Origin of the sequence: Thermobacillus sp. ZCTH02-B1 (genome assembly GCF_002159085.1) — a bacterium.
Lineage (GTDB): Bacteria > Bacillota > Bacilli > Paenibacillales > Paenibacillaceae > Thermobacillus.
On sequence record NZ_LZRU01000009.1, the window covers coordinates 1 to 115,343 of the forward strand.

Consider the following 115,343-nt stretch of genomic DNA (forward strand, 5'->3'; position numbering starts at 1 on the left):
TCCGCCGGTCGCACGCGCGGCACGCAGCAGGGGAAGCGGCGGTCCGGCGCGCTCGGCAGCTCGCAGGAATTCGCGGACTACCGCGCGTACGCGCCGGGCGACGACATCCGCCGGCTCGACTGGAACGTCTGGGCGCGCACCGGCCGCGCCTATGTCCGCCAATACTGGGACGAACAGGAGACGTGCGTCACCTTCTATCTCGACGTCTCCCGGTCGATGCGGTTCGAGCCGGGCGCGGCGGAGGACCGTCCCGGGACTTGGAGCGGAACGAACAAGCTGCTGTACGCGGCCCGGATCGCGGCGTGTGCCGGCTATGCCGCCCTGTGCGGTGACGACCGGGCCGCCGTCGTCCGGTTCGCGGGAAGCGTCGGGGATCGGCTCCATCCGGTCAGGGGGCGGGGCGCGGCGGAGCGGCTGTTCGCTTTTCTCGAACGTTCGCTTCGGCCGTCCGCCGATCCCGGCTCCGAGGATCTCCGGACGCCGCTCCTTGCGCCCGGCGCGCTTCCGGCGCGGCCAGGCGTCTGTTGGCTGCTGACGGACGGCCTGTACGCCGCGGGCATCGAGGAGACGCTGACGGCCTTCGCCGCCGCGCGCCAGCATCTCGTGTTCGTGCACGTGCTCGGGCCGGAGGAATGGCGCCCGTCGCTGCGCGGAGAGCTCCGGCTCGTCGACGCGGAAAGTGCCGGGGCGAAGGACGTCGCGATCCACGCGAACGCGCTGCGCGCCTACGACGAGGCGCTCCGGGAGCACGCCGGCGCCATCCGCCGGCGGTGCGCGGAGCTCGGCTTCGTCTATTTCGCCGTCGACACCGCCGTTCCGCTGGAGGAGACGGTGCTCGTCCGCATGGCGCGGCACGGCCTGCTGCAGCGGCAGCGCTGACCGCGTCCCGAATGCGTCCGCACGCTGCGTTCTGCGCGAAACCGCATGCCGCATCCTGCATGAATCCGCACGCGAAGGAGGGATAGCATGCTGCTCGGGTCCGCCGCTTCGGCCGTGTTCGCGCTGGCGCTGCCGGCGATTCTGCTGATGTACCTGCTGAAGCGCCGGTATCCGGAAACCGAGATCGCCAGCCACCTGCTCTGGCGGCGGGCGCTGCGCGAGCAGGAAGCGAACCGGCCGTGGCAGCGGCTGCGCCGCAGCCTCCTGTTGCTGCTGCAGCTTCTTGCCGCGGCCTGCCTTGTCTTCGCGTTGATGGAACCGTCCATTCCGGGCGGGGCCCCGTCCGCCGCCCCGGTCGTCATCGTCGTCGACCGCTCGGCCAGCATGACGGCGGCCGCTTCGCGCGGCAGCGGCGCAGCCGGCGCGCTCGAGGAAGCGATACGGTCCGTAACGGCGGCGCTGGACGAGCTCCCGGCTTCCCGACCGGTGACGCTGATCGCGGCGGGCGCCGAGCCGGAGCTGCTCCTCCGGGATGCAACCGACCGGCGGGAGATCCGGCGCGCGCTCGGGAACATCGAACCGCGCTACGGCCGGACGGATGAAGAGGCGGCGCTGACGCTGGCCGCCGCGCTGGTCCGGGACCGGGAAGGGGGCGAGCTGTGGCTCGCGACGGACGGCCGGTTCCGCGCGAAGATCCCCGGTCCCGGCGCTGCGGGCATCCGCGTGTTCGGCGCGGGCCGGGACGGCGCGAACACCGCCGTCGTCGCGTTCGGCCTGCGGGCTGCAGGGGACGCGATCGAAGCATCGGCGACGCTCGTCCATTACGGCTCGCGGACCGCGGAGGGCACGCTGGCCGTCTTTCCCGCCGGAGCCTCCGAACCCGCGGAGGAGCGGCCGTTCCGGCTGGAACCCGGCGAGCAGCGCGTCTTCACCTTTTCCGGGTTGCCGGAGGCGGACTATTACCGCGCCGACATCCGTACGGCCGACGACTACGCGGCGGACAACGCGGCGTATGCCTTTCCCGCGAAGCCGGCGCGCAGCCGGGCGCTGATCGTCGGCGAAGGCAGCCTGTTTCTGTCCGCGGCGCTGGAATTGGCGGGCGTCGACATCGTGCGGGCCGATCCGGCCGCCTTCGAACCCGGGGGCGAGGCGCCCGGCGCCGTCGACTGGATCGTCGTCTACGGGGCGGATGAACGGGCGATCGAAAGCGACGCGTGGCGCATTCTGCTCGCATCCCGGCCGGTGTGGCGCATCTGGTCCGCGTCCTCGCCGCCGGCGGGCGGCGAGGTGGTCGAACCGGCGGACAGCCGCGCCGACATCCGGCCGCATCCCGTCACGGAGCACCTTTCGCTGGCCGACACGCACATCGCCCGGATCGTGCGGGCCGATCCCGGGCCCGGCATGGAGGCGATCGCGCGGTACGGCGGCGTCCCGGTGCTCTACGCCGGATCGGCGGACGGCCTGCCGCGGCTCATCCTGGCCTTCGATCCCGCCGATTCGGATCTGCCGCTCAGGGCCGATTTTCCGATTCTGGCCGCGCAGGCGGCCGAATGGCTCGGCGGCGCGGCCGGCGGTCCCCTCGGCCGGGCCGTGGCGGACGACCGGATCGAGATCGGCCTGAAGAGCGGAACGGCGCGGGCCGAATGGCAGGTGGTCGAGACGGCGGCGGACGCGCACCCGAGCGCGGATGCCGCGATCGAAGCGGAACGGACGGCGGACGGAGCGGTGTCGTCCGTCCAGACGGCGCCCGGCGTTCCCGGACTGTACCGTTTCGTTGAATACGGTGCCGACGGCCGGCCGCTGGCGGAACGCCTGCTCGCCGTGCAGGCCGCGCCGGCGGAAGGCATCTGGACGGAGAAGCCGTTTGCGGACATCGATCCTGCGGCGGAGGCCGGACAGGCGGGCGGATCGCCGGGCGGGTCGCCCGATTCCGCGCAAGCCCGGACGGACGCATCTTCCGGGGCAACGGACGGGACGGGGAACACGGACCGGATCGGGCTGGCTCCCTACGTGGCCGTGCTGATCCTGCTGCTCCTGGCGGCGGAATGGGAGGTGTACCGCCGTGGGGCTGCATTTTGACCGGCCGTGGCTGCTCTTGCTCCTCCTTCCGGCCGCCCTGTGGTGGATGTGGGCGTGGAGACGAACGCTCCGGCTGACGGGTCCGCGCAGGATCGCCGCGTTCGCGCTGCGCGCCGCCGTCATGCTGCTGCTCGTTGCGGTCGCGGCGGGAACGGCAGCGTCGCTTCGCCACGAGTACCGGGCGGTCGTCTTCGTCGCCGACCGTTCGGAGAGCGTCGCGGACGATGCGCGGATCACCCGCTGGATGGGCGAGGCGATCGGCGGCAAGGACGAAGATGACCGGGCCGGCATCGTCTCGTTCGGCCGGAAGGCCGCGGTGGAACGCCCGCTGTCGGCGGACGGGGGGCCGCCTGCGCTGCGCGCCGGGATCGATCCTTCGTATTCGAATGTGACCGACGCCCTGCGGCTTGCGGCCGGCATGCTGCCGAAGGGAGGCAGGATCGTGCTGCTCTCCGACGGGCGGAACAACGTCGGCGACGCGATCCGCCAGGCCCGGTTGCTGGCTTCGCAGGGGATCGCCGTCGACGTGGTCCCGCTTCCCGCGCACATTCCGCAAGACGCGGCGATCGAATCGCTCGACGTCCCGGCTTCGGTGAAGCTCGGTGAGAAGTTCACGATCGAACTGGAAGCGGTCAGCACCGTCGAGCGCGAAGCCGAGATCCGGCTGTACGAGAACGAGCGCGAAATCGCCCGCGAGACGGTCCGGCTGTCGCGGGGTACAAACCGTTTCCTGTTGCAGCATGCGGCCGGCACCGCCGGGATGAACCGCTATCGCGCGGAGGTGTACCTGCCGGGTGACGAGCGGACGCAGAACGACGCGGCGTACGCGTTCAGCCGGGTCGAAGGACCGCCGCGCGTGCTCGTCGTCGAGGGCGAGCCGGGCTCGTCGGCCAACATCGCGTCGGCGCTGGAAGCGTCGCTTATTCCGTACGATTTGATCGCGCCCGAACAGCTTCCGGTCGAACGGGCCGATTACGCCCGCTACGACGCGATCGTGCTGAACAACGTGCCGGCGACGCGGATGAGCGCGGCGGTGATGGAGCGGATCGCCTCCGCCGTCGGCGATCTCGGCATCGGGCTCGTCGCCGCGGGCGGCGCGGACAGCTTCGGTCTCGGCGGCTATTACGGGACGCCGCTCGAGCGCGCGCTGCCGGTCTACATGGATTTGAAGGGCAGGCGGAAGATGCCGTCCCTCGCGCTCATCTTCGTCATCGACCGGTCGGGAAGCATGGCCGGCGGCCAGCTGGAGCTCGCGAAGGAGGCTGTCCTGCGCTCGATCGAACTGCTGCGCGATGAGGATACGGTCGGCGTCGTCGCCTTCGACGATTCCCCCTGGTGGGTGGTCGAGCCTGCGAACCTTCAGGACCGCGACGCGGTTGTGGATGCGATTCTGGGCCTTCAATCCGGGGGAGGCACCGACATCTATGCGGCCGTAAACGCAACGCTGGAACGGATGCTGGACATCGACGCGCAGCGCCGGCACATCATCCTGCTCACGGACGGCATATCTGCCGGAAGCGACCATTACCTGACGCTCACGGATGCGATGAACGAAGCCGGCATCACGATGTCGACGGTCGCGGTAGGCACCGGCGCGGATACGGCTCTGCTCCGGAGGCTGGCCGAAGCGGCGAACGGCCGGTACTACTTCACGGCCGATCAAAGCACGATTCCGGCGATCTTCAGCCGCGAGACGGTGATGATGACCCGGACGTACATCGTCGAGAACCGGTTCGTTCCCTCGGTCGGACAGGCGGGGAACTGGGCGCCGCTGTTTCTGCCGGGAATGCCCGCCGTGGACGCGTACGTGGCGACGACGGCAAAGGAGACGGCCGAGGTGGCGCTGCTCACGCCGGAGGGCGACCCGCTGCTCGCGCGCTGGTCGTACGGCGCGGGTCGCTCGGTCGCCTGGACGAGCGATCTGGCGGGCCGGTGGGCCGCGGACTGGACGCTCTGGCCGGCGTTTCCCGATACGATGGCCGCGTGGGTAAAGTGGACGTTTCCGCAATTTTCGTCCGATCTCTGGCATGTCCGGGCGAGGCTGGAGGGCGGCGCCGCGGAGATCGGGATCACGGCCCAGGGAGATGTCGGCGTCGGGAACCTGACGGTGTCCGTTGCGGGAGAAGACGGCGAAGCCGTCCGGCTGAAGCCCGTTCCGACCGCGCCCGGCGAATACGTCCTGCGGTTGGAAGATGCGCGCCCGGGCGCCTACTTCATGCAGATCGGCGAGGGGGCGGGAGAGGACGGCGCGGCTTCGGGAGGCGCGCTGGCCGGTTTCGTCATTCCGTATTCGCCCGAATACCGGATCGACGGCGAAGAGGAGGGCGCGGAGCTGCTCGCGGAAATCGCCCGGCTGACGGGAGGGAGGACGCTCTCTTTGGAGCGGCCCGAAGAGGTGTTCCGGGCCGGGAGGATCGCGGAGACCGATCGGATCGACCTTTCGCGCGCTTTGCTGATCGCGGCGCTCCTGCTCTGGCTGGCGGACATCGCGGTGCGCCGCCTGTCGCTGCCGTGGCGCGCGCTGGCCGCGCTGGCGGCCGGACGATCCGCCGGCCGTTCGGCGCAGCGCACGGAGACCACCGGGGCCGAGGCGTTGGCCCGGCTCGGGAGACGGATGCGGAGCGCCGCTGAACGCTATGCCGGCGGCGCCGGCGTCGGGCAGGGCGGAGGCGGATCAAGATCGACCGACGGTTCCGGCTTTGCGGGATCCGGGACCGGCGGCTCCGCAGCGTCCGCCGCCTCCGGATCGGCCCGGACGCGTACCGGCGTCTCCGGATCCGCAGCAGATCCGGTTGCATCCTCCGCCCGACCCGCCGCTCCCGAACCGGTCCGTACCGGCGCCTCCGGATCCGCGGATCCGGCAGCATCTTCCGCTCATCCCGCCGCCTCCGGAACCGCAGGTCCTGCCGCCGGTTCGGCCGGCGCCCCGGACGGCACGGCATCCGGGACGGGCGGCGCCGCTTCGCTGAATCGCCTCCTTGAGGCCAAACGGCGCGCGGACCGTCGCTGACGCAACGCCGTCAGGACCGCCCGCGGCGCATTCACGCCGCTGACGTTCCGCCGCCGGGGCGGCTGCTGACGCACCTTGCGTCGCCGCTCATGCACCTCGTCCACGGGCGGACGCGATCAACGCGGCCGTCGGGCGGGCAAGGGGCCTCCGGCATGCGATGCGGCGGGTCCGCCGCTGGACACGGAGCCGTCCGCGGGATTACAATGCAGGCATCGGAGTCTGGCGCATCCATGCGCATCGACGGCGAAGGAGGCGGGCGAAGGTGGACTGGGTGAGCCGCATCGCGGAAGAGCGCATCCGGGAAGCGATCGAGCGGGGCGAGCTGAGCAACCTGCCGGGTGAAGGCAAGCCGCTGGAGATCGAGGACCTGTCGCACGTGCCGGAGGATCTGCGCCCGGCCTACATCATGCTGCGCAACGCCGGCGTCGTGCCGGAGGAAGTGCAGCTCGCGAAGGAAGCCGTCACCCTCGCGGATCTGCTCCGCATGTGCCGGACGGATGAGGAGCGCGCCGACATCCGCAGGAAATGGAACGAGAAGCGGCTCCGGTTCCGCCTGCTCATGGAGCAGCGCGGCTGGTACGGAACCGCGGCCTGGGAACAATACGGCGACCGGATCGCAAGCCGCCTCGGAGGTGACAAAGCGTGAGCATCGCGGTGTGGACGGCGGAAGAACTGTACGAGCGGCTCGCGAAGGGTGAGCCCGTGAACCTGATCGACGTCCGGGAACGGGACGAATGGCGGGCCGGTCATATACCCGGCGCGCGGCTGATCCCGCTGTCCGAATTTCTGGAGCGGGTGGACGAACTCGAGCCGGAGCGCGGAGGTCCGCTCGTGTTCATTTGCAAGGCCGGCGTCCGCAGCATGCGCGTGTGCGAATATCTCGCGCGGTTCGGCTACGATGTCGTCAACGTGGAGGGCGGCATGGCCGCCTGGCCGGGCGAGGTTGTCACCGGCGATTGAAATCTATGGACAACCTTGCCGGTTCATGCTATAGTCGGTAGCGGACAACCGAATACGGCGGATGCGGGTGCCTGGCCGCCGCGCCATGCGGAGGCCGGCTTAATAGGGAAGTCCGGTGAAAATCCGGCACGGACCCGCCACTGTGAGAAGCGCGCAGGCCCGCCGGCTTGCGCAAGCGTGCGCCAGCATGTCACTGGGAAACCGGGAAGACGGCGCGCGTATGCTTCGAGTCAGGAGACCTGCCCGCATCCTGGTCTGACCCTGCCTACGTGGTCTTAGGAGGTGTTGGAGATGGATCGAAGCCGTCCGCGCGTCGGGACGCCGCCCGGCGCACGAAGCGGATTCGTTCGGTCGGCGTACGCATGAGCATTTCCGGAAGACACAGGGCCGGGGATGCTCTTTTTGTTTGCGACGTTTCCATGCACGTGTTCCAGTTCCATTCCCAACAATTGAGACAGGAGCGGATTTCCCATGATCGGTCAACGCTGGTTGAAACACGCGGTCCGAACCGCGGTGCTTCTGCTGCTGATGATGCTGCTTGCGGCGTGCGGCGGAGGATCGGGTGAAGGAGGCGCCGGTTCCCAGGCGCCGGACACCGCCGGCAGCGCGGCGAACGCGGACACGACGGAAAGCGGGCCGGGCGAGGAGGCGGATGACGACGGCGGGACGAACCGGTCCGCGGACGAAAGCGAATCCGCCGCTGACGACGCGGCCGGCGGACCGGCCGCCGAAACGGTCTATCCGCTCACCGTCACGGACGAGACGGGAACCGACATCACGCTCGAGCAGGCGCCGGAGCGCGTCGTCATGCTCGTCCCGAGCGACACGGAGATCGTCTATGCGATCGGTGCGGGGGATCTCGCGGTCGGCGCGGACGCATACAGCACCTATCCTCCCGAGGCGGCGGATCTGCCGAAGGTCGGCGACGTGAACACGAACATCGAGGCGGTGCTCGCGCTCAACCCGGATCTCGTGCTCGCCAGCGCAAGCATGAACCATGCCGCGATCGATTCGCTGCGGCAGCTCGGCGTCACCGTATACGCCGCGGACCCCGGGACGATGGAAGAGACGATCGCGCACATCGAGCAGATCGGCGTGCTGCTGAACCGGCAGGAAGGCGCCCGGGCGGTCGCCGGCCGGATGCGGGAGGCCGTCCGGGAAGTCACGGACAAGGTGGCGGACGCGGAGCCGGTCAGCGTTTATCTCGAGTTCTCGCCGGGCTGGACCGTCGGTTCGGGGACGTTCCTCGACGAGCTCGTCACCCTCGCGGGCGGCGTCAACATCATGAACGACCGGGAAGGCTGGTTCGAGGTCGATCCCGAGGCGGTCATCGCGCGGAACCCGCAGGTCATCATCCATCCGCGGATCGAGGGCGTCGATTTTGCCGGCGACATGCTGTCCCGGCCGGGATGGGACCGGATCGACGCGGTCCGGAACAACCGCGTGGTCGCGGTCGCGAACGAACCGCTCGTGCGCGTGGGTCCGCGGCTGACCGACGGACTGCTGGAGATCGCCGCCGCGCTCCATCCGGAACGGTTCCCGTGAGCCTGCCATGAAACTGCCGGTTCGCATCGTGATCTGGTCGGGAGCGGCGCTGCTCCTCCTGGCCGTCTCCGTCGTCTGGTCGCTTTCGATCGGCTCGGCGGGCTTGCCGGCGGGCAAGGTGTGGTCGATCCTGATCCACCGGCTGCCGTTCGCCGGTGGCTCCGCGCCGGATTGGACGCCGATGGAGGAAACGATCGTCATGCAGGTCCGGCTGTCGCGCATCGCGCTGGCGGTCCTCGTCGGCGCGTGCCTCGGCATGGCGGGAGCCGGGTTCCAGGGCGTGCTGCGCAACCCGCTCGCCGATCCGTACACGCTCGGCGTCGCGTCCGGCAGCTCGGTCGGCGCGGCGCTCGTCATGACGCTCGGGCTTCAGACCGCGCTCGGCATGTGGACGGTCCCGTCCGCCGCGTTCCTGTCCGGACTCATCGCCGTGTTCGCGGTCTTGCTGCTGGCGCGCTCGAACGGGCAGATGGCGGTGGAGACGCTCATCCTGTCGGGCGTCATCCTGCAGGCGTTCCTCGGCGCGTTCGTCTCGCTCATGATCTCGATGTCCGAGGACGAGGTGAACCAGATCCTGTTCTGGGTGCTCGGCAGCCTATCGAAAAAATCCTGGGACCACGCGCTCCTCGTGCTGCCGTTCGCGGTCCTGGGACTGCCGTTCATCGCCGCCTTCGCGTCGGCGATGAACCTGATGTCGCTCGGAGAGCGGCACGCCGCGCACCTCGGCGTGCATGTCGAGTGGACGAAGCTGACCGTCCTGCTCGCCTCGACGCTCGTGACCGCCGCCGCCGTCTCGGTCAGCGGCGTCGTCGGCTTCGTCGGGCTCGTCGTGCCGCATCTCGTCCGGCTGATTTTCGGACCGGATTACCGGCTCATCGTGCCGCTTTCCGCCATCGGCGGCGGCATTTACGTCGTATGGGCCGACACGCTGGCGCGAACGGCGCTCAGCCCGAAGGAAATCCCGCTCGGCGTGCTCACCGCGCTGGTCGGCGCACCGTTCTTCGCCTGGCTGCTCTGGCGGCGCAAGGCCGGATTGGGGAGGGAAGACGCGTGATCGAAGTCGACGGACTCACGATCGAAGCCGGGGGCAGGCGCATCCTGGACGGCGTCTCGTTCCGGCTGGAGGCGGGCGGTTGGTACGGTATCATCGGTCCGAACGGCGCCGGCAAATCGACGCTGCTCGCCGCGATCTCCGGCGTCCGGCGGTTCGATGCCGGCTCCGTCCGGCTGTTCGGCCGGCCGGTCGGGTCCTGGCCGCGCCGGGCTCTGGCACGCCGCCTCGCCGTGCTGCAGCAGGAGTTGCTGCCCCGGACGGCGTTCACCGTGCGCGAGGTGGTGCTGATGGGCCGCTACCCGTACCAGAATTGGTTCGGCGGCAGCGATGAGGAGGGTGAGGTGCTGGTCGACCGGGTGATCGGGACGCTCGGCCTGTCCGCGCACGCGCACCGCCGGCTCGACACGCTGAGCGGCGGCGAGCGGCAGCGGGTCGCGCTCGCGAAGGCGATGGCGCAGGATCCGGAGCTGCTCCTGCTGGACGAGCCGACGACCTATCTCGACATCGGTTACCAGATTCATCTGCTCGACCTCGTGCGCGACTGGCGGCGCGCGGGGAACCGGACGGTCGTGGCGGTGCTCCACGATTTGAACCTGGCGGCGCAATACTGCGATCGGCTGCTCGTCCTGCGCGAAGGCCGGCTCATCGCGGAGGGACCTCCCGCGGACGTGCTCAAGCCGGAGACGATCCGCCGTGTGTTCGGCATCGAGCCGGTCGTGCTGCCGCATCCGGCGAGCGGCGTTCCCCAGCTGCTGCTGAAACCCGGCGGCCCGGACGCGAAGCCGGCGGAACGCCGGACCGCGGACACCGCATCACGATAAACGCATGAACTTCCCCCATTTTAAATTGCTTCTATTGTCCGACCGGTATGGTCCGACCGGCCGCCATCCATGGCCGTCCGGCAACCGTCTTCGCCCGCTGCACCGCCTCCGCCGGCTTTCGCCCGTCTCCCGGCGGTCACGCGCCGCCCCTTTCCATGTGGCGTCTCCGCTTTCCGCCTCTGTCCGCTTGCGCCGCCGCCACCCTCATTCCGCTGCCGCCCTCATTCCGTTGTGAAATCCGCCCTTCCTCCGGTACAATGGCGGTATGAAACCCGAACACAAACCTCTGCCAGATCTTCCTTCCCACATCGCAGATGCCATGGCGAGATTGGACGAGCGGCCGATGCCCGTCGATTCGGCCGTGCCCCGGCTGCTCGGGGCGCTGCGCGAGCGGGGCGGCGCGGTGCTGACGGCCGCGCCCGGCGCGGGCAAGACGACGCGCGTGCCGCTCCGGCTGCTCGGCGAGCCGTGGCTGGAAGGCCGGCGCATCCTGATGCTCGAACCGCGCCGGATGGCGGCGCGCAGCGCGGCGCATTACATGGCGTCGCTGCTCGGCGAGCGGCCCGGCCGTACGGTCGGCTACCGGATCCGGCTGGAGAGCCGGGTCGGCCCCGAGACCCGGATCGAGGTCGTGACGGAGGGCGTGCTCACCCGCATGCTGCAGTCGGACCCGGCGCTGGAGGGGTACGGCATTGTCATTTTCGACGAGTTCCACGAGCGGAGCCTGCACGCCGACCTCGGCCTTGCGCTCTGCCTCGAGGCGAAGCAGGTGCTCCGGGACGATCTGCGCCTGCTCGTCATGTCCGCGACGCTTGACGCGGAGCCGGTTGCGAAGCTGATGGGCGGCGTGCCCGTCGTCACGAGCGAAGGGAGGCAATACCCGGTCGAAACCCGCTACCTGCCGAAGCCGGCCGACGTGCCGCTCGAGGAGCACGTCGTCCGCGCGATCCGCCGGGCGCTCGAGGAGGAGACGGGCGGCGTGCTCGTCTTCCTGCCCGGCGAGCGGGAAATCCGTCGCACGGCCGCGCTGCTCGGCGAACCGGAGGGGACGGTCGTGCTGCCGCTGTACGGCGCGCTGCCGCAGCATGAGCAGGATCGGGCCCTGGCCGATCCCGGGCCCGGCGTCCGCAAAATCGTGCTCGCGACGACGATCGCCGAGACGAGCCTGACCGTGAGCGGCATCCGCGTCGTCATCGACTCGGGACTCCGGCGTGCGCCGAAATTCTCGCCGCGCACCGGCATGACGCGGCTCGTCACGACGACCGTGTCGCTTGATTCCGCCGAACAGCGCCGCGGCCGGGCGGGCCGGACGGAACCCGGCGTCTGCTACCGGCTGTGGTCGGAGGAGCAGGAGCGGGCGATGCCGGAGAAGATCGTGCCGGAGATGCTCGAAGCGGATCTCGCGCCGCTCCTGCTCGAGCTGGACGCCTGGGGAGCGACGGACCCGCGGGCGATGCCGTTCCTCGATCCGCCGCCCGAGCCGGCGCTCCGCCAGGCGGCCGAGCTGCTCGAAATGCTCGGCGCGCGGGACGCCGCCGGAAGGCAGACGCCGCACGGCCGCCGCATGGCGGAGACCGGGCTGCATCCGAGACTTGCGCACATGGCGCTCAGGGCGCGGGAGCTCGGTCCGGGCGCGGGGGCGCTTGCGTGCGAACTCGCGGCGCTGCTGGAGGAGCGCGACGTGCTCGCGCACGGCGGGCCGGAAGGGGCGGACATCCGGGTGCAGCCGCGCCTTGACGTGCTGCGGGCGGCCGCCGAAGGACGCGTTCCCGCCGGCCTGCCCGTCCACGAGAGCGCCGCCAGGCGCGCGGCGGCCGAGGCGGACCGTCTGAAGCGGCAGTTCGGCATCCCCGCGGACGCGCGCCCGGACGACCGGCTCGTCGGCCTGCTGCTCGGCTTCGCGTACCCGGACCGGATCGGCATGCGCCGGGGTGCACACAACCCGGCCGGCGAAACGGCCTACACGCTTGCGGTCGGCCGGGGCGCCGTGCTGCCGGCCGGTTCGCCGCTCGCCGCGGAACCGTCCATTGTCGCGGTCGAGCTGGATGACGCCGGCATCGATTCCCGCATCCGGCTGGCCGCTCCGTTCCATGCGTCGTGGCTGACGGAACATTTTGCCGACCGGATCCGGGAGGAGCGCGTCATCGAATGGGACCGGCAGGCGGAAGCGGTCCGGGCGCGGCGGCTCGTCCGCTTCGGCGCCATCGTCCTGAAGGAGGCGGCGCTCGACGGGGCCGAACCGGAGGAGATCGCGCGGGCGCTGCTGAACGCGCTGCGCGCGGAGGGGCTCGACCGGCTGCCCTGGACGAAGCAGGCCCGGCAGCTGCGCGGCCGGATCGCGGCGCTGCACCGGCTCGACCCGTCCTGGCCCGACGTGTCGGACGAAGCGCTCCTCGACCGCCTGGAGGAGTGGCTGCTGCCGCATGTGATCGGCGTGAAATCGCTGGACGACCTGAAGCGGCTCGATCTCGTCGCCGCGCTTGAATCGCTGCTCGACTGGAGCCGGCGGCGCGAGCTGGACGAGCAGGCGCCGACGCATTTCCGCGTGCCGAGCGGCTCGCGCATCGCGATCGACTATTCGGACCCGTCGGCGCCGGTGCTTGCGGCTCGGCTGCAGGAGCTGTTCGGCATGAGCCGGACGCCGGTGATCGGATACGGGCGGCTGCCGCTCACGCTGCACATCCTGTCGCCGGCGATGCGGCCCGTCCAGGTGACGCGGGATCTCGAGGGGTTCTGGAAGAACGGTTATTTCGAAGTCCGGAAAGAGCTGAAGGGACGGTACCCGAAGCACTATTGGCCCGACGACCCGGCCGCGGCGACGGCGACCCGGCATCTCAGACCGAAGGCACAGGAGGAACGATGACAGGATGGCGTTCGGCATCAGCCGCGCGGAGCTCGAGGCGTGGAAGGCGGAGGTCGCGTCCGGCCGAATCGCCTATCTGACGCACTATTGGTTTGATCTCCGTTTCCCGGGCGTGACGACGGTGACGAAGGTCGGCTGTTCCGATCTGGACCGGCTTGCGGCCTGGTGCAGGCGGTGGGACCTGGACCCCGCGTACATCCACCGGCGCGGCAAGTACCCGCATTTCGACCTGATCGGTCCCCGGCAGAAGGCGATCCTCGCCGCGGAAGGGCTCTGGTCGCACATCGAGCGGTTCAAGCTGTGAGGCACCGGAATATCGGCATGAAGCGTCACATCACGTAAACAGAACGGAGGGATGACGGATGGAGCAGCTCCTGTTCATTCAGCTCGGGATGGGCGCCGACCTGCACGGCCAGAACGTGACGACCGCGGCGGTGCGCGCCGTGCGCGACGCGATCCACCGCAACTCGATGCCGGGCATTCGGGGCATGCTGCCGGGCGGCTCGCTGGACAACATGAAGGTGAACGTGAAGCTGGCCGTCCCCCGCGACCGGGACAAGCTCGACATCGGGGCCGTGAAGGCGGAGCTGCCGTTCGGCGAGGTGACGGTGGAAGTCATGGACGGCGGCATGGCGACGACGAGCGGCGTCGTCCTGCCCGAGAAGGGAGACAAGAACGATTTGATGTACGTCGTCATCGCGGCGGTGGAAGTGGGCCGGTAACGGCAGGGTAAAGTTGGCGGAGGCGGCAACCTTTTGACCGGCGGCGTCGTCTGGATGGGAGAACGGGAGGAATCGGTCATGTCGTCCCGAAGATGCGCGCTGCGCATGAAGCCGAAGGGAATGGGCGGAATGAGACGCAGGCTGATCCTGCTTGCCCTGCCGTCGCTGCTCGCGGGGTGGATGGCCGGCCCGGGACCGGCGCCGGTCCAGGCCTCTTGCGCCATGCTGCCGTCTCCCGAGGCCGCCCTGAAGCAAAGCGACGCCGTGTTCGCCGGCACCGTGCTGTCGGTGGAGGATGCGAACCGGTCCGATGCGAAAGCTTCCGCCGAACCGGTCCGGGTCACGTTCCGCGTGACGGAAGCCTGGAAGGGCGTCAACAGGGACAGGGTGACGGTCCGCGCGGCGGCATCCGACATCGGAAATTATCGCATGGCCGAAGGCCGCGAGCTAATCGTTTACGCCGACAAAACATGGTTCGGCCTGTCAATCGGACCGTGCACCCGGACGGCCTGGCTGGAACATGCGGCTGAAGATCTGGCCTTCCTCGGCGCGGGGAAGGTGCCGCAGCCGGCTCCGGGACCCGGAGGATTCCGGCTTCCGGATGCGGCCGGCATGCGGCTGCTTCCCGTCGGCGCGGCGCTCGCCGTTGCGGCGGCGGCCGCAGCCGCGCTGCTGTTCCTGCGACGCAGGCGGCGGCATTGAAATCCCCGATGGCACGGAGGATCGAAATTGGACAAAATCGCGGTCATCTCGGATATCCACGGCAATCTCCCGGCGCTGGAGGCGGTGCTGGAGGACATCGCGGCGCGCGGCGTCGGGACGATTTATTGCCTCGGCGACCTGATCGGCAAGGGGCCGTCCGGCGACAAGGTCATCGACCTGGTCCGCCGCCATTGCACGGTCGTGATCCGCGGAAACTGGGACGATGGCGTGGCCCGCGAATCCGATTCGCCGGTCTTGCGCTGGCATCGGTCGGTGATCGGCGAAGAGCGGCTGGACTGGCTCCGCTCGCTGCCTTTCATGATCGAATTCGTGCTCAGCGGACGGTTCGTCCGGCTGTTCCACGCGTCGCCCCGGAGCGAATATGAGCGGATCCAGCCGTGGGATGCGGCCGAACGCCGCCTGTCGCTGTTCGAACCGTCTTCGCATTGCGCAAGGCCCGTGCGCGCGGACATGGCCGGTTACGGCGACATCCACAACGCCTATGTGCAGCATCTGGACGGCCGTATCCTTTTCAACGCGGGCAGCGTCGGCAATCCGCTGGATCTGCCGGCCGCTTCCTACGCGCTGCTCGAGGGAGAAATCGGCCGCGAAACGCCGGCGCCCTGGTCGATCCAGTTGGTGCGCGTGCCCTACGACATCGAACGGGCGATCCGCGAAGCGAGGGAGGCGGACATGCCGGATCTGGCCGAATACGAACGGGAGCTGCGCACGGCGCGCTACCGGCACGCGAAGGAAGATTGAGACGGAAGGCGGCGAAATCCCGGATTCCGGGGACGGGGTCCGGATGCTGCGCCGCAAAGAAGGAAGGAACGCGCATGGCCGGGGAGCGGGCATGAACGATCGCGTTCCAGTGATTGCCTTCCTTTGTGAACGCGTGTTATCATGAGACGCATAACCGGACGCATTCATATCGAAAAAAATCACGACGAACTTGCGGGAGGCGGTCAGATGGCGGAACGGGCGATCAAATGGGGCATCATGGGAACCGGCTCGATCTCCGGACTGTTCGCGGCCGATCTCAAGAAGGTCGAAGGCGCCGAGCTCGTGGCGGTCGGCTCGCGCTCGAGGGAGCGGGCGGAGCGATTCGCGGCGGAACACGGGGCGAAGCGCGCATACGGCAGCTGCGGGGAACTGGCGGCGGATCCCGAAGTGGACATCGTCTACGTCGGCACGATTCACCCGGCGCACAGGGACAACATGCTGGCGCTGATCCGCGGCGGCAAGGCCGTGCTGTGCGAGAAGCCGTTCACGATGAACGCGAAGCAGGCCGAGGAAGTGATCCGGGAAGCCCGGGCGCGCGGCGTATTCCTGATGGAAGCGATGTGGACGCGCTGGCTGCCGCCGATCGTGAAGGTGCGGGAATGGCTCAGGGAAGGAAAAATCGGCGACGTTGTGATGATGACCGCCGATTTCGGCTTCGACGCCGGCTGGAATCCCGAGGGGCGGCTGCTCAACAAGGAGCTCGGCGGAGGCGCGCTGCTCGACGCCGGCATCTACCCGGTATCGTTCGCCTCCATGGTGTTCGGCGGCCAGCCGAAGCGGATCGCGTCGGCCGCCCGGATCGGCGAGACGGATGTGGACGAACATTTCGCCGCGCTGTTCGAATACGACGGCGGACGCATCGCCCAGGTCGCCGCGGCGGTGCGCCTGAAGACGGCGACGGAGGCCGTCCTCTACGGCACGAAGGGGCAGATCCGCATTCCGGATTTCCTGTGGACCAAAACCGCGACGCTCCTGGTTTACGGCGAAGAGCCGGTGACGTTCACCGACGACCGCGACACGCGCGGTTACAACTTCGAAGCGATGGAAGCGATGCGCTGCCTTCGCGAAGGCCGGAAGGAGAGCGACGTGATGCCGCTCGACGAGACGCTGGCCGTCATGCGGACGCTGGATGCGATCCGCGCCCAATGGAATCTCGTATATCCGTATGCGGACTGATGTCCCTCGTATATCCGCATTCGGACTGAAGTCCGTTCCGTCCGCCTGGCGTCAACCGAACCGGCCAGGCGGCGTTTGCGTCTTTCGAGAATTTCCGCGCGCGGAGAGGTGAGCAGCACGTGAAGGAAGCATTGAACGTCGGACTGATCGGGTACGGCTATGCCGGCCGGACGTTCCACGCGCCGGTCATCGCGTCCGTTCCGGGGCTCCGGCTTGCGAAGGTCGTCGAGCGCCGGACGGATCGCGCGAAGGAAGACTGGCCGCAGGTCGGGATCGTGCGCGACGCGAAGGAACTGTACGCGGATCCCGGGATCGACATCGTCGTCGTCCTGACGCCGAGCACCGACCACTTCACCTTCGCCCGCGATGCGTTGCTCGCCGGCAAACACGTCGTCGTCGAGAAGCCGTTCACGGTGACGTCGGCCGAAGCGGACGAGCTGATCGCGCTCGCGAAGGAGCGCGGCCTTGTGCTCAGCGTCTTCCACAACCGCAGGTGGGACGGCGATTTCCGGACCGTGAGCGGGATCGTGCGGAGCGGCATGCTCGGCCGGCTCGTGTCGGCCGAATTCCGCTGGGACCGTTACAGACCCCGTCCCGTTCCCGGCAGATGGCGCGAGAGCGCGGCGCCCGGCGCCGGCATCTGGTATGATCTCGGATCCCATTTCCTCGATCAGGCGCTGCAGCTCTTCGGCGTGCCGGAGACGATTTGGGCGGACATCCGGACGCAGCGGGAAGGCGTCGCGGCCAATGACGCCTTCGACGCGGTGCTCGGCTACGAGGGCGGTCTGACCGTGCGGCTCTGCGCCACCTGCATCGCGCGCACGCCGGGCCCGCGCTACCGGCTGAACGGCGAGAACGGTTCGTTCGTGAAGTACGGCGAAGACCCGCAGGAGAACGCACTCCGGGAAGGCGGAAGGCCCTCCGATCCCGGCTGGGGACGGGAGCCCGAAGAGCGATGGGGCTCGCTGGACGTCACGCTGGACGGTCTGCGTTTCACGGGCAAGGTGGAGACGCTGCCGGGAGCTTACCAGGAATATTACGCGAACGTGCGGGACGCGGTGAACGGTGCGGCCGAGCTCGCCGTGAAGCCCGAAGAGGCTCGCGACGTGATCCGGCTCATCGAACTCGGATTCCAGAGCAGCCGGGAAGGCCGCAGGATCGAAACGGATCTGCGCGGCTGACCGGCGGACGGCGCAGCTACCTGCTGAACTCCGGAACGTCGGGAGGAGATGGAAAACGTGAAACCATCGATCGGAACCGGGAGCCGAACGGGCGGCGGATCGGCCGGCGGGGCGGCCCGTTTGTCCCTTCTGGCCATCACCTGGCCGATCTTCATCGAATCCGCGCTTCAGGTGCTCATTCGCATGACCGACACGTTCATGCTCAGCAAGGTGTCGGACGAGGCGGTGGCCGCCGTCGGCGTGTCCAACCAGATCCTCATGTTCGGCATGCTGCTGTTCAATTTCGTCGCGCTGGGTTCGGCCGTCGTCGTCTCGCAATATCTCGGCGCGGGATTGCGGCAGGATGTCGGGAGGCTCACCGCTTCGTCCCTGTCCATGAATTTCCTGTTCGGGCTGTTCGTGAGCGCGCTGGTTGTCCTGTTCTGCGGCGATCTGCTCCGCCTGTTCGGCCTCGAACCGGAACTTCACGCGCTGGCGCGGACGTATCTCACCATCGCCGGCGGCGGGCTGTTCGTGCAGGCCGTCATGTCCGCGGCGGTCGCGATCATCCAGTCGCACGGCCTGACCCGCCAGACGATGCTCGTCGCCCTCGGCATGAACATCATCCACATCATCGGCAATTATCTCGTCATTTTCGGACCGTTCGGATTTCCGAAGCTGGGCGTGACCGGCGTCGCGATCTCGACCGTCGCGAGCCAGACGATCGGCATGACCGTCAACCTGTATCTGCTGCGCCGCGCCGCCGGCGTCCTGTTCAGGGGCCGGGATCTGGTCCGATGGAAGCTCGAGGACGCGGTGCGGGTGCTCAGGATCGGCGTGCCGGCGTCGCTCAACCATCTGTCCTACAACGTGAACCAGCTCGTGACGACCGCCTTCATCACGAGCCTGGGATCGGTCATGCTCGCGACGCGCATCTACACGATGAACATCGCGTTCCTCATCATGATCCTGTGCATTTCGCTCGGGCGGGGCATGCAGATCATCGTCGGCCACCTAGTCGGAGCGGGGGAACAGGAGGAGGCGTACCGGCAGGTGCTGCGCAACCTGGGCCGCAGCATGTTCATCACGCTGGCCGGGGCCGCTGTCATCAGCCTGTTCCGCGAACCGCTGCTCGGACTGTTCACCGATTCGGAGGAGATCATCCGGATCGGCTCGACGCTGATCCTGCTCAGCTTCCTGCTCGAGCCGGGCCGCAACCTGAACCTCATGTTCGACCGGTGCCTGCAGGCGGCGGGCGACGCCCGCTTCTCCGCCGTATCGTCCGTGCTCATCATGTGGCTGTTCAGCGTGCCGCTGACGTATCTTCTCGGCATTCATCTGGGATACGGCCTGTACGGCATCTGGGCGGCGTTCATCACGGACGAATGGGTGCGCGGCATCGTCCTGTTCCTGAGATGGAAGAGCAAGGCCTGGCAGTCGAAGGCGATCGTCTCGCGGGCTGCGAAAACGGCGGCCGGATAATCCGGCGGCCGCGACGGGGAACGGACGTTGCGGCGGATATCTGCGGAACAAGACGGCCGCGGCCGTCCGAAGGGGACGGACGCGGCCCGGTTCCGTGCGGTTGAGAATCGCCTCTCGATCCGTTATGCTGGATGTGCGACCGTCGAAAGGAATGCCGGAATCGGGGAGGTGCAACAGCCATGAACATCATCCATCACGGCGGCCACCAGATTCTGCTGCTGACGGCGGGCACGGGTGACAAGCCGCTGCTCCGCAATCTCCTGCAGCTGTATCTGCACGAGATGAGCGAATTTACCGGCGCCGACCCGGATGAGCACGGCATCTTCGACTACCCCGATTTCGACCATTATTTCACGGAGGACGGCCGGCGCGAGGGAAGGCTGCCGATCCTGGTCCGGATCGACGGAGCCGCGGCCGGCTTCGCGCTGCTCAACGGCTTCAGCCTGATCCAGCCGCGCACGCCCGCGACGCGCCATCTGTCGGACATGTTCATCCTGCGCAAATGGCGCCGCCGTTCCATCGGCAAGGCCGTCGTGCGCGAAATTTTCGATTCGTATCCCGGGCTGTGGGAGATCAGGCAGCGCCGCGAGCACGAGGGTGCGCGGCAGTTCTGGCTGACCGTCGTCCGCGAATATACGTCCGGCGGGTTCAGGGAGATCGAGCTGGACGACGGGCGATGGAACGGCTACATCCAGACGTTCGACAACCGCAGCCGTCTGTAGGGACGCGGCCCGTCCGGCCGCGGAGCCGGATCCGGACGAAGCGGCGTCAGCCGCCGGTCAGTCCGGCGATCCAGGCCTCGTCCACGACGACCGGCTCCTTCGGCACCTTTTCGAGCCGGAAGCCGGCGATCAGCTCCCGCGCGGCGATCGGCTCCGGCCGGTCGTGCAGGCCGCTGACGGCGGCGATCGCGCCCACGACCTGCTCCGGCCGGACGCCGCGCTCGCGCAGCGCGCGGATCGACAGCGCACCGTGCCGCTTCGCGAGCCGTTTGCCATCCGGGCCGCACAGCAGGGGAACGTGCGCGTAGCGCGGCGCATTCAGCCCGAGCGCTTCGAACAGGAACAACTGGCGGGGCGTCGAGTCGAGCAGGTCCGCGCCGCGCACGACATCGGTGATCGCCATCGCGGCGTCGTCGACGACGACCGCGAGCTGATAACTGACGATGCCGTCCGCCCGGCGGACGACAAAATCGCCGCCCGCGCCCGGCGCGAACCGCTGCGGACCGGCCGCGCCGTCCTCGAACGCGACGGCCCGGTCGGGCAGGCGGAACCGGAGCGACGGGCTTTTCTTCCGTTCCCGCTCCCGGCGCTCCTCGTCCGTCAGATGGCGGCAGGTGCCCGGATACGCCGGACCTTCGCTTGCGAGGCCGTGGGGAGCGCTCGCGACCGCCAGCAGCTCGGCGCGGCTGCAATAGCACGGATAGAGCAGCCCGCGCGCTTCCAGCCTCTTCAGCGCTTCGTCGTAGTCCGCGAGCCTGAGCGACTGGACGTACGGCCCGTAAGGCCCGCCGACGTCCGGTCCCTCGTCCCAGTCGATCCCGAGCCAGCGGAGATCCTCGAGGATCAGATCGTAGAAGTGCGGCTTGCACCGCGGTCCGTCGATGTCTTCCATGCGCAGGACGAACGTTCCGCCCCGGCTTCGCGCGTCGAGCCAGGCGATGAGCGCGGTCCGGGCGTTGCCGACGTGCATTTCGCCGGACGGAGTCGGCGCGAAACGTCCGCGGTAATTCGCTTCGGTCATGGGAAGGCCTCCCGGTCGGGCAAGCGTTTTACGCCGGTCATGATAGCACGGCTTGCGCGGACGCGCAACGCCGGCGCGCGGGGACGTGACGGCGGAAGGACGGATGCGGACGAGGGCCATCGGAACAGGCGGCCCGGGGACGCGGGCGGAGCGCGGCGGCCGGAGGACGGAAGAGGACGAACGCGACGGGAAGACGCAGGCATGGATGCAACCGTCAACAACAACAACCAAAGCCGAGGGGAACGGCCGATGATCGAATTGTTCCGTCTGAACTGGAAAATGCGGGAAGAATGGTTCCGCTGGTGCCTCGACGTGCCGCAGGTCGAGCTCGACGCGCCCCGGATCGGCGGCCCGGGCTCCATCCTCGGCACGCTGTTCCATATCGTCGACACCGAACAATACTGGATCCGGCGCTTCGCTTACGGAACGGAGCACCACTACGATTTCGCGGAGCACGCGGATCTCGACGCGGTGCACACCCTCTCCAGGCGGCTCCGGCCGTTCGTGGAGGAGGTCGTCCGCTCCTGGACGCCGGAGCGCGACCGCGAGGTCCGGATCTCGCCGAACGGGGACGGGACGGAATCCGAGCTCGTGTTCGGCGATCTGCTACGCTGGCTCATCCAGCACGAGGCGCATCACGCCGGCCAGCTCTCGGTGTGGGCGCGGGAGCTCGGCTTTCCGCCGCCGCCGCTCGCCTGCGCGTGGCCGGATGCCGAACCGGACGAGGCGGAAGGAGCCGGCGGGAAGCGATGAGCCGCATCGCCTGGGATATGGATCGGCTCGAGGCGATGCGGGGCCTGCTGGAGGAGCGCGGCATCCGGAGCGTCGCGGTGGCCGACGCCGGAGGAATCGTCTGGTCGTGGCACGCCGGCGGAAGCGATCGGCCGGCGGCGGTCTATTCCGTCACGAAGAGCGTCCTGTCGCTGCTGATCGGCATCTCGATCCGGGACGGACTGATCGGAGGTCCGGACGACCGGATCGCCGACTACCTCGAGCTGCCGCGGGACGCGCATCCGAAGATGGCGTCGATCCGCATCCGCCACCTGCTCTCGATGACGTCCGGCATCGACTGGCCCGATTTCGACAAACCGTACTGGGCGATGAGGAGGAGCGCCGACGCCGTCCGGTTCGTGCTCTCGCGGCCCGTCGCGCATGAACCGGGGACGGCGTTCGCGTACAACACCGGCGGCTCCCATCTGCTGGCGGCGATCCTCGCCAAGGCGGCGGGTTCGACCGTGCTCGACTACGCCCGCAGGCGGCTGTTCGAGCCGCTCGGCATCCGGCGCGTGAAGTGGAACGCGCTGCACGGCATCCACGAGGGCGGCACCGGCCTGCACCTCTCGACGGCGGATCTCATCAAGATCGGCCTGCTCGCGGCCCGGGAAGGCGAATGGGAAGGCCGGCAAATCGTCCCCGCGGAATGGATCCGCGCGTCGACGAAACCGGTGACGAAGGGGCTCCTGCACTACAAGCCGCCGATCTTCGGGCGTTACGGATGGCACTGGTGGGTGGCGGATCCGGAGGCGAACCGGCCGGGCTACGCGTTCGCGCTCGGCTTCAGCGGCCAATACCTGGCCGTCGTGCCGGAGCTCGGCATCGCCGCCGCGGTGCGCCGGACCGCCACCACCCGCGCGGATTCGCTGAAGTCGCGCTCGCTGATCGACGAGTATATCCTGCCCGCGGCGACGGGCATGAAAGCGAAATCGAATTGAATTTCGGGTTATTTGTGAGGCTCCCGGGCAGATCCGCGGGCGGCTCCGCGGACCGTACGCCTCATGTGATGCATACAATGCGACAGACGATGGGATCGGAAGGAGGAGCGGCCATGCGGATCGTCGTCGTATCGGATACGCACATGCCGCACAGCGCGAAGACGATTCCGGCGAAGCTCAGGAAGGCGCTGGAATCGGCGGACTTCATCCTCCATGCGGGCGACTGGTGCACGATGGGCGTCGTGCGGGAGTTCGAATCGTACGCGCCGGTCGACGGGGTCGCCGGCAACAACGACGGGTGGGAGATTGCGGAAAGGTTCGGTCTGCGCAAGAAGATCGAGCTGGGCGGCATCCGCATCGGCATCGTGCACGGCCACGGGTACGGCGGGACGACCGAATCCCGTGCGCTGCGGGCGTTCCGGAGCGGCGAGGTGGACGTGATCCTGTTCGGCCACTCCCATGTGCCGCTCGTCCGGCGGGAGGGAGACGTCCTGCTGTTCAATCCGGGTTCGCCGACCGCGCGCAGGAAGCAGCCTCGCCATTCGTTCGGCATCTGGGACATCGAAGGCGGCCGGCTGCGGACGAAGCACGTCTATTTCTGACGGGTTCCGTCGCGGGCGGCCGGCCGATTTGAGCGTACGTCCCCGATATGGTACGATGTTGACGAAGTTTCCCGTCCGGCACAAGGAGACGTCACCCGTTCATGAATCGGATGCTGTTGGCGCTGCCGATCATCCTCGCGGTCTTCATCGGCCTCAACGTCTACATCGGCTGGAATGCGAAGCTGTTCCTCGAATGGATGGCCGGTCCGATTCCCGGGCCGGTCTTCTGGGCGTTGTTTCTGCTTCTGGCTTTCGGCTTCCCGCTCGGGAGGATGAAGCGCGGACCCGGCCCCGCCCTCCGGCTGCTCAAGGTGGCCGGCGCCTATTATTTCGCCGTGTTCGAGTTCGGCTGTCTGCTGCTGCCGCCGGCCGACATCGCGGGATGGCTGCTCAGGAAAGCGGGATTCGGGCCGGACCTGTACATCGGCGTGCCGGGCGCCGTCGTCCTGGCCGTCCTCCTCGTCCTCTTCACGGCGGGCAGCTACAATGCCTGGTCGCCCGTCGTTCGCGAATACCGCCTGGAAGTGGCGAAGGACGCGGGGGATCTCCGCGAGCTGCGCATCCTGGCCGCCTCCGACCTGCATCTCGGCCACATCGTGGGCAACCGGCACCTGCGCCGGCTGGTCCGCGAGGCGGAGAAGCGGAAGCCCGATCTGATCCTGCTGGCGGGCGACGTGATCGACGACGACATCGAGCCGTTCATCCGCAACCGGATGGACGGCACGATCGCCGGCCTCAAGGCCCCGTACGGCGTGTACGCCGTCCTCGGCAACCACGAATATTACGGCGGCCGGATCGAGGAGTGGGTGCGGCGCGCCGCGGACGCGGGCATCCGCGTGCTCCGCGACGAGACGGCGACGATCAAAGGCCGGTTCCATATCGCGGGCCGCAAGGACAAAACGGCGGAAAGCGCGGGACCGGACAGCAGGCTTCCGGTGGACAGGCTCCTTCAGCCGCTCGATCCGCGCCTGCCGATCCTCCTGATGGATCACCAGCCGCTCGCGCTCCGCGAAGCGGCGCGGGCGGGGGCGGACCTGGTGCTGTCCGGCCACACCCACCGCGGCCAGTTCGCGCCCAACCACCTGCTGACGCGGCGGCTGTTCGAGCTCGACTGGGGCTACAAGCGGATCGGGAACACGCACGCGCTCGTCTCGTCCGGCTTCGGCACATGGGGACCGGCGCTCAGGATCGCGAGCCGCTGCGAGCTGCTCGACATCACGCTCGTCTTCACGGGCGCGCAACGTTCGGAAAATCGTGACATTTCCCGGAACGCGGCGTCCCCGGATTCGGTTACAATGGAGTTGGGACAACCCGCACCGACCTGAAGGAGGATCCGTCGTGTCTTCACTGCGTGAACGCAACTGGACACCGCTCATTGTCGCTTTCACCGTCGTGCTCGTCGGCATCATCGCGCTGCTCTTTTTCCTTCCCGGGTACGAGGGCGACGTCGGTTTCGACGTGACGATTCTGCCGCTCATGAACGCGATTTACAACTGCTTCACGCTCGCATTCCTGATCATCGCCCTTGTCGCCGTGAAGCGGAAGAACATCAGGCTGCACCGCGCCTTCATCTGGGCGGCGTTCGTCACGACGGCGCTGTTCCTCGTCACCTACGTCGTCTACCACTTCCTGACGGAACCGACGTCGTACGGCGGAAGTCAGGTCATGCGCTACATCTATCTGTTCATCCTGGCGACGCACGTGTTGCTCGCGATCGTCAACGTGCCGCTCGCGCTCATCTCGGTCACGCTCGGGCTGGGAGGCAAGATCCGGCAGCACCGGCGCATCGGAAAATGGACGATGCCGATCTGGCTGTACGTCAGCTTCACGGGCATCGTGGTCTATCTCATGATTTCGCCCTATTACGGTACCTGAGGATTTCGGATCGGAAGGAGGACGCGTCATGGCGGAATGGCGGGAGATTACGACGACGGAGGAATGGGACCGGATTCTGGCGGAGTCCTCGAACCGGCAGGCCGTCATCCTGAAGCACAGCACCCGCTGCCCCGTGTCGGCCGGCGCGCTGGAGGAATATGAAGCCTATCTGGCGGACAGGCCGAATCCGGACACCGACTACTATCTCGTCAAGGTGATCGAATCGAGGCCGGTGTCGAACAAGATCGCCGAGGACCTCGGCGTGGTCCATCAATCGCCGCAGATGATCCTCGTGAAGGACGGCAAGGCGGTCTGGCACGCGTCGCACTGGGCGGTGACGAAGCGTCATATGACCGCCGTCCTGGAATGAAGAAGACGCCCCCGCTGCGCACCTGTTCGTGCGCGGCGGGGGCGGTTCGTTCCGGCGCCATCACAGCCCCGGCGCGAACATGTGGATGTTGAAGTTGCCGATGTCCGACAGATCGAGCGGGATTGTAATCGCTTTCTTTCGCGCGTAAAAGCTGTGGTCCGATACGATGTCCGGCGGTGTGATGTCAACCTGGATGCCTTCGTTGTACAGCATGGTCGAGGCATTGCCGCTGATCATGTTGCCGAGCTCGGCGATGGCGCTGCAGCACATGTCGTCGAGTTCGGACACCGGATAACCGCCCATCAGGGCCGAGCCGATGCGCAGGGCCACCTGGTGCGGAAAATTGAAGACGACATCTCCCTGGAACTGGCCGCAGATGCCGATTCTGAGGAGCAGGGAATCGCCGCGGCTGTCCACGGACAGAAGCGCGACCTGCCCGACGGAAGGCTTCACCTGCATCATGGCTTCGATGACGCGGATGGACGAGGAGAGAAACGGATTAATGTACTTGACGTTCACGGATGCCGCCTCCTGTTGCGCGAGTGTTGCGCCGAATGAAAAAGGCGCCTCCGGACCCGGGAGACGCCGCGCGATGACGATGGTTCCGTACGTCCCGACGGCATCCGCGGCATCGGAAGAACGGGTTGCCTGTATGGCGATGCACGATCCGCCCGCCCGGTGTCGAAACTTCGGACGGCTGCGGATGGGCCGTATGTACCACATTGCCAACGGATGCCTGTCCGCATATCCCATGTTATCACAGGGCAAGGTGATACGCAAAGCCCGGATTTCCGGGATTCCGCTCCGCGTTTTGCCTTCTCCCGCCGGCCGCCTCCGGTCCGCTTCGACCGGAATTGCGACTTTCGGCCGATGCTCCATGCACGCAAACCAACCGCCCGCACCCCCGTTTGGTCCCCTTCACAAAAAAGCCCCGCGTTCATTGCTGCATGTTTCCGCTCCGCCTTACAATGGGGAAGCAAAATCGACCGGGAGGAACGCGCATGTTGAATCCGATGCCCCGCGTTCACCGCGCGATGGTGGCCGCTCCCCATTATATCGCCAGCGCCGTCGGGAGCGCCGTGCTGCACGACGGCGGGAACGCGTTCGACGCTTCCGTGGCCGTCAGCGCCGTGCTCTCGGTGGTCGCCCCGCACATGACCGGGATCGGCGGCGACGCCTTCTTCCTCGCGTACGACGCGAAGACGGGCAGCTGCGTCGGTTACAACGGCAGCGGCCGCTCCGGCATGCAGGCCAGTGCCGACCGTTATCTGCATGCCGGACTGGAGAAGATTCCCCATCGCGGCGTGGAGAGCGCGATCACCGTGCCGGGCATGGTCGACGCCTGGTGGAATGTCTGGACGCGCTACGGCCGCCTTCCCTGGGAACGGCTGATCGAACCGGCCGTCCGGTATGCCGAGGAAGGATTCCCCGTATCCCGCAATCTGCGCGAATGGATTGCGAAGGACCGGGAGCTGATCGCCGCCGATCCGGGACTTCGCAAGGTCTATCTGCCGGGAGGGCGGCTGCCGCGGGAAGGCGAGCGGCTCGTGCATCCCGAGCTGGCGGCGACGCTGCGGGCCGTGATGGAAGGCGGACGCAGCGCATTCTACGAAGGCCCGGTCATGAGCGCCGTCACGTCGGCGATCGAGGCGGACGGCGGCCTGCTGACGCCCGACGATTTCCGGATGCACGCGGGCGAATGGGTGAATCCGATCCGCGTCACGTACCGGGGCTGCGAAGTCTGCCAGATGCCGCCGAACTCGCAGGGCTTCTCCGTCCTCATGATGCTCAACATGATCGAAACGCTGGACCTCTCCGTTTACAACCGGCTGTCGGCCGAATATTTCCACCTGATGGTCGAAGTGGTCAAGCTGGCGTTCCGCGAGCGGGACGCCTTCCTGACGGACCCCGATTTCCGCCCGATACCGCTCGACCGGCTGCTGTCGAAGGAATACGCCGCGAAGCTGATGCGCTCGATCCGTATCCATCCGCCGCAGGCCGGGCAGTTCCGCTCCCAGCCGACCGGCAGCGACACGGCCTACGCCGCGGTGGTCGACGAAGAGGGCAACGCCGTCTCGTTCATCCAGAGCCTCTACTTCGATTTCGGCTCCGCCTGGACGGCCGGCGCAACGGGCATCATCCTGCAGAACCGCGGCTCGTTTTTCTCCCTTGACGAGCGTTCGCCGAACCGGCTCGAGCCCCGCAAGCGCACGTTCCATACCTTGATGCCGGGAATGGTCCTGCGCGGCGGCAAGCCGTACCTGCTCGCCGGCGCGCAGGGAGGGGAAGGCCAGCCGCAGACGGCGCTCGCGATCCTGACGGGCGTCATCGATTACGGGCTGACGATCCAGGAGGCGATTTGCCTGCCGCGCTGGGTGTACGGCCGAACCTGGGGAGAGGACAGCGACGCGCTCAGGCTCGAAAGCCGGTGCGGCGCCGCGATCGCGGACACGCTGCGCCGGTGGGGGCACCGGGTCGAACTGGTCGGCCGGTACGACGGCGTCGTCGGCACGGCGCAAGGGATCATGATCGAGGACGGCGTCATCAGCGGCGCGGCCGATCCCCGCGGCGACGGCAGCGTGGTCGGCTGGTAGCCCGAGGACCCGGACCAGAGGGAAGGCGATGTTCTCCGAATTGTGGAAGCTGTTCGTCGCGTTCGGCACGGCGACGATGCTCGGCTACGGCGGAGGTCCGTCCATCATCCCGTTGTACGAGTCGCAGGTCGTCGACCGGTACGGGTGGATGACGACGGAGGAATTCGGCCGTGCGCTCGCGTTCGGCAACGCGCTGCCCGGACCGATCGCGACGAAGCTGGCCGCCTACATCGGCTACAAGGTCGCGGGATGGGCGGGAGCATCCGTCGCGCTGGCGGCGGTCGTGCTGCCGACGGCGATCCCGATGGCGCTGCTCGCCGGCGTCATGATGAAGCTGTCCGGCCATCCGGTCATCCGCGGCATGATCCGCGGCGTGCAGCCGGCCATCTTCGTCATGATGGCGATGCTGGCCTGGGAATTCGCGCAGTACGTGTTCCGGCCGGCGGCCGGCCGGCTGCCGTTCCTGCCCCTGCTCATCGCGGCGGTCTTCTTCGTGATGGTCCACTATTACCGGATCAATGCGGCGTGGGGCATTCTGTTCGCGCTTGCGGCGGGCGCGTTGTTCCTCCGGGGTGAGGGTTGAGGGAATCGGATGATGGAGGGAAACGCCTGTGGAAGAGAACGTGAGTGCGGGTAAAGCGGCCTTTCTCGGCTTGCAGCACGTATTGGCCATGTATGCGGGCGCCATGCTCGTTCCGCTTGTTGTCGGCGCCGCGCTTGGTCTTGCGAACGAGCAGCTTGCGTATCTTATTTCCATCGATCTCGCCACTTGCGGAATCGCCACCCTGCTCCAGATGTGGAAGAACCGGTATTTCGGAATCGGACTTCCCGTGGTGTTGGGCGCGTCGTTCGTCGCCGTATCGCCGATGATCACGATCGGCACCCATTACGGCCTGACGGCCATTTACGGCGCGGTGATCGCCGCCGGATTGTTTCTCATCGCCGTCTCCAGATGCTTCGCCCGCATTCTCGGCCTGTTTCCGCCCGTTGTCACGGGAACCGTCGTCATTCTGATCGGTCTGGCGCTCATCCCGACCGGCATCCGCAACATGGCCGGCGGGGCCGGCAGTCCGACCTTCGGATCGGGCGAAAACCTGCTTTTGTCCTTCGCGACGTTGGCCATCATTTTGCTGATTCAGCATTTCGGCAAGGGGTTTGTCCGTTCGATCGCCGTTTTGCTCGGCATTCTCGCGGGTACCGTCCTGTCCGGCTTTTTGCATCCCGTCGACTTTGAAACGGTCAGAACCGCTTCCTGGTTCCATTTCCCCGAATTTTTCTATTTCGGCGTTCCCCGCTTCGACTTCATCCCGATTTTGACGATGATGCTGGTCGGCATGATCGTCATGATCGAATCGTCGGGCGTTTTCCTGGCCCTGGGGGAAATCACCGGTCGTCCGTTGACCTCGCGGGACCTGGGGCGCGGCTATCGCGCGGAAGGAATCGCCTTTATCCTGGGAGGACTGTTCAACGCCTTCCCATACAACACGTTCGCCCAAAACGTAGGGCTCGTGCAGATGTCCGGGGTGAAAAGCCGGACCGTTACGGTGTATGCGGGCCTTTTGCTCGTGCTGCTCGGCCTCGTGCCGAAGATCGCCGCGCTCGCCACGCTGATTCCGACCGCGGTATTGGGCGGCGCGACCGTCGTCATGTTCGGCACGATCGTGTCGTCGGGTATCCGGAATGCTGGGCCGGGTCGATTTTTCCGAGCAAAGCAATGTGCTGATCGTCGCGTGCTCCATCGCGCTCGGCCTCGGCGCGGTCGTGGTGCCGGAACTGTTCTCCAGCCTCCCGTCGGGATTGAAAATACTGGTCGGCGACGGGCTCATTACGGGCAGTCTGACCGCCATGGGGCTGAACCTGTTTTTGCGTCTCGGCAGGAAGATCGCGATCGGGAAGGAAGAAGCGGATCCCCATTTGGCGTCCCGGGAGGGATGACCGAAACGGGCGGGCCTGACGCCGGTTGAAAATCGGGCGGAGCGAGCGGCCCGGACCCGTCCGGCGGAGCGGTCCGGGCGCAACGGCGGGCGGATCTGCGCGGGAAAGGTGCGGGAAAAGGTTTAGTGTAATTATATGTAACATAAAAGTGACACAAATATTGCAAACGACCTTATAATGCAATATGATGTTATATATAATAACATGTACTTTCCGCGCAAGGTGCGAGGTGACCGCCATGCACATGACCGTCGAGCAGGCCCTGTCCGTGTATCCGCTGACCGAAGCGCGCCTCGTCGCGGGCGCCGCCGGCAAGAACCGCATCGTCAAGTCCGTCAATATCATGGATGCTCCGGACATTACCGACTGGATCAAGGAAGGCGAGATGATCTTCACGACCGCCTACCTGTTCAGGGACCGTCCGGATGAAGCCGCGGAGCTGCTGCGCCAGCTCGACCGCCGCGGTTCGGCCGGTCTCGGCATCAAGCTCGGGCGTTTCTGGGATGCTTTCCCCGAAGAAATGATCGCGACAGCGGACGACCTCGGATTCCCGCTCATCGAACTGCCCTATCCCTTCACCTTCTCCGACCAGATGAACGCCCTGTTCCGCGAAGAGCTCCGGCGCAGCACGATCGAACTGCAGACCGTTCTGGACAAACAGGTCCGGCTGATGCGCTTCGCGCTGCAATCCGGACATATCCGGCAATTGTTCGAATCCGTCATGGAAGTGATCGGCTGCCCGATTGCGGTGATCGGCTCGCGCGGCCAGGTCGTCTTCAACGGCACGAACCGGGCCGATTCGGAACTTGTCGAGCTGTGGCCGTGGAAGCCGGTCGCCAGGCGCGTCAGGACGGCGGCCGGCCAGGCGTTCCGCGTGCCGCTCATGAAGCAGTCGCAATGCACGGGATTCGCGCTGTTCTTCTACCCGGGCCCCATGCTGTCACCGATCGAGGAAAATCTGTATCTGCAGGCCGCCGAGCTGATCGGATTCCACAAGGATTTCAAAATCGAGGATTTCGTCGAATGGACGGTCCGCCGCGACGTCGGGCTGCTCGTCAAGCGCCACCTGAAACACGGGCTTTCGCTCGAGAAACTCATGGAAAACCTCGACCGCTGGGAGATCGATCTGCTGGGCCGGCCTTACCGCTGCGTGCTGACGGATATCCCGGGTCCGGCGATCGCTTCGATGCGCGCCGAGCGGCTGCAGCAACTGAAGCGGGAGATGCAGCACCATGCCGGACTGGAACCGTACGACGGCGTCCATGTCGTGCTGGAGGAGGGGCTGCTGTCGGTGTTCCGGGATAATCCGGAAAACGGCGACGGGCGGCTCGAGACGGCTCTGGCCGATTGTCTCGCGGGATGGCCGACTTCCCAGGGCAAGCCGCGCGCGTGCTGCAGCACGCGCAAGCAGCATGCGGCGGAGCTGCGCGCGGCGTTCGAGGAATGCCTCGAAGCGCAGCGGACGGCGGACACCTGGGAGATCGCGGCGCCCGTCGTCTGTTACGAGACGATCGACCTCGCCGTGCTGTTCGAGCAGGTCGACGCGAACCGGATGCGCGCGTTCTGTTCGCGGATGCTCGGCGGGCTCAAGAGCAAGGATGCCGAGTACACCGCCGAGATGCTCAGGACGCTCGAGACGTATCTCGAATGCGACGGCCAGCTCGGGGAGACGGCGAAGCGGCTCTACATCCACCGCAACACGGCCGCCTACCGCATCGAGAAGCTGAGCGAGATGCTGGATGTGGACTTCAAGAAAACGGACGATCTGCTGCGGCTCAAGCTCGCATTCCTGTTCCGGCGCCGCCTCGGCCTCGGCGACCGGCGGACGGCCGGAACCGGGGCGCAGCGGTGAGCGGCCGCCGGAGCGCGGAGGATAACGGGAGGTGCACGGGATGGGAACGACGGTGATCCGCGACGCGCTTATCGTGACGATGAACGCCTCGGACGAGATCGTGCGGGGCGACGTGAAGATCGAAGGCAACACCATCACGGCCGTCGGAGGCAGGCAGGAAGCGGACGGCGGCCGGATCATCGAAGCCGGGGGCAGGGTGCTGTTGCCCGGCTTCGTGCAGACGCATGTGCATCTGTGCCAGACGCTGTTCCGGGGCTGCGCCGACGACCTGGAGCTGATGGATTGGCTCCGGAGACGGATCTGGCCGCTCGAGGCGGCGCATGACGAGGAGTCGGTCTACTGGTCCGCGCTGCTCGGCGCGGGCGAGCTGATCCGCAGCGGCACGACGACGATCCTCGACATGGAGACGGTGCACCACGCGGATTCGGCGTTCGAGGCGATCCGCGAATGCGGCATTCGGGCCGTGTCCGGCAAGGCGATGATGGACCACGGGGACGGGGTGCCGCCCGCCCTGATGGAGGAGACGGAGGAATCGCTCGAGGAGAGCGTGCGCCTGCTCGAGAAATGGCACGGCGCGGCCGGCGGGCGCATCCGCTACGCGTTCTCGCCGCGCTTCGTCGTTTCCTGCAGCGAGGCGCTGCTGATCCAGGTCCGCGATCTCGCCGAAACGTACGGCGTCCTCGTGCACACGCACGCGGCGGAGAACCGCGGAGAGATCGCGCTGGTCGAAGCCGAACGGGGCATGCGGAACGTCGTCTATCTCGACGCGATCGGCCTTGCGCGGCCGAACCTCGTGCTGGCGCACGCGATCTGGCTCGACGAGGAGGAGAAGCGGATCATCCGCGAGCGCGGCGTGAAGGTGACGCATTGTCCGGGCTCCAACCTGAAGCTCGCTTCCGGCATCGCGGACGTGCCCGGGCTCGTCGATGCGGGCGTGCCGGTCGGCTTCGGCGCCGACGGCGCGCCGTGCAACAACAATCTCGACATGTTCCAGGAGATGCGGCTCGCCTCCTTCGTCCAGAAGGTGCGGCTCGGCCCGACGGCGATGGAGGCGCGCCTGGTGCTGCGCATGGCGACGATGGGCGGCGCGGAGGTGCTCGGGCTTGAGGACGAGATCGGCAGCATCGAGCCGGGCAAGCGGGCCGACCTGCAACTCCTCGATCTCGAGGATTTCCACGTCTATCCGTCTTTCGGCGCCGATCCGTATTCGCGCATCGTCTACGCCGCGACGCGCGGCGACGTCGACACCGTGATGATCGACGGCGAGATCGTGATGGAAGGCAGGGAAGTGCGGACGATCGACAAGGGCCGGGTGCTGCGGGAGGCGGACCGCTGCCTCGCCCGGCTGATGGAGCGGATTTGAGCAGCCGCGGGGCCGGCAAGCCCCGATTCCGGGATGGAAGGAGCGGAACCCATGGACGACTGGGATTTGCTGCGCGAAGCTTCCGATCCGTCGTTCCGCGGCGCGATGGCGACGGTCGCGTTTACCGCCGGCCATGCTTACCGCAAGGCGGGCGCGGCCATGCTGCTGCACGCGGACGGCCGGCGGACGGGCTGCATCAGCCCGGGCTGCCTCGAGGACGACCTGGAGCAGCGGGCGGCGCGGCTGGGACGCGGGAAATGGGAGCTGGTCACCTATCATCTGGATCCGGACGAAGACCCGATCTGGGGAAGCGAGCTCGGCTGCGGCGGCGCGATCACCGTCCTGCTCGAGCCGGTCGCGGGCGGGCTGCGCCGCGCGCTTCGCGGCGCCTGGGCGCGCGTCCGGGCGGGCGAAGCGGTGCGCCTCGTGCGGTTCATGGCGGGAGGTTCGATCCGGCACGCGATCGTTCCGCTTCGCTCGGATGATGCCGGCCCGTCCGACGGTACGGGCGCGCTCGCATCCAGCGTGTTCCTGCCGCGCCCGCGGCTCGTCCTGTTCGGCGCGGGAGCGGACGCGCCGCCGATCTGCGACATCGCGGCCCGGATCGGCTTCCGCGTGACGGTCGCGGACTGGCGGGAACATCTGCTCACGCCCGGAAGGTTTCCGCTGGCCGAATCGTTCACGACGGCGCCGTCCGGCGCGGAACTCGCGGAGAAGCTTGACGTCGGACCGGCCGATTACGTGCTGCTCTGCAGCCACAATCTGCGCCGCGACCGTGACGTGCTGGAGGCCGTGCTCGTCCGGAGGCCGATCTACGTCGGCCTGCTCGGCTCGAAGAAGCGCGCCGCCGCGCTGTTGGACGGCCTTCCGGCGTACGGGGGCGTCCGCGCGCCGGTCGGGATCCCGATCGGCGCCGTCGGGCCCCGGGAGATCGCCGTCAGCATCGCGGCCGAGCTCGTATCCGTCCGGTCTGCGCAGCGCAAGGCGCTCGGGAAGGAGGCGGTCCGGCATGCGGATTCCGGCCGTTTGCCTGGCGGCGGGAAGCGGATCGCGGCTCGGGCGCGCGAAACCTTCGGCTGAGCTCGTCCCCGGCATGCCCCTCGGCGCGGCGGTCGTACGGGCGCTCGCCGGGGCGGGATACGGGCCGGTGATCGTCGTCGTGCGGCCGGGCGACGATCTCGCCTGGCTCGGGACGCTGCCGGACGGGATGCCCGTGCGGCCGGTCGTCTGCGGCGACGCTTCGGCCGGCATGTCCCGTTCGATCCGGTGCGGCGTCCGGTCGGCGCTGGAGGACGGGGAACCGCCGGACGCGATCCTGATCGCGCTCGCCGACATGCCGTTCCTCGCGCCGGGAAAGCTCGCCGAATGGCGCGCGGCCTGGATGCTTGAACCCGGGCTCGACTTCGTGGCGGGAAGGCGGGGCGGCCTGGTCCTGCCGCCGGTGCTCTGGAGCCGCCGCCGGTTCGGCGATCTGCTGCGCCTCGAAGGGGATGCCGGCGCGGGAGCCCTGCTCCGCTCGGGCCGCCTGCGCGGCGCCTGGGTGGAGCTGACCGGCTTCGAAGGCTTCGATCCCGACACGCCCGAACAGTTCGAAGAAGCACGCGCTGTCTGGCAAGCCGTCATGCGCGTGCATGATGCACAATCCCCCCGGGATGCTTTCAGCGGGAAGGCCAATTCTATGTCATGTAAATTGACGCGTTTCTGACGCGTTCTTATAGTGAAAGTAATTCCCGGGTTTTTTCAGAAAGACATCCGGATCGACGGGGGAGGAACCATATGAGAAGTTGGACGGTTTCGAGACTGGCGCGCATGCTGTGGATCCTTCCGCTGCTTGCGGCGCTCGCGGCGTGCGGCGGCGGAAGCGGCTCTCCGGGGAAGGATTCGGGCGGCTCCGGATCGGGCGGCGCCGCGTCGGGCGGCTCCGGCGGCGGGGAGACGGGTTCATCGTCCGGCGACGGGGGCGCGAAAAAACCGCGCGTCGCGTTCGTATACATCGGCACGCCGGGCGACGGCGGCTGGACGTACGAGCATGACCAGGGCCGCAAGTACATGGAGGAAACGCACGGCATCGAGGCGACGGTCGTCGAGAACGTGCCGGAAAGCGCGGACGCCGAACGGGTCATCGAGGAGCTGGCGCAGAACCACGACATCATTTTCACGACGAGCTTCGGTTACATGGATCAGACGCTCGCCGTGGCGCAGCGCCATCCCGAAGTCAAGTTCCATCACGTGAGCGGCTACAAGACGCACGACAACATGACGAACTATTTCGGCAAGAACTATGAAGCCAGCTATCTGACGGGCATCGCCGCCGGCAAGATGACGAAGAAGAACATCATCGGCTACGTCGGGGCGTTCCCGATCCCGGAGGTCATTTACAACATCAACGCGTTCAAGCTCGGCATCAAGAGCGTGAACCCGGACGCCGTCGTCCATGTCGTCTGGTCGAACACCTGGTATGATCCGACGGTCGAGCGGCAGGCCGCGATCAGCCTGCTGGACCTGGGCGCGGACGTGCTGCTGGCCTACCAGGATTCGCCCGCCACGATCCAGGCGGCCGCCGAACGCGGCGCGCTGGCCGGCGGCAACGACTCCGACATGACCCGCTTCGCGCCGGAAGCGTACCTGACGAATCCGGTCTGGAACTGGGGGCCGTATTACGCGAAGGTCGTGCAGGACTGGATCGACGGCACTTGGACGAACGAGCCGTACGTCGGATCGATGCGGGACGGCATGGTCGGCCTCGCGCCGCTCGGACCGGGCATCCCGGACGACGTGAAACAGCTCGTCGAAGCGGCGAAGGAAACGATCATGAGCGGCGAATTCGAGGTGTTCAGGGGCCCCCTCTACGACCAGGAAGGCAACCTCCGGGTCGAGGAAGGCCGGGCGTTGACGCACGCGGAGGTTCTGGAAATGAACTGGTTCCTGAAGGGGATCGAAGGCAAGATTCCGCAATAGAGCGGGCAGGCGGGCGGGAGGTTCCCGCCCCGATCGGGAGGAGGTGCGCGGGATGACGCTTCCCTACGCCTTGGAGATGCGCGGAATCCGCAAACAGTTCGGATCGCTCGTCGCCAACGACGACGTCGATTTCGCGGCGAAGACGGGCGAAGTGCACGCGCTGCTCGGCGAAAACGGCGCCGGCAAGAGCACGCTGATGTGCATGCTTTCGGGCGTGTACCGCCCGACCGCCGGCGACATCCTGATCCGCGGCCGCAAGGTGAGCATCCGCTCGCCGAAGGACGCGCTGGCGCTCGGCGTGGGCATGGTGTTCCAGCAATTCCGGCTCGTACCGACGCTGACCGCTGCGGAAAACATCATCCTCGGCGAGAAATCGTCCGTCTGGCGCGGCGCTTCCTGGATGCGGCGCAAGACGGAGGAGATCACGGCGGTCGCCGAGCGGTTCGGACTCGGGATCACCGTCGACCGTCCCGTCTGGCAGATGTCCGTCGGCGAGCAGCAGCGGGTCGAGATCGTGAAGGTGCTCTACCGGGGCGCCGACATCATCCTGCTTGACGAGCCGACCTCGGTGCTGACGCCGGGCGAGGCCGACCGGCTGTTCGAGACGCTCCTCAAGCTCCGCGCCGCGGGCAAGACGGTCATCCTGACGACCCACAAGCTTCGGGAAGTGATGGCGTTCGCCGACCGCATCTCCGTCATGCGTAAAGGAAGGATGCTGAAGACGCTGAACCGTCTCGAGACGAACGAACGCGAGCTCGCGCAGCTCATGGTCGGAAGGAACGCAACGGGAGCCGTCAGGCCCGAAGCGGGAACGCCGGGCAAGCCGCTGCTCGAGGTGGAAGGGCTGACGGTGGAGGCCGGCAGGGGCCGCACGGCGGTGCGCGGCGTGAGCTTCACGGTGCGGGAGGGCGAGATCGTCGGCATCGCGGGCGTCGCGGGCAACGGACAGTCGGAGCTCGCCGAAGCGCTGGCGGGCCTCCAGGCATGGAGCGCCGGAACGATCCGCGTCTGCGGCCGCGAATGGAAGCGGGCGTCGGTGCGGACGGCGATCGAGTCCGGCGTCTCCCTCGTGCCGGAGAACCGGATGAAGAGCGGCCTCGCGGGCAGCCTCGGCATCGTCGACAACCTGCTGATGAAGACGTACCGCGAGCCCGAGCGGTCGCGCTTCGGCCTGCTGCGCGGCCGCCGGAACCGGGAGTGGGCCCGGTCGCTCGTCGAGCGGTTCGACATCAGGGCGACCGGTCTGGACACGCCCGTCCGGCAGCTTTCGGGCGGCAACCAGCAGAAGCTGCTGCTCGCGCGTGAAGTGGACCGCGATCCGAAGCTGATGATCGCCGTCCATCCGACCCAGGGGCTCGACATCGGCGCGACGGAGAGCGTCCACCGGCTGCTGCTCGGGCTTCGCGCTTCCGGGCGCGGCGTGCTGCTCATTTCGGAAGATCTGGATGAGGTGATGCAGCTCTCGGACCGGATCCTCGTCATGTCCGGCGGCTCGATCGTCGGCGAGATGAGCCGCGAGAACGCGGACCGCGAGCGGATCGGCCTGTACATGGCCGGATTGCGCGCCGTCCCCGGGGAGGCGGCGTCATGAACGGCAAGGCGTCCGCGGCGGGCACGGAGGTCGGCCGGGCGGGCGGAGCGCGGAGGCGGACGGCGGTCCCGCGGCTGGCGATCGAATTCGATCCCGTCAGCGACCGCGTCCCGTGGTGGATGCCGATCGCCGCGGTCCTGGCCGCGCTGGCCGTCTGCGCCGCGTTCATCGCGGCGAACGGCCTGGACCCGCTGGCGGTGTACCGCAAGATGTTGACGGGCGCCTTCGGCACCCGGTTCGGCCTGACCGAGACGCTGGTCAAGACGATCCCGCTCCTGCTGTGCGGCGTCGGCGTCGCGATCGCGTACCGGATCTCGTTCTGGAACATCGGAGCGGAAGGGCAGTTTCTGGCCGGCGCGATGGCGGCCACCGCGGTGACGATCTATTGGCCGGATCTGCCCGCCGCCGCTTCGCTGCCGCTCATGACGCTGGCGGGCATCGCGGCCGGCGGCGTCTGGGGGCTGATGACCGCCGTGCCCCGCGCGTATTTCCGGGTGAGCGAGCTGATCTCGTCGCTCATGCTCAACTATGTCGCCATGCTGCTTCTCGATTATTTCGTGTTCGGCCCGTGGCGCGATCCGGGCGGGCTCAATTTCCCCGGCAGCCCGATGTTTACGGCTTCGCAGTCGCTTCCCGCGTTCGGGGGCACCCGCCTCCACTTCGGCCTCGTCTTCGCGATCGCCGCGGTGCTGCTCTACGCCTTCCTGTTCCGCTGCACGCGCTGGGGCTACGAACTGAGGCTGATCGGCTCCAATCCGGAAGCCGCGCGGAACGCGGGAATCCGCCTGAACCGGCACCTCCTGCTCGTCATGCTCGCAAGCGGCGGACTGGCCGGACTCGCCGGCATGGCGGAGGTGTCCGGCGTCGCGCACCGGCTCATGTACGGCATCTCGCCGGGCTACGGCTACACGGCGATCATCGTCGCCTGGATCGCGCGCCTTCATCCGCTCGGCCTCGTCGTCTCGGCGTTCCTGTTCGGCGGCCTGATCGTCGGCGGTTACAGCGTGCAGACGATCGGCCTTCCGTCGTCGACGTCGGAGATGCTGCAGGGCGCCGTGCTGTTCTTCGTCATCGCGGGCGCCGCGCTCGGGCGGGTCCGGATCCGCCGGGCCGGGTGAGATGACCGTGGGGACGAGGCCAAACGATCGACCGGCAAGGGGGCACCGGCCATGGAGATGATCATCCAGATCGCGGCGGCGGCCATGTCGGCCGGCACGCCGCTCCTGTTCGCCGTGCTGGGCGGCCTCCTGATCGAGCGGTCGGGCATCATCCAGCTCGGCGCGGAAGGCGTCATGCTGATGGGCGCGGTGGCCGCGGCGCTCTGCTGCATCCGCACGGGCAGCCCCGCCGCCGCGCTGGCGGCCGCGCTCGCGGTCGGCGCGACGCTCGGCCTGCTGCACGCCTTCCTGACGGTGTCGCTGCGCGTCAACCAGATCGTGAGCGGCCTTGCGCTGACGCTGTTCGGTTCCGGGCTGAGCGCCTTCCTCGGCCGCTCGATCGCCGGCCAGCCGATGCCGGGCGCCGTGCCGAAGCTCGACCTGCCGTTCCTCGAGCCGGTGCCGGCCGCCGGGGACCTGTTCGCGCATCTCGACGCGCTGACCTGGCTGAGCTTCGCGCTCGTCATCGGCATGCATCTCTACTTGTACCGCACGTCCTGGGGGCTCCATCTCCGGGCGCTCGGCGACAGCCCGCAGACCGCCGACGTGATGGGCATCCCGGTCGCGGCGTTCCGGTACGGATGCGTCATCGCCGGCACGATGCTGATCGCGCTCGGCGGGGCGGATCTCCTCCTCGTGTATGCTCCCGCCTGGATCGAGGACATGACCGCCGGCCGGGGATGGATCGCCGTCGCGCTGATCATCTTCGCCCGCTGGAATCCGCTGCGCGCGCTGCTCGCCGCCTATTTCTTCGGCGCGCTCGACGCGCTCGGCTTCCGCATCCAGCTGATCGGCAGCGACATCCCGTCGTATTTCCTGAAAATGATCCCCTACGTCGTGACGATTCTCATGCTCATGTACCTCGGCTGGCGGAACCGCGGCAAGCCTTCGGGAGCGCCGGAGTCCCTCGGCGTGCCGTATATCCGCGAGCAGCGGCTCTGAACGGATGGCGGCCTCCGGGCTGCGCGGGCGGAATTTTGCTTTCATGGGAGGCGGTGCCGCATGGTCATGGCATTCGGGACGCCGGGCCGCGATCCGGAAGTGCTCAGGCCGCGCGATCCGGCCGAGGCGTGCCGGATGAAGGCGGCGCTCGGGGCGGAAGGCGTGTTCGTCGCGGGCGGCACGCTGCTGCGCACGCAGTGGGAGTCGGGCGCGGCGAAGATGCCCGGCGCGCTCATCGATCTGACCGCGCTGCCGGCACTCGACGGCATCGCGGAGGAAGCGGGCGCTCTGGTGATCGGTCCGCTCGTCAGGCTGTCGGATCTTGTCCGGTCGGAGCCCGTCGCGGCCGGTTTTCCGCTGCTGGCCGAGGCGGTGCGGCGGATCGGCGCGCCGTCGATCCGGAATCTCGCGACGATCGGCGGCAACGTCGCGAGCCGGACCGGCGACGCGCTGACGGCGCTGCTCGTGTACGACGCCGAGCTGATCTGGCGTACGGAACGGCGGACCGAGACGATGCGCCTCGAGGACTGGCTGGCCGATCCCGGCGCGGGGGAAGGCTTCCGGCTGCTCGCGGGCATCCGGCTGAAGCGGGCGGGGGCGGCAGCCGGAGGCCGGGCCGGGAGGATCGCCGGCGGCTTCCGCAAGCTGGGCCGGCGCGAAGCGTTCATTCCGGCGCTGGTGACGGTCGCCGTTCTGGGACGTCTGACCGAAGACGGCACGCTGGCCGGCGTCCGCGTGGCGGCCGGCGGCGGATCGGCGGTTCCGTCGCGGCTGCGCGCCGCGGAGGCCGTGATCGAAGGCGCGCGGGTGAGCCCGGAAACGCTGGTCCGGCTCGGCGAAGCCGTCGCCGGCGAATACCGGCCGGCGTCCGACGCGTTCGCCGGCGCGGAGTACCGGCGGCGGGCCGCCGCCAATCTGATAGCGGCCGAATGGTTCACGCTATGCGCCCCGGACCGGAAGGAGGGGGAGCATGATCCTGACCCGTGAAACCGCGGGCGGCCGGTGGCGGATCCGACCCGACGGGCCCGGCAAGGTGACCGGCCGCCTGAAGTACCTGACCGACCTGGCGCTGCCGGGCATGTTGCACGGGGTCGTGCTGCGCAGCGCGCATCCGCACGCGCGCATCCGCGCGATCCGCACGGAGCGCGCCGCGGCGCTTCCGGGCGTGCGCGCCGTGCTGACGCACCGCGATGTGCCGGGCCTGAACGCGTTCGGCATTTCGCGGCAGGATCAGCCCGTCTTCTGCTCCGACCGCGTCCGCTACGTCGGCGACGCGGTCGCGGCCGTCGCCGCGGACACGCCCGAGATCGCCGAACGCGCGCTCGGTCTGATCGAGGTCGATTACGAGCCGCTTCCCGTGCTGGACACGCCGGAGAAGGCGCTGTCGCCGGACGCGTTGAAGCTCCATCCGCACGGCAACGTGCTGCACCGGAGCGAATACAGGCGCGGCGACGTCGACGCCGCGTTCGCCGAATGCGTCCACGTCGTGGAAGAAACCTATGTCACGCCGCGCCAGATGCACACCTATCTCGAGACGGAAGGCGGCCTGTTCGTGCCGGAGCCGGACGGCCGGCTGACCGTGTACGCGCCGACGCAGCACGGCCTGCTCGACCGGTTGCAGCTTGCCCGCATCCTCGGCGTGCCGGAGGAGGCGATCCGCGTCGTCTCCAGCCCGATCGGCGGCTCGTTCGGCGGCAAGGACGAGCTGAACATCCAGCCCTACGGCGCGCTGCTCGCGCGGGCGACCGGCCGCCCGGTCAAAATCCACCATTCCCGGCGCGAGTCGGTGCGCGCGGGACTCAAGCGGCATCCGATGCGGATCACGATGAAGACCGGCATCGACGCCTCGGGCCGGCTGCTCGCCCACCGGGTGCGGATCGTCGCCGACACCGGGCCCTACGCGACGCTCGGCGCGGAGGTGCTCAACTTCGCGACGGAGCACGTGATCGGCCCCTACCGGTATGCCAACCTCGACGTCGAGGGCGTCTCCGTCTACACGAACAACGGGATGTCCGGCGAGTTCCGCGGCTTCGGCGGCAACCAGGCGATCTTCGCGCTCGAGGGGCAGATGGACCGGCTGGCGGAGCTGGCCGGCATCGATCCGTGGGAATTCCGGCTCATCAATTTGCGCCGGATGGGAGATCCCGGACCTTTCGGGCAGCAGATCGCCCAGACGGACGGGGCGTATCAGGTGTGGGTGAAGCTGAAGGAGAGCCCGCTCTGGCGCGAGCGGGACAGCCTGAAGCGAGCCGGCGAAGCTTCCGCTTCCGCGCAGTCCGGCGGAGCCGCCCGTCCGCCGTGGATCCGCACCGGCATCGGCGCCGCGATGGTCATGCACGGCTTCGGGCTGGGCTACGGCATCCCGGATCCCGCCGCGGGCCGGCTGCGGCTCGCGGAGGACGGCCGCATCGAGGCGATCTTTGGCTACGAGGAGTTTGGCCAGGGACTGTTTGCGGCGATCGAAGCGCTCATGATCGACACATTCGGCATCGGGCCGGACGATCTCCGGATCGTCGTCGGCGACACGGACCGGGTGCCGGACAGCGGGTCGAGCACCGCGTCGCGCACGACGGCGATGATCTGGCAGGCGCTCAGGCGGATGGAGCAGCCGTTCCGGCGGAAGCTGCTCGAGGCGGCGGCGCGCCTGACCGGCCGGGCGGCGGGCGGGCTGACGCTTGCCCCCGGCGGCGTCGCGGATGCGGAAAGCGGGGTGCTGCTCATCCGGTACGCCGACCTCGCCGCGAAGGCGGAAGAGACGATCGGGGCCCAAGTGCACTTTCATTTTCCGACGACCGACCTGGAGAGGATCGGCGCGCATTTTCTGTATTCGTATGCCGCCGTCGCCGTGAAGGTGGAGGTCAACCTGCTGACCGGCCGCGTACGCGTGCTCGACCAGTACCACGCGGTGGCGGCGGGGCCGGTCGTGAATCCGATGGGATATGTCGGACAGATCGAGGGCGGCAGCGGCATGGCGCTCGGCTTTGCGCTCCTGGAGGACGCGGTCATGGAGAACGGACATTACCTCACCGGCAATCTGGACACCTATCTGATTCCGACGATCGCCGATTCCCGCGGCACGGTCGCGGTCGAGCCGGTCGAGGAGCTGCCGGAGGGCGATCCCTACGGCCCGCGCGGGATCGGCGAGATCGGCTCGGTCGGCCTCGCGCCGGCGATCGCGGAGGCGATTCATGAAGCGACGGGCGTGCGCGTAAGCCGGCTGCCGGTTGATCCGGCGCTGCTCATCCGGCGGCCGGAAGATCTGTGGAAGGCGGTGGATGGCCGATGATCGAGCGAACGAATCCGCTCCCGGCCGCGGCGGACGCCGCCGTCATTTCGTTCACGCTGAACGGGGAGCCGGTCCGACTGGCGGTTCCGCCGGCGCGGCGGCTCATCGACGTGCTGCGGCATGATCTGCTGCTCACCGGGACGAAGATCGGCTGCGAGATCGGCCGCTGCGGCGCCTGCATGGTGCTCGTGGACGGGCGGCCGGTGAACGCCTGTCTGACGATGATGTACCAGCTCGAGGGTCGCCGCGTGACGACGATCGAGGGCCTCGCGGGCGGAGCGGAGGCGTTGCACGCGGTGCAGCGGGCCTTCCTCGAGGAAGGCGGCTTCCAGTGCGGCTACTGCACGCCCGGGATGATCGTCTCGGCGGCGGCACTGCTCGCCGAGCGGCCGGATCCGACCGACGACGAGATCGTGGAGGCGCTGTCCGGCAATCTGTGCCGCTGCACCGGCTACGGCGGCATCCTGAGGGCCGTCAGGCGCGCGGTGGCGATCGGGAGGGAAGCCGATGGAACGGGCTGACGATCGGAAGAGGCATATTCGGCTGCTCCTGCGATGCGTCGAGGTGTCGATCCGGGCGCGAGCATCCGGCAACCGCCCGTTCGGCGCGCTGCTCGCCGACGCGCATGGACGCGTGCTGCTCGAGCAGGGCAACGTCGAGGTGACCGAACGGATGTGCACGGGCCACGCGGAGGCCGTGCTGGCGGCGGAAGCGTCGCGGCGGTATCCGAAGGCGCGGCTTCGGGAATGCACGCTGTATTCGACCGCGGAGCCGTGCGCGATGTGCGCCGGCGCGATTTATTGGTCCGGCATCGGGCGGGTCGTGTACGGGATCAGCGAGCGGCGGCTCGCCGAACTGACGGGCGGCGACGAGCGCAATCCGACGCTCGATCTGCCGTGCCGGACCGTCTTCGCGGCCGGCCGGCGGCCGATCGAGGTGCTCGGCCCGTTCCCGGAGGTCGAGGCGGAGACGGTCGCCGTCCATGCGGGGTACTGGTCATGACGCGGCGGCTTACGATGGCGGAGATCAACGCGCTGGACCGGGACGCCTTCGTCGCGCTGTTCGGCGGCGTCTTCGAGCATTCGCCCTGGGTGGCGGAGGCGGCCTGGCGTTCGCGGCCGTTCGCGTCGGCGGAAGCGCTCCTCGAAGCGATGCTGCGGGCGGTGCGGGAGGCTCCGGAGGGGCTGCGGACGGCGCTGATCCGGGCGCATCCGGATCTCGGCGCCCGGATCGCGATGACGGAAGCGTCGGCGGCGGAGCAGCGGTCGGCCGGCCTCGACCGGCTGACCGCGGCGGAATACGGGGAACTCGCCGCCCTGAACCGGGCTTACCGGGAGACGTTCGGTTTTCCTTTCATTCTCGCGGTGCGCGGCAAGACGAAGCGGGAGGTGCTGGCCGCGCTGCGGGAGAGGATCGGGCGGAGCGCGGACGAGGAGCGGCGCGAGGCGCTGCGGCAGATCGGGCGGATCGCCGCGTTCCGCCTCGCCGAACTGGTCGAAGGAGCGGCCGGGGGCATCGATCCGTCCGCCGCGGGTGAAGCCGGTTCGGGCGCCGGAGACGACGGCCGTCCGTCCCGCGCCGCCGCGGCGGATGCCGAAACGGCCGCCTCCGGGCCCGCGGACGAGCCGGTCGGAGGGGGTTCCGGCCGGCTGACGACCCATGTGCTCGACGTCACGCGCGGTCGTCCGGCCGCCGGCATGCGGGTCGAACTGTACCGGCTGGATGCCGTCACCGGATCGCGCCTCAAGCTGCGGGAGGTGCGGACGAACGCGGACGGCCGGACGGACGGACCGATCCTCGCGGGCCGGGATTTTGAGGCGGGCGCCTACGAGCTCGTCTTCCACGCGGGCGAATATTTCCGCGCGGCGGGCGCGGACATCGGCTTTCTGGACGAGGTGCCGGTGCGGTTCCGGATCGCCGATCCGGACGCCCATTGCCACGTGCCGCTGCTCGCCGCGCCGGGAGGCTACAGCACGTACCGGGGAAGTTAGGCAAGGAGGTTGCGCGGCAGTGGGGAGGCGGGAAGCGTGAAGCGGTTCGATCTCATCGTGCGCGGCGGCACGGTCGTGCTGCCGGACGCCGTCGCGCGGCTCGACATCGGCATCCGGGACGGGAAGATCGCGGAGCTTGAGGCCGAGCTCGATCCGGCGGACGCGGACGGGTCGGTGGACGTGTCGGGGTGCCACGTGCTGCCCGGGATGATCGACGCCCATGTCCATCTGAACGAGCCGGGCAACGGCCACTGGGAAGGGTTCGAGACCGGCTCGGCCGCACTGGCGGCCGGCGGCTGCACGACGTACATCGACATGCCGCTGAACGGCGTTCCTCCGGCGGTCACCGCGATGGCGCTGCGACGGAAGGCGGAGCTCGCCGCCGGCAGGTCCGCCGTTGATTACGCGTTCTGGGGCGGGCTCATGCCGGGCCGTCTGCACGAACTCAAGGACCTGATGGCCGCGGGCGCCGTCGCGTTCAAGGCGTTCATGTCGGAGCCGGGTGGCGCGGGAGAGGAGCGGTTCCGGGCCTCCGATGACTGCACGCTGTACGAAGGCATGGCGCGCATCGCGGAGCTGGGCGGACTCCTGGCCGTGCACGCCGAGAATGACGCGATCACGTCGGGGCTTGCGGCGAAATTCCGGGCCGAAGGCCGCGTGTCGGCGCGGGATTACGCCGCGTCGCGGCCGCCGGAGGCGGAGCTCGAGGCGGTGCATCGCGCGCTGTTCTTCGCCGAGCGCACCGGCTGCCGGGTGCATTTCGTCCACATCAGCACGGCGGAGGCGCTGCGCATGATCGACGCGGCGAAGCGGCGCGGCGTCGACGCGTCGGCGGAGACCTGTCCGCATTATCTGCTGCTGACCCTGGACGATCTGGAGCGGATCGGTCCGGTCGCGAAATGCGCGCCCCCCCTGCGGGACGAGGCGGAACGGGAGCGGATGTGGCGGATGTTGGCGGACGGATTCATCGATTTCATTTCCTCCGACCACTCGCCCTGTCCCGCCGATTGGAAAACGGTCGGTCCGGACGGCTCGTTCTTCGACGTCTGGGGCGGCATCGCCGCGGCGCAAAGCAGCCTGGAGCTCATGACGGGCGAAGGCCTGCGGCGCGGCCTGACGCTGCCCGCGATCGCGAAGCTGCTCGCCGACGGGCCGGCGCGGCGATTCGGCCTCTCGCGGAAGGGCCGGATCGCGCCGGGCTTCGATGCGGACCTCGCCGTCGTCGACCTGAACCGGAGCTACGTGCTGGAGCGGGACCATCTGCTGCAGAGCCACAAGCACAGTCCATACGTGGGATGGACGATCCGCTGCAAGGTGATGAAGACGTTCGTGCGGGGCCGGCTCGTCTATGACGAAGCGCTCGGGATCGCGGAGCCCGGGCGCGGCGCATGGCTCGTCCGGTCCGCCTGAGGCGCCGGGTCGTGCGGCGCGAATCCGGGATTGGAAAGGAGGGCGTCATCATGCTGAAACTGGATCTGGAGGCGGAATTCGCGGAATCGGTCACCGGTCTGCTGGATGAGCTGGCGATGTGCGGCGCGGAACGGAACGGCGGCGTGACGCGGCTCCTGTACACGCCTTCCTGGCTGGAGGCGCAGCGGCTGCTGGAGCGGCGGATGACGGAGTGCGGACTCACGGCGCGCTATGATTGCGTCGGCAATCTGTTCGGGAGGCTCGCGGGACGCGGATCCGAATCCGGCGTCGTGCTGACCGGTTCGCACATCGACACAGTCCGCAGCGGCGGGAAATACGACGGCGCTTACGGCATCGCCGCCTCGCTGACCGCCGTGAAGTTCCTGCACGAGAAATTCGGGCCGCCGCTCCGTCCGATCGAGGTCGTCTCGTTCTGCGAAGAGGAGGGAAGCCGGTTTCCGCTCGCCTACTGGGGATCGGGCAACGTCAGCGGCACGTTCAGCCCGGAGCTGGCGGACGGCCTCGTCGACGCGCAGGGAGTCACGATGCGCGAGGCGATGGAAGCGGCCGGATTCGGCGGAACGGGTCCGTCGGGAGAACCGCTCAGCGCGAAGCGTACCGATCTCGCCGCGTTCGTGGAGGTGCACATCGAGCAGGGCATGACGCTCGAGCGGTTCGGCGAGCGGATCGGCATCGTCGAGACGATCGCCGGCCAGCGCCGCTACGTCGTGACGGTTCTCGGCGAGGCGAACCACGCGGGCACGACGCCGATGGCGCTCCGGCGCGACGCGATGGCGGGCGCGGCGGAGATGATCGCGTTCCTCGAGCGCGCGGCGCAGAAGGCGGGCGATCCGCTCGTCGCCACGGTCGGCAGCATCGAATGCGTGCCGAACGTGCCGAACGTGATCGCCGGCTCGGCGGAGTTCACGCTGGACATCCGGCACATGTCCGAGACGCTGCTGACCGGCTTCTGCGACACCGTGCTCGGCACGTTCCGGACGATCGCGGAGCGAAGAGGCCTGAAGATCCGGGTCCGCTCCGTGCTGCACACGCGCCCGGCGCCGATGGATCCCGTACTGACGGGCCGGCTGGAGCGGATCTGCTCGTCCCGCGGCATTCCGTACCGGCGCATGATGAGCGGTGCCGGCCACGACGCGCAGATGTTCCGCTCCGTCTGCCCGACGGCCATGCTGTTCGTGCCCAGCCGGGGCGGCATCAGCCATTCGCCCGATGAGTACACGCCGCCGGAGGATCTTGCCCTCGGCACGGCCGTATTGGCGGAGCTGCTGTACGAGCTTGCCTACGGGGAGAAATGCCCATGATGACGCAACCGATCTGGCCGCCGCCGCCGCGGACGATCATGACGCCGGGTCCGGTGGAGGCGGACCCACGCGTGCTGCGCGCGATGTCGTATCCGATGCTCGGCCAGTTCGATCCGGCGTTCACGGCGCTCATGAACGAGACGATGGCGCTGCTCCGCCGGCTGTTCCGCACGTCGAACCGCCAGGCCTATCCGGTGGACGGCACCTCGCGGGCAGGTCTGGAAGCGGTGCTGGCCGGCGTCGTCGAGCCGGGCGACCGCGTGCTCGTGCCGATCTGCGGGCGGTTCGGCCATCTGCTGCACGAGATCGCGGAGCGCTACGGCGCGGACGTCCGAGTGATCGAGCGGGAATGGGGCACGGTGTTCGATCCGGAGGACATCATCCGCGCGATCCGTCAATACCGGCCCAAGGTCGTCGCCCTCGTACACGGCGAGACGTCGACCGGCCGGCTGCAGCCGCTGGACGGCATCGGCGCCGCCTGCCGGGAATACGACGCGCTGCTCGTCGTCGACGCCGTCGCGACGATCGGCGGCGTGCCGGTCAACACCGACGAGTGGCTGCTGGACGCCGTCGTGGGCGGCACGCAGAAATGCCTGTCCGTGCCGAGCGGCATGGCGCCGCTCACCTACAACGGGCGCGTCGAGCGGATCCTCGCCGCGCGCAGGCGGATCGAGCGGGGCATCCGGCCGCCGGGCGGCGGCGATTCGGAGAGACCGTTCATCCGCAGCAATTATCTTGATCTCTGCCAGCTGCAGGATTACTGGGGTCCGGAGCGGCTCAACCACCACACCGAGATGACCGCGATGCTCTACGGTCTGCGCGAAGGGGTCCGCATCGCGCTCGAGGAGGGGCTGGAGGAGCGGTTCCGGCGGCACCGGCTGCACGAGCGGGCGCTTGTCAGAGGCCTCGAGGCGATGGGGCTGACGCTGTTCGGCGACCCGGCCTGCAAGCTGCCGGTCGTCACCTGCGTGAACATTCCGGAAGGCGTGGACGGCGAATCGGTGCGCGCCATGCTGCTCGAGCGGTTCGGCATCGAGATCGCGGGTTCGTTCGGGCCGCTCAGGGGCCGCATCTGGCGCATCGGCACGATGGGTTATTCCTGCCATATGCGCAACGTGCTGCTCACGCTCGGAGGGCTCGAGGCCGTGCTCCTGCGCCACGGGATGCGCGTTCCGGCCGGCGAGGCGCTGCAGGCGGCCATGGAGGTGTACGAGGAGGAGCAGGCGGCGCAGGCCGCGCGGCAGGCTTGAGGCGGGCGGCCTTCTCCCGGGTTCCGGCATCCCGTCGGACGGACTTCCCGTGCAGTTTTCTTCGGCATGTGGTATGCTGGGGAGAACCGGGGAGGAGATGCCGTGAACCGCGATTTTGTCCGGCTGAGCGGACTGGAAGGGGAACTGAAGGTCTCGCAGAAGAAGCAGGAGTACGGCCTGACCGTCTCGACGCGGGAAATCGTTTTTCACAAACCGCACGTCAATTATGTGATCCGCTATGACGACATCGTCAGCATCGTGCCGTTCCGTCCCGACGGAAGGCGGACCAGCCTGTCGGTCCGCCGCAAGTCGGACGGCGCGGTCGAGTATGCGACGTCCCGGGCGGATGCGGACCCGTACCGGCTGTATGCGAGCCGCGTCACCGTGCACAGCCGCAGCGGGACGAGCGTGTTGGGGGCGATGCAGTTCGTGCTGCCGATTCCGCCGAAGCTGATGGCGGTGATCGCCGAGTTCAGCGGCCTGAACCGGATTCCGTGAAGGCGGCCGTTCGGCGCCTCCGGACATTTGCCGATGCCGACAAAACTTGACACCCGTTCCGTCCGTGCTATAATTCAACGCGATACACGCCGCGGCCGGCCTCCCGTCGGGGAGAGGCCGGCTGCGGCGCATGCAGCCTGGATGAAGAGGGGTCTCGGCGCGGCAATGGATGCGACACAACCGACGGAATTTCCGCTCGCGGCGTTCGGAACGGAGGCCGGGCTGCCCCGGCGCGACGCGGCTGGAATCGACGCCGGCGGCACGCTGGTCAAGATCGCGTACATCAAGGACGGCGTCGCGCGGCTGCGCAAGTTCCGGTCGGACCGGCTGGAGGAGGCGGCGGCATGGATCGGGACGGAATTGCCGGAGGCGCCGCTTTGCCTGACGGGCGGCAAGGGCGCAAAGCTGGCGGCGTTGATCGGCCGAAACACGAAGATGATGCCCGAGTTCGAGGCGACCTGCAGCGGCGTCCGCCTGCTGCTGCCGCCGGAGATCGCCGGGCGCGCCTTTCTGCTCGCGAACGTCGGCACGGGCACTTCCGTCCACGTCATCGACGGCGGACGCCAAATCCGCGTCGGCGGAACCGGGCTCGGCGGAGGCACGATCGTCGGGCTTTCCAGGCTGCTGACCGGCATCGACGACTACGACGCGATCGTTGCGGCGGCGTCGGCGGGCGACCGCGGCGTCGCCGATCTGAAGGTGCGCCATATCTATGAAGGAATGGAACCGCCGATCGACGGGGAGCTGACGGCGAGCAATTTCGGGCGTGTGCCGCCCGGCGCCGCGATCGGCGACGGACGGAACGGCACCGTCGCGCGCGAGGACGCGCTCGCTTCCGTGATCGGCATGGTCGGGGAAGCGGTGGCGACCTTGTGCGTCAGCGCCGCCGCCGCGCACGGCCTGAAGACGATCGTCTACATCGGATCGTCGTTCAACGGCAACGCACCGCTGCGCCGGGCGATCGAATCCTACACTTGCTTCCGCGGCGGGGAACCGCATTTCGTGGAGAACGGCGAGTTCAGCGGCGCGCTGGGCGCGCTGCTCCGGCTCGGCCGCCGGGCGGCGCGGGTTTGACCGGCATGCGGGCATGGGAGGAGCGGATGTTGCCCGTGCCATTTTTTATCGGAATCGTCCCGCCGGACGATGTGAAACGGCGGATCGAAGCGTTTCGGAATCGCTGGGAGAGCAACCGCCTCCGGGAAGTGGTCGAACCGCACATTACGGTGAAGGCCCAGAGCGGACTGACCGGGGATTTGGCATGGCTGGACAAGGTTCGGAACGTCTGCTCTTCCTTTCGGAGTTTCCGCGTGTCGCTGGGAGAACCGGCCACGTATGGCACCTCGGTGGCGTATCTGTCGGTCCGGTCCGCGGAAATATGCGAGCTGCACCGATCGCTGATGGAGGCCGTGTCTCCGCCGCCGGAGCTTCTCAAGATTTATTACGAGCTGGATCGTTACCATCCCCATCTGACATTGGGCCAGACCCACTGGGGCATGAGCGAATCCGAGATCGTGGAGATGGCGGCGGAGGCGCGGCGCGCGCTCGCGCCCTATCCGTCTTTCGACGTCGCCTTCGTCCGGGTGTACAAGGAAATCGGGCCCGACAGATATGCGCCGTTTGAAGATATACGGCTTGCACGGTAACCGCCTTGCCGAAGGCGGTTATTCTTGTCGCGGGGACATCGTGGCGATCCATCCGCGGCATGTCGCGATATGATGGAAACGTGACGGTTCGCGGGCATGTTTTTGATCATGGAGGAAAGCGGGGTGAAAGGGATGGATATCCGCAAGATCCGGCTGGACGAAGGCGCAAGGACGCAGACGAGCGAGGCGCGGGACGAATACGAGAAGGATTACGCCCGCCTCGTGCAGTCGCCCGCGTTCCGCAGGCTGCAGGGCAAATCGCAGGTGTTCGGCGCCGGCACCGGGGACTATTACCGCACCCGGCTCACGCACTCGCTCGAAGTCTCCCAGATCGCCCGGGAGCTGGCGCGCCGGCTGCAACGGACGCATCCGCTCCTGCAGAAACCCGAACACCCGGGGCTGATGATGGAGCCCGAAGTCGTCGAATGCGCCGCGCTCGCCCACGATCTCGGCCATCCGCCGTTCGGCCACAAGGGCGAGGAAGTGCTGCACCGGCTGCTCAGCAAGCACGGGATGCCCTATGAGGGCAACGCGCAGAATTTCCGCATTCTCATGTTCCTAGAGAAGCGCGCGGGGAGCGACAGCGGCCTGGATCTGACGGCGGCCGTGCTGCTCGCGATCAACAAGTATCCCCACTGCCTGAACGAGCCCGGCGTCACCAAAGGCGTCTACGAGATGGAATGGGAAGGCGGCATCCGCCGGCTGCGGGAGCTGTGGGGCATGCCGGAGGGCCGCGCGACGCTGGAAGCGCAGCTCATGGATCTCTGCGACGACATCGCCTATTCGACGCACGACATCGAGGACGGCATCCGAGCCGGCAAGATTCTGATGAGCCCGGGCTTCTTCGAGGACGACCGGCTGGCGGAGCTGATCGTGCAGGAGATCGAGCACGATCCGTCCGGTCTGAACCGCGCCTGGGAAGGCATCGGACGCGGACGGATGACCGAGATGGTGAAGCGCGTGCTCTCCGAATATTACGAGCAGTGGACGACGGTGTTCCGCGAGACCGGAAAGGAGCCTTCGCGCACGCGGCGCGAGATGAAGGCGCGCTGGGTCGGCCTGTTCGCGAGCCGTGTCGGCATCCTCGACGACGGGCAGGGGTGGAAGCGCGTCACGTTCGTGAGGGACGGCGCGGAGGACATGGATCTGCTCCGGACGATGGAAATTCTGAAGAAGCTGGCCTGGGTGACGCTGATCAAGGATTTCCGCGTGCAGCGGCTCCAGAAGCGGAGCGAGATCATGCTGACGCGGCTGTGGGAGGCCTTCTCGGACCGCGAAACGGGCAAGCTGCTGCTGCCGCCGGATTGGGTCGTAAGCTACGAGCGGCAGAAGGATTCGTGGCCGTGGGAGCGGCTCGCGGCGGACTATATCGCCGGGATGACCGATGCATACGCGGAGAAGGTGTACACGGAACTGTTCGCGAGCCGTTCCGGGTCGATCTACGAGCGCGACTGATGCCGCCCCTTCTCCAACCGCCGCTGCTTCCTTCGCAGCAAGATTTACACGGCCGCCGGTTTCGTCTATGCTTAAATTGTGTCAGTCCGGCAAGCGACCAGGAATCGGCATACAGGGAGGCGAACGCGCGTTCATGAACAACTTCACGTTCTACAACCCGACGAAAATCGTCTTCGGCCGGGGCACGGTGTCCCAACTTGGCGGTTTGATGGAACCGTACGGCAAGAAAGTGCTGCTCGTCTACGGCGGCGGCAGCATCAAGCGGAACGGGCTTTATGACCGGGTCATGGAACAGCTCCGGAGCGTCGGTGCGGAAGTGCACGAGCTCTCGGGCGTCGAGCCGAACCCGCGCCTGACGTCCGTGCACCGGGGGATCGAGATCTGCCGCGAACACGGCGTCGAATTCATCCTCGGCGTCGGCGGCGGCAGCGTCATCGATGCGGCGAAGGCGATCGCGGCCGGCGTCCCGTACGAAGGTGACGTGTGGGACTTCTACGTCAGGAAAGCCCGCGTGCAGAAGGCGCTGCCGCTCGGCGCGGTGCTGACGCTGGCGGCGACCGGCACGGAGATGAACGGCAACTCGGTCATCACGAACTGGGAAACCCGGGAGAAACGCGGTGCGGGCAGCATCCACATGTACCCGAAGTTTTCGATCCTCGATCCGGAGCTGACGTTCACGGTGCCGACCGACCAGACCGCGAACGGCATCGTCGACATGATGTCGCACGTGTTCGAGCAGTATTTCAGCCAGACGATGGACACGCCGCTGCAGGAGCGGTTCTGCGAGTCGATCCTGAAGACGGTCATCGAGAACGGCGAAATCGCGCTCCGCGAGCCGGACCATTACGCCGCGCGCGCCAACCTGATGCTGTGCGCCACCTACGCACTGAACGGCGGCATGATCAGCGTCGGCGTCGAGGATGACTGGGCGTCGCACGGCATCGAGCACGCGATCAGCGCCTTCTATGACATCGCGCACGGTGCGGGGCTGTCGATCGTGTTCCCGAACTGGATGAAATACGTGTACCGAGAACGCATCGACCGGTTCGTGCAATTTGCTGTCCGCGTCTGGGGCATCGATCCCGCCGGCAAGTCCGACGAGGAGATCGCGCTCGCCGGCATCGAGGCAACCCGCGATTACTTCACCCGGATCGGCGCGCCCGCGACGCTCGGCGAGGTCGGCATCGGCCGCGAGCATCTCGACGAGATGGCGGAACATGCCGTCCGCTTCGGTCCGATCGGGCGGTTCCGCAAGCTGGAGAAGGACGACGTGAAGGCGATCCTGGAAATGGCGCTGTAACGGCCCGAAACCGTTCATCCGATCCGCCGTGCGGGGATCGTCCCGCCCGGCGGATGTTCGTCTCCGGACGCCGTCCGCCTCCCATTCGCCGGCGGGCTTCCGCGGCCGTGTGACGGGCGATTGACGGGTTTGTCCCGGATGGGCTAAACTGGAAAAAACGAATCCCGCCGCACCGTCCCCCGGCGAGCGAGACGGCGTTTTTTTTCTTTGCGTCGGGGATCTGGTGCGGCAGAAAGGAACAACAGACATGGATTTGACGCCGATTCGCGACATGGCCGACGCGATCCGTGCGAACGTCGGGCGGGTGATCGTCGGCAAGGAGACGCTGATCGACCGCCTACTGATCGCGATCATCACCTCCGGCCACGTCCTGCTCGAGGACGTGCCCGGAACCGGCAAGACGCTGACCGCGAAAGCGCTTGCGGTCTCGCTGGACTGCACGTTCAAGCGGATTCAGTTCACGCCGGATCTTCTGCCTTCGGATTTAACGGGCATTCATTACTTCAACCAGAAGGTCGGCGAGTTCGAATTCCGGCCCGGGCCGCTGTTCGCCAACATCGTGCTGGCGGACGAGATCAACCGCGCGACGCCGCGCACGCAATCGAGCCTGCTCGAATGCATGGAGGAGCGGCAGCTCAGCATCGACGGGCGGACGTTCGCGCTGGAGCGGCCGTTCCTCGTCATCGCGACGCAGAATCCGGTCGAAAACCAGGGCACGTTCCCGCTGCCGGAGGCGCAGCTCGACCGGTTCCTGTTCAAGCTGCGCATGGGCTATCCGGACAGCGCGGAGGCGGTTCAAATCCTGAAGCGGTTCATGGATGCGAGCCCGCTGGAGGAGATCGGACCGGTCGTGAAACGGGAAGCGATCCTGGAGGCGCAGCGGCTCTATTCGAAGGTGGCGGTGCACGACGATCTGCTGCGATATATCGTGGCGGTCGTCGAACGGACGCGGACGCATCCGGACGTGCACGTCGGCATCAGCCCGCGCGGCAGCCAGGCGCTGCTCCGGGCGGCGCAGGCCTTCGCCGCGCTTCAGGGGCGCGCCTATGTCGTGCCGGACGACATCAAGGCGCTGGCGGCCGACGTGCTGGCCCACCGGATCGTACTGCGAGGGGCGGCCCGCACAAAGCCGGAAGCGACCGAAGACGTCGTCCGCCAGGTGCTGGAAGCGGTGCCGGTGCCCGCGGAGGAGTCGCTGGGCGCGCGATAGGAGGCGGCCATGGCGATTCATTTTGTCCTGCTGACGTTCGTCCTGCTCATGATGCTTCAGGCGATCCTCTTCAGCAAGACCGGTCTGGCCGGGATCCGGTACGACCGGCGGCTCGGCGTCCGGGCCTGCTACCAGGGCGAAGAGGTCGAGCTGGTGGAGACGATCGAGAACCGGAAATGGCTGCCCGTCCCGTGGCTGCGCGTGGAATCGCAGATTCCGGCGGCCCTGCGCTTCGGATCGCAGGCAAACCTCGACATCAGTTCCGGCAGCATCTATCAGAACCACAAGAGCCTGTTCAGCCTGATGCCGTACACGCGCATCACGCGGCGGCACACGGTGAGATGCACGAGGCGGGGGTACTATCGCGCGGAATCGGTTACGATGACGGCCGGCGATCTGTTCGGATTCGCGGCGAGCACGAAGCGGCTCGGCATCGGCTTCGAGCTGGTCGTCTACCCGAGGCCGCTGCCCCCGGAGGAATGGGATCTGCCGGCGCACGGCTGGATGGGCGAGGCGATCGTGCGGCGCTGGATCCTCGACGATCCGTTTCTGGTCGTAGGGACGCGCGAATACCGGCCGGGCGATCCGCTGAAGGCGATCAATTGGAAAGCGTCGGCGCGCACCGGGAAACTGCAGGTGCACAAGCGGGACCATTCGGCGGATCACCGGCTTCTGATCGTGCTCAATGTGGAAGACCACGAGGGCATGTGGAGCGTCGCGACGAACGAGGCGATGGTCGATTACGGCCTTTCCGTCGCGGCGGGCTTGATCCGGTACGCCGTCGAGCACGGGATGGAGGCCGGCTTTGCGGCGAACGCGGCGGAGGAGGGCCGCGGCGGGGAGCGGCCGGCGTATGTCGAACCGGGAGCCGGACTGCCCCACATGCTCGCGATTTTCGAATCGATGGCGAGGCTCCGGACGGAACGGCTTCTTCCGCTGCATGAGCTGCTGCATCAGATCGGCGGACGGCTGGACGAGCGGACGGACATTGCGGTGCTGTCCACCTACGAGAACGACCGGATCGCCGAAGCGGCGAGGAAGCTCGAGGCATCCGGGCACGCGGTGCGGATTCTGCCGCTGCGCATGCCGGAACCGGAATCGGCCGGCGGCCGGGAAGCGGGGCGGTCGGCATGAAGGCGCGGGAATGGCTGCTTGCGCTTTGGCTGGGCGTGACGGAGACGGTCATCTGGCTGCCGGTTCCGCTGTTCGCCGTCGTGTGGGGACTCGACGCGGCCGCGTTGTACGGCTTTCTCGCGGCGCTGCCGTTCTGTTACGCGGCGGGGGAGCGGCTGACGGCGCGGTGGAGCCGGATGCGGCGCATCGTCCGGTTCGCGTCGGCGGCGGCGATCGGCATCGGTGCCGGGCTCCTGCTCAGGCCGTACGGCGTGGCCTGGATCGCGGCAGCCGCCGTCGCTTCCGCGGCCGCGCTGCGCGGCATGTCGCCGGTGCCGCCCGACGACGTGCGCCAGCGCCATTTGCTCGCGGTGGCGCTGGCCGTCTATTTCATCGGGTCGATCGCCGCCGGGTTCATGGACATGACGGCGCCCCTCCGCCTGCTGCTTGCGGCAGGCGGCGTGCTCACGCTGCTCTTGGCCGTCCGGCGCGCGAACCGGGTCACGCTGATCGAAGCCAATCAGATCGGCGGACAGGTGCCGCGGTCGGTGGCGGTTCGCAACCGGCTGCTGACCGGCTCGTTTGCGGCGGCAGCGCTGTTCATCGCGTTCTTCCGTCATCTGGAGACGCTCTGGCATTTGTTCGTCGGCGGCTTGAACCGGCTGATCGCCTGGTTGAGCCGGCATGCCGGCGAGCCGGCTCCGCGGGAGGCGCCGAAGGAAGAACCGGTCGATCCGTTCGCCGGGCTGCCCGCGCCCGAAAACGGTGAACCGGGCTGGCTGATGCAGATGCTGGAGAAGATCGCGACCGGGATCGCCGTGCTCGCGCTGGCGGCGATCGCCGTTCTGCTGCTGCGGCAGCTCCTGCGCCTGCCGGCCCTCGCGCGGCTCATCGCCCGATGGCTGGCCGCCTGGCGCGAGCGGACGGCGGGCGCGGATGCGGGCGGCTATGTGGACGAAGTGGAGCGGCTGACCGGGGAGACGATGCTGTCCGGCGTCTTCCGGCGCCTGCGGGAGATCGGCCGCCGCGAATCCTGGGCCGCGATGACGCCGGAAGAACGGATCCGGTGGCTGTTCCGCCGGCGGTTCGAACGCGCCGGGAAGCGCGGGTTCCGCTATCGTCCGAACCTGACGCCGCGGGAAAATTTCGAGGCCCTGCGGCATTTCGGCGGCGATTATCGGGAGGCGGATGACGCGTTGCGCCGGATCTACACGGAAGTGCGCTACGGCCGCCGTCCGGCCGCGAAAGACGAGGCGGAGCGGCTGAAATCGGACCTCGGGCTTTGATGCCGCTGGTTTCGGCGCCGCGCATGCAACGCCCGGAGGCCGCGCATGCCCGGACCTGATCCGCCATCAACTTCCTGATTCCGTTCGAATCGGATCGTTCTCATCGGGGCATACCATAGTTGAGCCAGGCGGCGAATAGTGCCCGACGCTCAATCCATCCCTGGAGAGAAAGGTGGCTGCCGATTCGAATGAAACGTACGCTGAAAGGTGCGGTCGCCGCGACAGCCCTGATGCTGGCGTTATCTTCCCCTGTATTTGCGGAGGGCGGGGTGAACGGCAAGACGGACCACAACCGCTCCGCGTATACGGGGGCCGGCACGAACCGGACGAACGTGTACACGAATCGTGCGTACGATACGAACACTCCGGCGCCGGTCGGCTACACGGACAACCGCGATTTCCGCCGTTACAACGTGAACGCCGACAACAACGGGCTGATGGACCGCACGGAACGCACGGTTCGCGGCACGGTGCGCGCAGCGGCTACCGGCGCCGACAACGATTTCGACTGGGGCTGGCTTGGTCTACTCGGTCTGATCGGGCTCGCGGGTCTGCGCGGCCGCATGCGCGAGACGTCGTAACGCCGCAAGAAGCGGCAAAGCCGGGCGAATCTTCCGCACGGAAGAACACCCGGCTTTTTCACTGCCCTTTCAGGATTCGCGCGGACGGTCGATCGCTTCGGCCATCGTTCGGTCCGTCAGATGGGCGTAGATCTGCGTCGTCTCCGGCGAGGCGTGCCCGAGCTGCTCCTGCGTCTTGTACAGATCGTTCCGCAGGTAGTAGTCGGTCGCGAACGAGTGCCGCAGCTTGTGGACGGACAGGTACGGCTTGCCGAACCGCTTCGCGTATTTGATGACCATCTCCTGGATGGCCCGTCTCGTCATGCGGGAACCTTCCTTCCGGCCGTTCGCCACCGCGAGGAAGAGCGCCTTCTCCTTCTTCGGCGCGTTGTAGCGGGTTTCCCGGATCTCCAGATATTTCTTCAGATCCTCGACCGCATCCTGCCGGAAGTAGACGGGTGTCTTGAACGTGTCGTCGTTCTTGCCCTTGCGGTATACGTAGACGATTTTGCGCTTCAGGTCGACGTCGTCGACGTTCAGGTTGACGACTTCGGATACCCGCAGGCCGGAATGGAGGATCAGGCTGATGATGCAGGCGTCCCGGATCCGGTTGCGTTCGTAGGCCGCGAGCGCCTGCTTGTTGCCGGCGAGATCCCCCGCATAGTCTTCCCGCACATACTTCAAAAATTCCTCGATTTCGTGATCCTGCAGCAGCTTGCCTTCCAGCCTGGCGGCCGAATCCTTCGGCTTGTGCGTCCGCTTGATCGACACCTTCGCCATGACATTCCGCTTGAGCAGCGGATAGAAGTTCTCGTCCTCCGCGATCTGGCTCAGGTAGTGGAACAGCGAGCGGAGCGAGGACAGTTTGCGCGAGATCGTCGTCCGGCTGTTGTTCCTCTCCCGATGCGCGGCCAGATACATCTTGTAGTTGTCGATCGACTCCATGCGCAGGTTCTCGAGATCGGAGAGCGGAATGTCCTTCATCTCCCGCGCTTCCGTAAGCCCTTCCGCCATCAGCCAGCGGAAGAACGTCTCGTAGTCGCGCACGTATTCAAGCAGGGAGGAGGGAGACAGGTCGGGCAGCTTGTAGTGGATGAATTGCTCCACGTACCAGGGCATCGAAGGCAATCGCCGTTCGAGTTCTTGCCTGTCTCTCAGCTTGATGACGTTCAAAGCGATCCCTCCGCACGGTCCGGTACTGCTGACAAGTCCTATTGTACCATCGGCGGGAAAGGATGTTAACTGTCATGATGTACATAAAAAACATTATGTAAACTTTCTTCCGACCCGTTGTTTGAAATCATTCCCGGTCCAACCGCGGTTTCTCAAGAAATTTACCCCGTGATCATGGAATTGTGCATCTCCTTCCGGTCGGAGACCTCTCTCTATAATGGAATTGTGATACGAACCAAAGACGGGAGGTCTGACGATGAACAAACGGTTGGGAATCGCCATCCTGATCCTGATCGTTACCCTATCCGCGGCGCTTGCGGCATGCGGTTCGGGCAAAAATGAAAACGCCGCCAACGGCGGTTCGCCGGGCCCTTCGACCGGCGGCGGGAACGGCGGCGGGACGTCCGGGTCGGAGCCGTCGGAGGATGCCGAGCCGTTCACCGTTTCGCTCCGGCACATCCAGATCGGCGAGGCGCAAAAATTCCGGAAAGCGATTCTGGATGATGTGGTGAAGAAAACGGAGGAGGAAGTTCCCGGCCTGAAGTTCGAGCTCGACGGCGTCGAGGACCAGGTCAACCGCTTCACGAAGCTGCCGGCCGAGATGGCCGCGGGCAATCCGCCGAAAATCTTCGACCTGTTCGGCGGCGCGGGCGACGCGCTGAAATACGCCAAAGCCGGCCGGCTGCTCGACGTGACGCCGATCATCGAAGAGCTGGGCATCGCCGACAAGTTCCTCAACCTGAGCCAGTTCACGCTGGACGGCAACGTGTACGGCCTGCCGATCGGCGGCAGTACGGAAGGATTTTTCTACAACATGCCGCTGTTCGAAAAATACAACATCAAGGTGCCGACGACGCTGGAGGAGCTGGAGGCGGCCGCGGAGACGCTCAAACAGAACGGGATCACCCCGTTCGCGATGGGATCGAAGGGAGCATGGGTGCCGCTCATGCTGGTCAATACGCTGATCGGCCGCTACGCCGGCCCCGACGCGATCGACGGGTTCCCCGCCGGCACGCACGCGTGGAATTCGCCGGAAGTGACGGCCGCGTTCGCGAAGTATGAAGAATGGGTCAAGAAAGGGTACTTCACGAAGGGCGAACTCGGCCTCGAATACGCCGACATGCTGAACCAGTTCGTGACGGGCAAGGCGGGCATGATGTTCGACGGCAGCTGGCGTTCGTCCGTGTTCAGGGATCCCGAGCAGGCGGGCGAGCTCACCGGCAAGGTCGGATTTTTCCCGATGCCTCCCGTGCCCGGCGGCAAAGGCGATCAGACGTTCGTGAACGGGAACTACAGCAACGGCTACGGGTTCTCCGCCGACTTGAACGAACGCGAACGGACCGCCGTGAAGGCGTTCATCAAAAACATGTACAGCGAAGAAATGCAGCTCAGGGGACTGCTGGAGGACGGCGTGCTGCCGTCGATGAAGCTGTCCGAGGACGCGCTCGGCAAAGTGGAGGACCCGCTCGTCAAGCAAATCATGGAAGTGATGCGGCAAGCCGGCGGCGCGTTCTCGCACTTCGATTCCACCGTTCCCTCGGAGGTGTACAAGGAATCAGAGGCGCAGATCCAGAAGCTGATCGCCGGCCAGGCGACCGCCGAGCAGGTGACCGAAGCGCTGCAGAAAGTCCAGCAGGAGGCCAACGCGAAGTCGTAAGCGGACGCGTATGGAACCGGGCTGCCGGCAGGACGCGTCGCCTGCGCCCGAGCCGGGACCAGGCGACGCCGGCTCAAGCCGCGGGGCACGCCCGGGAGCCGGGGCCGGGTCCTGCAGCCTTGCGGCGGCGTCGCCCGACCTGGCGCGGGCGGCGCCGTCCGTTCTTGGAGGTGGAACCGCTTGAAACATCCGATGCGCAATCCGTGGATCTATACGCTGTTCATCGCCCCGACGCTGATCTTGTACGGTCTGTTTTTCCTCTGGCCGATGGTGTCGTCTTCCTACTATGCGTTCACCGACTGGAACGGCCTTGAAAACTATCGCTTTGTCGGTTGGTCCAACTTCGCCCGCGCTTTCGGCGACCCGGACTTTCGCCGCGCGATCGTCAACAACCTCATCTTCATCGGGTTCTCGGTGTTCGTGCAAATTCCGCTCATCGTGCTGTTCGCCCTTCTGATCGCTTCCGTCAAGCGGTTCAGGGGCTTCTACAAGACGACCGTGTTCGTGCCCTCCATCGTGTCCACGTCCGTCATCGGCATTCTGTGGGGGTTCATCTACGAACCGGAGGTCGGGCCGCTCAACCGGCTGCTCGCGCTGTTCGGCGCGGGTCCGATCTATTGGCTGGCGGAACCGAAGTGGGCGCTGCCGGCCGTGCTGATCACGAACGCCTGGCAGTGGATGGGCTTTTACATCGTGCTCGTGCTGGCGGCGATTCTGGCCATTCCGCGCGAGATTCACGAGGCGGCGATCGTGGACGGCGCCAGCGGCTGGCAACGGGCGCTCAACATTACGGTTCCGCTCATTCTGCCGGTCATCTCCGTCGTGGTGATGCTGTCGATCGCCGGCGGGATGCGCGTCGTCGACATCGTGCTGGTCATGACGAAGGGGGGACCGGTCGGCGCGACGGAGGTGATGGCGTCGTACATGGTGAACGAAGCGATGGGCATCGATCCGAACTACGGGTTCGGCACGGCCATTGCGCTCATCATTTTCACCTTCGCGCTCGTCCTGACGTCGCTTTACCAGATGACGTTCGGCCGGCGGATGCAGGGAGGCGAGTTCTGATGCCGCTCAAACGGGCCGTGCCGCACGCGGTGCTGCTGGCGTATGTCGCCGCCGTCCTCTTTCCGTTCGTGTTCGTCGTGTTTTCCTCGCTGAAAGGGAGCAACGTGGAGATCGCGACCCATCCGTTCGGTCTTCCGAAGACGTGGCATTTTGAAAATTACGCGGAAGCCTGGGTCAAGGCCAAAATCGGCGTCTATTTCTTCAACAGCGTCTATTTATCGTTCACGTCCGCGCTTGCCTCCGCCCTGCTGGCCGCGGCCACGGCGTTCGCGATCGTCCGGATGCGATTCCCGCGCGCCGGCAAGTGGATCCATCAAACGGTGCTGCTCGGCATGTTCATCCCGGGCAACGTGCTGTTTATCGCGCAATATCTGCTCGTCATGAAGCTGGGCGTGCTGAACACCCACTGGGCGCTGTTTCTTCCTTACACGGCGGGCGCGCTGCCGCTCGGCGTGCTGCTCCTGTCGGCGTTCATGAAGTCGCTGCCGGGCGAACTGGAAGAGGCGGCGATCATGGACGGATTGAGTTCGGCGGGGCTTTTTGTCAAAATAGTTTTACCGCTTACATTGCCGGCACTGGTCACCGTATTCATCGTGAATTTTCTGGGCGCGTGGAACGAGTATCTGCTCGCGAACTTTTTCATCAGCAGGGACGCGCTGCGCACGCTGCCGACCGGGATGGTCGGATTCCGCGACGCCTTCCAGACGAACTACGCGCTGATCTGCACCGGCATCGTGTTCAGCGTGGCGCCGGTGCTCGTGCTGTACGCGTTTCTGCAGGAGAAGATCATCGAAGGGCTGACCGTCGGCAGCGTCAAGGGGTAATCGGGGTCCGAAGGAGTCCGGTGCGATGTCGCTGAGGTTCAAGCTGTTCGGCGCGTTTCTGGTCCTGATCATCGTTCCGCTCGTCGTGCTGGCCGTCGCGCTCTACACGCTGGTGACCGATCTGATCGAGGAGAAGCATTCTCGCCAGACGGAACTGACGCTGCGCGCGCTGAGCCAGTCGGTCGGCTTCGTGTTCAGGGAAATGAACCAGGTGACCGACAGCACGATCGCCAGCGACGCCATCCAGGATGTGCTGAACGACGCGTACGGGGAAGAGGTGGAGGACATCGATTATCTCAACCTGAACGAGGTGCAGCAAAAGTTCCGGGAGCTGCTCGTCTATCACCCCTCGGTCAGCTACGCCCTGATGTACGCGCTCGACGACGGACGGATATACCGGATTTTTACGAAAGAGCGGTTCCAGGCCATGCCGTACGAGCGGTTCGTCGGGACGCGGCTGCATAAGCAAGTGCTCGAGCGGGACGGCCTGCCGCTGTGGGTGGGTCCCTACGAATATCCGGAACTGACCGGTTCGGAGCCGGTGTTCACGCAGATCCGCGTCGTGAAGGACATCGACACGCTCCAAAACAAGGGCATTTTGCTGGTGCAGATCAAACATTCGGGACTGGAGTCGGTGTTCCGGTATTTCCGTTACCGGCAAAACCAGCTTGCCACCCGGTTTTTCATCGTGAACGGGAACGGATTGGTGCTGTATGACAGCGGCGGCGCCCTGAACGGAAAAGAGCTGTCCGAGCTCGCGGAACGACCGCTTGAGCCGGGCGAGGGGTACCGGAGCGTGCGCAGCCGGTTCGACGGACAAGACAGCGTCATCTCCAGCATCGGTCTGGGGATCGAAAACTGGCGTCTCGTGTCCGTCACCTCCTGGCACGCCCTGTCCAGCGAAGTGCTGCTGTACTCCCGCTGGGTCGCGGCCATCCTGCTCCTCTGCCTCGTGTCGGCGCTGCTGTTCATCCGGCTGTTCGCCAACCGGGTCGCCCGGGCGATCGTGCAAACCGTGCAGGTCATGGGACGGGTGGAGCGGGGCGATTTGACCGCCCGGCTGCCGCTGCAAGGCAACGACGAGACGTCGCTCCTGGCCCGCGGGTTCAACCGGCTGGTCAACCGCCTCGCGGAATTGCTCGAGGAAGTGAAGCGGCAGCAGGAACGCAAGACGCGCGCCGAACTGCAGGCGCTGCAGGCGCAGATCAAGCCGCATTTCCTGTTCAACGCGCTGGAGTCGATCAACGCGCTGGCCGTGCAGAACGAAGGGCAAAAGGTCAGCGGATGGTGACGCGGCTCGGCAGCATGCTGCGCATCAGCATCCTGCAGCGGGAAGAAATCACGGTGGCGCAGGAACTGGATCATCTGCTGAGTTATCTGGAAATTCAGAAATATCGTTTTGACGACCTGTTCCAGTTCGACATCGACGTGCCGCCCGCGCTCATGAACTGCCTCATGCCCAAGCTGACGCTGCAGCCGCTGGTCGAAAACTGCATCCAGCACGGCTTCGAAGGCATCGGGTACATGGGCCACATCCGCGTCACCGCGCGCGAAGAAGGGGAACGGATCGCGTTCTGGGTCGAGGACAACGGCATCGGCATTCCGCCGGAACGGCTGGCCGCGATCGAAGCCGTCCCCGACCCGTCGGCCTGGCACGGCGACGCACCGGAGACGGGCGAGCGGCGCGGGCTCGGCGTCCGCAACGTGGCGGACCGCATCCGCATTCGCTACGGCGATCGCTACGGCCTGTTCATCTGCAGCGAGCCGGGGCGGGGCACCGTGATCAAAATCGTCATTCCGAAGACGGCGGGAGGGGTTGCCCGTGAAGCTGAAGGCCATGCTCGTTGACGACGAAAAGCCGATTCTGCAAAACCTGCACACGGTGCTGCCGTGGGCGGATCTGGACATCGAAGTCGTCGGGCTGGCGCGGAACGGCGTGCAGGCGCTCGACATCGCGCGGCGGCATCGTCCGGACCTCATTTTGTGCGACATCCGCATGCCGGTCATGGACGGGATCGAGTTTTTGCGGCGGCTGCGCGAGACGGACGAAGAAGCGGAAGTGGTCATGCTCACCGGGTATCAGGATTTCAACTACGCCCGCTCGGTCATTCCGTACGGGGTGCGCGATTATGTGCTGAAGCCGATCCGCTACGACGAGCTGACCGCACTCATCGGGCGGCTGGCGGGCGCGATCCGCGAGCGAAGACAGGCCCGGGACAGCGAGCAGTCGCGGCTCGACCAGGCGATGCGCCTGGCGTACGAGAAAATGCTGCACGATCTGCTGACGGATAGCGTGCCCGCTCCGCCGCCGCGCTGGATCGACGGGGAGGAGCCGGAGCGGTGGCGTTTTGTGATGATGCTCGCCGACATTGACGACTATGCGCAGCGGTGCCGCGGCGTCCGGGAGCGCGAGCGGAAGATGTGGCTGGTCGCGGCGCGCGACGCGCTGCGGGATGCGCTGGCGGCGGAGGGGCTCAGGCACGCCGTGCTGCCGATGCGTGAGGGCGAGTGGTGCATTCTGGTCGCGCGCGGAAATGTCGGGGGCGAGGAGGTCGGGCCTGGTGGGCCTGCGGCGAGGCGGGACGCCGGATCGTCCGAGCCTGCGGCGCGGCGTGAGGACGGGCTGCGCGAGCGCGCCGGGCGGTGGGCGGAGTTGCTGCAGGAAGCGGTGTGGGCTCATGCGGGACTTCCCGTCACCGTCGGCATCCACCCGGAGGAAATTGCGATCCATGATCTGTCCCGGGTGTTCCGCTCGCTGCAGCGCACGGTGCATCTGGCCGCGGGACGGAACCGTTCGGTGCTCTGGAACGGAGAAACGGCGGGAGAGGAGGCGAACCGGGAGGAGCTGTGGGGGCCGGTCGGACAGCTGGTCGCCGCGCTGAAGCGGGTGGAGCGCGACCGCGTCGAAGAGGCGCTGCGCCTGCTGGCGGCGCGCCTTACGGCGGAGTCGGGGCGGTCGCTGGCCCGGGCCGAGAAGGCGGCTCATTTCATCGCGCTCTATCTGCTGCGCGAAATGCGGGCGCTGGGCGCGCTGACCGCCGAACAGGAGGACGAAATCTGGCGTCTCGTGGAGCTGGCCGACCGGGTGAGCGACATGCTTGCGGCCGTGCGGCGCATCGTGGAGCTGAGCCTGGAAACGTCGGAACGCCAAAAGACCGGCGACCGGCTCATGCACATCGCGAAGGATTACATCGACCGGAACCTGTCCCGGGATCTCGGCGTCGACGAAGTGGCCGGGCACCTCGGCATCAGCGCCAGCTATTTCAGCCTGCTGTTCAAACAGCGTTTCGGCGTCACGTTCCTGGAGTACGTGACGGCGGAGCGGGTGGAGCTGGCCAAGTCGCTCCTGCTCCTCACGGATCGAAGCATTTCGGACATCGGCCGTTCGGTCGGTTACGCCGAGCGGAGATATTTCAACAAGGTGTTTCACAAGGTGACCGGCGAACTGCCGTCGGCCTGGCGGGAACGGCGAAAAACGAATGACCGGAAGGAGAGCGGGACGAATTGAGCCGAGCGGGGATTCGGGAAAAGGGAGAAGGCGTGGATCTGGCCGGCTGGAGCCTGCGCGACAAAATCGGGCAAATGGTGATGGCCGGCTTTGACGGCAAGGCGCCGACGGACGGGATTCGGGCGCTGATCCGTGACCGCAAGCTCGGCGGGGTGATCTGCTTCCGCCGGAACGCGGGCAGCGCCGCCGAAGTCGCCCGGTTGTCGGCCGAGCTGCGCGAACTGGCCGCGGAGGCGACGAAGGCGCCGCTGTGGATCGCCGCAGACCAGGAAGGCGGCATGGTGGCGCGTTTCGACCGGGGCGTGACGGTCATGCCGGGCCACATGGCGCTCGGCGCGACGCGCTCGGCGAAGTGGGCGCGCGAGACGGCCCATGCGTCCGGCGTGCAGCTCATGCGGCTGGGCGTCAATCTGAATTTCGCGCCCTGCCTGGATGTCAACAACAATCCGGCCAATCCGGTCATCGGCGTGCGCTCGTTCGGCGAGCGCCCGGAACTGGCGGCCGAACTGGGCATCGCGGCCATCCGGGGATACCGGGAGGCGGGGGTGGTTGCCTGCGCGAAGCATTTTCCGGGTCACGGCGATACCGTGGCCGATTCGCACCGGGAGCTGCCGACCGTGCCGCACGACCGGAAGCGACTGGAAGCCGTGGAGCTGCTGCCGTTCCGGCTGGCGGCCGCCGCCGGCGCGGACGCGATCATGACCGCGCACGTGCGGTTTCCGGCGCTTGAACCGGACGGTCTGCCGGCGACGTTGTCGCCGCGCATCCTGCGCGGCCTGCTGCGGGACGAATGGGGATACGACGGCGTGGTGTTTACGGACTGTCTGGAGATGAAGGCGATCGCCGATACGGTGGGCGTCGCCCGGGGCGCGGTGATGGCGGTGAAGGCCGGCGCGGACGTCGTGCTGGTCAGCCATACGCCGGCGCTGCAAATCGCCGCGCTCGACGCGTTGTACGAGGCGGTCGTCGCCGGGGAAATCCCCGAGGAGCGGATCGACGAGTCGGTGCGGCGCCTCGTGGGGCTGAAGGCCAGACAGTCGGCGGCGGTTCCGGCCGGCCCCGCTCCGGGCGATCGCGCCGGCCTCGGGGCCGGGCCGGATGAGGTCGATTTCGGCGGCGAAGCGGCGGCGCTCGCCCGGGAAGTATGCCGGCACAGCGTAACGCTCGTACGGAACGAGCGCGGCGCGCTGCCGCTCCGGCGGGATGTGCCGACGTGCGTCGTCTGGCCCGAGGTGCGGCAGGGAACGGATGTCGATGAAGCCGTGGCCCGGGACCTGACGTTGGGCCGGGCGCTCGCGCCGTATCTCGGCGAGGTGAAGGAATTCCGGATCGGCGCCGTTCCCGGCGAAGAGGAGGTTCGCGGGACGCTGGCGGAAATCGGCAGGGCGCTGGAAGAAGCTCGCGAACGCGCCGCAATCCGCGGAGAACCTGAAGGCGGCCGGGCGTGCCTGCAGGTGGTGGTCGGGACGTACAACGCTGCCTTCGCGGCGGGACAAACCGAACTGGTGAACCAATTGCTGGCCCTCGAGGGGGTACGGGTGACGGTGGCGGCGCTCCGCAACCCGTACGATTTGCTCGCCTTTCCGGAGGTTCACGCCTACGCGGCCTGTTACGAGAACACCCCCTGCATGATGGAGGCGCTGGCCGAAGTGCTCGTCGGGGCGACGGAAGCCCGGGGCCGCCTGCCGGTCACCTTGTCGGAGCGGTATCCGTTCGGGCATGGCATTTTGGGCATTCAAGAAGGAACGAGCTGGTGAAGCGTCTTGAAAGGCTTGTGGATCAGGAACACCGACGTCTATTTGCCGGACCGGGTGTTGACCGGCGGTTCGGTGTACGTGGCCGGCGGACGGATCGCGCGCATTTGCGGACCGGAGGAGGAATGGTCGCCGGGCGACGCCGATGAGGTGTGGGACGCCGAAGGGCTCTCGCTCGTGCCCGGCTTCGTCGACGTCCACGTGCACGGCGGCGGCGGGGCCGACGTGATGGACGCGGCGGAGGATGACGGGGCCATCGGGCGGATCGCGCGGTTTCATGCATTGCACGGAACGACGTCTTTTCTGGCCGCCACGATGACGGCATCGCGGGACGAGCTCGGACGCGCGGTGGACGGCGTCGTGCGCGCGATGGAGCGGGGGATCGCCGCCGGCGGTGCGGAGGTGCTCGGCCTTCATCTGGAAGGGCCGTTCCTCAATCCGCGGCGATGCGGCGCGCAAAACCCGGCGCTGATCCGTCCGTTCGACTGGGAAGAAATGGAGGAACTGCTGGCGCGGGGGCGGGGAGCGGTGCGCCTGGTGACGCTGGCGCCGGAATGCGGCGACGCGCTGCACCGGATCAACGCGCTCGCAAGCCGCGGTGTCACGGTTTCCATCGGTCATTCCGAAGCCGACGCGGAGACGGTGCGGCGGGCGATCGAGGCGGGGGCGTCGCATGTCACCCACCTGTTCAACGCCATGAACCCGCTGCACCATCGCGAGCCGGGCATCGTGGGTACTGCGCTCATCCGCGACGAACTGACGGTGGAGCTCATCTGCGACGGGTTCCATGTGCATCCGGATGTGGTCAAGCTCGTGTTCGCGGTCAAACGGCGCGACAAGATCGCGCTGGTGACGGACGCGATCGCGGCGGCCGGCATGCCGGACGGCGACGGCTACCGGTTGGGCGGCCTGCCCGTGACGGTGAAGGACGGAAAGGCGGTGCTGCAAGGCAGCGGGAATTTGGCCGGCAGCTGCCTGACGATGGACCGGGCGCTCAAGCAGGCGGTGGCGTTCACCGGACTGTCGCTGGCCGAGGTGCTGCCCGCGCTGACGATCAATCCCGCCAGGCAAATCGGCGCGGACGACCGAAAAGGATCGATCGAGGTCGGAAAAGACGCCGACCTGGTGGTGCTGGGACCGGATTTGACGGTGGTCCGCACGTATGTCAAAGGAGTGCGCGTGGATGGTTGACGAAGCGGAAACCGTGTTTGTCGGCATCGACGTCGGCGGGACGAACACGGGAGCCGGCCTGGTGGATGCGAAGGGTCGTCTGCTCGCCATGATCAAAAAAAGGACGGAAACGTCCGACGGCGACGCGCTGGTGCGGCAACTCACGGAAATGGTGCGCGAGCTGACGATCCGTTCGGCGGAAGCGGGTTGGATGTCTGCGCCGGAGACGGGGGCGCTTCGCGCGGTCGGCGTCGGCATTCCCGGTTTTCTGGACGCGCGGCGGGGCGTGGTTCGGCACGCGGCCAATCTCCGTCTGCGGGACTATCCGCTCGCCGACCGGCTCGGCGCGCTGCTGGGCGCTCCCGTGATCCTGGACAACGACGTGCGGATGTACGCTTACGGCGAAGCCGCGGTCGGAGAGGCGGCGGGTTATGACCATGCGCTCGTCGTCACCGTGGGCACCGGACTGGCATGCGCCGTCGTGCACCGCGGCCGGCTGCTCACAGGCGGCGATCTGGCCGGAGAAATCGGTCATGTCAAGGTGGCCGGGAACGAATACGCGTGCGGCTGCGGGATGAACGGCTGCCTGGAAACGCTGGTGTCAGCGGGCGGGATCGTGCGGCAGGCGAAAGAACTGATGCGTCGGAAGCCCAGCGTGCTCGGCGAGTGGTTTCCCGAGCACTCTGAAGCCGGACGGCCCCAAGGGGAACGATCCATGACGGCGGAGGACGTGGCCAAAGCGGCGGACCTCGGGGATGCGGTGGCCGCCCAGGTGTTCGAGCGGACCGGACGCGCGCTCGGAAGCGCGCTTGCCGCCTGCGTCGCGCTGCTCGGCACGGACCTCATCGTGATCGGGGGCGGCGTGTCGCGCGCCGGCGAACGGCTGCTGTCCCCGGTGCGGCGGGCGCTGGCGGAGCGGGTTCATCCGCTGCACGCCGAAAGGGTGAAGGTGACCGCGGCCCGATGGACGGACGAAGCGGGCGTGATCGGCAGCGCCCTCGCAGCCAAGGCAAGGGGTGAACATACGGTTTGAAGCTCAACATCTTTGCGAACCAAGAGCAACTGCACGAGGCGGCGGCGCAAACGATCATCGAACTTCTGCGACAAAAACCGGACGCGGTGCTCGGCCTGGCCACCGGCGGAACGCCGGTCGGCATCTACGAAGCGCTGGCGGCGGCGGTCCGGCGGGGGGAGGTCAGTTTCGCGCGGGCCACGACGTTCAATCTGGACGAGTATGTCGGCCTGCCGCCGGGTCATCCGGAAACGTATCGCTTTTACATGGAACAACATCTGTTCCGCCATATCGACATTCCGCCGGAGCAAACGCACATTCCGGACGGCAACGCGCCGGAACTTGAACGCGAATGCGAACGGTATGAACGGCTGCTCGAGACCGCCGGCCGGATCGATCTCATGCTGCTCGGTCTCGGTCACAACGGGCATATCGGTTTCAATGAACCGGGACGGGTGCTGCACAGCAGGACGCACGTGGCCGTCCTGCATCCGCAAACGCGGAAGGCCAACGCCCGATTCTTCCGTACGCCGGAAGAGGTGCCGACAAGGGCCATCACCATGGGATTGGGCAGCATTCTCAAAGCCAGGACCATCCTGCTGGTCGTGAAGGGGGCCGACAAGGCGGACATCGTACACCGGGCGCTGACCGGACCGCTCACGACGGAATGCCCGGCGTCCTTGCTGCAGCTTCACCCGCATCTGGTGGTGATGCTGGATGAAGAAGCGGCGACGAAGATCAAGCGGGCGGCTTCCGGGTGAAGTTTGCAAGATAAACACATAAAAAATATTATGTAAACTCAAATCTGCCGTTTTGCGCGGGGAAGGCGGGATATGCCTTCCCCTGCACTTTCATGGACATCCGTTTCGCCCGCGGCCACATCAGGATGGGTTCGGCAACAGACGCGAGAAGAGGGCAATAAACTGGATGTCGTCGGTTTTCCAGGAGCCGCCGCCGCTTCCGTCGAAGGCGATTTCGAACGATTCCCCCGCCTTGACGGATTCACGGAATCGGCTGTGCGTGGAATAGCCGTCCGCAATGGAAGTCAACACCCAAATCTCCGCTTCATCGTCGGAAATTGCGCGGTTTTCGGTATTGATCATCCGGATGTTCATCCGCTGATCCAGCCAGGACAGCATCTCTCCGTTCACTTCGATGTCCGATATTTCATATTGCAGTTCGAACGATCGAGGCACAAATACATGGTCGGAAACGGAAGCGACCTTCAATTGCATGTCTTTGAAATCTTCGATCGCCGCATTGAAAAACCGGGCATCCCTCAACGTGAGGATGCGGTGGCGGCGGTCCCACTCGCCGGCGAAATGAAAAGCCTCCATCAGGATTTTCGCGGGGATGAACATCGATTGCCGGATCATCACCGGCTCGGTATCCATTTCGATCGCCTGGCCGTTTACCCAGGCCGTCGACGATCCGACGGCAAGCCGAAGCGTGTCGTCCCCGAATGCAACAACGGCGGTTTTGGTTTTCGGCTCATACGTGACCCTGGCGCCCAACAGGTTGCCGACGGCGCGGAGCGGAATCATCAAACGGTTGTTCCCGTCAATAAACGGCGGAGCGGGGGAGGTGTACAGAACATAGTAGTCGTTGATTTTCAGATGCACGGGAGAAGATATCGTGTTTCCTGCCGCCAGGGTGGGGGAAGAAGACGTCATGATGATCAGGAACATGAGAAGGCCGCATGCCATCAAAATGAATCTTTTTATCAGCACAGCTTCACAACTCCTTTCCTTATATGGTAAGACGAGAGAACGTTCCAAAGTGTTTCGTGGCGGGCGTATGACCATTATAAAATACATAATAAAAATTATGTAAACCAATCATGCGTCTTCTTCCGATGGCCGAAAAAGAGGTGTTTGTTCCCGTTTTGTCTAATCGGGATGAATAAAATGAAAGGAGTGACAAAGGTTTGAAACTGCTGATGACATCCAACGGATTTTTCACGGATGAAATCAAGGCGCAGTTCCTTCGACTTGTCGGCGGTGCACCGGCCGATTGCCGGGTTGCCATCATCACGACCGCGTCGCCGCTCAAGGAGCAAAACCCGTTCGCGCAAAAGGCCGCGATCGATTTTCGCGAAATGGGGTTTGCGGACGTTGCATACGTTGATCTTGAGTTTGAAGATCCGGAGATTCTGCGGCGGAAGGATGTCATCTACCTCAACGGAGGCAATCCGTTCACGTTGCTGTATCATGTGAAAAGGAGCGGAGCGGACCGCGTTCTGCGGGAAATGGTCGCGCAGGATGTCGTCATTGTGGGCGCCAGCGCCGGATCCGTCATTCTGGGACCGAACATCAAAATCGTGCATTTCTTCACGCCGCAGATGGATGCTTTCGATACCCGGGATTTCACCGCGCTGAATCTGACCGGGAAGCTGATTTTTCCGCATTACGACAGAGAAGATCTGTTCCCGGATGCCGCGAACCGGACGATTGAAGAACGGCTTAGGGAATTCGAAGCCCGGGAAGGCTGCACGGTAACGCGATTGAAGGATGACGGGTGGATCGCGGAAATTTTGGGATAATATTTATGGCTCAATACCAAAGTTAGTGCTTGACTTTATGTACCAAATCGTTCACGGTTACATTCGACCAGAAGTCCTTGTACGTAACGCTCCCGGTTCCGGGTGAAGTAATGCCGACGTTGATAGGCTTTCATTCGGTTATTTCTTCCTTCAACTGCCGCATTGGTCCAGCGACAGGAGTGGTAATGGACGATCTCCGTTCGCCAGTGTCGCATCGTTTTGATGCAGGCGGCAACTGCCGGATGCTGCAAAAGTTCCCCTTGTTCCAGCCAGCGGTCAAACCAGATGGCAGCCACTTTGGCGTCCGGTGCACCGTCGTACCATTCTCCAAGCGCTTCTTTCCAGGCATAAACCTGCTGTAAAAGCGACGCATAGCTGAGGATTTCTTGTAACTCCCGCTGTTTTTCAGAAGGCAACGATGCTGCCTGGGGGTTCAGAAGCCGGTGTTTGGCTTTGAGGTTTGCCCGGGCTCTGGCCGACAGCGAACCCTGTACGTCTTTTCGGACCGCCTGAAGGGCATCGATCACGTAACGCATCACGTGAAACCGGTCCGCGACTCGAAGGGCACCCGGAAAACATTCCTGAATCCAGGCATGGTAATAGGGAGCCAGGTCCATCACCACCGCCTTGGGACGAAGCGCCAGAAACTCCGGGTGTTTTCGAGCATACTCCCGCAATTCGTCCAGCTTGCGTCCGGGCAAGATATCCAGCAACGTTTCGCCTCGGAGGTCATGGATGCCGGTATTGTAGGTATGACCTTTTCGAATCGCAAAGTCGTCGATGCCCAGCACGAGATGGCTGCTGCTCAGGGCATCGTTTCACGCTAATTGCCGAAGCCGCTCGCTTTCCACCGACAACCATTGTTGATGTTTGGTCTGCAGGGTGCTGGCCGGGATATGATAGATCTCCGCACTCTGCTTGACGGTGGAGACCGACGCGGTGCGAATGGCCTGTTGCTCGAACGCGGTACTGTAACGTCTGCCAGGACGGACAAACGAGTACTTCCAAACGAAACCGGCTTGGCAATTCTTGCAGAACAGACGGATGGCCGGAGCCAAAATATAGACGATTTTGCCGAAAGCGTCCGTATGCCGGATTTTTCGGGTTTGGTTGCTGCCTTTGCGGATGACCGAACGATCAGAACGGCAAATGGGGCAAGCCTGCTTGCATGACTTTGGAACAATCTGAATATGGATCGTCTGCTTGTCAATTTCCACAATCTGTTGAACATTTACCTCTGGTAAATTGACGAAAAGATCAGTATACTGGTTGTGCATCTGTCATTCCTCAAGTTGGATTGGTCGCACAACCATCTTATGGAATGTACAGATGTTTTTCAATTTTTCGCTCTACATGTTGTCAAGCACTATGTTTGGTGTAGAGCCATATTTATATTTAATGAGATTAAATATTAAGCAGAAGAATGATGGGACACAACGCTAAGGAAGAACTTATCGAGTCGGGGATGTTTGAGGATGAACCGACATGGAGCGCCGCCGCGCAATCTTGCGATCGGATCCGGCTAAAGGTTGCCATTCGGAATGGCTGGCGGACTATGCTTTTTGCATGCGAGTGTCCGGGCGCTTTCCTGTTTCAAACAGGATTACCCCGGTCAATCCTTTATGTAGCGCAATATCACCACTCATAAATGCTCAATAAACGCCCGGTTAAAGAAGAACGCAAACCGGAAGATGCGAACACGGCGGATGGATCGGACTTGGATGGAGCCCGCTTTTTCCGAACCTCTTTTTCACAAAATCCGTATTTTGTACAAATGTCTATATCGCGGAGAAAAGCGGGCCACGCTATTCCTCCGCGCCTGCCAATTCGATAACCGTCGAATAACGCACAGCCTCGCCACCATGCCGTTGATATTGCAGCCCTTTGATACCGTCTTCGATTTCCTCGGCCGTGTCATCCGGGCCATGCGTCAACTTGTCCCGTTCCACATTCGTCACCAGCCATTGGCCATCGCGTTTTTCAAGCGAATATTTCAGGGTGGTCGTGGTCATCGGACGGTCTTGCAAGGTTTTGCTTTCCAACGCATAGACAACGGCTTGATCGGGTCGGTCTCCTTCATACACATCCGAGATTTTGACGACCGTGCGGACCTTGTCCAGACCCACATGGCGCATCATCCGGAGCATGAATTCCTTGTGCCGCTCGTATTCCTCGACCGTCATGCCCGCCATGTCTTCGCGGGTGTACGATTCATCGTTATAGCCGAAAACGATTTCATCACGCAGGGCTGCCCGGTATTCCCCGCTTGCGATGTCATGGATGGCTTCATCATATTGCGCATAGGTGATATGAAAATGCAAAAGATCATGCTTACTCCGCAGAACGGTCTCCACGTTTTCCAGGATCCGCTTCTTCTCCGCATCATCATGTAGGGACGTACCGGAAGCGCATGCCGTGATCAACACTGCCAGTGACAGCGGGAAAAGAAACCCGCACTTCCTCGCCATTCGTCTCATGCCCGCCACTCCCCGCCTCACCCCGATTCGCCATCGGCGAAGGAGATGTTATGGATTGAAGCTGCGGTCCATATACCGCCACCACGAATCGGTACAACTACTCCTCCACCTCGAAGATGCTGTCCACGATGATCGGCAGATTGTCCCGCACCGAGACCGCGCCGAATACCGAGCGCGCGTGGCTTCCCCGCTCGCCGAACACTTCGTACATCAGATCGGAGAAGCCGTCGAGCACCTTGTGATGCTCTTCGAAATCGGGCGTCGCGTTCACGAACCCCTGCACCTTGACAACCCGTTTCACCTTGTCCAGCGAGCCGAGCGCCGACTTCAGCACGGCGAGCACTTCGACCGCCGTCTCGCGGGCGTAACGGTAGCCCTCTCCGGTCGTGTACGTCTCGCCCAGCTTTCCCTTCGCGCCGCTCGTCGGCCCTTTGCCCGAGACGAACATCAGCCCGTTCACGATGACGTAATTCGCATATTTCGCAGCCGGATGGCTCGCCTGCGGCAGCACGATCCCGAGCTCCCGCAGCCGTTGTTCCGCATTCCCTTGAACCATTCCTATCCTCCCCGCTTTCTGCTCCATTTCCAACCGAACACGCGGACCTGCACGACCGCCCGTGAAATCCAGTGCGCGAGCGCGTACAACAGAATGAACAGGATCACGAAGCCGCGCAGGAACATCCAGGCGACGATCCATATCAGGAGAACTTACCAGGGTTTCAGCCGGCGCAGCTGATGGACCGGCCAGAGGAACAGTCGGTACAGCCGGCTGGCGTGCTGCAGCGCTTCGAGATACTCGTCCCGGATCTGCTTGTCCTCCGGATTGAGCCGCACCGCATTCCGCATGTACGCTTCCTGCCGGTCGAAATGCCCGCGCGTCCTGGCCGCCCAGGACAGATACAACAGCGCGTACGGCTCCTCGACGCTTGAGGGGAGCGCCCGGCGCTCCAGCTCTTCCGATTCGGCGAACCGCCCCGCCAATGCCTCCGTGTAGCTCGCCATCGCGAGATACAGCGGACTGTCCGGCCGAAGCCGCAGGGCTTCATCCAGCAGGGCCCGCGCTTCCCGAAACTTTCCCCTCTTGTTCTCGCGGTTCGCCTTCAGGAAATAATAGTGCGCCTCTTCGGGATCGATCCGCAGCGCCTGTTCCACGGCTTCGTCGAATGCCTCGTCCCTGCCGGTTTCGTAGAATGCGCCCACCCGGACATACCAGGCGAGCGGATGGTCCGGCTCGTTCCGCAGCGCCATGGCGGCCCAGTGCAGCGCCTTGTCGTACTCGTCCTGGAGCAGCCAGACGTTCGCGATCAACGCCATTGCATCGGGATTTTCCGGTTCCGTGCGCAGAATCTGCTCCAGTTCCTGCAGCGCTTCCTTGTACCTTCTCCAATGGATCAACTGCTGCGCCCGGGCAAACTGCGAATGTATGCCAAGCGTATCCATTTGGCTCACGCCGGTTTTCTCCCTTTGTGCAGTGCGCGTTTAGTTATTTGATCCCGTGCTTCTTCATATAGTCCAGCACGACCTGGTATTCCCGGTTCGCGTCGCTGAACATGGCGTAGTTCTTCGCGGTGGCAAACCATTATACAGCGATCACGATTTTGAACAAGCCCTTCAGGCTTCAGTCGACGGGAATCACAGCGGCCCGACGACGGGATGCGGCACGTAGGGCTCTTCCAGATACGCGATTTCCTCCGGGCTCAGCTCGACCTCGAGCGCGGCGACGGCGTCCTCGAGATGCGCAATCTTCGTCGCGCCGACGATCGGCGCCGTGATGCCGGGCTTGTGCAGCAGCCAGGCCAGCGCGATCCGCGCGCGCGGCACGCCGCGCTTCTCCGCGAGCTCGCCCACCCGGTCGATGATCGCCCGGTCGGCGTCGGCCATCCGGTCGTATTTCTGCTTCTGGACCTCGTCGGTCTCCGATCGGAGCGTCTTCTCCTCCGGCCGGCGCGTCAGCCGGCCGCCAGCAAGCGGACTGTACGGAATGACGCCGATGCCCTCCGACCGGCAGAGCGGGAGCATCTCGCGTTCGTCTTCGCGGTAGATCAGATTGTAGTGGTTCTGCATCGAGACGAACTTCGTCCAGCCGCGCCGTTCGGCGACGCCCAGCGCCTTCATGAACTGCCAGGCGTACATTGCGGAGGCGCCGATGTAGCGCGCCTTCCCGGCCTTCACGACGTCGTGCAGCGCCTCCATCGTCTCCTCGATCGGCGTGTTGTAGTCCCAGCGGTGGATCTGGTAGAGGTCGACGTAGTCGGTGCCGAGCCGCTTCAGGCTTTTGTCGATCTCGCTCATGATCGCCTTGCGGGACAGTCCGGCGCCGTTCGGTCCCTCCTGCGTCCGGAAAAACACCTTCGTCGCGATGACCACCTCGTCCCGGTTCGCAAGCTCCTTCAGCGCGCGGCCGAGGTATTCCTCGCTGGTGCCGCCGGAATAGACGTTGGCCGTGTCGAAGAAATTGATCCCGAGCTCCAGCGCCCTTTTGATGACCGGCCGGGCGTCCTCCTCCTTCAGCACCCAGGGATGGTGCCCGCGCGACGCGTCGCCGAATCCCATGCAGCCGAGGCAGATCCTCGACACTTCCAGACCGGTATTGCCGAGTCTCACATAGTGCATCCGATCCTTCCCCCGCTTTCTTGCCACCGGTTTGTCCCTATCATAACCCGGAACGGGAAATGGTTCCAGACATTGGACACCATACGGCGGACCGCCGCGCCGGAGCCGGCCGAAACCGCAAAGACCGGCCCGTACGGGCCGGTCTTCATTCATCTTCTCAGTGGCATTCCAGCCGGGCGTGGCGGCAGCCGGACTTCTCGATCTGGATCGTCGCGTGTCGGATGCGGAAGCCGTCCTCGATCCGGCGGATCGCCTCCTGCAGGACGCGCTGCTCGTTCTGCCCGTCCCGGATGCGCAGATGGCAGCTCAGCGCGTTCAGGCCGGACGAGATCGTCCAGATGTGGAGGTCGTGGAGATCGAGCACGCCGTCGAGGGCAAGCAACGCCTCCCTCACCTTCCGGGCGTCGATCGTCTCCGGCGTTCCTTCCATCAGAATGTGGACGGCGGATCGGGTGACGTTCCAGGCGCCGCGTACGATGAGCAGCGTGACAAGCACGCTGATGAGCGGGTCGACCCAGTGCCACGAGGTCAGCGAAATGATGAGGCCCGCCGCGATCACGCCGACGGAGCCCAGCGCGTCGCCGATGACGTGAAGCCAGGCGCTGCGCACGTTCAGATTCGAATGCACGTCGCCCATGCGCATCAGGAACCAGGCGCTGGCGAGGTTCGCGGCGAGCCCGACGGCGGCGACGGCGGTCATCAGGCCGCCGGCCGTCTCGGCCGGCTCGCGGAACCGTCCGACCGCTTCCCACAGGATGAACCCCGCCATGACGAACAGGGCGGCGCCGTTGGCCAGCGCGGCCAGTATCTCGAACCGGCGGAATCCGTAGGAACGCTCCGGCGTGGACGGCTTTGCCGCGAGCCATATCGCGATCAGGCTGAGCGCCAGCGCTCCCGCGTCGCTGAACATGTGGCCCGCGTCCGACAAGAGCGCCAGGCTGTCCGCGGCCAGCCCGCCGGCGATCTCCAGCGCCAGAATACCGGTCGTGATCGCGAGCGCGGCGGCGAGGCTTTTCCGGTTGCCGGCAACGGGATCGTGGAGGTGATCATGATGATGTCCGTGACGATGGCGACCGCGGGGATGCCGGCCGTGATCATGTCCGGCATGTTCATGTCCGCGGGGTTCATGATCGGCAGGATCGTGCAAATGATGCCGGTGCGCGGCATGATCGCGCCCCTGTCCGGCCGGGAGATGATCGTGTGTCATGATGATCCTCCATAATAATATATGAATAATTGTTCATATATATTATAATTCAACACTTCCCGCCGCGCAATCCGCGAATGTACAATACCCGCGCGTTCGGGCGCGGGTTTCCTTCAAACCTTCGAATGGCGCAAGTGATCGAGCGTCAGGCGGAAAATCTGTGTGACATGCTCGTCGTCCAGGCTGTAGTAGACCGTCTTCCCTTCCTTCCGCCGCTTGACGATCCGCATGTTGCGCAGAATGCGCAACTGGTGCGATACGGCGGACTGCCCCATCCCGAGCACGACCGTCAGATCGTGGACGCACAGCTCGCTCTGCAGCAGCGCGTGGATGATCCGGACCCTGGTCGGATCGCCGAGCGCCTTGAACAGATCGGCCAGATCGGACGCCGTCCCGTCGTCGACGAGCCGGGACTTCACGTCCTCCACATCCGCGTCGGTTCCGACGCAGCTCGAATCGCACACGCCGTCCTGCATCCATTCGGCCATCGGGATCACCATCTTCTTTCCTCATGTTTCCGGGACTCCAGTCTATTATAGCAAAATTAAAAAAGATTAACCTGCCCGCCGGATCCGCATCCCGTCTGCGTTTCTCCCCCTCCGGGCCCCGATTCCAGATGTTTCAGGCTTGTTCCGGCCGCACCACCCGTCCTACAATCGTCAGCGCAAGGAGGGATGCGTCATGAAGAAACTGCGGACGCTCCTGATCCTGTGCGTGCTGATCGCCGGAACGGCGGCAGTCGGCGCGCCGGCCGGCGCGGAGCCTTTGCTCAAACAGGGAAGCAGGGGCGATTATGTATGGGATCTTCAATACCGGCTGAAAACGATCGACCTTTTTGATCAGGAGCTGACGGGATATTTCGGCGAGCATACCCGCCAGGCGGTCGTGAAATTCCAGAAGAAGTACGGCCTCCAGGCGGACGGCATCGTCGGTCCGGCGACGTGGAAAGCGCTGCGCAAATACACGCTGAACAAAAGCGAAATGGATATCATGGCGCGCATCATCCACGGCGAAGCCAGGGGCGAGCCCTACAAGGGTCAGGTGGCGGTCGGTGCGGTCGTCATGAACCGGATCCGGTCCAACCAGTTCCCGGACACGATCCGCGGCGTCGTCTTCCAACCCGGCGCGTTCACCGCGGTCAGCGACGGCCAGTACTGGCTTGCGCCCAACGCGACGGCCTACAAAGCGGCGCTTGACGCGGTCCGCGGCTGGGATCCGACGGGCGGTGCGCTCTACTACTTCAATCCGAAGACGGCGACGAGCAAGTGGATCTGGTCCAGACCGCAGACGGTGACGATCGGGAATCACATTTTCGCCAAATAAGATAACCCGGGGCACGAGCAACCGTGCGCGCGTCCGCGCCTTCCGTTCTATCCTGCCCGTTCCGGCATATGCTGGTTACGAGTCCAGGAAAAACGGGGGTGTCCGGATGCGGGTGCGGTTTCGCCGGGGCGACACGCTGTGGGGTTACAGCCGGATGTTTCGGGTGCCGCTTCCGCTCATTCTCGATTCGAACGCGCTCGATCCCGTGAACATCCAGGTCGGTCAGGAAGTCGAAATTCCGGGCTACGTCATGACCACCCACACGGTGCGGGCCGGTGACACGATGTGGGGGCTTGCGCAGCAGCGCGGGCTGCCGGTGGATGCACTGCTCCTCGTGAATCCGGACGTCGATCCGGACAGGCTCGCGATCGGCTCGCGGTTGAATGTGCCGCTGCGCGTCACCTGGTTCATCGTCGACACAGTCCGCCCGTATGATTCGTCCGCGCTGCAGGCCGACTTGAACCGGCTGGCGGACGTATATCCGTTCATCCGGCGGCGGAACATCGGCGCGTCGGTGCTCGGCAAGCCGATTCCGGAGCTCCGGATCGGCCGCGGAGCGAAGACCGTCCACCTGAACGGCTCATTCCACGCGAACGAATGGATCACGACGGCGATCCTCGTCCGGTTCCTGAACCATTACGCGCTCTCGCTCGTCAACGGTGCGCCCATCCGCGGTCTCGACATGCGGCCGTTCTACGACGCGGTGACGTTGTCGGTCGTGCCGATGGTCAACCCCGACGGCGTCGATCTCGTCACGGGCGGGCCGCCGGAGCAAGAGCCGTGGCGGAGCCGCGTGACGGAACTGAACGGCGGCAGCGACGATTTCAGCGGCTGGAAAGCGAACATCCGCGGCGTCGACCTGAACGACCAGTTCCCCGCCCTCTGGGAACGCGAAGCCGCGCGCAATCCCAAGCAGCCCGGTCCGCGCGATTACCCCGGCACCGGACCGCTCACCGAGCCGGAGGCGATCGCGATGGCGGAGCTGACACGGAGCGGCGATTTCGCCCGCGTGCTCGCCTTTCACACCCAGGGCGAAGAGATATACTGGGGCTTTCAGAATCTCGAGCCGCCCGAGTCCGAGGTGATCGTGAACGAATTCGCCCGCGTCAGCGGCTACACGCCGGTGCGAACGATCGAGAGCTACGCGGGCTACAAGGACTGGTTCATCCAGGATTGGCGCCGTCCGGGCTTCACGATCGAGCTCGGCAGGGGCGTAAATCCGCTTCCGCTGTCCCAATACGGCGAGATGTACGAGCGGGCGCTCGGCATTCTGCTCGCGAACCTCTATATGTGAAGGATGCGCCTCATGCCGGCGGGTTCATTCCCGCACGCGCATGAGGCGCATCGCATTCAGCGCGACGATCAGCGTTGCGCCCATGTCGGACAGGATCGCGATCCAGAGCGTGAGCCACCCGGGGACGACGAGCAGCAGGGCCGCGAGCTTCGCGAGCAGCGCGAACGCGATGTTCTGCCGGATGACGGCGAGCGTCCGGCGACTGAGCCGGATCGCGTACGGCAGCTTGCCGAGATCGCCGCCCATCAGCGCGACGTCGGCCGTCTCGAGCGCGGCATCGGTTCCCGCGCCTCCCATCGCGACGCCGACCGTCGCGGCGGCGAGCGCCGGCGCGTCGTTGACGCCGTCGCCGACCATCGCGACCGGGCCGCATTCGGCTTCCAGCGCGCGGATCGCGTGCAGCTTGTCTTCCGGCATGAGGCTCGCCCGGACGTCCGCGATGCCGGCCTCACGCGCCACGGCGGCCGCCGTCTCCGGGTTGTCGCCGGTCAGCATGACGGTCCTCCCGATGCCGAGCCTGCGCAGCCGGTCGATCACGTCGCGGCAGCCGGGCCGCGCCTCGTCGATGACGCCGATCGCGGCGACCGGCTCCCCGTCCAAGGCGACGGCGAGCACCGTCTTCCCTTCCCCGCGCATTTCGCGTACATGCGCATCATAATCTTCGTGCGGGCGCGCGCCTTTCGGTCCGTCCAGGATCCACTCCGGGCTGCCGATCTGAACAAGCCTGCCTTCGATCCGCCCCTGGACTCCCCGGCCCGTGACGGACAAGAAGCCGTCCACGCTTGCACCCGCAATATCGATCCCCTCATCATGGGCCGCCCGCGTGACGGCCGCCGCCAGCGGGTGGCCGGACCGGTGTTCGAGCGCGGCCGCCATCCGCAGCAGATGCCGGCGGTCGACCGCTTCACCGAACAACCGGATGTCGGTCACCCGCGGTTCTCCCCTGGTGATCGTGCCGGTCTTGTCGAAGGCGATCGCTTTCACCGAGCCGAGCTGTTCGAGATGGATGCCGCCCTTGATCAGCACCCCCCTGCCCGCGGCGCTGCCGATCGCGGAGACGATCGCGATCGGCGTCGAGATGACGAGCGCGCACGGACAGCCGACGACGAGCACGGCGAGCCCTTCGTAGAGCCAGTCGATCCAGCCGCCGCCGGAAACCGCGGGCGGAACGACCGCGATGAGCGCGGCGGCGGCGATGATCGCGGGAGTGTAAACCCTCGCGAACCGGTCCACGAACGCCTGGGCGGGCGCGCGCTTCGCCTGCGCTTCCTCGACGAGGCGGATGATCCGCGCGATCGTCGAATCCTTCGCGAGCCGCGTGACGCGCACCCTAAGCAGCCCCTCGCCGTTCAACGTGCCCGCGAACACTTCGTCGCCCGGCGATTTCATGACCGGCACGGACTCGCCGGTAACCGCGGCCTGGTTGACGCCGGAGACGCCGGATTCCACGACGCCGTCCATCGCGACCTTCGCGCCCGGACGCACGATCAGCGTGTCGCCGACTTCGATCTCGTCCGTCGGCACCGTCATCTCCCGGCCGTTCCGCTCCACGAGGGCTTCGCGCGGCTGAAGCTCCATCAGGCTGCGGATCGAGCGGCGGGCGCGCTCCATCGTGTAGCGTTCGAGCGCCTCGCTGATCGCGAACAGCACGACGACGACCGCGCCCTCCAGCCATTCCCCGATGGCGGCGGCGCCGACGATCGCCAGGGTCATCAGCGTCCGCATGTCGAAGTCGAGGCGTGCGAGGTTCCGCAATCCGGTCCGCAGCAGCCGGTGTCCGGAGATCAGGATGGAGGCGGCGAGCGCGGCGATACCTGCGGGATGGCCGTCGCCGGGCGCGATCCGGGCCAGCCAGCCTGCGGCGAGCAGCGCCGTCCCCGCGATGAGGCCCGCGTTCCGCCGGAGGAACGCCGTCCATCCGCGCTCACCCGGTTCCGGGTCGCCGACTCTTTCCTCTTCCGGCCGCACCTTCAACCGCTCGAAGGCGCCCGCCTCCTCGAGCTCCGCGATCGTCGCCGTGCCGGTGACGGTGATTTTCGCCGCGGCGAAGTTGACCTTCGCGTCGATGACGCCCGGCAGCTTCTTCACATTGTCTTCGAACTTGCCCGCGCAGTTCGCGCAGGTGAATCCCTCCACGCGATACACCTTCGTGACGGCGGATTCCGGGGCCGCTTGTCGGGGCATGATTGACCTCCGTAATATATGAGCAATTTTTCATGTTATGATATGTTTTTATTTTATCGCATCCAGCCGATCCGGTGCAATGAAAAAGCCCCCGCCCGGAGCGGAGACCGTATGGCCGTATGCGATCAGTCCGGTTTCTTTTCGAATATGAGGAGGGTTTCGGCGGCGTTCGTTTCCCTGCGCAGCGCTTCCTTCCGCGCGTCCGCGGATTCGGCTTCGCCGGATGCGGGGACCTCCCTCGCCAGTTCGCGGCCGGCCGCGTCCTTCGCGACGATCCCGACCGGCCGGTAGCCGTTCGACCGGTAGAACGCCTCGACCCCCGGATCGTCGGCCGAACCGGTGACGATCCGGCGGAACCCCCGTTCCCGGCATGCCCGTTCGAACGCCCGGAGCAGCCTGGATCCGATGCCCCGGCGCGCGTAGGGCTTGCGATGATCGAGATTGACCGCGATGCCCTTAAGATCCGCGGCGTCGTCCCGATGGCGGGACGGATGGCCGTAGACGATGCCGGCGAGATCGTCCCCCGCGAATGCGGCGAGATAGAGGCCCGCATGCGCCTCCACGCGGCGCAGCCATGCTTCCGCGCTCTCCCGTTCCAGATATTCGCACTGGAAGGGATGGACGATTCCCAGATCCGCTTGGTCCACCGGCCGGATCCGGACCGAGAGGTGGATCGGCGGCTCGAACCGGAGCGGCTTGGTCAGGAGCTTGTCCAGCAGCAGGCGGAATGCGTCGAACGGAATCCAGGCGTGCATCATGACGACTTCGTTCGAGCCCGGCGCCTCGTTCAGCCCGCGGCCGTGTTCCGGCTCCCGCTCGTCCATCCGCGCGAGCAGCTCCGGCAGAATCCCGGCTCCTTCCTGCAGCTTCCAGTCCCAGGTGTCGTACGTGCAGGCGACGTCGATTCGCTCGTGATGGCCCTGCCGCTTCCACCACGCGTACGTAATGCCCGGAAAACCCGCCGGCTCGAAGCCCATGCCGCGGAGAAGCGACTGCAGCCCGTCGCGCTTTTCGTCTCCGCCGTCGTCGAGGTACGGGAACCGGAACAGCCTGACCGGACGCGGCACGCCGGCCCGCCTGTAAATGTCGTCGATCAGCCGCTCGGTGCGTTCGATCTGTTCCCTCGCCTCGTCGAGGGACAGCTTCGAGAAGGCCGGATGGTTGTAGCTGTGGTTGCCGAGGATGTGGCCTTTCCGGACCGCGTATGCCGCCTGATCGGGATACCGCTCGAGCAGCTCGCCGAGGCAGAACCAGATCGCCCGGATCCCCCGCGCGTCGAGTTCGTCCACCCGGCGCATGAAATCCTCCGTCGGCGCGTCGTCGATCGTGAGCCAGGCCCGCTTTACCGCATCCGCCATGGTCTTGATCCCCCGTTCCGCGTCTGTTGCATGTTCAACGCCAGTATACACCGGGATCCGGAGACGGACAACGGAGCGCGTCCGCTCCGGTCCGGTCACTCCGCGGCCCGGTTCCGCCCGTGCCTGCGGTCGAATGCGGCCCGCGCCGCTTCCACTTCGGCGTAATGCCCGAGCGCCCAGGTCCGGAACCCGCGGATATGCGGCGCGTGCGGCCTCCGGCCGGTCATCGACCGCGTCTATCCCTTCGACCGGGCGGTCGAAGCGCTCAGGGCGCTGGCCACGGGCGGGCATTTCGGCAAAATCGCGATCGCATTCTGACGGCCCGGACGAAAAAAGGAAGCTCCCGGCCCTCACCGGGAGCTTCCGCCATTTCAGGCGAACACGCGCGATTTCGAACGCAGAAGATCCGCCAGGAACACGAGCACGAGTCCCTGCCCCCATCCCTGCACCCGCTTGCTCGTGACGCCCTTGTACCCTTCGGCGTCGAACATGACGGCCGTACCGGCCGAGACGCCGCGGACCGACCCGTCCGGCGCGATCCGGGAGAGGATTCCTTCCGTCGCCCGGTTGACCGCCTTGTTGTAGATCGCGCCGCGCGACAGCAGCGCGGCCGCGATGCCCGCCGAGCCGGACGTCTCCGTGTACGAGGACGGATCGTCGAGCACCGTGTGCCACAGCCCGTCCTCGGCCTGCAGGCGGACGAGCGCGCTGCACAGATCGCGCAGCGAGCCGTCGATGATCATGTACGACGGGTCCTTCACGTGGATGAGCGGGAGCGCCTTCGCCATCGTCAGCGCCGCCCACGCGTTGCCGCGGGCCCAGAACACGCCGGACATGTGGTTCCCCGCGATGTTGTCCCAGCCGTGATAATAGAGGTTCGTCGTCTCGTCCTGCAGCAGGTCCTCATGGCCGTGGTACTGGCGAATCCCGTCGCGGAAATACGGCCGGCCCTCCCCTTCCGCGCCGAGCAGAGCCCCGAACCGGACGAGGAACAGCCCGGCCATCATCATCGTGTCGACCCACGCCTGCTCCGGGAACTCGTACTCGACCGAGTTGACGGTATGCTGGATGATGCCGTCCCCGAAGCGCGGCGCCTCGTGGGCGAGGTAATCCGCCAATTGGCGCGCCGCGTCCAGATAGCGGCGGTCCTCCGTGTACTGGTAGAGCGAGATGAGCGCGTGGCCGATCGAGACGCCGTTCACGGACAGCTTCGGCAATCCGTCTTCGAGCTGCTCGTCGACCCACTCCTTTACCCGCTCGATGTATTCCTTCTTCCCCGTCGCTTCATACGCCTCGCATACCCCGTAGAACGCGACGCCGCCCGGCCAGTCCCAGTTGAAATCCATGCGGAACGTCCGCTCGACGACCCGGTCGATCGCGTCGCGCACCATCTCTTCGTCAAATACAAGCGGCGGCACTTCCTCCACTCCTTCCGTCATGGTACCGGTTTTCCTCCTACCCCTTCAGGCCGGTCGTGCTGATCCCCTCGACGATCTGCCGCTGGAACAGGAAGAACACGATCAGCACCGGAATGAGGCTCACAACCGACATCGCGAACATGGCGCCCCAGTTTGAAATCGTCTCGGCGTCGAGATACATCTTCAGCGCCATCGACACCGGATACAGGCTGGGCCGGTTCAGATAGAGCAGCGGGCCGAGCAGGTCTTCCCAACGCCAGTAGAACGAGAAGATGGCGGACGTCGCCATCGCCGGCATGATGAGCGGCACGATGATGCGCCAGAACAGCCGGAACTTGCCGCAGCCGTCGATCGTCGCCGCCTCGTCCAGCTCGGCCGGAATCGTCCGGATGAACTGGATCATGAGGAAGATGAAGAACGGCGCGCCGAACCAGGCCGGCACGACGATCGGCTTGATCGAGTTGAGCCAGCCGAGCTCCGAGAACAGGATGTACTGCGGCACGAGCGTCACCTCGAACGGCAGCATGAGCGTCAGCATCATGACGGAGAACCAGAACCGGTTCCCCATGAACTTCAGCCGCGCGAACCCGAAGGCGACGAGCGCCGACGACAGCACGGCCCCGATCGTCGCCAGCACGACGAGGACGAGCGAGTTCTTGATGAAGACGCCGAAATGGAGGCCGCCGATGCCCTGCCAGCCGGTCACGTAGTTCTCCCAGACCCAGGGATCGGGGATGAGACTGCCCGACGTGACGAAGATCAGCTCGCTCTTCTTGAACGAGCTCAAGAACAGCCAGAGGACCGGGTACACCATCAGGAAAGCGCCGCCCGCGGCCGCAAGGTGCCAGGCGATCCAACGCAGTCTTCTGCCGGCCATGGCTTCAATCCTCCTTCGTCTCGTAGAACACCCAGTATTTCGACGTGAAGAAGACGAGCGCCGTCAGCAAGGCGACGATCGCCAGCAGCACCCACGCCATCGCCGCGGCATAGCCCATGTCGTAGAAGACGAAGGCGCGCCGGAACAGATAGAGCGAATAGAGCAGCGTGCCGTCGAGCGGTCCGCCCTCGCCCTTCGAGATGATGTACGCCGGGATGAACGTCATGAACGCCGCGATCGTCTGCATGATCAGGTTGAACAGGACGACCGGCGTCAGCATCGGCATCGTGATGCGGATGAACCGCTGCAACACGTTCGCGCCGTCGACGGAAGCCGCTTCATACAAACTCGGCGGAATGTTCTTCAGGCCGGCCAGAAAAATGAGCATCGACGAACCGAACTGCCAGACCGACAGCGTGATGAGCATCCAGAGCGCGGCGAGCGGATCGGCGAACCAGCGCACGCTCTCCAGACCGAAAAAGTTGAGCGCCTTGTTGATGACCCCTTCGTCGCCGTACAGGTTGCGCCACATGATCGAAACGGCGACGCTGCCCCCGATGATCGAGGGCAGGTAGTACACCGTTCGATAGACGCCGATCGCCCGCGAGGCGCGGTTCAGCAGCAGGGCGACCAGGAGCGCGAACGACAGCCTGAGCGGCACGCCGGCGAAGACGTAGATGAACGTCACCCGGAGCGATTTCCAGAACTTCGGATCGCCCGTGAACATCGTCTGGTACTGCTCCAATCCGACCCAGGACGGCGGCGAGAACAGGTTGTAGTCCGTGAACGACAGGTACAGCGAAGCCGCGATCGGAAACGCGGTGAAGATCAGGAAGCCGAGCAGGAACGGACTGATGAACGCGTATCCGGTCAGGGTCTCACGCCAGGCTGCGAACCGCATGGACATCACTTGTTCTTGGCCAGGATCGCGTTCGCCTCTTCGCGGAACCGCTTGGCCGCGTCTTCAGGCGACAGCTTGCCGAAATCCATCGCTTCCGTCACTTCCTTGAACAACGCGATGACTTCGGCTGCGCCGGGCGGATCCGGCGGGTCCATCGGCGAGCTGTTTTCCTGCGCCCATGCCACGTAGTCGAAGACTTTGACCAGGGCGGGATCGAGCGTCGGCTTCACCGCTTCGATCACCTGGCTGTTGACCGGTACGCCGCGGTCGCCCTTGATCAGCTTGTTCGCCTCGATGTCGTTGACCCAGAAATCGATGAACCGGGCCGCTTCTTCCTTGTGCTTCGAGTTCTTCGAAATCGAAAAGTACATCGACGGCTTCAGATACAGCCCCTGCTCGCGGTTCGGGCCCGGCATGTGGTGCATTTCGAGCGGCCGGTTTGCGACCTGCTGCAGGGCGACGAACTGGTTCGTCCACTGCCAGATGCCGACCTGCTGCCCCTTGACGAGCAGGTCATCCTCGAGGCCCTTGACCTGCGCCTTTACGTCCGGCGTCGGCGCGTCGCCGTCCGCGACGAGCTTCGCCAGCGGCGCGAAGAAATCGATGAACAGCTGATCGTCGTCATAGCCGAGCGACGTGCCGTCCGGGCTGTACAGATGCTGGCCCTTCGTGCGCAGGTAGTAGCCGAAGAACACCTCCGGACGGAAGCCGCTGTCGAAGTAGAGCCCGGCTTCGCTCGCCTTGCCCGCCAGCTCGTAATAATCGTCCCAGGTCCAGTTCTCGTCGAGCGTGTCGACGCCCAGCCGCTTGAGCAGCTCGGGATCATACTGGAACTGGATCGTGTTGACGCCGATGTTGAACCCGTAGAGCTTGTCGCCGATCTTGCCCCCGGAGATCGCGTTCTCGCTGATGTGGTCGATGTTGATGATCGAGCCGAGGTACGGCGTCAGATCCTCGAGCTGTCCGTTGCCGCCGTATTGCGAGATATACGAGATGTCCATCTGGATGATGTCCGGAAGATCGTTCGCCGCCGCCTGGGGCGCCAGTTTCTTCCAGTAGTCGTCGAAGTTCGCGTATTCCGGCTCGATCTTCACGTGCGGGTATTTCTGCTGATACATCTCGATGACCTGCAGCGTGTAATCGTGGCGCGGCTGCGAACCCCACCAGGCGACACGGAGCGTGACCGGTTCGGGATCCTTCGTTCCGCCGCCCGACGATCCGTCCGACGAACCGCCGGAAGCGTTACCCGAAGCCTGCGGGGAACCTTCTCCGCCGTTTCCGCCGCCTCCCCCGCTCTTCGCCCCGCCGCCGCAAGCGGCGAGCGCGATCGCGAGAAGCGCGGTGAGCAGCAGCATCCATGCGCGTCTCATGTTGTATGCATCCCCTCTCGTTGTGTTTGTGCAAAGATTGCGCTTTCATTATGGGTGATAAGCCCCCGCGACCGGAATGCAAAATTCCGTGCGGAATGTTCAAAAATCCGAGACGCGCTTTCAATGCCGCAGGGGGCGTCAGAGCGAGCGCTTGTATTCGGAGGGCGTGAAGCCGGTGTGCTTCTTGAACACCTGGCTGAAATACTGCGGATTGTCGCCGAAGCCGATTCGGTCCGCGATCTCGTACACCTTCACATCGTCCGCCTCCCGGATCAGCTCGATCGCCTTCTCGATGCGGAGCCGGGTGACGTATTGGGAAAATTTCTCCCCCGTCGCCTGGCGGAACAGCTTGCCGAGATAGTCGGGGTTCATGAACAGCACCTCGCGCGCCGCCCAATGGAGCGACAATTGCGGGTTGGCGAGATGTTCGCGGACGCAGGCCTTCAGCTTCTCCACGATTTCGGAATGGCGGGTCCGGTGGCGCTCGTAGTTCGCCTCGCACACTTCCCGGACCGCCCGGGCGACGAATTCGGTCATGGCCAGCAGCGTGTCGAGCCGGTCGAACGTTTCGATCGCCTTCATGCGGAAATCGAGCAGCGCGGGATCTCCCTGTCGCATGCAGCCGACATACAGCGGGATGAGCACCGATTTCGCCTCGGCCGCGGACGGACGCATCCGCGCGAGCGCTTCAAAGAACGCGTCGAGCATCTGCCGTGCCGGCTCCCAATGGCCGGATTTCACGAGCAGCCAGAGCCGCTCTTCGTCGATCGCCGGGGGCTCGACTTCCGTCCCGGAAGGAACGGCCTCCAGTTCGCGCTTCGTGATCAGGATGCCTTCGCCCAGATAGAAGCGGTACGCGAGGCATCCGAGCGCTTCCCGGTACAGGCGCCGCGCCTCGGCCGCGTCTCCGGGCTCGCTGAGCGCGGCCGTCGCCTCGCGGCGGTAGAAGCGGGCGAACGTCTTGAGCACGGTCTCGACGCCGGCCGCGATGAGATCCGGCTCCGCCTCGCCATCGACGAGCAGGATCACCTGCCGGCCGTCCGCCGTGCCGAGCAGCACCCGGGAGGCCAGCAGCTCTTCCGCCATGTTCTTCAGCGCGAACAACAGCTCGAATTCGGGCTCGCCCTCCGGCTCGAACACGAGCACCCGCACCTTTCCCCCGTCCCCGGGCAATCCCGCCAGCCGGACGATGCGCTCCCAGTCGTTGCGGCCGTACGTCTTGTTCGTCACGAGCTCCTGCAGCATCCGCTCGCGCGCGTGCGGCAGCACCTTCGCAAGCCGCTCCTCCGTCTGGCGGATGAACGCCTCCCGGCTGAGGCGCCGGTCGAGATCGGCGACGGTGGCCTTCAGCGCCTCCTCGATCGCCCGCTCGTTGCACGGCTTCGTCAGGTAATGCTTCACGCCGAAGCGCATCGCGGTGCGCGCGTATTCGAAATCGCCGAATCCGGACAGCATGATGAATTCGGTATCCGGCAGCGTCTCCTTCACGGCTTCGACGAGCTGGAGGCCGTCCATGCCGGGCATCCGGATGTCGGTGATGATGATGTCCGGCTTCTCCCGCTCGGCGAGCTCCTTCGCTTCCAGCCCGTTGCGGGCCGTGCCGACCAGCTTCGTGCCGCACGCCTCCCAGTCCATGATCGCGGAGATGCCCTCCAGAATGATCCGTTCGTCATCGACCAGCAGCACGCTGTACATGGCTTGCTCCTCCCTCCCGCTTCGGCAGCCGCAGTCTGACCCGCGTGCCCTCGCCGCGCCGGCTCTCGATGTCGATGCCGTAGATTTCGCCGAACAGCAGCTTGATCCGCTCGTCGATGTTCCTGAGCCCCACACCCGACCCCTGCGGCTTCACATCGCCCGACTTCAGGCGCGCGAGGTACGACTCGTCCATGCCCGGCCCGTTGTCGCTCACCGTCAATTCGACCAGGCCGTCCTTCTCCTCCGCGGCAATCGCGATGACGCAGGTGTCCGTCATCTTCTCGAGCGCGTAATTGACGGCGTTCTCGACGAGCGGCTGCAGCGACAGCTTCGGGATCAGCGCCGGCATGAGCGCATCCGGCACCCGCATCCGGAAATCGAGCCGCTCCTCGAACCGGATGCGCTGGATGTTGATGTAGTGCGACACGATCTCGAGCTCCTGCGCGAGCGGAATGAGCGGCTCCTTCAGGCTGATCGAGCTGCGCAGCAGGAAGCCGAGCGATTCGACCATGCTCGAGATGTGACGCTGACCGGCCATCTTCGCCGACCAGTTGATCGTCTCCAGCGTGTTGTACAGAAAATGCGGGTTGATCTGCGCCTGCAGCGCCTTGAACTCGGACTCCTTCACGGCCAGCTGCCGCGCGTAGCCTTCGCGCACGAGCTCGTCGATCCGTTGCAGCATGATGCGGAAATTGCGGTGCAGCTGCCCGGTCTCGTCCATCGGCATGTCCCGCCGGTCCTCGTCGTCTTCCCAGGTGAAATTGCCCATCTGCACCCGCTTCATTTTCGCGCTCAATTTCTCGATCGGCCTGGTGATGCCGCGCGCGAAGCGGAACGCGAAGAAGACGGCCAGCATGAACAGGAACAGATACGCAAGCAGCGTGAGATGCTTCACGTCGGCCAGCCGGTGGAAAATGTCGTCGTACGGAATGAGCGTCACGTACGTCCATTCGGTGTAGGCGGAAGGCAGATACGTGAGGAAATAGCGGCTGCCCTCCAGTTCGACGATGCCGTAGCCGCTGTCCGATGCGCCCGCGTATTCCCGGAGCAGCCGTTCATGCTTTCCGAATTCCGCCGGGCCGAAGATCGTCCGCTCCCGGCCGTAGATGATCAGCGACGCCCTGGCCGGCAGCGAGGCGCCCGCCACGTCGGAGGTCAGCCGGCTCATGTCGATCCGGATCGCGAGAATGCCGAGCTTCTCGAGGCTGAGCTGCTCATACGAGCGGATGAGCCGGGCCGCGACGAGCGCGCCGTCCTCCTCGTCCGGCTCGATCCAGGTGTTGGCGCCCTCCGTCAGCGCCGTCTCCCGTTCAAGCAGCCGGATCCGGTTCCCCGAATACGTCACCGGCGCGCGCCCCACGGCGTGCTCCCCGCCGGCCGCATCGATCAGCTGCACCGAGCGGACGTGGTTGTCCAATCCCCCGATCAGCACGAGCCGCTCCCGGATCTGGTACGACGCCATGTAGCGGTCGTATTCGCTGCCGGCTTCCTTGATCTTCCGGAGCTGCTCCTGGATCACCTCGTCGACCGCCATGCGGTACGACTGCTGCTGCACCTTGCGCAGCTCGTTCTCGATCGCCGCCGCCGTCTGGTTCAGGGCGGACGAGGATTGCTCGTAGATCTCGCGGTCGTACACCTCGAACGCGTATTGCTGCACGACGACGATCAGGAGGCCGAACGTCGCGATGACCCCCGTGATGAGCACGAGCAGCTTGTATTTGATGCGCAGGTTGCGATAAAGCGTTTTCAAATTGGGCAATGCGAGCCACCTTCCCGTTTGTCCCGCGCGTATATCGCCATTGTAACAGAAAACGGCGCTTCCGGGATCGGCAAGGTTGCGCTGGACTTACATATTTCCGCCATGGAAAAGCCAACACTATAACGGTCGAAATCTCCGCGACATCCGGACGGGAGGGAACGGCATGACGACGCGGCAGGACGGAAAGACGGAACTCTCTGCCCAACTGGCCGCCAATCTGGAGCGGCTCAAGCGGGATTTCTCCTGGCCGCAGAACCAGTCGCTCGTCATCCGCAACCTGGTCGTCGCTGCGCTGAAACGCGACGCCGCCGTCCTCTATCTGGAAGGCGCGGCGGACATCGAGGAGATCGAGAGGCGGATCATTGAGCCGCTGGTGGCGCGCGGTCCTTCGGAGTTCAAGAACGCCGACCCCCTCGACGTCGTGCGGCTCGAGATTGTGACGCACCGCACCGGCAAGGCTGCGGAAACGTTCGACGAAATTAATGGGGATCTGCTGAACGGCTGGACGGTCTTGCTGATCGAGGGCGCGGACCGTGCGCTGCTCTTCGAGACGCGCGGATTCGAATCGCGCCAGGTGCCGGAGCCCATCGTCGAGCACGTCATCCGCGGCCCGAAGGAAGCCTTTACCGAATCGGCGGCCTTCAACCGTTCGCTGGTCCGCAAATATCTCCGGGACCGCCATCTGGTCGCGGAGACGCTCACCATCGGCGACCGCGCGGCGAGCGAAGTGACGCTCATGTACGTGAAGGATCTGGCGGATCCGAACATCGTGGACGAGGTGAAGCGGCGGATCCGGGAGGTAAGGACGGACGCCGTCACGTCCCTGCCGCTGCTCGAACAATACATCGACGAGAATCCGTACTCGCTGGTACCGAACGCGCTCCACACGGAACGGCCGGACCGGGCGTGCGCCTTTCTGCTCGAAGGCCACGTCATCCTGCTCATGGACAACTCGCCCGCCGCGATGGTCCTGCCGATCACGCTCTGGTCGCTCGTCCATTCGGCGGAGGACCACTACATGCGGTGGGCCTACAGCAACTTCATGCGCATCATCCGGCTGCTGGCCCTGTTCGTCGCCGTCCTGACGCCGTCCGTCTACATCGCGGTCTCGACGTTCCATGAGGAAATGATCCCGAGCGATCTCCTGCTCGCGATCGCGGCCACGCGGGAGAAGGTCCCGTTCCCCGCCCTGCTCGAAGTGCTGCTCATGGAGTTCGCGTTCGAGCTCGTCCGGGAAGCGGCGATCCGCGTGCCGACCGTCATCGGTCCGACGATCGGCATCGTCGGCGCGCTGATCCTCGGCCAGGCGGCCGTCGAGGCGAACATCATCAGCCCGATCCTCGTCGTCATCGTTGCGATCACCGGCATCTCGTCGTTCACGATACCGGAACCCAGCCTGAACGTGACGGTCCGGATCACGCGCTTCATCCTGCTGTTTGCGGGGGCGTTCATGGGCTTCTACGGCATCGCGCTCGCCCTCGCCTGCATTCTCGCCTATCTGACGACATACACGAGCTACGGCGTGCCGTTCCTGTCGCCGCTCACCCCCCATTACCGTTCGTCGGCCGACATGATTCTTCGGCTGCCGGTACACAAGGAGCGGATCCGTCCGCACAACCTGAATCCGCGGGACGCCGTGCGGAGACCGGAGAGGAAATCGAAGCCATGAGCGCCTTGCAGGAAGAGAAAGTCGGCGGCCGCGAGTTCACGTCCATCTTCCTGATCGCGGTCGGGATGAAGCTGTCGGACATCACGACGACGATTCTGTTTGACTCGGGCCAGACCGCGGGTTGGATGATCCCGCTGCTTTCGCTCGGGTTCATGCTGATCGCGTACGTGGTGCTCATGTCCGTTCTGAAACGCCACCCGGGACAGGGACTGCCGGAAATCGTCTTTGCGATCGGCGGCAAATTCGGCGGCGCGCTCATCTGCCTGCTGCTGTTCGCGGCCGCGCTGCTCATGACGTCGGTGACGAGCCGCGGCTATGTCGACATCATCAACGTCATGGTCTATCAGCGGACGCCCCTCTACGCGCTGTATCTCATGCTGCTGGCCGCGGCGCTCTACGTTGCGCATCGAGGCTTTGCGGCCATCGCGCGCATATCCTGGCTGATCATCTTCCCGATCGAAGGTGCAATCGTGCTGCTCGTCTCGATCATGTGGCAGGACATCGACTGGCTGCGCCTGTTCCCGTGGTTGGGGCCGGGTCCGCTGAAAATCGTCGAAACCGGCCTCATGCACAGCGCAATGTTTGGCGAGATCATCCTCGCGACCGCGCTCGTGCCCCGGGTGAGCTCGTTCAAGGCGTTCCGGATCGGATCGGCCCTCGGGTTCGTCATCTCGAGCCTGAAAATTTCATTTCTGATGGCGGTCTATGTCTCCGTGTTCGACTACCCGGAGATCATCCATATCGCCTATCCGTTCCAGCAGCTGACGAAGAACACGTCGTTCGGCCGGGTGTTCACGCACGCGGAATCGTTCTTCATCGCCTTCTGGCTGCTGATCTCCGTCGTCTATTTCGCGTTCTACATCTACCTGCTTGCCTATCTCTTCGGACACGCGGTGCGCGCGAGCGACCACCGGAAGCTGCAGATTCCGATGGCCGGGCTGGTCTTCTTCATCGGGCTCGTCCCCGGCAACACCGAGCAGGTCCGCAGCTACTGGGAGTTGCTCATGAGCTACAGCACCCTGCTCTATGGGGCGCTGCCCTTCATCATCTGGATGCTTGACCGGATCCGGAGGAGTCGCCATGACAGTCCGCAACACCCGCAACCGCAAGCGCAACCGAATCCTCAGGCGAATGCTTGAATGCGCGGCGCTTCTGTCCCTGTGCCTCCTCTCCGGCTGCTGGGACAAGCTCGAGCTCGAGGAGCAGGCGTTCGTCGTCGTCATCGGGCTCGACAAGGGGCCTCGGAACACGGTGGAGGTGACGTTTCAGATCGCGAATCCGCAGATCGGCTCGAGCGACATCGGCACCGCGGAAGGCGAGCCGCCGAGCGATACGATCCGCTTCACCTCCTCCGACATCCTGTCCGCGAAGGAGCTCGCGAACACGGTCATCACGCGGACGATCAACTTCGCCCATCTGAAGACGATGATCGTCAGCGAGGAGCTCGCCCGGGACGAAATTTTCCCCCACATCGCGGGCGCGGCGATCCGCGATCCGGAGCTGCGCCGGGAAGTCGCGATGATCGTCAGCCGGGAGAAGGCGTTCGATTTCATCATGAAGAACCGTCCGAGGCTCGAAACGCGGCCGCACAAATATTACGAGCTCATGCAGCAGCGCTGGATGGAGACGGGTTACGTGCCGTTCTCGACGTTGAACCAGTATCTGCAGCAGCAGGTCACCGACTCGATGTTTCTCGCGATCTATGCGACAGCCCGGCAGCACAACCACCGCGTGTCGCGTCACGAGGACGCCTACCTGGCCGGGCAGGTACCGAAGCGTGCGGGTGACCCGGTGCAGATGATAGGCGCTGCCGTCTTCCACAACGGCCGGATGGTCGGCACGCTGACGGGCGAGCAGATGCGCTGGGTGCAGATGCTGCGCCACAAAGCGAGCGTCGATGCGTTCATCACGTCGTTCTCCGATCCGCTGGAAGAGGATGCGATGGTCACCGTGCGGTTATTCAAGAACGGCAACACGAAGATCAAGTTCGATCTGCGCAAGGAGGTGCCGCGTATCCACGTCACGCTGCCGCTGCGCATCCAGCTTTTGTCCTTCACGAGCCTCGAACCCTACGCGACGGATCCGGAGATGCAGCGGATGCTGATCAAGCATCTGAAGGAGCAGATCGAAAGCGAGCTGCTGGAGGTGATCCGCCTGTCCCAGAAGAAGTTCCCGGGCGACCCGTTCGAGTGGGAGCTGTTCGCGAGGAAGCATTTCATGACGATGCCCGCTTACCAGGCCTACGGATGGTCGAAGCATTTCAAGAAGGCGAAGGTGGATGTGAAGGTGGAACTGAGGCTCGAGAACTTCGGGAAGCAGCGGACGCCTTACATGCAAACGAAGCGAAAGGAAGGGTGATGTTACGGCATGCTGATGATCTTGATCGCGCTCGGGCTGACCGGCTATACGCTCGCGCAGGCCTGGGCCAACTGGCGCGGCGGCGGAGCGGCAGCCGGACTCGCCATCGCCCTCTTGTCCGGCTGCTTCCTGCCGCTCGCGATATTCCTGGCGCTTCGCGACTGAGCCGTTGCCTGCCGGGTTCCTTCAGGCCGTCATCCGCTGCACGATCGCTTCCGTGAGCATCCAGGCGATCGTCGATTCGGCGCCCCGGTTCGGGTTCGGCCCGTCGGGCGTCAGCCCGTCGCAGCAAGAGCCGTCCGCCGGATCGGCGAGCGGCGTTCCGCAGTCGTTGCGGCCGTGGAACCATGCCCGGCACGCAAGCGCGATGTCGCGGTACTCCCGCTCTCCCGTCACCCGGTAGCCGGCATCGGCGGCGAGCGCCAACTTGAGCGCCTCGACCGGCTGCTGATCCCAGCGGGCGGTCCCTTTCCGCGTGCACCATCCGCGATTGCCGATCGGCCGGATCGTGCCGGCGGGAGCGGCCATCCGCTCGGCCAGGAAGCGGAACGTGTCGCGGGCCGTTCGCAGCGTCTCTTCCCCGCCGAACGCGGCGTAGGCTTCGAACAGCGACCAAGGGAGAAGGCCGTTGCTGTAGGTCATGACCGGCTCGAACCAGCGCCAGCCGGGGCCGGATTCGCGGGCGTAGCTGTCGAGCAGCCGCCGGGTCAGCTTTTCGGCGAGATCCCTGATTCGTGCTTTCGACAGCGGCGAAGCCGGATCATCCGGCCGGCCTGCGGGGCTCTCCGCAAGCTCCAGCAGGGCGCAGGCGGCCAGCGTGTAGGCAATGCCGCGGTGAAACGTCATGGATTTCGCGGCGGCCAGCGCGGCGGCCAGCAGCTCCGGCACCGCGGGCGTCAACCGCTTGCCGAACGGCGAGACATAGGTGCGGGCAAGCGCCCAGATCGTCCGTCCGAGACAATCGTCCGACGGTTCCTCCGATTCGGGCTTCCGTTCGTAATCGAAGTTGTTGTGGAAGCTGCCGTCCGGTTTCCGGGCCCAGTACAGAAACCCGACGTAGCGCTCCGCGAGCTCCGGCAGCCGCTCCTCCTCGGCCAGTTCCGGGTTCAAGTCGATCCATTCAACGCAGGCCCACAGGGCGCGCGCGTTGTCATCCGTCGTATAGCCTTCGGCGCGGCGCGGAATTTTGCCGACCGCATGCTCCAGCAGTCCGGTGTCGTCCGTCATCCGTCGCAGGTGACGGAACCGGACTTCCCGCGCCGTTTTGCGTTCCGTTGTCAGGCTCACCGTCATCCTGCATCCCATCCTTCCGCCGTCGCGGCCGTGACGCCCGGATCCCGGGCGACGCGCCGGAACAGTTTCAGGTGTTCGCGGCCGACGGCCGGCCAATGCATCGATGCTCCGATCTTGGCGATCTTCCGCCCGATTCGCGCGAGCGTTTCTTCCGAGCCGAGCAGTTCGGCCAGCGCTTCGGTCCAGGCGCCGGTATCGGCGGGATCAACGAGCAGCTCCGGAATGTCCCCGAGCAGATCCCGCGCGTAGACATACGGCGTGCTGAGCACCGGCCGGCCGAGGCCGACCGCGTAGGCCAGCGTGCCGGACGTGATCTGCTGCATGCCCGGATACGGCGTGACGTAGACGTCGCAGGCGGTCAGCATTTCGGTGATTTCTTTTTCGTCCATGTAGCGGTTGATCATGATCAGGTGTTCGCCGACGCCGAGTTCCTCCGCCAGCGCGCGAAGTTTGTCGCGGTACGACTCTCCTTCGACTTTCAGGATTTCCGGATGCGTCTGTCCGACGATCGCATACAGCGCGTCGGGAACGCGCCGGATGACGCCGGGCAACGCCCGGATGATCGTCTCGAGCCCCTTGCCCCTGCTCAGCAGGCCGAAGCTCATGATGACCTTCCGTCCGCTCCAGCCGAGGCGCCTGCGGAGTTCTTCCCGCCCGTCGCGGGGCGGCTGCGGCGTGCCGTGCGGGATGTACACGATCCGTTCGGCGGGCACGCCAAACGCTTCGGCGACGTAGCGGACGGCCGTTCGGGTCATGACGATGATCCGGTCGCTCAGGTCGGCGACGCGCTGCTGCACGCCGCGATACGGTTCCTCCGGATGTTCGAACACCGTATGGAACGTCGTGACGACCGGGATGCCCATCCGTTGCAGCGATTCCAGCAAGTCGAGCACGTACTCGCCGGCTTCGCCGCCGAAGATGCCGAATTCGTGCTGAAGCGAGACGATGTCGGCTCCGAATGTCCGGATGCGTTCCGCCGCACGGCGGTATTCGGAGCGTACGTCCGCCGCGATCGGAAGGACGCCGCTTCCGTACGTGCGTTCGCCCGGTTGGTTTTCCATCGCGATCACGAGGTCGGCACCCTTCCCGCCGGAGGCCGCGCCGACGGCCTGCCGGAGATGGTGGGTGAACGTCGCGATGCCGCAGCGTCTCGGGACATAGGTGCCGATGTATGCGATCCGCGTCATATCGTCTCGGCCTCCGGAATGACGTTCACGACCGCCTCGTGCAGCAGGTGTCGCGAACCGATTTTGAGGCCGCTGCCGACGATGCACCGGTTGAGCTGCGCCGCTTCGGCCGCCGTGCACCGGTCCCACAGGATCGAATGGGTGATTTTGGCACCCCGCCCGATGACGCAGTCGTCGCCGATGACCGCGTACGGTCCGACGACGGCTCGTTCGCCGATCTTCACGCGGCTTCCGACGAGCACCGGCGGCACGAGCATCGCGCCCTGCGCGATCTCGGTGCCCTCGCCGATCCGGATGCCGCCGCCGCGTTCCTTCTCCCGCAGTTCGAGCTCAAGCTTCCCGTCTAGCAGATCCCAGTGGATGCGACGGTAGCGCTCGCTCGTGCCCATGTCCATCCAGTATCCGCCGATCGGGACGCCCTGTACGCGGCATCCTTCGGCGATGAGCTGCGGGAACGTCTCGCGCTCGATCGATACCTCCCGTCCCGACGGAATCTTCTTCAGGACTTCCGGCTCCATGATGTAGATGCCGGCGTTGATCCGGTTCGAGGGCGCCTCCTCGCGAGGCGGCTTCTCGACGAAGCGGACGATCCGTCCGTCTTCCGTCTGCTCGACGACGCCGAACTGGGACGGATCCGCGACTTCGACGAGCCCGATCGTGACGAGCGCGCCGGTTCGTTCATGCTCCGCCGCGAGCGCGCGGATGTCCGCATGGTGCACGACGTCGGCGTTGATGGCGACGAAGCGCCCGTCGAGCCATTTTTCGGCGTTCTTGATGGCGCCGGCCGTCCCGAGCGGCACCGGCTCCTGCGCGTAGCGGATGCTCACGCCCCATTTCCGGCCGTCGCCGAAATATTCCGTGATCCGCTCCGGATAATGCTTGACCGCGATTACGAATTCCCGTATTCCCTGTTCCTTCAAGCCGGCAATCAGATGTTCGAGCCAGGGCCGATTGCCGACCGGTGCCATCGGTTTCGGAAGCCTCTCGGTCAGCGGTCGCATGCGGGTGCCGAAACCTCCTGCGAGCAGCAAAGCCTTCATGCTTCCAATCCCTCCCGACACACGTGGAATGTTTGGGGAAAAAAGAAGAACGCCCTGATCCAAATGTTTCCTGCTGCGAAGGCCCGCTCCGGCGGGCATCCGGCAAGAAACGGTTCAGATGAGGGAACGTTCATCTTTCCGCGGTGTTAGCACTCGTTAGCATTGTTTGCTAACAACAGAGTAAAACGCTCATTGCAATCCGATCAAGCGGGACAATTGGCTGACATACCGGAAAAACCCTTTTATTGCGCAGGCTATCACCGGATTTCTCCGATTTTCTCAGGATAAAAGGGCGGTTGTCCGGGGGCCGGTGACGGGCCGTCGCGTGCCCGCTTTCTTCTGGCACGGAAGGCACACGGATGGTATAATGGATCGGCTTGATTTTTCGCGCATCCTTTCGAAATTTATCGAAAATTTATCGAAAACCGGAGGAACCATATGCAACCAGTCCTGCAAGTTCACGAGCGGCCCTCCCTCGGGCCCGGCATCCTGCTCAGCCTGCAGCATCTGTTCGCGATGTTCGGCTCCACCGTGCTCGTCCCGGTCATCTTCGGCGTCGATCCCGCGACGGTGCTCCTCATGAACGGGATCGGCACGCTGCTCTACCTGTTCATCTGCAAGGGCCGGATTCCGGCCTATCTCGGCTCCAGCTTCGCGTTCATCTCGCCCGTGACGTTCGTCATGTTCGAGAAGGGCGCCGGCTACGCCGAAGTTCTCGGCGGTTTCGTCGTTGTCGGCCTCCTCTTCATCGCGGTCGCGCTCCTGATCGGCAAGGTCGGCACCCGCTGGCTGGACGTCGTGTTCCCTCCGGCCGCGATGGGCGCGATCGTCGCGGTCATCGGGCTTGAGCTGATTCCGGTCGCGGCGCGCGGAGTGCTTCACACCGCCGTCCGCTTCAGCTTGCGGTGATCGCGCTTCATGATCGATTCGACGAGCGACGCCCATTTCGGATTGGCGGGGCAATATTTCTTCCCCACCTTCTCGATCGTCGTGTAGCCTTTGGCAAGGTAGCGCTTCGCGATGAGCGAACCGAATGTGTAGACGCTGTCGCGCTTCGTTTCGAAGCTGTAGGCCTTGGAATTTTTCCCGCCCGTCGCGTTCAGGCCGAACAGGTTGTTCTTCTCGCGCGCGAGCCTGCTCTTGCCGTTGCCGCTCTCCAGCTTCATGACCGCGATCGTGAACAGGGCGTTGATGCCGTACTCCTCCTCGATGCCGAGGATCGCCTCTTCCAGTCCGTGGCCTTCGAGCGCCGTCCCTTCGAGCAGCTTCGCGATGTCTTGCTCCGTCAGCCCGGACGGGGACTTCACCTTCCGGCTGAGCGGCTCCGGTCCCGGGGTTTCGCCGGGCCGTCCGGGCCCGTGCACGGCCGGTTCGGGAAGCGCGGAAGGCGCCGCCGAAGCCGTCACCACTTCCCGGCCGGTCTTCTTCGCCGTTGTGCGCCCGGGTTCGGCGGGCTCGGCGTACGCGCCGTGGATGTACAGGCCGTTCTCCAGCTTCAGCCATCCGTTCTCCGTCTTGCCGACGACGGACACCTCGTCGCCCATCTCGAGCAGGCCGCGGATCGGCGACGTCTTGTCGGGTTCGGCGCGGACATTCAGATAATAGGCGGTGACGACGTACACGACCGGTTGGTCGGCTTCGGGCTCGGGGATCCGGGGGGTGTCCGGCACCGGCCGCGAATCCCGGGGATCGGAAGACTCCGGGCCCTGACCGGATGCCGGTCGTTGCGGGAACGGCCGGCGCACGGACGGCGCCGGGCCGGACAGAACGTCCTGGCGGAATGCGGATTGCATAGATGGAGGTCTGTTCGCGTGCGGGGGATGTTCCGGTTTGGACAAGCCGGCCGCATGCCCGCGGAACGCGGCGTCCGCGACGGAACGGGCGGCGGCGCGGTTGTTCGCCGGTATGCCGGATGCGTTCGGTTCTTCTCCCGATGCGGCTGCCGCATCGGATTTCATGCCGTAAGCGGCATGGAGGAAGGCCGGTTGGGCGAGTGCCTGAAGGGACGGCAGGTCCCGGAATGCGCGACCGGTCGGCGGCTGAACGCCGCCGGCGCCGCCGTCCGCGCCGGATACGTCGGGCCGGACCAGGACAAGCCCGAGCGCGGCGGCAAGCGCGATCCACAGGATTCGGAACATGCGGCTGGCTGCCAGGGACACACCCATCACCTCTCGGTTCATGTCCAAACGTATTTCCCATTGTAGCCGCCGTCCCCCGAGAAGCCTGTCACAACGCCGCGCGCCGTTTCGCGGAACCTTTGTCGAACCAGACGGGACCGCCGCTGAACGTCGGCGGTCCCGTCATTCGTCCTGTCTGCCCTTGACCGAACGTGAAGTTGCATGATGCGATGTTCGGATGTTCATTTGAAGCGTTGTTCATTTGATGCCGCTGTAGACGAACGCCCGGATGATATGGCGCTGTGCCGCGAAGAACGCGAGCAGCACCGGCACGGCCAGCATGACGTTGGCCGCCATCAGCACGTTCCAGGTGGCCGTCCCCTCCGTCTCCCGGATCTTCGCGATGCCGATGGGCAGCGTGCGCGCCGACTCGTTCGTCGTCATGACGAGCGGCCAGAAATAGTCGTTCCAGTGCGAAATGAAGCTGAACAACGCGAAGGTGGCAAGCACGGGTCTGGCGAGCGGCGCCATGATCCGGATCATGATCTTCCATTCCGGCGCGTTGTCCAGACGGGCGGCTTCGATCAGTTCCCCGGCCGTCTGCAGGAACGACTGGCGAAGCAGGAAGATGCCGAAGGCGCTGGAGGCGAACGGCAGGATGAGCGCGAAATGCGTGTTGAGCAGCTTCCAGTCGCTCAGCATCAGGTAGACCGGCAGGAAGATGAGCTGCGGCGGAATCATGAGCGTCGCCATGACCAGTCCGAACAACAGCCCCCTGCCCGGAAACCGGAACCGGGCGAACGCGTAGGCCGCCGGAATGATCGTCAGAAACTGCAGCACCAGGATGCCGGATGAGACGATGAGGCTGTTCAGGAAATATTTCGGGAACGGTCCCGAGTTCCACGCGTCCGCGTAATTGCTCCAGACCGGCCTGTCCGGAATCCAGTCCGGCGGGAATCGCATCGTCTCGGGCAGCGTCTTCAGCGAAGTCGAGATCATCCAGGCGAACGGAAGCGCGAAGACGCAGACGAGCAGCAGCATGCAGACGATGTTTGCGATGCGAAGCGCGGCGTCAAGCGCGGCCCGGAACCGGGCCGCGGCCGGACGCCCCGCGCCGCGACCGGTCGCAAAGACCGGGCGCGCGTCGGCGCGAGACGGTGCCATGCCTGTCCCCTCCCGTTACCCGTAGTAATGCACGCGGCGCGACAGCAGCCGGAAATAGCCCAGGGTCAGCGTGCCGACGATGACGAGCAGGATGACGCCCGCCGCCGACGCATGGCCGATCTTGAAATACCGGAACCCGTATTCGTAAATGTAGTAGACCAGCGTGTTCGTCGAATGGACCGGACCGCCCTGCGTCATGATCGCGATCGTCTCAAACACCTGGAATGAGCCGATCAGGTTGATGATGACGAGGAAAAACAGCGTCGGCGACAGCATCGGCAGGATGATGCGCCTGAAGGTCGTCCACGGCTTCGACCGGTCAAGCGCCGCCGCCTCGAGCAGTTCCGGCGGGATGCTTTGCAGGCCGGCGATGAAGACGATGGTGTTGTAGCCGAGGTTCTTCCAGACCGCGACGATCACGAGCGACAGGAGCGCCGTGCCGGGATCGTTCAGCCATTTGAGCGGACCGATTCCGAACCAATGCAGCAGGCCGTTCAGCAGGCCGTATTCGGGATCCATCAGCCAGCTCCACAGGAGCGAGACCGAGACGAGCGAGATGATGTGCGGCGAGAAGATGGCGCCCTGCACGAAGGCGTGGAACCCGCTCTTCCGGTTCAGCCAGAGCGCGAGCGGCAGCGCGGTGCCGGTCGCGAGCAGCACCGTCATGACGGTGTAGAGCGCCGAATTCCGCAGTACCTGGAGGAAGACGTCGTCCGTCAGCATTTCGCGGTAATTGCCCAGGCCGACGTACGTCTTCTCCGGGCTGATGAAATTCCACTCGTGGAAGCTGAGATGAATCATGTAACCGATCGGATACAGATAGAACAGGGAGAACACGGCGAGCGCGGGGGCGATCATCGCGTAGGGTTTCAGCCGCTTCGGAACCATCGGCATGTCAGCGCACCCCCGCGGCCGCCGGCTCCGGCCGGGACGCCGCGCGGAGGTTCCTCAGCCGCCTGCCTTCTCCGTCGAAAAAGTACAGCCGGTCATGCGGCACGACGGCCGTCGCGAAGTCGCCGCCGGCATACGGCCGGAGGAACTGCTTGACGAAGCACGTTCCGGCTGTGGTGCGCAGCTGGTACACGTGTTCGGCGCCGAGGCTCTCGCGGGTGATGATGCTGCCCGCGATCGCGAGCCCGTCGGACGGCGGATCGGCCGATCCGGGCAGAAGCCGGGCGTGTTCGGGGCGGAAGCCGACGTATTCGGCTCTACCTTCCCCTTCCGTCCCGAGATTCGGCAGCAGGTTCATCGGAAGCACGTTCATCGGGGGCGTGCCGATGAACCGCGCGGTGAACAGATTGTCCGGGTCATCGTAAAGTTCCATCGGCGCGGCGGCCTGCATGATCTCGCCGCGATGCATGACGACGATCCGGTCGCCCATCGACATCGCTTCCGTCTGGTCGTGCGTCACGTAGACGAACGTGGCGCCGAGCCGCCTGTGCAGTTCAATCAGCTCCGTGCGCATATGGACGCGCAGTTTCGCGTCCAGATTCGAGAGCGGTTCGTCCAGGATGAACACCTTTGGGTGCTTCACCATCGCACGGGCGAGGGCGACGCGCTGCCGCTGGCCGCCGGAGAGGCTCTGCGGCTTCTTGTCGAGGTACGGAGTCAGATCGACGATCTCGCAGATGTCACGCACGAGCCGTTCCCGCTCCCGCCGGGGCACGCCCCGGTTCTTCAGGCCGAATTCGATGTTTTCCCGCACGGTCATGTTCGGATAGAGCGCGTAATTCTGGAACACCATCGCCACGTCGCGCTTGCCCGGCTCAACGTCGTTCACGCACGCGCCGTCGATCAGGATGTCGCCGGACGTCTGCCGCTCGAGGCCGGCGATCATGCGCAGCGTCGTCGTCTTGCCACAGCCCGACGGGCCGACCAGCACCGTAAACGAACCTTCCCGGATCGTCAGGTTCAGCTTCGGAATGACGGTTTCCCCCTTGAACTGCTTCACCACGTCGATCAAATCAATGCGCGCCATGTCTGCCTCCTTGTCACTTCGCGAGCAGTTTGTCCGCCTTCGCGGCCGCTTCGTCCATCGCTTCCTGCGGCGTGACGTCCGGATCGAGGATCGCCTTCTCGATCGCGTTCCGGATCAGCATCGTGATCTCCGGATACGCATTCTCCATCGGACGCGGCTGAGCGTACGCGAGCTGTTCGAACGCGACCTTGTACTGCGGATACCGTTCGAAATGCGCTTGAAGCTCATCGGTCTCGAGCGCGGACAGCCGGGTCGGGAGATAGCCGACGTGCCTGTGCTGGAAGATCGTGCTCTCCGTCGTCGTCATGAACTTCAGAAATTCCCACGCCGCTTCCTTTTCCTCGTCCGAAAGCTTCGAAGTGATGACGAGCTGGCATCCTCCCGTCGGGACGCCGTACTGCCGGTTCGCCGGCATGAACGATGTCGCGAGTTCGAAGCCGTTGCCCTCCGCGATTTCAATGGCGGCCGACACGTTGGCCGTCGATGCGAACCGGAGCGCCGAGATCTGGTTCGCCCAGTCCTTGTCCGCCGCGGCGCCGGCCTCGTCGCCGATCGGAATTTTGATCAGCCCTTCTTCGGCAAGCCGCTTCCAGAATGCGACCGGCTCGACGCCTTCGGGGGAATTGAACAGCGCCTTCCGGCCGTCTTCGGACAGGATGCGGCCGCCGCTCTGGAAGACGAGCGCTTCATAGAACCAGATGTCGATCGGCAGCGTCATGGCGTATTTTCCTCTCTCTTTCAGCGCGCGGGCGTATTGCTCGAGTTCCTGCCAGGTGCGCGGTCCCTCGGGATCGAGTCCGGCTTCCTTCAGCATCGTCACGTTCTTGTACAGGATCGGCGTGCTGCGCATGAACGGCAGGCCGTACAGCTTGCCGTCGACGTACGCGTTGCCCATCAGACCCGGATGGAAGTCTTCGAGTTTCAGCTCTTCCGCGTCCCGGTCCGCATACGGGGTCAGTTCGGTCAGCATGCCGGAGCGGGCAAACAAGCCGGTTGACGCGATCTCGAGGTCGGTAACGGCCGGCGCGTTCCCGGCCGCGAACGCCGCCTGCACCTTGGCATGCAGGTCCTCGTAATTGCCCTGGTGCTCGGCGATGACTTCAATCCGATCCTGCGATTCGTTGAAGCGGCGGACAAGCTCCCGTTTTGCTTCCTCGATTTTGCCGCCGAACGCGTACCAATAGCGGATCACGATCTTGTCCCCGCGGCCGCTTCCCGTTCCGGCGCCGCCCGCGTTCTTCGCTTCCGCCGCGGACGCGTCTTCTCCGCCTTCTCCGCCGCCTCCTCCGCCGCATGCCGCAAGCGCGGCAGCCAGGCATGCGGCCACAAGCATGAACGTCCCTTTCCTGATCATGCGGCGCTCCTCCTTTTCCCGAATCATTCCGCAACATTCAGCGGGCCGGCGCCGCCGCGATGCCGACCCGCACCGCCCGGTCCTTCTCCCCGCCGCGGGCATCGGTCTTCGGCTTGAAATGCGGCATGTACCGGTGGAGCACCCGCGCGTCCGCCAGGAGCGTCCCGTCGTCGAGATCGAACGCTTCGACGCGAATCTCGTCCTTCTCCAACGTCACGATACGGAAAGCGGGAACATCGAGACAGGCGGCCAATTGCACGAAGGTCCAGTTGCCCTGGCGCGCGATCGATTCCACATGCGTATGCCCGTTGAAGTACAGGCCGACGCCGCGCTTGGATGCGAGCACGCCGCGGATGTCGATCTCGGGCGTGATGGATCCCATCGGTTCCGTCGAGCGCGTGGTCGTGTCGTGGACCGGATGGTGCGCGAACACGAGCAGCGGCCTCGAGCCGGATGCCCGGACGACCGACTCGAGCCACGTGAGCTGGGCCTCGTCCACATGGCCGCTCCAGTCCAGACGGTTCTGCTCGCGGGCCGTGTCGAGGAACGCGAGCACGGCCTCCTCCGTCTCGACCGCGTGGTAGCGTTGGCCGCCTCCGATGCCGAGCACGTAATCGCGCGGCATCGCGTACAGGTCGTGGTTGCCGAGGACATGGACAAACCTTCGGTTTTTCCCGCGGATCAGCCCGTATACCCCCTCCAGCTCGGCCGGCGTGCCGAAGTTCGTCAGATCGCCGAGCGAGATATGCCAATCGGCCTCGATGCCGAGGAACCGGTCGAGCAACGTCCCGTAGAATCGGTCCCGCGCCTCCCGCCACCCGGGAATCGAGTCATCGACGTAGTGGTAGTGCAGATCGCCCATCAACGCCATTCGCATGTTCTCCACTCCCTCCGTTTGATTGGACATCCACGCCGCTATCGTACCTCCGGATTGTCGGCGCAGCGTCAACGGAAGAAGAAGATTTTGTAAATGTTCAATAAAAAAACCTCCCTCGTGGCAGCCCTGGTTTGTGCACGTCCAGGTGTCTGCCTTGAGGGAGGCGCATCGGACGGCCGCCGGGCACGCATGCCCGGACCGGCGCGCATCAGCGCGGTTTGATGAACATCTGCGTCCAATAGTGGCCGTATTTGCCGCCCGCGGCGTAGCCGACGCCGATCTCGGTGTAGTTCGCGCTCAGGATGTTGCTGCGGTGTCCGGCGCTGTTCATCCAGCTGTTCATGACCTCCTGCGCCGTCTTCTGGCCTGCGGCGATGTTCTCGGCCGCGGCGCTGTAGCGGATCCCGAACGCCCGGATCATATCGAACGGGCTGCCGTAGGTCGGCGAAGTATGGGAGAAATAGTTGCGGTCGCGCATGTCCATGCTCTTGTACCGTGCGACGCGCGCCAGCTCCCAGTTCAACCTGAGCGGCTTGAGACCGCGGGCCGCCCGCTGCTGGTTGACAAGCTCGACGACCTGCCTTTCGATCGCCTTTACGCCGGTGAGCAGCGGCACGGTTACCTTGTCTCCGGGATAGATCCAGTGCGGGTCCTTGATCTGCGGATTTGCGGCGATGATCTCGCTCAGGCCGATCTGGTACTTCTGCGCGATGATCCACAGACTGTCGCCGGGTTTGACCGTGTAAATGTCGGTGTCCGCGGGCTGCGCGTGGGCCGGGGCGGCCGGCGGGCCGGCGAAGGCCGCGGCCAGCGCCGCAAGCGCCGCCAGGATCCGTTTCTTCAAGGGAAAACACGCTCCTTGCCGTCCTGTTTCCCATGTATTGTGCGCAGCCTGGAACGGATTATGCTTCATGCCATGAACGGAGCCGTTCCCGATGACCGGGAACGGCCCGGCGAATCCTGCGCCCCTCAAGGCATCGGCATGCCGGTACCGTCCGCGCCCGCGGCCTCCCGGCGCATGGCGGGCGCGCGCAGCCAGGTGCAGAGGCGCCAGATCCATTCGAACGGTCCCATCCGGTACCGCCTCAGCCACCGGATGCTCCAGTACGTCTGCAGGACGAGCAGCGCCGCCGACCAGAGCAGCGTGGCCCACAGCGGCAGCGCGCCGGGTTCGATCCGCAGCGCGTACACCAGCCCGACCGTGAGGATCGTCTGGGTGAGATAGTTGGTGAAGGCCATGCGCCCGACGGCGGCGAGCGGCCTGAACCGCGCGGAACGGCCGCCGCCCGCGAGGCGCATCAGCGTCGCGACGTAGAAGACGGCCAGCGCCTTGCCGCTCAGGAAGATGTAAAGATAATGCGGTTCGAAATGGTACACCGGCTCCTTTGCATATGCGATCGCCATCGGCGCGGCGGCCGTCAGACCGACGGCCAGCGACACCCGTTGGATGGCGGCGAGACGCCGCGCGGGCACGGCGCCGGGGTTGAACCAGCCGCGCCTTCCCGCGTACATGCCGAGCAGGAACAGGCCGAACAGTTCCACCCCGTTGAGCAGGAGGCTCACCGCGACGTCCGTGTACAGATACTCGATCCGCTCGGCCGGCCCCGGATATCCGTCCGCGAAGACCGGTCCGGATATCGGGTTTGCGGGCATGATCAGGAGCGACAGGCCGAGCAGCGTGTGGATGAAGATCGCAACGCCGATCAGCGACCAGCCCCAGGCCGCCACCGTCTCGTCCTGCCTGCGGATGAACGGCAGCAGCAGGAAGCCGAGCAGCGCATAGGTGAGCAGAATGTCCCCGTGCCAGAGCAGGATCGCGTGCGCCGCGCCGAAGACGAGCAGCGCTCCGAAGCGCCGCGCCGCCGCACCGGCCCCGGCTCCCCTCCGCCCGGCCGACCGGATGAACAGATGGAACGACATGCCGAACAGGAACGCGAAGATCGTATAGAACTTCGTCTGCACGAACATGTCGAACAAGAGCCGGATCAGCGCGTCGCTTCCTTCATGGGCGGATCGGAACAATACGCCGTTGCCCGCCATTTCGGGCACGTTCACGAGACAGATGCCGAAGACGGCGAATCCGCGGACGATGTCGACGAGTTCGTTGCGTTCGGCAGGCTCGAGCTCCGTTACCCTGGCGATGGTTTTCCCCTCCCCGGTCAGGCACCATGAGCATATAACCGGATCACAAATGCTTTGCGTTACGCCTTTCCGCCGACGTCCGTCATCCAGCCGAACGGATCCTCCAGTCTGCCGTACTGGATGCCGGTCAGCGTGTCGTACAGCTTCGCCGTCAGGCCGCCGATCCGGCCGCCGCCGATCACCAGCCGGTCTCCCGCGTGGACGAGCTCGCCGATCGGCGACACGACGGCCGCGGTTCCCGTGCCGAACGCTTCCTCGAGCATCCCGGCCCGATGCGCTTCCCGGATCTCGTCGATCGGGATGCGCCGCTCCTCCGCCTTCACGCCCCAATGCCTGAGCAGCCGGAGCACCGAGTCGCGCGTGATCCCGTCGAGGATGCTGCCGCCGAGCTCCGGCGTGACGACGGTGTCTCCGATCTTGAAGAACACGTTCATGCTGCCGACTTCCTCGACGTACCGGCGGTGAATGCCGTCCAGCCACAGCACCTGCGAGCAGCCGAGCTTCTTCGCCTCCTCCTGGGCCCGGAGGCTCGCGGCGTAGTTGCCGCCCGTCTTCGCCTCGCCGACGCCGCCCGGCACGGCGCGGACATCGCGCGTCTCGACGAGGATGCTGACGGGCTTCAGGCCTTCAGGGTAATAGGCGCCGACCGGCGACAGGATGATCATGAACCGATACGAAGACGACGGCGCGACGCCGACATGGGGCTCCGTCGCGATGATGAACGGCCGGATGTAGAGCGACGTGCCCTCCTCCTCCGGCACCCAGCCGCTGTCCGTCTCGACCAGCTTCCGGATCGCTTCGAGCGCAAGCCGCTCGTCGACGGGAGGAATGCTGAGGCGGGCGCACGAGCGGTTGAGCCGCTTCACGTTCATTTCCGGCCGGAACAGCCGGATGCGGCCGTCGGCCGTGCGGTACGCCTTCAGCCCCTCGAACACGGTCTGCGCATAATGGAACACCATCGCCGACGGCTCGAGCGTGATCGGCTGGTACGGCACGATGCGCGGGCTGTGCCAGCCGCGTCCCTCTTCGTATTCCATGATGAACATGTGGTCCGTGAAGATCCGTCCGAATCTAAGTCCGGCGCCCGACGGCTTCGGCTTCGGGGCGCGCGTCAGGTGCAGCTCGATTTCGGGCAAGGTGCCGCTTCGCATCATCCATCCGCTCCTTCTGCGGGCAAGCGCTTACAACGGCATGAACCGCCGGCCGCCCGCAAGCTCCTTTGTCCTCTGTTGTGATCATAGCAGGATTTTGACTATATTTGAAATATCGGTTTTGTCGATTTTGCATACCTTTTCAGTATGGAATGCAGGAGGCGTTCGGGGATGGATTTGCGACAGCTGCGCTATTTTCTGGCGGTTGCGGAGGAAGGCCAGGTCACGCGCGCGGCGAGGAGGCTGAACATGGAACAGCCGCCGCTCAGCCGACAGATCCGGATGCTGGAGGAGGAACTCGGCGTCGCCCTGTTCGACCGGTCCGGCAGACGGATGACGCTGACGCCGGCCGGCGAGCGGCTGCGCAGCCGGGCCGAGCAGCTGATCCGGCAGTTCGGGGAGATCGTGACGGAAGTGAAGGAGTTGCACGAGGGGCTTTCGGGGACGCTCTCGATCGGCGCCGTCGTCTCCTGCGTCTCGCTCCTTCCGCCGCGCATCCGGCGGTTCCGCGAGGCTTATCCCGGCATCACCTTCAAGATCACGGAGGGCGATCACGAGCTGCTCGGCGACCGGCTGTCCCGGCGCCTCGTCGAGCTCGTCGTCGCCCGCCTGCCGTTCGAAGCGCCGGACGTCGAATCCGGTTACGAGGTATTTCCGCTGCCGTCGGAACCGTTCGAGGCGGTCATACCCGAACACTGGCTGCCGGACCCCGCCCCGGATGCGATCCGGATGTCGGATCTGGCCGACCGGCCTTTCCTGACGCTGCGCACCGAACGGACGAAGGCGATGCACGAGCGGATCGTCTCCGAATGCCGGCGGCACGGATTCGAACCGAGCATCATCGCCGAGTGCTCCAGCGTCGCCGTCATCTCTTCGCTGCTGTCGGCCGGTCTCGGCGTCGCGCTGCTGCCGCGGTCGGTCGTCGCCTCCTCTCCGCCGGCCGGCACGCGGGCGCTCCGGATCGCCGATTCGTCGCTCTCTTCCGAAGTCGGCATCCTCTGGCTGAAGGGCCGGTATCTTTCCCGCAGCGCGCGCCTTTTCATCGACAGCTTCCGGGAAGGCATCGGATGACAAAAAAACGGCCGGACTCCTCGTCCGGCCGGCGTCAGCCGACCCTCAATGGAACTGCACGTCGATTCTTCTGCGCTGGTCGCCCCCGAGCTTCGGCATGTGAATCTCGAGAATGCCGTTGCGATACGATGCGGTGATGCCCTCCGACGCGACGGGCACGGGCAGCGTGATCGAGCGCGTGAATTTGCCGGTGAACCGTTCGCGGCGGTGGTACTGCTCCTCCTTCACGTGCTCCGGCGCCTTCAGCCTGCCGGAAATCGTCAGCGTCTGCTGATCGACCGCGATTTCGACATCCTCCTTGCTCTCGAGCCCCGGCACTTCGCACAGCGCGACCAGCTCGTTGCCGGTCTCGTAGAGATCGATGCGGTTGAAATTCGCGCCGTCCATGAACCGTCCGGCGAGCGGCCACTCGTCGAAGAACCGGTCCAGGTTCCGGCGCAGCGCGTCGATCTGGCGGATCGGATCATACGGAATCAGCGGCATGGCAATCGCTCCTTTGATCGGGAATCGGGATCAACGAGTAGTGTTTCGCCCCCGTGTTCCTTCTATGCGCGCTGAGCGCGGCATAAAGGACAATCCCGGAGTCATACTAATCTGCCTGGGAGATTTCGTGACGAGACAAGGAGGGTTTTTGCCATGTTCAAGCGGATCGATCGACTGCTCATCGAGCTTCCGATGCCGTCCCATCCGGATCCGAACGGAGCCAGCGCGGTCCAGGAACTGCTCGGCGGCAAATTCGGCGAAATGTCGACGCTGAACAACTACCTGTTCCAGTCGTTCAACTTTCGCGAGAAGTCGAAGCTCCGCCCGTTTTATGATCTGGTGGCGAGCATCACGGCCGAGGAGTTCGGCCACGTGGAGCTGGTGGCGAATACGATCAATCTGATGCTGACGGGCACGACACGGCCGGGCGATCCGGATTCCACGCCGCTCGGTCCGGCGAAGAACCTGCGCATGTCGATCCATTTTATCGAAGGCGGCCAGAATTCGCTGCCCGTCGATTCGATGGGCCGTCCCTGGAACGGCACCTACGTCGTCTCGAGCGGCAACCTGATCTTCGATCTGCTGCACAACTTCTATCTGGAAATCGGCGCCCGCACGCACAAAATGCGGGTGTACGAAATGACCGACCACCCGACCGCTCGCGCCATGATCGGTTATTTGCTCGTCCGCGGCGGCGTGCACATCCTGGCCTACGCGAAGGCGCTAGAAATCATCACGGGCGTCGACGTGACGAAGATCCTGCCCGTGCCGAGGCTGGACAACAAAGCGTTCGACGCGGCCCGTCCCTGGGAAGAACGCGGCGAACATCGCCGGCTGTATACGTTCAGCGACCACGATTACCAGCAGATCGCCCGGATCTGGCGCGGCACGCACCCGATCGACGGCGGCAAGCTCGAGGCGTACGCCGGCGTGCCCGGATACAGCGGACCCATTCCCGAATTGCCGGAAGTGCCGGAGGAGTTCGCGCCGGGCGTGTCGGCCGAAGATTTGCAGCGCATCGCCCGATGGCTGTCGCAGCAGGCCGGCATGTAGCGGCCGGACGGCGCGTTCAGCGCGCCTTGTCCTCCTCCCGCCCGCCGGCCGCGATTTGGATGAGCGCGAGCACGCCCGTCTCGACGATGGAGGCGAGCAGCGCGATGGAGAACCAGTCGTCGTTGCCCAGAAAATAGTAAAGCAGCAGGTGGAACACGAAGAGCACCGCGAACGCGGCCAAGAGGTTGATGCGCGCAATCCATCCGAACATCGTCAATCCTCCCCGCTGCTCATTGTGTCCCCGCTGCTTCCGGACTATACCAGCAAAACAAAAAAATCCCGCGGCATGTTCCGCGGGATTTCGCGTTCGGCGCCCTCACTTGCCGGCCAGCGTCTCCGTCAGCACCGGCACGATCTGCGATTTGCGCGAGACGACGCCCTTCAGCAGCGCGCGGTTGTTCTCGAGCTTTACGCCGTAGGCCTGCTCGACGGCGTCCGCCCGCCTGCCGAGCGCGATGCCGACCGAATCGCTGTTCAGGATGTCCGTCACGACGAACAGGAACAGGTCGAGCCCCTTCTCCCCGATGATCTTGCGGATCTTGTCCTCCGCTTCGGCCTGGCGCAAGAGCACGTCGTTCACATCCACGGCGTTGACCTGCGCAATCTCGACCTTCGCGCTGCCCATCGTGAATTCCTTCGCGTCGAGCCGGAGCAGCTCGTCGATCGTCTTCTTGCTCAGGTCGGCGCCCGCCTTCAGCATCGCGAGCCCGTACTCCTCCGGATTCACGCCGGCGATCTCCGCCAGCTCGCGGGCCGCCGCGACGTCTTCCGGCGTGCAGGTCGGAGACTTGAAGAGCAGCGAGTCGGAGATGATCGCCGACAGCATCAGCCCGGCAATGCGCGGTTCGATGGCGACGCCGTGTTCCTTGTACAGCTTCTTCAGGATCGTCGCCGTGCAGCCGACCGGCTCGGCCCGGTAATAGAGCGGCCCCGCCGTCTCGAAATTCGCGATCCTGTGGTGGTCGATGACT

Annotated in this window: 103 protein-coding genes, 4 pseudogenes and 1 riboswitch (1 of these 108 running past the window's edge); of the genes and pseudogenes, 71 read left to right on the top strand and 36 right to left on the bottom strand. The window is 65.7% G+C overall.

The features are described 5' to 3' along the window. The 17 genes from A9Z00_RS01635 to A9Z00_RS01715 form a co-directional block, all read left to right on the top strand. Positions 1-879: DUF58 domain-containing protein (locus A9Z00_RS01635; RefSeq protein ID WP_296973659.1), on the top strand; the 879-nt coding region annotated here is incomplete at its 5' end. Positions 880-966: 87 nt separating this feature from the next. After that, the gene (locus A9Z00_RS01640; RefSeq protein ID WP_296973661.1) at positions 967-2,958 is read left to right on the top strand and encodes a vWA domain-containing protein; all 1,992 of its coding nucleotides are present in this window, start codon (positions 967-969) and stop codon (positions 2,956-2,958) included. After that, positions 2,942-5,968, top strand: coding sequence for a VWA domain-containing protein (locus A9Z00_RS01645; protein ID WP_296973663.1), 3,027 nt, complete (start codon positions 2,942-2,944; stop codon positions 5,966-5,968). Before A9Z00_RS01640 ends, A9Z00_RS01645 begins: the two co-directional genes overlap by 17 nt. 262 nt (positions 5,969-6,230) lie before the next feature. Then, on the top strand, positions 6,231-6,614 hold the full coding sequence (locus A9Z00_RS01650) for a DnaJ family domain-containing protein (protein ID WP_296973666.1): 384 nt from the start codon (positions 6,231-6,233) through the stop codon (positions 6,612-6,614). After that, positions 6,611-6,928, top strand: a complete 318-nt coding sequence (locus A9Z00_RS01655; protein ID WP_296973668.1) for a rhodanese-like domain-containing protein — start codon at positions 6,611-6,613, stop codon at positions 6,926-6,928. Before A9Z00_RS01650 ends, A9Z00_RS01655 begins: the two co-directional genes overlap by 4 nt. Positions 6,929-6,976: 48 nt before the next feature. Further along, a riboswitch (cobalamin riboswitch) is annotated at positions 6,977-7,189 on the top strand. A 210-nt stretch (positions 7,190-7,399) separates the two neighbouring features. Beyond that, positions 7,400-8,473: an ABC transporter substrate-binding protein gene (locus tag A9Z00_RS01660; RefSeq protein WP_296973671.1), complete on the top strand. Its 1,074-nt coding sequence runs from the start codon at positions 7,400-7,402 to the stop codon at positions 8,471-8,473. Positions 8,474-8,480: 7 nt separating this feature from the next. Further along, a complete protein-coding gene (locus tag A9Z00_RS01665; protein ID WP_483316248.1) occupies positions 8,481-9,527 on the top strand; it encodes a FecCD family ABC transporter permease in 1,047 nt (348 codons plus the stop codon). Next, positions 9,524-10,348: a heme ABC transporter ATP-binding protein gene (locus A9Z00_RS01670; RefSeq protein WP_296973673.1), complete on the top strand. Its 825-nt coding sequence runs from the start codon at positions 9,524-9,526 to the stop codon at positions 10,346-10,348. The genes A9Z00_RS01665 and A9Z00_RS01670 overlap by 4 nt, the downstream gene beginning before the upstream one ends. A gap of 319 nt (positions 10,349-10,667) precedes the next feature. Continuing rightward, complete coding sequence (gene hrpB, locus A9Z00_RS01675; RefSeq protein ID WP_296973675.1) at positions 10,668-13,211, top strand: ATP-dependent helicase HrpB; 2,544 nt, start codon at positions 10,668-10,670, stop codon at positions 13,209-13,211. Between the two features lie 4 nt (positions 13,212-13,215). Then, positions 13,216-13,515 carry a hypothetical protein gene (locus A9Z00_RS01680; RefSeq protein ID WP_296973678.1) on the top strand — a complete coding sequence of 100 codons (300 nt, stop codon included), beginning with the start codon at positions 13,216-13,218 and terminating at the stop codon, positions 13,513-13,515. A 58-nt stretch (positions 13,516-13,573) separates the two neighbouring features. Continuing rightward, entirely contained in the window at positions 13,574-13,933 is a 360-nt protein-coding gene (locus A9Z00_RS01685; protein ID WP_296973680.1) for a Lin0512 family protein, read from the top strand. A gap of 78 nt (positions 13,934-14,011) precedes the next feature. Further along, positions 14,012-14,635, top strand: coding sequence for a hypothetical protein (locus A9Z00_RS01690; RefSeq protein ID WP_296973682.1), 624 nt, complete (start codon positions 14,012-14,014; stop codon positions 14,633-14,635). Positions 14,636-14,662: 27 nt separating this feature from the next. Further along, on the top strand, positions 14,663-15,397 hold the full coding sequence (locus tag A9Z00_RS01695) for a metallophosphoesterase family protein (protein WP_296973683.1): 735 nt from the start codon (positions 14,663-14,665) through the stop codon (positions 15,395-15,397). A 207-nt stretch (positions 15,398-15,604) separates the two neighbouring features. Next, a complete protein-coding gene (locus A9Z00_RS01700; protein ID WP_296973686.1) occupies positions 15,605-16,594 on the top strand; it encodes a Gfo/Idh/MocA family protein in 990 nt (329 codons plus the stop codon). Between the two features lie 119 nt (positions 16,595-16,713). Then, on the top strand, positions 16,714-17,775 hold the full coding sequence (locus A9Z00_RS01705) for an oxidoreductase (protein ID WP_296973689.1): 1,062 nt from the start codon (positions 16,714-16,716) through the stop codon (positions 17,773-17,775). A gap of 57 nt (positions 17,776-17,832) precedes the next feature. Beyond that, positions 17,833-19,236 (top strand): MATE family efflux transporter, encoded by a 1,404-nt coding sequence (locus A9Z00_RS01710; protein WP_296973691.1) that lies wholly within the window; start codon positions 17,833-17,835, stop codon positions 19,234-19,236. Positions 19,237-19,415: 179 nt separating this feature from the next. Then, entirely contained in the window at positions 19,416-19,958 is a 543-nt protein-coding gene (locus A9Z00_RS01715) for a GNAT family N-acetyltransferase (protein WP_296973693.1), read from the top strand. A gap of 46 nt (positions 19,959-20,004) precedes the next feature. On the opposite strand, the gene gluQRS is transcribed toward A9Z00_RS01715, so the two are convergent. Further along, positions 20,005-20,979, bottom strand: coding sequence for a tRNA glutamyl-Q(34) synthetase GluQRS (gene gluQRS, locus A9Z00_RS01720; protein ID WP_296973695.1), 975 nt, complete (start codon positions 20,977-20,979; stop codon positions 20,005-20,007). A 201-nt stretch (positions 20,980-21,180) separates the two neighbouring features. Here gluQRS and A9Z00_RS01725 point away from each other — a divergent pair, with 201 nt between their 5' ends. The 6 genes from A9Z00_RS01725 to ytxJ all read left to right on the top strand — a co-directional run bounded on the left by A9Z00_RS01725 (position 21,181) and on the right by ytxJ (position 25,538). Beyond that, complete coding sequence (locus tag A9Z00_RS01725; protein WP_296973697.1) at positions 21,181-21,732, top strand: DinB family protein; 552 nt, start codon at positions 21,181-21,183, stop codon at positions 21,730-21,732. Continuing rightward, positions 21,729-22,691: a serine hydrolase domain-containing protein gene (locus tag A9Z00_RS01730; protein ID WP_296973699.1), complete on the top strand. Its 963-nt coding sequence runs from the start codon at positions 21,729-21,731 to the stop codon at positions 22,689-22,691. Before A9Z00_RS01725 ends, A9Z00_RS01730 begins: the two co-directional genes overlap by 4 nt. A gap of 113 nt (positions 22,692-22,804) precedes the next feature. After that, positions 22,805-23,293 (top strand): metallophosphoesterase family protein, encoded by a 489-nt coding sequence (locus A9Z00_RS01735; protein WP_296973701.1) that lies wholly within the window; start codon positions 22,805-22,807, stop codon positions 23,291-23,293. Positions 23,294-23,394: 101 nt separating this feature from the next. Continuing rightward, the gene (locus A9Z00_RS01740) at positions 23,395-24,618 is read left to right on the top strand and encodes a metallophosphoesterase (RefSeq protein WP_296973703.1); all 1,224 of its coding nucleotides are present in this window, start codon (positions 23,395-23,397) and stop codon (positions 24,616-24,618) included. Positions 24,619-24,631: 13 nt separating this feature from the next. Further along, on the top strand, positions 24,632-25,168 hold the full coding sequence (locus A9Z00_RS01745; protein ID WP_296973706.1) for a DUF420 domain-containing protein: 537 nt from the start codon (positions 24,632-24,634) through the stop codon (positions 25,166-25,168). A gap of 28 nt (positions 25,169-25,196) precedes the next feature. Continuing rightward, the gene (gene ytxJ / locus A9Z00_RS01750) at positions 25,197-25,538 is read left to right on the top strand and encodes a bacillithiol system redox-active protein YtxJ (RefSeq protein WP_296973708.1); all 342 of its coding nucleotides are present in this window, start codon (positions 25,197-25,199) and stop codon (positions 25,536-25,538) included. A 60-nt stretch (positions 25,539-25,598) separates the two neighbouring features. Here the strand turns inward: ytxJ and A9Z00_RS01755 are convergent, their stop codons facing one another. Continuing rightward, complete coding sequence (locus A9Z00_RS01755; RefSeq protein ID WP_296973709.1) at positions 25,599-26,057, bottom strand: chemotaxis protein CheX; 459 nt, start codon at positions 26,055-26,057, stop codon at positions 25,599-25,601. 482 nt (positions 26,058-26,539) lie between these two features. On the opposite strand from A9Z00_RS01755, the gene ggt reads away from it, so the two are divergent. From ggt to A9Z00_RS01900, 28 genes and pseudogenes are all read left to right on the top strand, one after another. Next, complete coding sequence (gene ggt, locus A9Z00_RS01760) at positions 26,540-28,132, top strand: gamma-glutamyltransferase (RefSeq protein ID WP_296973712.1); 1,593 nt, start codon at positions 26,540-26,542, stop codon at positions 28,130-28,132. A 28-nt stretch (positions 28,133-28,160) separates the two neighbouring features. After that, a complete protein-coding gene (locus A9Z00_RS01765) occupies positions 28,161-28,715 on the top strand; it encodes a chromate transporter (protein ID WP_296973715.1) in 555 nt (184 codons plus the stop codon). A gap of 88 nt (positions 28,716-28,803) precedes the next feature. Next, positions 28,804-30,067, top strand: a pseudogene (locus A9Z00_RS01770) (nucleobase:cation symporter-2 family protein). A 238-nt stretch (positions 30,068-30,305) separates the two neighbouring features. Then, the gene (locus A9Z00_RS01775; protein ID WP_296973717.1) at positions 30,306-31,919 is read left to right on the top strand and encodes a PucR family transcriptional regulator; all 1,614 of its coding nucleotides are present in this window, start codon (positions 30,306-30,308) and stop codon (positions 31,917-31,919) included. Positions 31,920-31,959: 40 nt separating this feature from the next. Then, positions 31,960-33,282 carry a 5'-deoxyadenosine deaminase gene (locus A9Z00_RS01780; RefSeq protein ID WP_296973719.1) on the top strand — a complete coding sequence of 441 codons (1,323 nt, stop codon included), beginning with the start codon at positions 31,960-31,962 and terminating at the stop codon, positions 33,280-33,282. Positions 33,283-33,333: 51 nt separating this feature from the next. After that, positions 33,334-34,362: an XdhC family protein gene (locus A9Z00_RS01785; protein ID WP_296973720.1), complete on the top strand. Its 1,029-nt coding sequence runs from the start codon at positions 33,334-33,336 to the stop codon at positions 34,360-34,362. Continuing rightward, positions 34,292-34,987: a nucleotidyltransferase family protein gene (locus A9Z00_RS01790; RefSeq protein WP_296973723.1), complete on the top strand. Its 696-nt coding sequence runs from the start codon at positions 34,292-34,294 to the stop codon at positions 34,985-34,987. Before A9Z00_RS01785 ends, A9Z00_RS01790 begins: the two co-directional genes overlap by 71 nt. 71 nt (positions 34,988-35,058) lie before the next feature. Continuing rightward, positions 35,059-36,240, top strand: a complete 1,182-nt coding sequence (locus A9Z00_RS01795) for a BMP family ABC transporter substrate-binding protein (RefSeq protein ID WP_296973725.1) — start codon at positions 35,059-35,061, stop codon at positions 36,238-36,240. Positions 36,241-36,292: 52 nt separating this feature from the next. Then, a complete protein-coding gene (locus A9Z00_RS01800; protein WP_296973727.1) occupies positions 36,293-37,831 on the top strand; it encodes an ABC transporter ATP-binding protein in 1,539 nt (512 codons plus the stop codon). After that, positions 37,828-38,949 carry an ABC transporter permease gene (locus tag A9Z00_RS01805; protein WP_296973730.1) on the top strand — a complete coding sequence of 374 codons (1,122 nt, stop codon included), beginning with the start codon at positions 37,828-37,830 and terminating at the stop codon, positions 38,947-38,949. Before A9Z00_RS01800 ends, A9Z00_RS01805 begins: the two co-directional genes overlap by 4 nt. A gap of 51 nt (positions 38,950-39,000) precedes the next feature. Beyond that, positions 39,001-39,930 carry an ABC transporter permease gene (locus tag A9Z00_RS01810; RefSeq protein ID WP_296973732.1) on the top strand — a complete coding sequence of 310 codons (930 nt, stop codon included), beginning with the start codon at positions 39,001-39,003 and terminating at the stop codon, positions 39,928-39,930. Positions 39,931-39,990: 60 nt separating this feature from the next. Beyond that, complete coding sequence (locus tag A9Z00_RS01815; protein WP_296973734.1) at positions 39,991-40,917, top strand: FAD binding domain-containing protein; 927 nt, start codon at positions 39,991-39,993, stop codon at positions 40,915-40,917. Continuing rightward, the gene (gene pucD, locus A9Z00_RS01820; protein WP_296973736.1) at positions 40,901-43,216 is read left to right on the top strand and encodes a xanthine dehydrogenase subunit D; all 2,316 of its coding nucleotides are present in this window, start codon (positions 40,901-40,903) and stop codon (positions 43,214-43,216) included. Before A9Z00_RS01815 ends, pucD begins: the two co-directional genes overlap by 17 nt. Then, a complete protein-coding gene (locus A9Z00_RS01825; RefSeq protein ID WP_296973738.1) occupies positions 43,213-43,737 on the top strand; it encodes a (2Fe-2S)-binding protein in 525 nt (174 codons plus the stop codon). Before pucD ends, A9Z00_RS01825 begins: the two co-directional genes overlap by 4 nt. Beyond that, positions 43,724-44,218 carry a nucleoside deaminase gene (locus A9Z00_RS01830; RefSeq protein ID WP_296973741.1) on the top strand — a complete coding sequence of 165 codons (495 nt, stop codon included), beginning with the start codon at positions 43,724-43,726 and terminating at the stop codon, positions 44,216-44,218. Before A9Z00_RS01825 ends, A9Z00_RS01830 begins: the two co-directional genes overlap by 14 nt. After that, positions 44,215-45,207: a 2-oxo-4-hydroxy-4-carboxy-5-ureidoimidazoline decarboxylase gene (uraD, locus tag A9Z00_RS15865; RefSeq protein ID WP_483316249.1), complete on the top strand. Its 993-nt coding sequence runs from the start codon at positions 44,215-44,217 to the stop codon at positions 45,205-45,207. The genes A9Z00_RS01830 and uraD overlap by 4 nt, the downstream gene beginning before the upstream one ends. A gap of 36 nt (positions 45,208-45,243) precedes the next feature. After that, entirely contained in the window at positions 45,244-46,617 is a 1,374-nt protein-coding gene (gene allB, locus A9Z00_RS01845; protein ID WP_296973743.1) for an allantoinase AllB, read from the top strand. A 50-nt stretch (positions 46,618-46,667) separates the two neighbouring features. Next, positions 46,668-47,939: a Zn-dependent hydrolase gene (locus tag A9Z00_RS01850; protein WP_296973745.1), complete on the top strand. Its 1,272-nt coding sequence runs from the start codon at positions 46,668-46,670 to the stop codon at positions 47,937-47,939. Beyond that, positions 47,936-49,189: a pyridoxal-phosphate-dependent aminotransferase family protein gene (locus tag A9Z00_RS01855; protein ID WP_296973747.1), complete on the top strand. Its 1,254-nt coding sequence runs from the start codon at positions 47,936-47,938 to the stop codon at positions 49,187-49,189. Before A9Z00_RS01850 ends, A9Z00_RS01855 begins: the two co-directional genes overlap by 4 nt. A gap of 102 nt (positions 49,190-49,291) precedes the next feature. Then, positions 49,292-49,687 carry a hypothetical protein gene (locus A9Z00_RS01860; RefSeq protein ID WP_296973749.1) on the top strand — a complete coding sequence of 132 codons (396 nt, stop codon included), beginning with the start codon at positions 49,292-49,294 and terminating at the stop codon, positions 49,685-49,687. A 165-nt stretch (positions 49,688-49,852) separates the two neighbouring features. After that, positions 49,853-50,761 carry a type II pantothenate kinase gene (gene coaW, locus A9Z00_RS01865; protein ID WP_296973752.1) on the top strand — a complete coding sequence of 303 codons (909 nt, stop codon included), beginning with the start codon at positions 49,853-49,855 and terminating at the stop codon, positions 50,759-50,761. 35 nt (positions 50,762-50,796) lie between these two features. Further along, the gene (locus A9Z00_RS01870; RefSeq protein ID WP_296974680.1) at positions 50,797-51,330 is read left to right on the top strand and encodes a 2'-5' RNA ligase family protein; all 534 of its coding nucleotides are present in this window, start codon (positions 50,797-50,799) and stop codon (positions 51,328-51,330) included. A gap of 132 nt (positions 51,331-51,462) precedes the next feature. Next, positions 51,463-52,785: a deoxyguanosinetriphosphate triphosphohydrolase family protein gene (locus A9Z00_RS01875; RefSeq protein ID WP_296974684.1), complete on the top strand. Its 1,323-nt coding sequence runs from the start codon at positions 51,463-51,465 to the stop codon at positions 52,783-52,785. A 133-nt stretch (positions 52,786-52,918) separates the two neighbouring features. Further along, positions 52,919-54,085, top strand: coding sequence for an iron-containing alcohol dehydrogenase (locus A9Z00_RS01880; protein WP_296973755.1), 1,167 nt, complete (start codon positions 52,919-52,921; stop codon positions 54,083-54,085). A gap of 247 nt (positions 54,086-54,332) precedes the next feature. Next, complete coding sequence (locus tag A9Z00_RS01885) at positions 54,333-55,295, top strand: AAA family ATPase (RefSeq protein ID WP_296973757.1); 963 nt, start codon at positions 54,333-54,335, stop codon at positions 55,293-55,295. A gap of 9 nt (positions 55,296-55,304) precedes the next feature. Next, positions 55,305-56,429 (top strand): DUF58 domain-containing protein, encoded by a 1,125-nt coding sequence (locus A9Z00_RS01890; RefSeq protein ID WP_296973760.1) that lies wholly within the window; start codon positions 55,305-55,307, stop codon positions 56,427-56,429. Further along, positions 56,426-57,694, top strand: a complete 1,269-nt coding sequence (locus A9Z00_RS01895) for a DUF4129 domain-containing protein (RefSeq protein ID WP_296973761.1) — start codon at positions 56,426-56,428, stop codon at positions 57,692-57,694. Before A9Z00_RS01890 ends, A9Z00_RS01895 begins: the two co-directional genes overlap by 4 nt. A gap of 188 nt (positions 57,695-57,882) precedes the next feature. Further along, positions 57,883-58,275, top strand: coding sequence for a WGxxGxxG family protein (locus tag A9Z00_RS01900; protein WP_296973764.1), 393 nt, complete (start codon positions 57,883-57,885; stop codon positions 58,273-58,275). A gap of 69 nt (positions 58,276-58,344) precedes the next feature. Here the strand turns inward: A9Z00_RS01900 and xerS are convergent, their stop codons facing one another. Then, positions 58,345-59,427, bottom strand: coding sequence for a tyrosine recombinase XerS (xerS, locus tag A9Z00_RS01905; protein WP_296973767.1), 1,083 nt, complete (start codon positions 59,425-59,427; stop codon positions 58,345-58,347). 256 nt (positions 59,428-59,683) lie between these two features. Between xerS and A9Z00_RS01910 the strand changes: the two genes are divergently transcribed. The 9 genes and pseudogenes from A9Z00_RS01910 (at position 59,684) to nagB (ending at position 71,178) form a co-directional block, all read left to right on the top strand. Further along, positions 59,684-61,084: an extracellular solute-binding protein gene (locus tag A9Z00_RS01910; protein WP_296973769.1), complete on the top strand. Its 1,401-nt coding sequence runs from the start codon at positions 59,684-59,686 to the stop codon at positions 61,082-61,084. 180 nt (positions 61,085-61,264) lie between these two features. Next, positions 61,265-62,149 (top strand): carbohydrate ABC transporter permease, encoded by an 885-nt coding sequence (locus A9Z00_RS01915; protein ID WP_296973770.1) that lies wholly within the window; start codon positions 61,265-61,267, stop codon positions 62,147-62,149. Beyond that, complete coding sequence (locus tag A9Z00_RS01920) at positions 62,149-62,973, top strand: carbohydrate ABC transporter permease (protein ID WP_296973772.1); 825 nt, start codon at positions 62,149-62,151, stop codon at positions 62,971-62,973. Before A9Z00_RS01915 ends, A9Z00_RS01920 begins: the two co-directional genes overlap by 1 nt. A 1,033-nt stretch (positions 62,974-64,006) precedes the next feature. Beyond that, positions 64,007-64,821, top strand: a pseudogene (locus tag A9Z00_RS15760) (sensor histidine kinase); the annotation flags it as partial. Then, positions 64,796-66,481: a response regulator gene (locus A9Z00_RS01935; RefSeq protein WP_296973774.1), complete on the top strand. Its 1,686-nt coding sequence runs from the start codon at positions 64,796-64,798 to the stop codon at positions 66,479-66,481. The pseudogene A9Z00_RS15760 and the gene A9Z00_RS01935, both read left to right, overlap by 26 nt. Beyond that, a complete protein-coding gene (gene nagZ, locus A9Z00_RS01940) occupies positions 66,478-68,238 on the top strand; it encodes a beta-N-acetylhexosaminidase (RefSeq protein WP_367188997.1) in 1,761 nt (586 codons plus the stop codon). The genes A9Z00_RS01935 and nagZ overlap by 4 nt, the downstream gene beginning before the upstream one ends. A 6-nt stretch (positions 68,239-68,244) precedes the next feature. Next, a complete protein-coding gene (gene nagA / locus A9Z00_RS01945) occupies positions 68,245-69,426 on the top strand; it encodes an N-acetylglucosamine-6-phosphate deacetylase (protein ID WP_296973777.1) in 1,182 nt (393 codons plus the stop codon). Beyond that, entirely contained in the window at positions 69,419-70,438 is a 1,020-nt protein-coding gene (locus A9Z00_RS01950; protein ID WP_296973778.1) for an ROK family protein, read from the top strand. The genes nagA and A9Z00_RS01950 overlap by 8 nt, the downstream gene beginning before the upstream one ends. Continuing rightward, positions 70,435-71,178 carry a glucosamine-6-phosphate deaminase gene (nagB, locus tag A9Z00_RS01955; RefSeq protein WP_296973779.1) on the top strand — a complete coding sequence of 248 codons (744 nt, stop codon included), beginning with the start codon at positions 70,435-70,437 and terminating at the stop codon, positions 71,176-71,178. Before A9Z00_RS01950 ends, nagB begins: the two co-directional genes overlap by 4 nt. Positions 71,179-71,298: 120 nt before the next feature. On the opposite strand, the gene A9Z00_RS01960 is transcribed toward nagB, so the two are convergent. Beyond that, positions 71,299-72,255: a stalk domain-containing protein gene (locus A9Z00_RS01960; protein WP_296973782.1), complete on the bottom strand. Its 957-nt coding sequence runs from the start codon at positions 72,253-72,255 to the stop codon at positions 71,299-71,301. Between the two features lie 89 nt (positions 72,256-72,344). On the opposite strand from A9Z00_RS01960, the gene A9Z00_RS01965 reads away from it, so the two are divergent. Continuing rightward, a complete protein-coding gene (locus A9Z00_RS01965; protein WP_296973784.1) occupies positions 72,345-72,959 on the top strand; it encodes a Type 1 glutamine amidotransferase-like domain-containing protein in 615 nt (204 codons plus the stop codon). A 35-nt stretch (positions 72,960-72,994) separates the two neighbouring features. On the opposite strand, the pseudogene A9Z00_RS15870 reads toward A9Z00_RS01965, so the two are convergent. The 8 genes and pseudogenes from A9Z00_RS15870 to A9Z00_RS02015 form a co-directional block, all read right to left on the bottom strand. Then, a pseudogene (locus A9Z00_RS15870) lies at positions 72,995-74,236 on the bottom strand (ISL3 family transposase). A gap of 528 nt (positions 74,237-74,764) precedes the next feature. Beyond that, entirely contained in the window at positions 74,765-75,436 is a 672-nt protein-coding gene (locus A9Z00_RS01980) for a hypothetical protein (protein ID WP_296973791.1), read from the bottom strand. A gap of 97 nt (positions 75,437-75,533) precedes the next feature. Further along, positions 75,534-75,992, bottom strand: a complete 459-nt coding sequence (locus tag A9Z00_RS01985) for a RidA family protein (protein ID WP_296973793.1) — start codon at positions 75,990-75,992, stop codon at positions 75,534-75,536. A gap of 2 nt (positions 75,993-75,994) precedes the next feature. Continuing rightward, on the bottom strand, positions 75,995-76,117 hold the full coding sequence (locus A9Z00_RS01990; protein ID WP_296973794.1) for a hypothetical protein: 123 nt from the start codon (positions 76,115-76,117) through the stop codon (positions 75,995-75,997). Positions 76,118-76,144: 27 nt separating this feature from the next. Continuing rightward, positions 76,145-76,876: a tetratricopeptide repeat protein gene (locus A9Z00_RS01995; RefSeq protein WP_296974693.1), complete on the bottom strand. Its 732-nt coding sequence runs from the start codon at positions 76,874-76,876 to the stop codon at positions 76,145-76,147. Between the two features lie 192 nt (positions 76,877-77,068). Next, positions 77,069-78,049 carry an aldo/keto reductase gene (locus A9Z00_RS02005; protein WP_296973797.1) on the bottom strand — a complete coding sequence of 327 codons (981 nt, stop codon included), beginning with the start codon at positions 78,047-78,049 and terminating at the stop codon, positions 77,069-77,071. A gap of 157 nt (positions 78,050-78,206) precedes the next feature. Then, positions 78,207-79,256, bottom strand: coding sequence for a cation diffusion facilitator family transporter (locus tag A9Z00_RS02010; RefSeq protein WP_296973799.1), 1,050 nt, complete (start codon positions 79,254-79,256; stop codon positions 78,207-78,209). 113 nt (positions 79,257-79,369) lie between these two features. Then, entirely contained in the window at positions 79,370-79,756 is a 387-nt protein-coding gene (locus A9Z00_RS02015; protein ID WP_483316250.1) for an ArsR/SmtB family transcription factor, read from the bottom strand. 181 nt (positions 79,757-79,937) lie between these two features. Here A9Z00_RS02015 and sleB point away from each other — a divergent pair, with 181 nt between their 5' ends. Next, complete coding sequence (sleB, locus tag A9Z00_RS02020) at positions 79,938-80,579, top strand: spore cortex-lytic enzyme (protein WP_296973800.1); 642 nt, start codon at positions 79,938-79,940, stop codon at positions 80,577-80,579. Positions 80,580-80,685: 106 nt separating this feature from the next. Then, positions 80,686-81,873 carry a M14 family metallopeptidase gene (locus A9Z00_RS02025; protein ID WP_296973803.1) on the top strand — a complete coding sequence of 396 codons (1,188 nt, stop codon included), beginning with the start codon at positions 80,686-80,688 and terminating at the stop codon, positions 81,871-81,873. 24 nt (positions 81,874-81,897) lie between these two features. Here the strand turns inward: A9Z00_RS02025 and A9Z00_RS02030 are convergent, their stop codons facing one another. From A9Z00_RS02030 to A9Z00_RS02040, 3 genes are all read right to left on the bottom strand, one after another. Beyond that, the gene (locus tag A9Z00_RS02030; protein ID WP_296973805.1) at positions 81,898-84,057 is read right to left on the bottom strand and encodes a heavy metal translocating P-type ATPase; all 2,160 of its coding nucleotides are present in this window, start codon (positions 84,055-84,057) and stop codon (positions 81,898-81,900) included. 125 nt (positions 84,058-84,182) lie between these two features. Further along, complete coding sequence (locus A9Z00_RS02035) at positions 84,183-85,415, bottom strand: GNAT family N-acetyltransferase (protein WP_296973807.1); 1,233 nt, start codon at positions 85,413-85,415, stop codon at positions 84,183-84,185. 95 nt (positions 85,416-85,510) lie between these two features. Continuing rightward, complete coding sequence (locus tag A9Z00_RS02040; protein WP_296973808.1) at positions 85,511-85,642, bottom strand: hypothetical protein; 132 nt, start codon at positions 85,640-85,642, stop codon at positions 85,511-85,513. Between A9Z00_RS02040 and A9Z00_RS02045 the strand changes: the two genes are divergently transcribed. After that, positions 85,641-85,733 carry a zinc-binding dehydrogenase gene (locus tag A9Z00_RS02045; protein ID WP_296974698.1) on the top strand — a complete coding sequence of 31 codons (93 nt, stop codon included), beginning with the start codon at positions 85,641-85,643 and terminating at the stop codon, positions 85,731-85,733. The two genes, A9Z00_RS02040 and A9Z00_RS02045, sit on opposite strands and share 2 nt — an antisense overlap. Before the next feature lie 53 nt (positions 85,734-85,786). On the opposite strand, the gene A9Z00_RS02050 is transcribed toward A9Z00_RS02045, so the two are convergent. From A9Z00_RS02050 to A9Z00_RS02075, 6 genes are all read right to left on the bottom strand, one after another. Next, positions 85,787-86,833: a glycoside hydrolase family 88/105 protein gene (locus A9Z00_RS02050; RefSeq protein ID WP_296974700.1), complete on the bottom strand. Its 1,047-nt coding sequence runs from the start codon at positions 86,831-86,833 to the stop codon at positions 85,787-85,789. A 37-nt stretch (positions 86,834-86,870) separates the two neighbouring features. Next, complete coding sequence (locus tag A9Z00_RS02055; RefSeq protein ID WP_296973810.1) at positions 86,871-87,710, bottom strand: carbohydrate ABC transporter permease; 840 nt, start codon at positions 87,708-87,710, stop codon at positions 86,871-86,873. A 4-nt stretch (positions 87,711-87,714) separates the two neighbouring features. Next, positions 87,715-88,617 (bottom strand): carbohydrate ABC transporter permease, encoded by a 903-nt coding sequence (locus A9Z00_RS02060; protein WP_296973813.1) that lies wholly within the window; start codon positions 88,615-88,617, stop codon positions 87,715-87,717. Continuing rightward, a complete protein-coding gene (locus A9Z00_RS02065; RefSeq protein ID WP_296973815.1) occupies positions 88,617-89,981 on the bottom strand; it encodes an ABC transporter substrate-binding protein in 1,365 nt (454 codons plus the stop codon). The genes A9Z00_RS02060 and A9Z00_RS02065 overlap by 1 nt, the downstream gene beginning before the upstream one ends. A gap of 138 nt (positions 89,982-90,119) precedes the next feature. Further along, entirely contained in the window at positions 90,120-91,676 is a 1,557-nt protein-coding gene (locus tag A9Z00_RS02070) for a response regulator transcription factor (RefSeq protein ID WP_296973818.1), read from the bottom strand. Next, positions 91,651-93,435 (bottom strand): cache domain-containing sensor histidine kinase, encoded by a 1,785-nt coding sequence (locus tag A9Z00_RS02075; protein WP_296973821.1) that lies wholly within the window; start codon positions 93,433-93,435, stop codon positions 91,651-91,653. Before A9Z00_RS02075 ends, A9Z00_RS02070 begins: the two co-directional genes overlap by 26 nt. Positions 93,436-93,598: 163 nt before the next feature. Here A9Z00_RS02075 and A9Z00_RS02080 point away from each other — a divergent pair, with 163 nt between their 5' ends. The 4 genes from A9Z00_RS02080 to A9Z00_RS02095 are packed head-to-tail and all read left to right on the top strand — an operon-like array spanning position 93,599 to position 97,627. Continuing rightward, entirely contained in the window at positions 93,599-95,104 is a 1,506-nt protein-coding gene (locus tag A9Z00_RS02080) for a spore germination protein (RefSeq protein WP_296973823.1), read from the top strand. Further along, positions 95,101-96,243, top strand: coding sequence for a GerAB/ArcD/ProY family transporter (locus tag A9Z00_RS02085; RefSeq protein WP_296973825.1), 1,143 nt, complete (start codon positions 95,101-95,103; stop codon positions 96,241-96,243). Before A9Z00_RS02080 ends, A9Z00_RS02085 begins: the two co-directional genes overlap by 4 nt. Then, entirely contained in the window at positions 96,185-97,462 is a 1,278-nt protein-coding gene (locus A9Z00_RS02090) for a Ger(x)C family spore germination protein (protein ID WP_296973827.1), read from the top strand. Before A9Z00_RS02085 ends, A9Z00_RS02090 begins: the two co-directional genes overlap by 59 nt. Positions 97,463-97,471: 9 nt before the next feature. Further along, complete coding sequence (locus A9Z00_RS02095; RefSeq protein WP_296973829.1) at positions 97,472-97,627, top strand: hypothetical protein; 156 nt, start codon at positions 97,472-97,474, stop codon at positions 97,625-97,627. Between the two features lie 21 nt (positions 97,628-97,648). On the opposite strand, the gene A9Z00_RS02100 is transcribed toward A9Z00_RS02095, so the two are convergent. The 3 genes from A9Z00_RS02100 to A9Z00_RS02110 are packed head-to-tail and all read right to left on the bottom strand — an operon-like array spanning position 97,649 to position 100,982. Continuing rightward, a complete protein-coding gene (locus A9Z00_RS02100) occupies positions 97,649-98,755 on the bottom strand; it encodes a glycosyl transferase (protein ID WP_296973830.1) in 1,107 nt (368 codons plus the stop codon). Beyond that, positions 98,752-99,942, bottom strand: coding sequence for a glycosyltransferase family 4 protein (locus A9Z00_RS02105; RefSeq protein ID WP_296973833.1), 1,191 nt, complete (start codon positions 99,940-99,942; stop codon positions 98,752-98,754). Before A9Z00_RS02105 ends, A9Z00_RS02100 begins: the two co-directional genes overlap by 4 nt. Beyond that, positions 99,939-100,982 (bottom strand): nucleotidyltransferase family protein, encoded by a 1,044-nt coding sequence (locus A9Z00_RS02110; protein ID WP_296973836.1) that lies wholly within the window; start codon positions 100,980-100,982, stop codon positions 99,939-99,941. Before A9Z00_RS02110 ends, A9Z00_RS02105 begins: the two co-directional genes overlap by 4 nt. A gap of 438 nt (positions 100,983-101,420) precedes the next feature. Here A9Z00_RS02110 and A9Z00_RS02115 point away from each other — a divergent pair. After that, a pseudogene (locus A9Z00_RS02115) lies at positions 101,421-101,849 on the top strand (solute carrier family 23 protein); the annotation flags it as partial. Positions 101,850-101,860: 11 nt separating this feature from the next. On the opposite strand, the gene A9Z00_RS02120 reads toward A9Z00_RS02115, so the two are convergent. The 9 genes from A9Z00_RS02120 to A9Z00_RS02160 all read right to left on the bottom strand — a co-directional run bounded on the left by A9Z00_RS02120 (position 101,861) and on the right by A9Z00_RS02160 (position 111,765). Next, positions 101,861-102,652: a glucosaminidase domain-containing protein gene (locus tag A9Z00_RS02120; RefSeq protein ID WP_296973838.1), complete on the bottom strand. Its 792-nt coding sequence runs from the start codon at positions 102,650-102,652 to the stop codon at positions 101,861-101,863. A gap of 705 nt (positions 102,653-103,357) precedes the next feature. Further along, positions 103,358-104,140 carry a carbohydrate ABC transporter permease gene (locus tag A9Z00_RS02125; protein ID WP_296974703.1) on the bottom strand — a complete coding sequence of 261 codons (783 nt, stop codon included), beginning with the start codon at positions 104,138-104,140 and terminating at the stop codon, positions 103,358-103,360. A gap of 138 nt (positions 104,141-104,278) precedes the next feature. Next, positions 104,279-105,157: a carbohydrate ABC transporter permease gene (locus tag A9Z00_RS02130; RefSeq protein WP_296973840.1), complete on the bottom strand. Its 879-nt coding sequence runs from the start codon at positions 105,155-105,157 to the stop codon at positions 104,279-104,281. Between the two features lies 1 nt (position 105,158). Continuing rightward, positions 105,159-106,241, bottom strand: a complete 1,083-nt coding sequence (locus tag A9Z00_RS02135) for an ABC transporter ATP-binding protein (protein WP_296973842.1) — start codon at positions 106,239-106,241, stop codon at positions 105,159-105,161. Positions 106,242-106,254: 13 nt separating this feature from the next. Continuing rightward, positions 106,255-107,595 carry an ABC transporter substrate-binding protein gene (locus tag A9Z00_RS02140; RefSeq protein WP_296973843.1) on the bottom strand — a complete coding sequence of 447 codons (1,341 nt, stop codon included), beginning with the start codon at positions 107,593-107,595 and terminating at the stop codon, positions 106,255-106,257. Between the two features lie 37 nt (positions 107,596-107,632). Beyond that, on the bottom strand, positions 107,633-108,472 hold the full coding sequence (locus tag A9Z00_RS02145) for a metallophosphoesterase family protein (protein ID WP_296973845.1): 840 nt from the start codon (positions 108,470-108,472) through the stop codon (positions 107,633-107,635). Positions 108,473-108,680: 208 nt separating this feature from the next. Then, positions 108,681-109,316, bottom strand: coding sequence for a SafA/ExsA family spore coat assembly protein (safA, locus tag A9Z00_RS02150; RefSeq protein WP_483316251.1), 636 nt, complete (start codon positions 109,314-109,316; stop codon positions 108,681-108,683). Positions 109,317-109,441: 125 nt separating this feature from the next. After that, positions 109,442-110,527: a DUF418 domain-containing protein gene (locus A9Z00_RS02155; RefSeq protein WP_296973846.1), complete on the bottom strand. Its 1,086-nt coding sequence runs from the start codon at positions 110,525-110,527 to the stop codon at positions 109,442-109,444. Positions 110,528-110,673: 146 nt separating this feature from the next. Continuing rightward, a complete protein-coding gene (locus A9Z00_RS02160; RefSeq protein ID WP_296974710.1) occupies positions 110,674-111,765 on the bottom strand; it encodes a branched-chain amino acid aminotransferase in 1,092 nt (363 codons plus the stop codon). 171 nt (positions 111,766-111,936) lie between these two features. Between A9Z00_RS02160 and A9Z00_RS02165 the strand changes: the two genes are divergently transcribed. Continuing rightward, the gene (locus A9Z00_RS02165; protein WP_296973848.1) at positions 111,937-112,836 is read left to right on the top strand and encodes a LysR family transcriptional regulator; all 900 of its coding nucleotides are present in this window, start codon (positions 111,937-111,939) and stop codon (positions 112,834-112,836) included. Between the two features lie 45 nt (positions 112,837-112,881). Here the strand turns inward: A9Z00_RS02165 and A9Z00_RS02170 are convergent, their stop codons facing one another. Continuing rightward, positions 112,882-113,319, bottom strand: a complete 438-nt coding sequence (locus A9Z00_RS02170; protein ID WP_296973850.1) for an Hsp20/alpha crystallin family protein — start codon at positions 113,317-113,319, stop codon at positions 112,882-112,884. Positions 113,320-113,472: 153 nt separating this feature from the next. On the opposite strand from A9Z00_RS02170, the gene A9Z00_RS02175 reads away from it, so the two are divergent. Further along, entirely contained in the window at positions 113,473-114,372 is a 900-nt protein-coding gene (locus A9Z00_RS02175; protein WP_296973853.1) for a manganese catalase family protein, read from the top strand. Between the two features lie 16 nt (positions 114,373-114,388). On the opposite strand, the gene A9Z00_RS02180 is transcribed toward A9Z00_RS02175, so the two are convergent. After that, positions 114,389-114,583, bottom strand: a complete 195-nt coding sequence (locus A9Z00_RS02180; RefSeq protein WP_296973856.1) for a hypothetical protein — start codon at positions 114,581-114,583, stop codon at positions 114,389-114,391. 105 nt (positions 114,584-114,688) lie between these two features. Then, positions 114,689-115,343: the 3' portion of a manganese-dependent inorganic pyrophosphatase gene (locus A9Z00_RS02185; protein WP_296973858.1), read on the bottom strand. The gene runs 278 nt beyond the window's last position; 655 of the gene's 933 nt are visible here — the last part of the coding sequence; its start codon lies beyond the right edge, outside the window; its stop codon occupies positions 114,689-114,691.

What these genes read in the sequence shown, in the direction of transcription:
- A9Z00_RS02005 (WP_296973797.1), bottom strand. Translation starts at nt 78,049, where the DNA reads ATGCACTATGTGAGACTCGGCAATACCGGTCTGGAAGTGTCGAGGATC.
- A9Z00_RS01815 (WP_296973734.1), top strand. Translation starts at nt 39,991, where the DNA reads ATGGTCATGGCATTCGGGACGCCGGGCCGCGATCCGGAAGTGCTCAGG.
- A9Z00_RS01995 (WP_296974693.1), bottom strand. Translation starts at nt 76,876, where the DNA reads ATGGATACGCTTGGCATACATTCGCAGTTTGCCCGGGCGCAGCAGTTG.
- A9Z00_RS02135 (WP_296973842.1), bottom strand. Translation starts at nt 106,241, where the DNA reads ATGGCGCGCATTGATTTGATCGACGTGGTGAAGCAGTTCAAGGGGGAA.
- A9Z00_RS01785 (WP_296973720.1), top strand. Translation starts at nt 33,334, where the DNA reads ATGGACGACTGGGATTTGCTGCGCGAAGCTTCCGATCCGTCGTTCCGC.
- A9Z00_RS01980 (WP_296973791.1), bottom strand. Translation starts at nt 75,436, where the DNA reads ATGAGACGAATGGCGAGGAAGTGCGGGTTTCTTTTCCCGCTGTCACTG.
- A9Z00_RS01765 (WP_296973715.1), top strand. Translation starts at nt 28,161, where the DNA reads ATGTTCTCCGAATTGTGGAAGCTGTTCGTCGCGTTCGGCACGGCGACG.
- coaW (WP_296973752.1), top strand. Translation starts at nt 49,853, where the DNA reads ATGGATGCGACACAACCGACGGAATTTCCGCTCGCGGCGTTCGGAACG.
- A9Z00_RS02095 (WP_296973829.1), top strand. Translation starts at nt 97,472, where the DNA reads ATGCTGATGATCTTGATCGCGCTCGGGCTGACCGGCTATACGCTCGCG.
- A9Z00_RS01690 (WP_296973682.1), top strand. Translation starts at nt 14,012, where the DNA reads ATGTCGTCCCGAAGATGCGCGCTGCGCATGAAGCCGAAGGGAATGGGC.
- A9Z00_RS01885 (WP_296973757.1), top strand. Translation starts at nt 54,333, where the DNA reads ATGGATTTGACGCCGATTCGCGACATGGCCGACGCGATCCGTGCGAAC.
- A9Z00_RS02035 (WP_296973807.1), bottom strand. Translation starts at nt 85,415, where the DNA reads ATGGCGGATGCGGTAAAGCGGGCCTGGCTCACGATCGACGACGCGCCG.
- A9Z00_RS01795 (WP_296973725.1), top strand. Translation starts at nt 35,059, where the DNA reads ATGAGAAGTTGGACGGTTTCGAGACTGGCGCGCATGCTGTGGATCCTT.
- A9Z00_RS01700 (WP_296973686.1), top strand. Translation starts at nt 15,605, where the DNA reads ATGGCGGAACGGGCGATCAAATGGGGCATCATGGGAACCGGCTCGATC.
- hrpB (WP_296973675.1), top strand. Translation starts at nt 10,668, where the DNA reads ATGGCGAGATTGGACGAGCGGCCGATGCCCGTCGATTCGGCCGTGCCC.
- A9Z00_RS02105 (WP_296973833.1), bottom strand. Translation starts at nt 99,942, where the DNA reads ATGACGCGGATCGCATACATCGGCACCTATGTCCCGAGACGCTGCGGC.
- A9Z00_RS01910 (WP_296973769.1), top strand. Translation starts at nt 59,684, where the DNA reads ATGAACAAACGGTTGGGAATCGCCATCCTGATCCTGATCGTTACCCTA.
- A9Z00_RS01725 (WP_296973697.1), top strand. Translation starts at nt 21,181, where the DNA reads ATGGATGCAACCGTCAACAACAACAACCAAAGCCGAGGGGAACGGCCG.
- A9Z00_RS01685 (WP_296973680.1), top strand. Translation starts at nt 13,574, where the DNA reads ATGGAGCAGCTCCTGTTCATTCAGCTCGGGATGGGCGCCGACCTGCAC.
- A9Z00_RS01780 (WP_296973719.1), top strand. Translation starts at nt 31,960, where the DNA reads ATGGGAACGACGGTGATCCGCGACGCGCTTATCGTGACGATGAACGCC.
- A9Z00_RS02125 (WP_296974703.1), bottom strand. Translation starts at nt 104,140, where the DNA reads ATGCTGCTGCTCGTCTGCGTCTTCGCGCTTCCGTTCGCCTGGATGATC.
- A9Z00_RS01895 (WP_296973761.1), top strand. Translation starts at nt 56,426, where the DNA reads ATGAAGGCGCGGGAATGGCTGCTTGCGCTTTGGCTGGGCGTGACGGAG.
- A9Z00_RS01985 (WP_296973793.1), bottom strand. Translation starts at nt 75,992, where the DNA reads ATGGTTCAAGGGAATGCGGAACAACGGCTGCGGGAGCTCGGGATCGTG.
- A9Z00_RS01730 (WP_296973699.1), top strand. Translation starts at nt 21,729, where the DNA reads ATGAGCCGCATCGCCTGGGATATGGATCGGCTCGAGGCGATGCGGGGC.
- A9Z00_RS01855 (WP_296973747.1), top strand. Translation starts at nt 47,936, where the DNA reads ATGATGACGCAACCGATCTGGCCGCCGCCGCCGCGGACGATCATGACG.
- A9Z00_RS02015 (WP_483316250.1), bottom strand. Translation starts at nt 79,756, where the DNA reads ATGGTGATCCCGATGGCCGAATGGATGCAGGACGGCGTGTGCGATTCG.
- A9Z00_RS02010 (WP_296973799.1), bottom strand. Translation starts at nt 79,256, where the DNA reads ATGACACACGATCATCTCCCGGCCGGACAGGGGCGCGATCATGCCGCG.
- A9Z00_RS01900 (WP_296973764.1), top strand. Translation starts at nt 57,883, where the DNA reads ATGAAACGTACGCTGAAAGGTGCGGTCGCCGCGACAGCCCTGATGCTG.
- sleB (WP_296973800.1), top strand. Translation starts at nt 79,938, where the DNA reads ATGAAGAAACTGCGGACGCTCCTGATCCTGTGCGTGCTGATCGCCGGA.
- A9Z00_RS02030 (WP_296973805.1), bottom strand. Translation starts at nt 84,057, where the DNA reads ATGCCCCGACAAGCGGCCCCGGAATCCGCCGTCACGAAGGTGTATCGC.
- A9Z00_RS02085 (WP_296973825.1), top strand. Translation starts at nt 95,101, where the DNA reads ATGAGCGCCTTGCAGGAAGAGAAAGTCGGCGGCCGCGAGTTCACGTCC.
- A9Z00_RS01810 (WP_296973732.1), top strand. Translation starts at nt 39,001, where the DNA reads ATGGAGATGATCATCCAGATCGCGGCGGCGGCCATGTCGGCCGGCACG.
- ggt (WP_296973712.1), top strand. Translation starts at nt 26,540, where the DNA reads ATGTTGAATCCGATGCCCCGCGTTCACCGCGCGATGGTGGCCGCTCCC.
- A9Z00_RS02140 (WP_296973843.1), bottom strand. Translation starts at nt 107,595, where the DNA reads ATGATCAGGAAAGGGACGTTCATGCTTGTGGCCGCATGCCTGGCTGCC.
- A9Z00_RS01775 (WP_296973717.1), top strand. Translation starts at nt 30,306, where the DNA reads ATGCACATGACCGTCGAGCAGGCCCTGTCCGTGTATCCGCTGACCGAA.
- A9Z00_RS02180 (WP_296973856.1), bottom strand. Translation starts at nt 114,583, where the DNA reads ATGTTCGGATGGATTGCGCGCATCAACCTCTTGGCCGCGTTCGCGGTG.
- ytxJ (WP_296973708.1), top strand. Translation starts at nt 25,197, where the DNA reads ATGGCGGAATGGCGGGAGATTACGACGACGGAGGAATGGGACCGGATT.
- A9Z00_RS02160 (WP_296974710.1), bottom strand. Translation starts at nt 111,765, where the DNA reads ATGCGAAGCGGCACCTTGCCCGAAATCGAGCTGCACCTGACGCGCGCC.
- uraD (WP_483316249.1), top strand. Translation starts at nt 44,215, where the DNA reads ATGACGCGGCGGCTTACGATGGCGGAGATCAACGCGCTGGACCGGGAC.
- A9Z00_RS02025 (WP_296973803.1), top strand. Translation starts at nt 80,686, where the DNA reads ATGCGGGTGCGGTTTCGCCGGGGCGACACGCTGTGGGGTTACAGCCGG.
- A9Z00_RS01950 (WP_296973778.1), top strand. Translation starts at nt 69,419, where the DNA reads ATGGTTGACGAAGCGGAAACCGTGTTTGTCGGCATCGACGTCGGCGGG.
- A9Z00_RS01890 (WP_296973760.1), top strand. Translation starts at nt 55,305, where the DNA reads ATGGCGATTCATTTTGTCCTGCTGACGTTCGTCCTGCTCATGATGCTT.
- gluQRS (WP_296973695.1), bottom strand. Translation starts at nt 20,979, where the DNA reads ATGACCGAAGCGAATTACCGCGGACGTTTCGCGCCGACTCCGTCCGGC.
- A9Z00_RS02090 (WP_296973827.1), top strand. Translation starts at nt 96,185, where the DNA reads ATGACAGTCCGCAACACCCGCAACCGCAAGCGCAACCGAATCCTCAGG.
- A9Z00_RS02100 (WP_296973830.1), bottom strand. Translation starts at nt 98,755, where the DNA reads ATGACGGTGAGCCTGACAACGGAACGCAAAACGGCGCGGGAAGTCCGG.
- A9Z00_RS01800 (WP_296973727.1), top strand. Translation starts at nt 36,293, where the DNA reads ATGACGCTTCCCTACGCCTTGGAGATGCGCGGAATCCGCAAACAGTTC.
- pucD (WP_296973736.1), top strand. Translation starts at nt 40,901, where the DNA reads ATGATCCTGACCCGTGAAACCGCGGGCGGCCGGTGGCGGATCCGACCC.
- A9Z00_RS01660 (WP_296973671.1), top strand. Translation starts at nt 7,400, where the DNA reads ATGATCGGTCAACGCTGGTTGAAACACGCGGTCCGAACCGCGGTGCTT.
- A9Z00_RS01735 (WP_296973701.1), top strand. Translation starts at nt 22,805, where the DNA reads ATGCGGATCGTCGTCGTATCGGATACGCACATGCCGCACAGCGCGAAG.
- A9Z00_RS01740 (WP_296973703.1), top strand. Translation starts at nt 23,395, where the DNA reads ATGAATCGGATGCTGTTGGCGCTGCCGATCATCCTCGCGGTCTTCATC.
- A9Z00_RS02070 (WP_296973818.1), bottom strand. Translation starts at nt 91,676, where the DNA reads ATGTACAGCGTGCTGCTGGTCGATGACGAACGGATCATTCTGGAGGGC.
- A9Z00_RS01990 (WP_296973794.1), bottom strand. Translation starts at nt 76,117, where the DNA reads ATGTTCCTGCGCGGCTTCGTGATCCTGTTCATTCTGTTGTACGCGCTC.
- A9Z00_RS02110 (WP_296973836.1), bottom strand. Translation starts at nt 100,982, where the DNA reads ATGAAGGCTTTGCTGCTCGCAGGAGGTTTCGGCACCCGCATGCGACCG.
- A9Z00_RS02165 (WP_296973848.1), top strand. Translation starts at nt 111,937, where the DNA reads ATGGATTTGCGACAGCTGCGCTATTTTCTGGCGGTTGCGGAGGAAGGC.
- A9Z00_RS01790 (WP_296973723.1), top strand. Translation starts at nt 34,292, where the DNA reads ATGCGGATTCCGGCCGTTTGCCTGGCGGCGGGAAGCGGATCGCGGCTC.
- A9Z00_RS02055 (WP_296973810.1), bottom strand. Translation starts at nt 87,710, where the DNA reads ATGGCCGGCAGAAGACTGCGTTGGATCGCCTGGCACCTTGCGGCCGCG.
- A9Z00_RS02145 (WP_296973845.1), bottom strand. Translation starts at nt 108,472, where the DNA reads ATGCGAATGGCGTTGATGGGCGATCTGCACTACCACTACGTCGATGAC.
- A9Z00_RS01665 (WP_483316248.1), top strand. Translation starts at nt 8,481, where the DNA reads ATGAAACTGCCGGTTCGCATCGTGATCTGGTCGGGAGCGGCGCTGCTC.
- A9Z00_RS01830 (WP_296973741.1), top strand. Translation starts at nt 43,724, where the DNA reads ATGGAACGGGCTGACGATCGGAAGAGGCATATTCGGCTGCTCCTGCGA.
- A9Z00_RS01875 (WP_296974684.1), top strand. Translation starts at nt 51,463, where the DNA reads ATGGATATCCGCAAGATCCGGCTGGACGAAGGCGCAAGGACGCAGACG.
- A9Z00_RS01920 (WP_296973772.1), top strand. Translation starts at nt 62,149, where the DNA reads ATGCCGCTCAAACGGGCCGTGCCGCACGCGGTGCTGCTGGCGTATGTC.
- A9Z00_RS02040 (WP_296973808.1), bottom strand. Translation starts at nt 85,642, where the DNA reads ATGACCGGCCGGAGGCCGCACGCGCCGCATATCCGCGGGTTCCGGACC.
- A9Z00_RS01825 (WP_296973738.1), top strand. Translation starts at nt 43,213, where the DNA reads ATGATCGAGCGAACGAATCCGCTCCCGGCCGCGGCGGACGCCGCCGTC.
- A9Z00_RS02130 (WP_296973840.1), bottom strand. Translation starts at nt 105,157, where the DNA reads ATGCCGATGGTTCCGAAGCGGCTGAAACCCTACGCGATGATCGCCCCC.
- A9Z00_RS01805 (WP_296973730.1), top strand. Translation starts at nt 37,828, where the DNA reads ATGAACGGCAAGGCGTCCGCGGCGGGCACGGAGGTCGGCCGGGCGGGC.
- A9Z00_RS01880 (WP_296973755.1), top strand. Translation starts at nt 52,919, where the DNA reads ATGAACAACTTCACGTTCTACAACCCGACGAAAATCGTCTTCGGCCGG.
- A9Z00_RS02065 (WP_296973815.1), bottom strand. Translation starts at nt 89,981, where the DNA reads ATGAGACGCGCATGGATGCTGCTGCTCACCGCGCTTCTCGCGATCGCG.
- A9Z00_RS01850 (WP_296973745.1), top strand. Translation starts at nt 46,668, where the DNA reads ATGCTGAAACTGGATCTGGAGGCGGAATTCGCGGAATCGGTCACCGGT.
- A9Z00_RS02170 (WP_296973850.1), bottom strand. Translation starts at nt 113,319, where the DNA reads ATGCCGCTGATTCCGTATGATCCGATCCGCCAGATCGACGCGCTGCGC.
- A9Z00_RS02060 (WP_296973813.1), bottom strand. Translation starts at nt 88,617, where the DNA reads ATGTCCATGCGGTTCGCAGCCTGGCGTGAGACCCTGACCGGATACGCG.
- A9Z00_RS02080 (WP_296973823.1), top strand. Translation starts at nt 93,599, where the DNA reads ATGACGACGCGGCAGGACGGAAAGACGGAACTCTCTGCCCAACTGGCC.
- A9Z00_RS02175 (WP_296973853.1), top strand. Translation starts at nt 113,473, where the DNA reads ATGTTCAAGCGGATCGATCGACTGCTCATCGAGCTTCCGATGCCGTCC.
- A9Z00_RS01680 (WP_296973678.1), top strand. Translation starts at nt 13,216, where the DNA reads ATGGCGTTCGGCATCAGCCGCGCGGAGCTCGAGGCGTGGAAGGCGGAG.
- A9Z00_RS01640 (WP_296973661.1), top strand. Translation starts at nt 967, where the DNA reads ATGCTGCTCGGGTCCGCCGCTTCGGCCGTGTTCGCGCTGGCGCTGCCG.
- A9Z00_RS01715 (WP_296973693.1), top strand. Translation starts at nt 19,416, where the DNA reads ATGAACATCATCCATCACGGCGGCCACCAGATTCTGCTGCTGACGGCG.